At 71.6% G+C, this 114872-nt stretch carries 97 protein-coding genes and 2 pseudogenes (2 of these 99 cut by a window edge); 53 read left to right on the top strand and 46 right to left on the bottom strand.

Going from position 1 to position 114872, the window contains the following annotated elements; all coding sequences use genetic code 11:
- From IE269_RS12550 to IE269_RS12595, 10 genes are all read left to right on the top strand, one after another.
- A protein-coding gene (locus IE269_RS12550; protein WP_189822953.1) for a nitrite/sulfite reductase crosses the window boundary here: on the top strand, positions 1–72 show its final stretch. Its footprint begins 1635 nt before the window's first position; 72 of the gene's 1707 nt are visible here — the last part of the coding sequence; the start codon falls outside the window, past its left edge; the stop codon is at positions 70–72.
- A complete protein-coding gene (locus IE269_RS12555; protein ID WP_189822954.1) occupies positions 69–251 on the top strand; it encodes an IS1 family transposase in 183 nt (60 codons plus the stop codon). The genes IE269_RS12550 and IE269_RS12555 overlap by 4 nt, the downstream gene beginning before the upstream one ends.
- Positions 248–961: a phosphoadenylyl-sulfate reductase gene (locus IE269_RS12560; protein ID WP_189822955.1), complete on the top strand. Its 714-nt coding sequence runs from the start codon at positions 248–250 to the stop codon at positions 959–961. Before IE269_RS12555 ends, IE269_RS12560 begins: the two co-directional genes overlap by 4 nt.
- A 23-nt stretch (positions 962–984) precedes the next feature.
- Positions 985–1518, top strand: coding sequence for an adenylyl-sulfate kinase (cysC, locus tag IE269_RS12565; protein WP_229897658.1), 534 nt, complete (start codon positions 985–987; stop codon positions 1516–1518).
- Positions 1515–2453, top strand: a complete 939-nt coding sequence (gene cysD, locus IE269_RS12570) for a sulfate adenylyltransferase subunit CysD (RefSeq protein WP_189822957.1) — start codon at positions 1515–1517, stop codon at positions 2451–2453. The genes cysC and cysD overlap by 4 nt, the downstream gene beginning before the upstream one ends.
- Before the next feature lie 2 nt (positions 2454–2455).
- Complete coding sequence (locus IE269_RS12575; RefSeq protein WP_189822958.1) at positions 2456–3787, top strand: sulfate adenylyltransferase subunit 1; 1332 nt, start codon at positions 2456–2458, stop codon at positions 3785–3787.
- A gap of 195 nt (positions 3788–3982) precedes the next feature.
- On the top strand, positions 3983–5101 hold the full coding sequence (locus tag IE269_RS12580) for an aliphatic sulfonate ABC transporter substrate-binding protein (RefSeq protein WP_189822959.1): 1119 nt from the start codon (positions 3983–3985) through the stop codon (positions 5099–5101).
- Positions 5102–5159: 58 nt separating this feature from the next.
- Entirely contained in the window at positions 5160–5987 is an 828-nt protein-coding gene (locus tag IE269_RS12585) for an ABC transporter ATP-binding protein (protein ID WP_189822960.1), read from the top strand.
- A complete protein-coding gene (locus IE269_RS12590) occupies positions 5974–7041 on the top strand; it encodes an ABC transporter permease (protein WP_189822961.1) in 1068 nt (355 codons plus the stop codon). The genes IE269_RS12585 and IE269_RS12590 overlap by 14 nt, the downstream gene beginning before the upstream one ends.
- Before the next feature lie 6 nt (positions 7042–7047).
- On the top strand, positions 7048–7809 hold the full coding sequence (locus IE269_RS12595; RefSeq protein ID WP_189822962.1) for a sirohydrochlorin chelatase: 762 nt from the start codon (positions 7048–7050) through the stop codon (positions 7807–7809).
- Here IE269_RS12595 and IE269_RS12600 read toward each other — a convergent pair.
- Positions 7806–8825 (bottom strand): ketopantoate reductase family protein, encoded by a 1020-nt coding sequence (locus IE269_RS12600; protein ID WP_189823310.1) that lies wholly within the window; start codon positions 8823–8825, stop codon positions 7806–7808. The two genes, IE269_RS12595 and IE269_RS12600, sit on opposite strands and share 4 nt — an antisense overlap.
- A 132-nt stretch (positions 8826–8957) precedes the next feature.
- On the opposite strand from IE269_RS12600, the gene IE269_RS12605 reads away from it, so the two are divergent.
- Together IE269_RS12605 and IE269_RS12610 are read left to right on the top strand one after the other, a co-directional pair.
- The gene (locus IE269_RS12605; RefSeq protein ID WP_189822963.1) at positions 8958–9833 is read left to right on the top strand and encodes an AraC family transcriptional regulator; all 876 of its coding nucleotides are present in this window, start codon (positions 8958–8960) and stop codon (positions 9831–9833) included.
- Between the two features lie 34 nt (positions 9834–9867).
- Positions 9868–10638, top strand: coding sequence for a phytanoyl-CoA dioxygenase family protein (locus IE269_RS12610; protein WP_189822964.1), 771 nt, complete (start codon positions 9868–9870; stop codon positions 10636–10638).
- On the opposite strand, the gene IE269_RS12615 is transcribed toward IE269_RS12610, so the two are convergent.
- The 6 genes and pseudogenes from IE269_RS12615 to IE269_RS12640 all read right to left on the bottom strand — a co-directional run bounded on the left by IE269_RS12615 (position 10628) and on the right by IE269_RS12640 (position 17249).
- Positions 10628–11179, bottom strand: coding sequence for a DUF1697 domain-containing protein (locus IE269_RS12615; protein ID WP_189822965.1), 552 nt, complete (start codon positions 11177–11179; stop codon positions 10628–10630). The genes IE269_RS12610 and IE269_RS12615 overlap by 11 nt on opposite strands.
- Positions 11180–11333: 154 nt before the next feature.
- Positions 11334–12518 (bottom strand): S8 family peptidase, encoded by a 1185-nt coding sequence (locus IE269_RS12620; RefSeq protein WP_189822966.1) that lies wholly within the window; start codon positions 12516–12518, stop codon positions 11334–11336.
- Between the two features lie 330 nt (positions 12519–12848).
- Positions 12849–14145: pseudogene (gene mgt / locus IE269_RS12625) on the bottom strand (macrolide-inactivating glycosyltransferase).
- Between the two features lie 25 nt (positions 14146–14170).
- Complete coding sequence (locus IE269_RS12630) at positions 14171–15469, bottom strand: ABC transporter substrate-binding protein (RefSeq protein WP_189822968.1); 1299 nt, start codon at positions 15467–15469, stop codon at positions 14171–14173.
- Positions 15469–16323 (bottom strand): carbohydrate ABC transporter permease, encoded by an 855-nt coding sequence (locus IE269_RS12635; RefSeq protein ID WP_229897600.1) that lies wholly within the window; start codon positions 16321–16323, stop codon positions 15469–15471. The genes IE269_RS12630 and IE269_RS12635 overlap by 1 nt, the downstream gene beginning before the upstream one ends.
- Positions 16320–17249, bottom strand: coding sequence for a carbohydrate ABC transporter permease (locus IE269_RS12640; RefSeq protein WP_438817552.1), 930 nt, complete (start codon positions 17247–17249; stop codon positions 16320–16322). Before IE269_RS12640 ends, IE269_RS12635 begins: the two co-directional genes overlap by 4 nt.
- A gap of 231 nt (positions 17250–17480) precedes the next feature.
- Here IE269_RS12640 and IE269_RS12645 point away from each other — a divergent pair, with 231 nt between their 5' ends.
- On the top strand, positions 17481–18347 hold the full coding sequence (locus IE269_RS12645; RefSeq protein WP_189822970.1) for a phosphotransferase enzyme family protein: 867 nt from the start codon (positions 17481–17483) through the stop codon (positions 18345–18347).
- A 25-nt stretch (positions 18348–18372) separates the two neighbouring features.
- Here IE269_RS12645 and IE269_RS12650 read toward each other — a convergent pair whose 3' ends face one another.
- Both IE269_RS12650 and IE269_RS12655 read right to left on the bottom strand, forming a co-directional pair.
- Positions 18373–19113 carry a 3'-5' exonuclease gene (locus IE269_RS12650; protein WP_189822971.1) on the bottom strand — a complete coding sequence of 247 codons (741 nt, stop codon included), beginning with the start codon at positions 19111–19113 and terminating at the stop codon, positions 18373–18375.
- A gap of 100 nt (positions 19114–19213) precedes the next feature.
- Positions 19214–20458, bottom strand: coding sequence for an SAV2148 family HEPN domain-containing protein (locus tag IE269_RS12655; RefSeq protein ID WP_189822972.1), 1245 nt, complete (start codon positions 20456–20458; stop codon positions 19214–19216).
- A 264-nt stretch (positions 20459–20722) separates the two neighbouring features.
- Between IE269_RS12655 and glgX the strand changes: the two genes are divergently transcribed.
- Entirely contained in the window at positions 20723–22855 is a 2133-nt protein-coding gene (gene glgX, locus IE269_RS12660; RefSeq protein ID WP_189822973.1) for a glycogen debranching protein GlgX, read from the top strand.
- Here the strand turns inward: glgX and IE269_RS12665 are convergent.
- The gene (locus tag IE269_RS12665) at positions 22815–24122 is read right to left on the bottom strand and encodes an MFS transporter (protein ID WP_189822974.1); all 1308 of its coding nucleotides are present in this window, start codon (positions 24120–24122) and stop codon (positions 22815–22817) included. The genes glgX and IE269_RS12665 overlap by 41 nt on opposite strands.
- An 81-nt stretch (positions 24123–24203) precedes the next feature.
- On the opposite strand from IE269_RS12665, the gene treY reads away from it, so the two are divergent.
- Entirely contained in the window at positions 24204–26600 is a 2397-nt protein-coding gene (gene treY, locus IE269_RS12670; RefSeq protein ID WP_189822975.1) for a malto-oligosyltrehalose synthase, read from the top strand.
- Between the two features lie 93 nt (positions 26601–26693).
- On the opposite strand, the gene IE269_RS12675 is transcribed toward treY, so the two are convergent.
- Both IE269_RS12675 and IE269_RS12680 read right to left on the bottom strand, forming a co-directional pair.
- Positions 26694–27122 carry an SSI family serine proteinase inhibitor gene (locus tag IE269_RS12675; protein WP_189822976.1) on the bottom strand — a complete coding sequence of 143 codons (429 nt, stop codon included), beginning with the start codon at positions 27120–27122 and terminating at the stop codon, positions 26694–26696.
- Between the two features lie 160 nt (positions 27123–27282).
- On the bottom strand, positions 27283–27831 hold the full coding sequence (locus tag IE269_RS12680) for a DUF1707 and FHA domain-containing protein (RefSeq protein WP_189822977.1): 549 nt from the start codon (positions 27829–27831) through the stop codon (positions 27283–27285).
- A 123-nt stretch (positions 27832–27954) separates the two neighbouring features.
- On the opposite strand from IE269_RS12680, the gene IE269_RS12685 reads away from it, so the two are divergent.
- The 3 genes from IE269_RS12685 to IE269_RS12695 all read left to right on the top strand — a co-directional run bounded on the left by IE269_RS12685 (position 27955) and on the right by IE269_RS12695 (position 31010).
- The gene (locus tag IE269_RS12685; protein ID WP_189822978.1) at positions 27955–28890 is read left to right on the top strand and encodes a GNAT family N-acetyltransferase; all 936 of its coding nucleotides are present in this window, start codon (positions 27955–27957) and stop codon (positions 28888–28890) included.
- 63 nt (positions 28891–28953) lie between these two features.
- Entirely contained in the window at positions 28954–30717 is a 1764-nt protein-coding gene (gene treZ / locus IE269_RS12690) for a malto-oligosyltrehalose trehalohydrolase (protein WP_189822979.1), read from the top strand.
- 167 nt (positions 30718–30884) lie between these two features.
- Positions 30885–31010 carry a hypothetical protein gene (locus tag IE269_RS12695; RefSeq protein ID WP_438817543.1) on the top strand — a complete coding sequence of 42 codons (126 nt, stop codon included), beginning with the start codon at positions 30885–30887 and terminating at the stop codon, positions 31008–31010.
- 63 nt (positions 31011–31073) lie between these two features.
- Here IE269_RS12695 and IE269_RS12700 read toward each other — a convergent pair whose 3' ends face one another.
- Together IE269_RS12700 and IE269_RS12705 are read right to left on the bottom strand one after the other, a co-directional pair.
- Positions 31074–32168 carry a LacI family DNA-binding transcriptional regulator gene (locus tag IE269_RS12700; protein WP_189822980.1) on the bottom strand — a complete coding sequence of 365 codons (1095 nt, stop codon included), beginning with the start codon at positions 32166–32168 and terminating at the stop codon, positions 31074–31076.
- Positions 32165–36526 (bottom strand): glycoside hydrolase family 38 N-terminal domain-containing protein, encoded by a 4362-nt coding sequence (locus IE269_RS12705; protein ID WP_229897659.1) that lies wholly within the window; start codon positions 36524–36526, stop codon positions 32165–32167. Before IE269_RS12705 ends, IE269_RS12700 begins: the two co-directional genes overlap by 4 nt.
- 373 nt (positions 36527–36899) lie before the next feature.
- Between IE269_RS12705 and IE269_RS12710 the strand changes: the two genes are divergently transcribed.
- The 6 genes from IE269_RS12710 (at position 36900) to IE269_RS12735 (ending at position 46947) form a co-directional block, all read left to right on the top strand.
- Positions 36900–38243, top strand: coding sequence for an ABC transporter substrate-binding protein (locus tag IE269_RS12710; RefSeq protein ID WP_229897603.1), 1344 nt, complete (start codon positions 36900–36902; stop codon positions 38241–38243).
- Between the two features lie 14 nt (positions 38244–38257).
- A complete protein-coding gene (locus IE269_RS12715) occupies positions 38258–39259 on the top strand; it encodes a carbohydrate ABC transporter permease (RefSeq protein ID WP_189822982.1) in 1002 nt (333 codons plus the stop codon).
- Positions 39256–40137, top strand: a complete 882-nt coding sequence (locus IE269_RS12720; RefSeq protein ID WP_229897604.1) for a carbohydrate ABC transporter permease — start codon at positions 39256–39258, stop codon at positions 40135–40137. Before IE269_RS12715 ends, IE269_RS12720 begins: the two co-directional genes overlap by 4 nt.
- Positions 40138–40191: 54 nt before the next feature.
- Positions 40192–41457 (top strand): glycoside hydrolase 5 family protein, encoded by a 1266-nt coding sequence (locus IE269_RS12725; protein ID WP_189822983.1) that lies wholly within the window; start codon positions 40192–40194, stop codon positions 41455–41457.
- 406 nt (positions 41458–41863) lie between these two features.
- On the top strand, positions 41864–43885 hold the full coding sequence (locus IE269_RS12730) for an endo-beta-N-acetylglucosaminidase (RefSeq protein WP_189822984.1): 2022 nt from the start codon (positions 41864–41866) through the stop codon (positions 43883–43885).
- A gap of 32 nt (positions 43886–43917) precedes the next feature.
- Entirely contained in the window at positions 43918–46947 is a 3030-nt protein-coding gene (locus tag IE269_RS12735; protein ID WP_189822985.1) for an alpha-mannosidase, read from the top strand.
- Positions 46948–47875: 928 nt separating this feature from the next.
- Here IE269_RS12735 and cpt read toward each other — a convergent pair.
- From cpt to IE269_RS12750, 3 genes and pseudogenes are all read right to left on the bottom strand, one after another.
- A pseudogene (gene cpt, locus IE269_RS12740) lies at positions 47876–48418 on the bottom strand (chloramphenicol phosphotransferase CPT); the annotation flags it as partial.
- A 69-nt stretch (positions 48419–48487) separates the two neighbouring features.
- On the bottom strand, positions 48488–49750 hold the full coding sequence (locus IE269_RS12745) for a cytochrome P450 (RefSeq protein ID WP_189822986.1): 1263 nt from the start codon (positions 49748–49750) through the stop codon (positions 48488–48490).
- A 20-nt stretch (positions 49751–49770) separates the two neighbouring features.
- A complete protein-coding gene (locus tag IE269_RS12750) occupies positions 49771–51099 on the bottom strand; it encodes a glutamine synthetase family protein (RefSeq protein ID WP_229897661.1) in 1329 nt (442 codons plus the stop codon).
- Positions 51100–51429: 330 nt separating this feature from the next.
- On the opposite strand from IE269_RS12750, the gene IE269_RS12755 reads away from it, so the two are divergent.
- The 8 genes from IE269_RS12755 to IE269_RS12790 all read left to right on the top strand — a co-directional run bounded on the left by IE269_RS12755 (position 51430) and on the right by IE269_RS12790 (position 59450).
- Positions 51430–51690, top strand: coding sequence for a ferredoxin (locus IE269_RS12755; protein ID WP_438817544.1), 261 nt, complete (start codon positions 51430–51432; stop codon positions 51688–51690).
- A gap of 7 nt (positions 51691–51697) precedes the next feature.
- Positions 51698–52954 carry an NAD(P)/FAD-dependent oxidoreductase gene (locus IE269_RS12760; protein ID WP_189822988.1) on the top strand — a complete coding sequence of 419 codons (1257 nt, stop codon included), beginning with the start codon at positions 51698–51700 and terminating at the stop codon, positions 52952–52954.
- Complete coding sequence (locus tag IE269_RS12765; protein ID WP_189822989.1) at positions 52951–53757, top strand: acetoacetate decarboxylase family protein; 807 nt, start codon at positions 52951–52953, stop codon at positions 53755–53757. The genes IE269_RS12760 and IE269_RS12765 overlap by 4 nt, the downstream gene beginning before the upstream one ends.
- A gap of 307 nt (positions 53758–54064) precedes the next feature.
- Positions 54065–55546 carry an aldehyde dehydrogenase gene (locus tag IE269_RS12770; RefSeq protein ID WP_189822990.1) on the top strand — a complete coding sequence of 494 codons (1482 nt, stop codon included), beginning with the start codon at positions 54065–54067 and terminating at the stop codon, positions 55544–55546.
- Positions 55539–56465: a 3,4-dihydroxyphenylacetate 2,3-dioxygenase gene (locus IE269_RS12775; RefSeq protein ID WP_189822991.1), complete on the top strand. Its 927-nt coding sequence runs from the start codon at positions 55539–55541 to the stop codon at positions 56463–56465. Before IE269_RS12770 ends, IE269_RS12775 begins: the two co-directional genes overlap by 8 nt.
- Entirely contained in the window at positions 56458–57306 is an 849-nt protein-coding gene (locus IE269_RS12780; protein WP_189822992.1) for a fumarylacetoacetate hydrolase family protein, read from the top strand. Before IE269_RS12775 ends, IE269_RS12780 begins: the two co-directional genes overlap by 8 nt.
- Before the next feature lie 6 nt (positions 57307–57312).
- A complete protein-coding gene (locus tag IE269_RS12785; protein WP_189822993.1) occupies positions 57313–58764 on the top strand; it encodes an APC family permease in 1452 nt (483 codons plus the stop codon).
- Positions 58765–58874: 110 nt separating this feature from the next.
- Complete coding sequence (locus IE269_RS12790; RefSeq protein ID WP_189822994.1) at positions 58875–59450, top strand: MarR family winged helix-turn-helix transcriptional regulator; 576 nt, start codon at positions 58875–58877, stop codon at positions 59448–59450.
- Positions 59451–59472: 22 nt separating this feature from the next.
- On the opposite strand, the gene IE269_RS12795 is transcribed toward IE269_RS12790, so the two are convergent.
- Both IE269_RS12795 and IE269_RS12800 read right to left on the bottom strand, forming a co-directional pair.
- Entirely contained in the window at positions 59473–60957 is a 1485-nt protein-coding gene (locus IE269_RS12795; RefSeq protein ID WP_189822995.1) for an FAD-dependent monooxygenase, read from the bottom strand.
- Positions 60958–60991: 34 nt separating this feature from the next.
- Complete coding sequence (locus tag IE269_RS12800) at positions 60992–61924, bottom strand: NAD(P)-dependent oxidoreductase (protein WP_189822996.1); 933 nt, start codon at positions 61922–61924, stop codon at positions 60992–60994.
- A 129-nt stretch (positions 61925–62053) separates the two neighbouring features.
- On the opposite strand from IE269_RS12800, the gene IE269_RS12805 reads away from it, so the two are divergent.
- The gene (locus tag IE269_RS12805; protein WP_229897605.1) at positions 62054–62344 is read left to right on the top strand and encodes an ArsR/SmtB family transcription factor; all 291 of its coding nucleotides are present in this window, start codon (positions 62054–62056) and stop codon (positions 62342–62344) included.
- Positions 62345–62363: 19 nt separating this feature from the next.
- On the opposite strand, the gene IE269_RS12810 is transcribed toward IE269_RS12805, so the two are convergent.
- The gene (locus IE269_RS12810) at positions 62364–62954 is read right to left on the bottom strand and encodes a TetR/AcrR family transcriptional regulator (protein WP_189822998.1); all 591 of its coding nucleotides are present in this window, start codon (positions 62952–62954) and stop codon (positions 62364–62366) included.
- 254 nt (positions 62955–63208) lie between these two features.
- Here IE269_RS12810 and IE269_RS12815 point away from each other — a divergent pair, with 254 nt between their 5' ends.
- The 4 genes from IE269_RS12815 to IE269_RS12830 all read left to right on the top strand — a co-directional run bounded on the left by IE269_RS12815 (position 63209) and on the right by IE269_RS12830 (position 69608).
- On the top strand, positions 63209–67096 hold the full coding sequence (locus IE269_RS12815) for a non-ribosomal peptide synthetase family protein (RefSeq protein WP_189823315.1): 3888 nt from the start codon (positions 63209–63211) through the stop codon (positions 67094–67096).
- A gap of 28 nt (positions 67097–67124) precedes the next feature.
- Positions 67125–67358, top strand: coding sequence for a tautomerase family protein (locus IE269_RS12820; RefSeq protein ID WP_189822999.1), 234 nt, complete (start codon positions 67125–67127; stop codon positions 67356–67358).
- Between the two features lie 241 nt (positions 67359–67599).
- Entirely contained in the window at positions 67600–68346 is a 747-nt protein-coding gene (locus IE269_RS12825) for a maleate cis-trans isomerase family protein (RefSeq protein WP_189823000.1), read from the top strand.
- A gap of 41 nt (positions 68347–68387) precedes the next feature.
- On the top strand, positions 68388–69608 hold the full coding sequence (locus tag IE269_RS12830) for an MFS transporter (protein ID WP_189823001.1): 1221 nt from the start codon (positions 68388–68390) through the stop codon (positions 69606–69608).
- A gap of 115 nt (positions 69609–69723) precedes the next feature.
- On the opposite strand, the gene IE269_RS12835 is transcribed toward IE269_RS12830, so the two are convergent.
- Both IE269_RS12835 and IE269_RS12840 read right to left on the bottom strand, forming a co-directional pair.
- The gene (locus IE269_RS12835) at positions 69724–71070 is read right to left on the bottom strand and encodes a tetratricopeptide repeat protein (RefSeq protein ID WP_189823002.1); all 1347 of its coding nucleotides are present in this window, start codon (positions 71068–71070) and stop codon (positions 69724–69726) included.
- Between the two features lie 32 nt (positions 71071–71102).
- On the bottom strand, positions 71103–71558 hold the full coding sequence (locus IE269_RS12840; protein ID WP_189823003.1) for an ATP-binding protein: 456 nt from the start codon (positions 71556–71558) through the stop codon (positions 71103–71105).
- Positions 71559–71717: 159 nt separating this feature from the next.
- Here IE269_RS12840 and IE269_RS12845 point away from each other — a divergent pair, with 159 nt between their 5' ends.
- Both IE269_RS12845 and IE269_RS12850 read left to right on the top strand, forming a co-directional pair.
- Complete coding sequence (locus tag IE269_RS12845) at positions 71718–72581, top strand: helix-turn-helix domain-containing protein (RefSeq protein ID WP_189823004.1); 864 nt, start codon at positions 71718–71720, stop codon at positions 72579–72581.
- On the top strand, positions 72578–72826 hold the full coding sequence (locus IE269_RS12850) for a DUF397 domain-containing protein (protein ID WP_189823005.1): 249 nt from the start codon (positions 72578–72580) through the stop codon (positions 72824–72826). The genes IE269_RS12845 and IE269_RS12850 overlap by 4 nt, the downstream gene beginning before the upstream one ends.
- Positions 72827–72894: 68 nt before the next feature.
- Here the strand turns inward: IE269_RS12850 and IE269_RS12855 are convergent, their stop codons facing one another.
- The 3 genes from IE269_RS12855 to IE269_RS12865 all read right to left on the bottom strand — a co-directional run bounded on the left by IE269_RS12855 (position 72895) and on the right by IE269_RS12865 (position 76556).
- Positions 72895–74163 (bottom strand): MFS transporter, encoded by a 1269-nt coding sequence (locus IE269_RS12855; protein WP_189823006.1) that lies wholly within the window; start codon positions 74161–74163, stop codon positions 72895–72897.
- A 174-nt stretch (positions 74164–74337) separates the two neighbouring features.
- Entirely contained in the window at positions 74338–75072 is a 735-nt protein-coding gene (locus IE269_RS12860; protein WP_189823007.1) for a gamma-glutamyl-gamma-aminobutyrate hydrolase family protein, read from the bottom strand.
- A complete protein-coding gene (locus IE269_RS12865; RefSeq protein ID WP_229897607.1) occupies positions 75069–76556 on the bottom strand; it encodes an aldehyde dehydrogenase in 1488 nt (495 codons plus the stop codon). Before IE269_RS12865 ends, IE269_RS12860 begins: the two co-directional genes overlap by 4 nt.
- A gap of 370 nt (positions 76557–76926) precedes the next feature.
- Here IE269_RS12865 and IE269_RS12870 point away from each other — a divergent pair, with 370 nt between their 5' ends.
- Entirely contained in the window at positions 76927–79113 is a 2187-nt protein-coding gene (locus tag IE269_RS12870; RefSeq protein ID WP_189823009.1) for a GTPase-associated protein 1-related protein, read from the top strand.
- A 737-nt stretch (positions 79114–79850) separates the two neighbouring features.
- On the top strand, positions 79851–85793 hold the full coding sequence (locus tag IE269_RS12875) for a DUF5979 domain-containing protein (RefSeq protein WP_189823010.1): 5943 nt from the start codon (positions 79851–79853) through the stop codon (positions 85791–85793).
- A gap of 81 nt (positions 85794–85874) precedes the next feature.
- On the opposite strand, the gene IE269_RS12880 is transcribed toward IE269_RS12875, so the two are convergent.
- The 5 genes from IE269_RS12880 to IE269_RS12900 form a co-directional block, all read right to left on the bottom strand.
- Entirely contained in the window at positions 85875–86378 is a 504-nt protein-coding gene (locus tag IE269_RS12880) for a lamin tail domain-containing protein (protein WP_438817545.1), read from the bottom strand.
- A gap of 183 nt (positions 86379–86561) precedes the next feature.
- Positions 86562–87077, bottom strand: a complete 516-nt coding sequence (locus IE269_RS12885) for a stress protein (protein ID WP_189823011.1) — start codon at positions 87075–87077, stop codon at positions 86562–86564.
- A gap of 47 nt (positions 87078–87124) precedes the next feature.
- Positions 87125–87646, bottom strand: coding sequence for a stress protein (locus IE269_RS12890; RefSeq protein ID WP_229897609.1), 522 nt, complete (start codon positions 87644–87646; stop codon positions 87125–87127).
- Between the two features lie 219 nt (positions 87647–87865).
- Positions 87866–88039: a hypothetical protein gene (locus IE269_RS12895; protein WP_189823012.1), complete on the bottom strand. Its 174-nt coding sequence runs from the start codon at positions 88037–88039 to the stop codon at positions 87866–87868.
- 27 nt (positions 88040–88066) lie between these two features.
- A complete protein-coding gene (locus tag IE269_RS12900) occupies positions 88067–88252 on the bottom strand; it encodes a hypothetical protein (RefSeq protein ID WP_189823013.1) in 186 nt (61 codons plus the stop codon).
- 159 nt (positions 88253–88411) lie between these two features.
- Between IE269_RS12900 and IE269_RS12905 the strand changes: the two genes are divergently transcribed.
- Positions 88412–89476 carry a LuxR family transcriptional regulator gene (locus IE269_RS12905; protein WP_189823014.1) on the top strand — a complete coding sequence of 355 codons (1065 nt, stop codon included), beginning with the start codon at positions 88412–88414 and terminating at the stop codon, positions 89474–89476.
- 33 nt (positions 89477–89509) lie between these two features.
- Here the strand turns inward: IE269_RS12905 and IE269_RS12910 are convergent, their stop codons facing one another.
- The 9 genes from IE269_RS12910 to IE269_RS12950 all read right to left on the bottom strand — a co-directional run bounded on the left by IE269_RS12910 (position 89510) and on the right by IE269_RS12950 (position 98173).
- Complete coding sequence (locus IE269_RS12910) at positions 89510–90379, bottom strand: 5-oxoprolinase subunit C family protein (protein ID WP_189823015.1); 870 nt, start codon at positions 90377–90379, stop codon at positions 89510–89512.
- Positions 90376–91041: a 5-oxoprolinase subunit B family protein gene (locus tag IE269_RS12915; protein WP_189823318.1), complete on the bottom strand. Its 666-nt coding sequence runs from the start codon at positions 91039–91041 to the stop codon at positions 90376–90378. The genes IE269_RS12910 and IE269_RS12915 overlap by 4 nt, the downstream gene beginning before the upstream one ends.
- Positions 91042–91043: 2 nt before the next feature.
- Positions 91044–91847 carry a LamB/YcsF family protein gene (locus tag IE269_RS12920; protein ID WP_189823016.1) on the bottom strand — a complete coding sequence of 268 codons (804 nt, stop codon included), beginning with the start codon at positions 91845–91847 and terminating at the stop codon, positions 91044–91046.
- Positions 91848–91988: 141 nt separating this feature from the next.
- Complete coding sequence (locus tag IE269_RS12925; protein ID WP_189823017.1) at positions 91989–92384, bottom strand: hypothetical protein; 396 nt, start codon at positions 92382–92384, stop codon at positions 91989–91991.
- Positions 92372–94744: a DUF4132 domain-containing protein gene (locus IE269_RS12930; RefSeq protein WP_189823018.1), complete on the bottom strand. Its 2373-nt coding sequence runs from the start codon at positions 94742–94744 to the stop codon at positions 92372–92374. The genes IE269_RS12925 and IE269_RS12930 overlap by 13 nt, the downstream gene beginning before the upstream one ends.
- 116 nt (positions 94745–94860) lie before the next feature.
- Positions 94861–95268 (bottom strand): peptide-methionine (R)-S-oxide reductase MsrB, encoded by a 408-nt coding sequence (gene msrB / locus IE269_RS12935; protein WP_189823019.1) that lies wholly within the window; start codon positions 95266–95268, stop codon positions 94861–94863.
- Positions 95269–95282: 14 nt separating this feature from the next.
- Complete coding sequence (gene murC / locus IE269_RS12940) at positions 95283–96698, bottom strand: UDP-N-acetylmuramate--L-alanine ligase (RefSeq protein WP_189823020.1); 1416 nt, start codon at positions 96696–96698, stop codon at positions 95283–95285.
- Between the two features lie 46 nt (positions 96699–96744).
- A complete protein-coding gene (locus IE269_RS12945) occupies positions 96745–97215 on the bottom strand; it encodes an indole-3-glycerol phosphate synthase (protein ID WP_189823021.1) in 471 nt (156 codons plus the stop codon).
- A 184-nt stretch (positions 97216–97399) separates the two neighbouring features.
- Positions 97400–98173 (bottom strand): pyrimidine reductase family protein, encoded by a 774-nt coding sequence (locus tag IE269_RS12950; protein WP_189823022.1) that lies wholly within the window; start codon positions 98171–98173, stop codon positions 97400–97402.
- Positions 98174–98209: 36 nt separating this feature from the next.
- On the opposite strand from IE269_RS12950, the gene zapE reads away from it, so the two are divergent.
- From zapE to IE269_RS12965, 3 genes are all read left to right on the top strand, one after another.
- Complete coding sequence (zapE, locus tag IE269_RS12955) at positions 98210–99319, top strand: cell division protein ZapE (RefSeq protein WP_189823023.1); 1110 nt, start codon at positions 98210–98212, stop codon at positions 99317–99319.
- Between the two features lie 52 nt (positions 99320–99371).
- Positions 99372–99797, top strand: a complete 426-nt coding sequence (locus IE269_RS12960) for an OsmC family protein (RefSeq protein ID WP_189823024.1) — start codon at positions 99372–99374, stop codon at positions 99795–99797.
- 113 nt (positions 99798–99910) lie between these two features.
- Complete coding sequence (locus IE269_RS12965; RefSeq protein ID WP_189823025.1) at positions 99911–101341, top strand: alkaline phosphatase PhoX; 1431 nt, start codon at positions 99911–99913, stop codon at positions 101339–101341.
- Positions 101342–101374: 33 nt separating this feature from the next.
- Here the strand turns inward: IE269_RS12965 and IE269_RS12970 are convergent, their stop codons facing one another.
- The gene (locus IE269_RS12970) at positions 101375–102448 is read right to left on the bottom strand and encodes an isopenicillin N synthase family dioxygenase (protein ID WP_189823026.1); all 1074 of its coding nucleotides are present in this window, start codon (positions 102446–102448) and stop codon (positions 101375–101377) included.
- A 213-nt stretch (positions 102449–102661) separates the two neighbouring features.
- Here IE269_RS12970 and IE269_RS12975 point away from each other — a divergent pair, with 213 nt between their 5' ends.
- Together IE269_RS12975 and IE269_RS12980 are read left to right on the top strand one after the other, a co-directional pair.
- A complete protein-coding gene (locus tag IE269_RS12975) occupies positions 102662–104176 on the top strand; it encodes a nucleobase:cation symporter-2 family protein (protein ID WP_189823027.1) in 1515 nt (504 codons plus the stop codon).
- A complete protein-coding gene (locus IE269_RS12980; protein WP_189823028.1) occupies positions 104082–105002 on the top strand; it encodes a polyphosphate kinase 2 family protein in 921 nt (306 codons plus the stop codon). The genes IE269_RS12975 and IE269_RS12980 overlap by 95 nt, the downstream gene beginning before the upstream one ends.
- Here the strand turns inward: IE269_RS12980 and IE269_RS12985 are convergent.
- Positions 104989–105459: a GNAT family N-acetyltransferase gene (locus IE269_RS12985; RefSeq protein ID WP_189823029.1), complete on the bottom strand. Its 471-nt coding sequence runs from the start codon at positions 105457–105459 to the stop codon at positions 104989–104991. The genes IE269_RS12980 and IE269_RS12985 overlap by 14 nt on opposite strands.
- 96 nt (positions 105460–105555) lie before the next feature.
- Here IE269_RS12985 and IE269_RS12990 point away from each other — a divergent pair, with 96 nt between their 5' ends.
- Complete coding sequence (locus IE269_RS12990) at positions 105556–106431, top strand: polysaccharide deacetylase family protein (RefSeq protein WP_189823319.1); 876 nt, start codon at positions 105556–105558, stop codon at positions 106429–106431.
- Positions 106432–106435: 4 nt separating this feature from the next.
- Here IE269_RS12990 and IE269_RS12995 read toward each other — a convergent pair whose 3' ends face one another.
- The 4 genes from IE269_RS12995 to IE269_RS13010 form a co-directional block, all read right to left on the bottom strand.
- A complete protein-coding gene (locus IE269_RS12995; protein ID WP_189823030.1) occupies positions 106436–106588 on the bottom strand; it encodes a hypothetical protein in 153 nt (50 codons plus the stop codon).
- Positions 106589–106674: 86 nt separating this feature from the next.
- The gene (locus tag IE269_RS13000; RefSeq protein ID WP_189823031.1) at positions 106675–107343 is read right to left on the bottom strand and encodes an ABC transporter; all 669 of its coding nucleotides are present in this window, start codon (positions 107341–107343) and stop codon (positions 106675–106677) included.
- Positions 107340–108206 (bottom strand): ABC transporter ATP-binding protein, encoded by an 867-nt coding sequence (locus IE269_RS13005; protein WP_189823032.1) that lies wholly within the window; start codon positions 108204–108206, stop codon positions 107340–107342. The genes IE269_RS13000 and IE269_RS13005 overlap by 4 nt, the downstream gene beginning before the upstream one ends.
- A 12-nt stretch (positions 108207–108218) precedes the next feature.
- Positions 108219–108896 (bottom strand): AIM24 family protein, encoded by a 678-nt coding sequence (locus IE269_RS13010; RefSeq protein WP_189823033.1) that lies wholly within the window; start codon positions 108894–108896, stop codon positions 108219–108221.
- A gap of 72 nt (positions 108897–108968) precedes the next feature.
- Here IE269_RS13010 and IE269_RS13015 point away from each other — a divergent pair, with 72 nt between their 5' ends.
- Positions 108969–109706: a peptidyl-tRNA hydrolase gene (locus IE269_RS13015; protein WP_189823034.1), complete on the top strand. Its 738-nt coding sequence runs from the start codon at positions 108969–108971 to the stop codon at positions 109704–109706.
- A gap of 141 nt (positions 109707–109847) precedes the next feature.
- Here IE269_RS13015 and IE269_RS13020 read toward each other — a convergent pair whose 3' ends face one another.
- On the bottom strand, positions 109848–110852 hold the full coding sequence (locus IE269_RS13020) for a hypothetical protein (RefSeq protein WP_189823035.1): 1005 nt from the start codon (positions 110850–110852) through the stop codon (positions 109848–109850).
- Between the two features lie 203 nt (positions 110853–111055).
- Here IE269_RS13020 and IE269_RS13025 point away from each other — a divergent pair, with 203 nt between their 5' ends.
- The 4 genes from IE269_RS13025 to IE269_RS13040 all read left to right on the top strand — a co-directional run.
- Positions 111056–111820, top strand: coding sequence for a DUF4142 domain-containing protein (locus IE269_RS13025; protein WP_189823320.1), 765 nt, complete (start codon positions 111056–111058; stop codon positions 111818–111820).
- Positions 111821–111930: 110 nt separating this feature from the next.
- Positions 111931–113448: an MbnB/TglH/ChrH family RiPP precursor modification enzyme gene (locus IE269_RS13030; protein ID WP_189823036.1), complete on the top strand. Its 1518-nt coding sequence runs from the start codon at positions 111931–111933 to the stop codon at positions 113446–113448.
- Between the two features lie 8 nt (positions 113449–113456).
- The gene (locus IE269_RS13035) at positions 113457–114533 is read left to right on the top strand and encodes a TIGR04222 domain-containing membrane protein (protein WP_189823037.1); all 1077 of its coding nucleotides are present in this window, start codon (positions 113457–113459) and stop codon (positions 114531–114533) included.
- Between the two features lie 234 nt (positions 114534–114767).
- Positions 114768–114872 carry the 5' end (the start) of a TIGR04222 domain-containing membrane protein gene (locus tag IE269_RS13040; RefSeq protein WP_189823038.1) on the top strand. Its footprint extends 666 nt past the window's final position, so 105 of the gene's 771 nt are visible here — the first part of the coding sequence; the start codon lies at positions 114768–114770; the stop codon falls past the right edge of the window.

Raw genomic sequence — 114872 nt, forward strand, 5'->3', positions numbered from 1 at the left:
CAGGAGCAGCGCGAGGACGGCGAGCGCTTCGCGACCTGGGCGACGCGTGCGGCGGACGGGGACCTGTCGTGAGCGAGCGCGCGGCCCCCTTCCACTGCCCGTACTGCGGCGACGAGGACCTGCGGCCCAACGAGACCGGCCACGGGGCCTGGGAGTGCCACTCCTGCAACCGGGCCTTTCAGCTGAAGTACCTGGGGCTGCTGGCCCGGGGTGTCACCACGACCAACTCGACGGAAGGGGAGGGGATATGACAGTCGTTCAGGAAGACGTGAGGTCGCAGGAAGAGCTGCGCGCGCTGGCCGAGCAGGCCGGACGCGACCTCGAGGACGCCTCCCCGCTCGACATCCTGAAGTGGGCGACCGCCACCTTCGGCAGCCGCTTCTGCGTGACCTCCTCCATGGAGGACGCGGTCGTCGCCCACCTCGCGTCCCGTGCACACCCCGGCGTCGACGTCGTCTTCCTCGACACCGGCTACCACTTCGAGGAGACCATCGGCACCCGCGACGCCGTGGACGCGGTGATGGACGTCAACGTCATCACGCTCACCCCCCGGCAGACCGTCGCCGAGCAGGACGCCGAGTACGGGCCGAAACTGCACGACCGCGACCCCGACCTGTGCTGCGCGCTCCGCAAGGTCAAGCCCCTGGAGGACGGCCTGGGTGCGTACGACGCGTGGGCGACCGGCCTGCGCCGCGACGAGTCCCCGACCCGGGCGAACACCCCGGTCGTCGGCTGGGACGAGAAGCGCCGCAAGGTCAAGGTCTCCCCGATCGCCCGCTGGACGCAGGACGACGTGGACGCGTACGTGGTCGAGCACGGCGTTCTCACCAACCCGCTCCTGATGGACGGTTACGCGTCCGTCGGCTGCGCGCCGTGCACGCGCAGGGTGCTGGAGGGCGAGGACGCCCGCGCCGGCCGCTGGGCCGGGCGCGGCAAGACCGAATGCGGGCTGCACGGATGACGAACAGTCAGGAGAACCCCGAGATGACCGGAGCCACCGTCTGGCTCACCGGCCTGCCCAGCGCGGGCAAGACCACCATCGCGTACGCGCTCGCCGAGAAGCTGCGCGCCCGGGGCCGCAAGGTCCAAGTGCTGGACGGCGACGAGATCCGCGAGTTCCTCTCGGCCGGGCTGGGCTTCAGCCGCGAGGACCGGCACACCAATGTGCAGCGGATCGGTTACGTCGCCGAACTCCTGGCCCGTAACGGCGTGTTGGCGCTCGCACCGGTCATCGCCCCGTACGCCGACAGCCGCGAGGCCGTCCGCAAGCGGCACCAGTCGGAGGGCACCGCCTACCTGGAGGTGCACGTGGCGACGCCGGTCGAGGTGTGCTCCGTACGCGATGTGAAGGGCCTGTACGCCAAGCAGGCGGCCGGGGAGATATCCGGGCTGACCGGCGTGGACGACCCGTACGAGGCGCCGGCCGACCCGGATCTGCGCATCGAGTCGCACACGCAGTCCGTCGACGAGTCCGCGGCGGCGCTGCTCGCGCTGCTCACCGAGAGGGGTCTGGCATGACGACCGCCGCCACCACCAGCAGCGAGGGCGTCGACGGCTCCTTCGCGCTCAGCCACCTCGACTCCCTGGAGTCGGAGGCGGTGCACATCTTCCGCGAGGTCGCGGGCGAGTTCGAGCGGCCGGTGATCCTCTTCTCCGGCGGCAAGGACTCCATCGTCATGCTGCACCTGGCGCTGAAGGCCTTCGCCCCGGCGGCGATCCCCTTCTCGCTGCTGCACGTCGACACCGGGCACAACTTCCCCGAGGTGCTGGAGTACCGGGACCGCGCCGTCGCGCGGCACGGGCTGCGGCTGCACGTGGCCTCCGTACAGGAGTACATCGACCGCGGTGTGCTGCGTGAGCGGCCCGACGGGACGCGCAACCCGCTCCAGACGCTGCCGCTGACCGAGAAGATCCAGGCGGAACGCTTCGACGCGGTCTTCGGCGGCGGCCGCCGCGACGAGGAGAAGGCGCGCGCCAAGGAGCGGGTGTTCTCGCTGCGCGACGAATTCTCGCAGTGGGACCCGCGCCGCCAGCGCCCCGAGCTGTGGCAGCTCTACAACGGCCGGCACGCGCCCGGCGAGCACGTCCGGGTCTTCCCGCTGTCCAACTGGACCGAGCTGGACGTATGGCAGTACATCGCCCGCGAGAAGATCGAGCTCCCGGAGATCTACTACGCGCACGAGCGCGAGGTCTTCGCCCGCAACGGCATGTGGCTGACCGCCGGCGAGTGGGGCGGCCCCAAGGAGTCCGAGCCGGTACAGACGCGGCTGATCCGCTACCGCACCGTCGGCGACATGTCCTGCACCGGTGCCGTCGACTCGGACGCGACCACGCTGGACGCCGTCATCGCCGAGATCGCCGCCTCCCGGCTCACCGAGCGGGGTGCGACCCGCGCCGACGACAAGATGTCCGAGGCCGCGATGGAAGACCGCAAGCGCGAAGGGTACTTCTAGAAATGACCACTGTGGCAGAGCAGTTGAGCACCACCACCCTTCTTCGCTTCGCGACCGCCGGGTCCGTCGACGACGGCAAGTCCACCCTGGTCGGACGGCTGCTGCACGACTCGAAGTCGGTGCTGACCGATCAGCTGGAGGCCGTCGAGCACGCGTCCCGCAACCGGGGTCAGGAGACGCCGGACCTGGCGCTGCTGACCGACGGGCTGCGGGCCGAGCGCGAGCAGGGCATCACCATCGACGTGGCGTACCGCTACTTCGCGACCGCGCGCCGCCGGTTCATCCTGGCCGACACACCGGGGCACGTGCAGTACACCCGGAACATGGTGACCGGCGCGTCCACGGCCGAGCTGGCCGTGGTCCTGGTCGACGCCCGCAACGGTGTCGTCGAGCAGACCCGCCGGCACGCCGCGGTGGCCGCGCTGCTGCGGGTGCCGCACGTGGTGCTGGCCGTGAACAAGATGGACCTCGTCGACTACGCGGAGCCCGTCTTCGCCGCCATCGCGGAGGAATTCACCGCGTACGCGAGCGAGTTGGGTGTCCCGGAGATCACCGCGATCCCGATCTCGGCGCTCGCCGGGGACAACGTGGTCGAGCCGTCCGCGCACATGGACTGGTACGGCGGGCCGACCGTCCTGGAGCACCTGGAGACGGTGCCGGTCGCCCACGACCTGACCGCCTGCCACGCGCGCTTCCCGGTCCAGTACGTGATCCGCCCGCAGTCCGCCGAGCACCCCGACTACCGGGGGTATGCCGGTCAGATCGCGGCCGGGGCGTTCCGGGTCGGCGAGCAGGTGACCGTACTGCCGTCGGGTCGCACCTCCACCATCGAGGGCATCGACGCGCTCGGCGAGGCCGTGGACATCGCGTGGGCGCCGCAGTCGGTGACGCTGCGCCTCGCCGACGACATCGACGTCTCGCGCGGCGACCTGATCGCCCCGAGCACGGACGCCCCCGAGCCGACGCAGGACGTCGAGGCGACCGTGTGCCACGTCGCCGACCGGCCGCTCTCGGTCGGGCAGCGGGTCCTGCTCAAGCACACTACGCGCACCGTCAAGGCGATCGTGAAGGAGATCCCGTCCCGGCTCACGCTGGACGACCTCTCCCAGCACCCGACCCCCGGGCAGCTCGTCGCCAACGACATCGGGCGGGTCGTCGTACGGACGGCCGAGCCGCTCGCGCTCGACGCGTACGCGGACTCGCGGCGCACCGGCTCCTTCCTGCTGATCGACCCGGCGGACGGGACGACGCTCGCCGCAGGCATGGCGGGCCGCTCCTTCGCCTCCACCGCGACCGTGAACACGGTTGCCGACGAAGAGGGTTGGGACTTCTGATGACCATGGTCGACGTCTACGCTACGTTCGCGAAGGAAGGCGGCCGAGTGGGCAGCGGCACCCTCGGCAGCGGGCAGGGCGGGGTCGGGCGATGTGCGCGATGACGTACACCCCCGCCGCCTTCCGTGAGCCCTTCCGCACCTCTCTCCGCATGCCCGTGCGCATGCACAGACGAAGACCCGAGGACCCATCACCATGACTGCCTCCCGCACCACCCTGCGCCGTTCCCTGGCCGCGGCCGCCGCGCTGCCCCTGCTGATCGCCGCGCTCGGCGCCTGCGGCTACGGCTCCGAGGCCAAGAAGGACGACCCGGGCAAGGCCGCGCCCGCCGCCAAGGGCGAGAAGATCGGCGGCCTCGACGAGGTGAAGATCGGCTACTTCGCCAACGTCACGCACGCCACCGCCCTGGCGGGTCTTCAGGAGGGCCTGTTCCAGAAGGAGTTGGCCGGTACGAAGGTGAAGACCCAGGTCTTCAACGCGGGCCCCTCCGAGATCGAGGCGCTGAACGCGAAGGCCATCGACATCGGCTGGATCGGCCCCTCCCCCTCCATCAACGGCTTCACCAAGTCCAAGGGCCAGAACCTGCGCATCATCGGCGGCTCCGCCTCCGGCGGTGTCTCGCTGGTCGTGAACGACAAGAAGATCAAGTCCCTGGACGATCTCAAGGGCAAGCGCATCGCCACACCGCAGCTGGGCAACACCCAGGACGTGGCGCTCCTGAACTACCTGTCGGAGAAGGGCCACAAGGTCGACGCGAACACCGGCAAGGGTGACGTGACCGTGGTCCGCCAGGACAACAAGGAGATCCCGAACTCCTTCAAGTCCGGTGCCATCGACGGGGCCTGGGTGCCGGAGCCGACCGCCGCACGGCTGGTGGACGCGGGCGGCAAAGTGCTGCTGGACGAGAAGAAGCTGTGGAAGGACGACAAGTTCGTCATCACGAACATCATCGTCCGCCAGGACTTCCTGAAGGAGCACCCGGAGGTCGTCGAGGCGGTGCTGCGCGGCTCGGTCAACACCAACGTGTGGATCAAGGCCAACCCCGACAAGGCGAAGGCGAGCATCAACGCCCGGCTCAAGCAGGACTCCGGCAAGGAACTGCCCGCGAACATCCTCGACCAAGCGTTCAAGAACGTCGACGTGATCGACGACCCGCTGGCCTCCACCCTGCGCGACGAGGCCCAGCACGCGGTGAAGGCGGGCCTGCTCAAGGACCCGCTGCTGGACGGCATCTACGACCTGCGGCCGCTGAACAAGGTCCTCAAGGCCGCGGGCAAGCCCGAGGTCTCCGACGCCGGGCTCGGCGTCAAGTAACCCTGTCCGTACCGCAGTTCAGCCCGTAGCTACCCCCAGCCCCCAGGAGGTGAGACCCATGGCCAGCACACTCGTCAAGGACGGTGCGGCAGCCGCTCCGGTCGCCGACAAGGCCTCGGCACCGGCATCGGCCTCGTCGTACGCCGCGCGTATCGACCATGTCTCGAAGTCGTTCGGCCGGCCCGGCTCGGCCCGTCAGCTCGTCCTGGACGACATCAGCATCGATGTCGCCCCGGGTGAGTTCGTGACCCTCCTGGGGGCTTCCGGCTGCGGGAAGTCCACCCTGCTCAACCTGGTCGCCGGGCTCGACAAGCCGTCGGCCGGAACCATTGACGTACCGGGCGGGCGTCCGGCCCTGATGTTCCAGGAGCACGCCCTCTTCCCGTGGCTCACCGCGGGCAAGAACATCGAACTCGCCCTGAAACTGCGGGGCGTGGCGAAGTCGGACCGCAAGCCCGAGGCGGAGCGACTGCTGGAACTCGTACGCCTCAAGGGCGCGTACGGCAAGCGGGTGCACGAGCTGTCGGGCGGCATGCGCCAGCGGGTGGCGCTGGCCCGGGCACTGGCCCAGGACAGCCAACTCCTGCTGATGGACGAGCCGTTCGCCGCTCTGGACGCCATCACGCGGGACGTCCTGCACGAGGAGCTGACCCGCATCTGGGCCCAGACCTCGGTCTCGGTCCTGTTCGTCACGCACAACGTGCGCGAGGCGGTACGGCTGGCGCAGCGCGTCGTCCTGCTGTCGTCGCGCCCCGGACGGGTGGCCCGCGAGTGGGCGATCGACCTGCCGCAGCCGCGCCGCATCGAGGACGCGGCGGTGGCCGACCTGTCCGTAGAGATCACTGAACAGCTGCGTGGGGAGATCCGCCGACATGGCCAGCACTGAGACCACTCCGGCCGTGGGGGGCACGGGGGCCGATCCGGCTGCCGGGGACACGGAAGCGCCTGCGGCCGCAGGGGGTACGAAGACGCCTCCGGCCGCCGAAGCCACGGAGGCCGCCGGGAACACCGCGGAGGCCACCGGGGACGCCGGGGACGCCGCGGAGGGCTCCGTCCGCACTGCGAAGAAGCCCAGCACCGCCGAGAGCCTCGCCGGGCTCGAAGCGGGGCTCGACGCGCTCGACACCGCGCCCGCCCGCGAGCGCGTCGGTCTCGGCCGTATCGCCCTGTCCAAGCTCGTACCGCCACTCATCGCCGTCGCGCTCGTGCTGACCGTCTGGCAGCTCGCCGCGGCCTCCGACCTCAAGCCGGACTACGTCCTTCCCGGCCCCCTCGACGTCTGGAAGGCCGTCGAGACGATGTGGCTCGACGGCACCCTCCTCGGCTACATCTGGACCAGCATCTCGCGCGGCGCCCTCGGCTTCCTGGTCTCCGTCGCCATCGGCACACCGCTCGGCCTGCTGGTGGCGCGGGTCAAGGTGGTCCGGGCGGCGATCGGCCCGATCCTCTCCGGCCTCCAGTCGCTGCCGTCGGTGGCCTGGGTGCCGGCCGCGATCATCTGGTTCGGCCTCACCGACGCGACGATCTACGCGGTCGTACTGCTCGGCGCGGTCCCCTCGATCGCCAACGGCCTGGTCTCCGGCGTCGACCAGATCCCGCCGCTGTACCTGCGGGCGGGCCGTACCCTGGGCGCACGCGGGCTGGACAGCGTCCGGCACGTCCTGCTCCCCGCCGCGCTGCCCGGCTACCTCGCGGGCCTCAAGCAGGGCTGGGCGTTCTCCTGGCGCTCCCTGATGGCCGCCGAGCTGATCGCCAACTCGCCGGACCTGGGCACGGGCCTGGGCCAGCTGATGGAAAACTTCCGCGTCAACAGCGACATGTCCGGCGTCCTCGCCACGATCATCCTCATCCTGATCGTCGGCATCGGCATCGACCTGCTGTTCTTCTCGCCCCTGGAACGCCGTGTGCTCCGCAGCCGCGGCCTCCTCGTCAGGAGCTGATCCACCGTGTACGCCGCGCCCTCCCCCGCCCTCCTGCTCATCGCGCACGGCAGCCGCGACCCGCGCCACGCGGCGACGGTGCACGCGCTGGCGGAACGGGTGCGGGAGCGGCAGCCGGGAACGCGGGTGGAGGTGTCCTTCCTGGACTTCAACTCCCCTTCCGTTCCGGTTACGTTGACCCGCCTCGCCGGCGCGGGGGTGCGCGACGTCGTCGCCCTCCCCCTCCTGCTGACCCGCGCCTTCCACGCGAAGGCCGACATCCCGTCGGTCCTGGACGAGGCCTCCGCCCGCCTCCCTCACCTGCGCATCACGCGGGCCGAGGTGCTGGGCCCGTCACCGCTCCTGCTCAGTGCCGTGGAGCGGCGGCTGTACGAAACCGGGCTGCGGCCCGAGGACAAGAGCTCGACCGGGGTCGTCCTGGCCTCGGCGGGCTCCACCGACCCGGAGGCGATCGCAGTGATCGCTGAAATTGCGCGGGAGCTGCGGGACGCCGGCTGGCGTTCCGTGCGGCCTGCGTTCGCCTCCGCTGCACTTCCCCGTACGGAGGACGCGGTGCGCGCCCTCCGTACGGATCCGGGCGTGTCCCGGGTGGCCGTCGCCCCGTACGTCCTTGCCCCCGGCTTCCTGCCGGACCGGATCGCCCGGGGCGCCTCCCTCGGCGGCGCCGACCTCCTGGCCCCCGTCCTGGGCGACTGCCCGGAGGTGGCCCGCCTGGTCCTGACCCGCCACGAGGAGGCGGCGAGGGCGGCCCGAGTGGCGGCGGCCTAGCCGGGCGGGACCTGTCCGGCCCGCAGTTCCCCCGCCACCTCCTCCACCGGCAGCGACCCCGCCTTCCTCCGCTCCCGGGCGAACTCGTTCGCGAGGCGCCCCAGCAGGTCGTTCACCGGCGTCGGAACCCCGTGCTTCCGGCCCAGCAGGGAGATCTCACCGTTGAGGTAGTCGGCCTCGATGCTGCCGGTCCCCCGGACCAGGCTCTGCCAGGACGAACCCCCGCCGGGCTTCCCGCCGGGCAGCTCGGCCATGGCGATCCGGCCGTCCCGCGCCTCGGTCTGCTCCTCCGCGCTCGCCACCGCGATGCCCGCGGCCGCCAGCGCCGCCCGGCCCTCCGCGGCCGCCCGGTCGACCAGGTCCCGGCCCGCCGGGGTGGCCAGCGCCGCCGAACCCGACACCGCGTTCAGCGAGTTCACCAGGTTGCTCAGCAGCTTGCCGTACTTCCACCGCATCGCGTCCGGCACGACCGGCGCGAGGAAGTGCGACTTCTCCAGGTCGGCGCCGATCCGGCGGGCCGTCTCGTCCACGCCCTGCGGGTAGCGGCCGAGGTGCAGGATGCCGGTGACCGGTTCGCCCGCCGCCGACACCGCCCCGGGCTCCACGAAGGTCGCCGGGAGGTACACGCACATCGCGTACACCCGCCGGAACCGCCGCAGCGCCAGCCGCTCGTTCTCCACCCCGTTCTGCGCGCAGACCAGCGGCAGCGCCTCGCCCGCCGTGCCCCCGCCCGCGACGGGCCGGCCGCTCCACGCGTCCAGCGCGGCGATGCTGTCCTGCGTCTTCACCGCCAGTACGAGCACGTCCTCGGCCCGCAGTTCGACCTCCTGCGGGCCCTCCGCGCACGGCAGGTGCAGCGTCCTGGTGCCCTCGGGCGTGGTGAGCCGCAGCCCCGTCTCGCGCAGGGCGGCCAGGTGCGCGCCCCGCGCGACGAGCACGACCTCGTGCCCCGCCTCGGCCAGCCGCCCGCCGACCACTCCGCCGATCGCTCCGGCCCCGATGATGACGTAGCGCATGAGGTCCTCCCCGTTCGTGGTGTCGATCCCGTTGATCATGCCCCGACCGTTCCGGGCACAGGATGTCGGGTGCGCAACGGTGGGTTCCTCCTACCGTCGAAGGCGCAAGAAGGAAGCAAGAAGGAGTCCCGAGTGCTGGAACGGCTCAATCAGGCCATGGAGCGCGTCGAGGAGCAGGTGGCGCGGCGGGCCGACGTGGACGTCGCCGAGCTGGCCCGGATCGCGATGACGTCGGAGTACCACTTCCGGCGGCTGTTCTCCGCGCTGGCGGGGCTGCCGCTGTCGGAGTACGTACGACGACGTCGGCTGACCCTCGCGGGTGCCGAGGTGCTGGACGACCGGCGGACCCTGCTGGAGATCGCCGTGCGGTACGGGTACGGCTCGGGCGAGGCCTTCGCCCGCGCGTTCCGCACCATGCACGGCGTCGGCCCGGGCGAGGCCCGGCGGACCGGAGCCGTGCTTCGCTCCCAGCCCCGGATGTCCTTCCGCCTCGTCGTCGAAGGGAACAGCAGCATGGAGTACCGCGTGGTGGAGAAGGACGCCTTCCGGGTGGTGGGCAGGAAGGCACGGGTGCCGCTCGTGCACGAGGGGATGAACCCGGCGATCGGCGACTTCATCCGGAGCATCGACAAGGGAGTGATGGAGCGGATCAAGGAGTTCTCCGACCAGCAGCCGGAGGGGATCGTCGGCGTCAGCGACGACCTCGCGGACAGCCGCGCGGAGGGCACCGAACTCGACTACTACCACGCGGTGGTGAGCGGGGCGGCCTCCGTCCCCGAGGACCTGGACGTGCTGGAGGTACCGGCCGGGACGTGGGCGGTGTTCGCCAGTTCCGGGGCGTTTCCGCAGGCGCTGCAGTTCCGCTGGCGGGACGTGTTCACCGAGTGGTTCCCGTCGAATCCGTACCGCAGCAGGCCCGGCCCGGAGATCCTGCGCACCCGGCTGAACGAGGACGCCTCGCAGGCCGAGGCGGAGCTGTGGATCCCGGTGGAGCGGGAGTCCGTATGACTGTCAACACAGGGATGGGCGAGGAGAGTTGTACATGCTGACCGATGCGCAGGCGGAGGCGTTCGTCGAGGAGGGGTACGTCCGGATACCGGGTGCCGTCCCCGGACCGGTCGTGGAGCAGTGCACGGCCGAGCTCTGGGCGGCCAGCGGCTGCCGGCCCGACGATCCCGCGACCTGGACCGAACCGGTCGTACGCATTCCGGGCCTGGGCACCCCGCCGTTCCGGGAGGCCGCCAACTCGCCGGTCCTGCACGAGGCGTACGACCGGCTCGTGGGGCCGGGGAGGTGGCAGGCGCCGCAGGGCATGGGGACCTTTCCGCTGCGCTTCCCCAGCGAGAAGGACCCCGGTGACGCCGGGTGGCACTTCGACGCCGGGTTCAACGGGAGCGGCGGCGAGTACCGGGTCAACCTGCGCTCGCGCGGGCGGGCGCTGCTGATGCTGTTCCTGTTCACCGATGTCGGGCCCGAGGACGCGCCGACCCGGATCCGGGTCGGATCGCACCTGGACGTGCCGCCGCTGCTGGCGGGGACGGGTGACGAGGGGCGCGAGTGGTTCGAGCTGTGCGGGGAGGCCGTGCCGAAGAGCGAGGGGCGGCGTGAGGTGTCGGCGGTGGGGGAAGCGGGTGACGTGTATCTGTGCCATCCGTTCCTGATCCACTCCGCGCAGAGCGTCCGGGGCACGGCGCCCCGGTTCATCGCCCAGCCGCCGCTGGTGCCGACCGGGCTGCTCGACCTCACGGGCGCGGAGCCGACCCCGGTGGAGCGGGCGGTGCTTGCGGCGGCCCCCGGGGGGCTCAAGCGGTGAGTTCGACCAGTTTCACCACCGTGTTCCAGTTGCGGCTGGTGACGGTGAGGCCCTTGTTGAGCGCGGGCTTGGCGAGGGCCTCGGCGAGTTTGGAGCGGCCCAGGCCGTTGGGTGCGTAGAGGTAGAGGACCCGGTCGCCGAGGCGGAATTCCTCCGGGAGGTACGCGGCCGGGTCGAGCCCCGCGTAGCGCCCGGCGTCGAGCGGGCCCGAGGTGAAGTTGGCGTGCAGTTGCTTGCCCTCCAGTTCGGCGGCGGGGAAGGGGCAGGCGTCGGCCACGGCGCGCAGGTAGGCGTGGTCGCGGACGAGGCAGGCGACGGTGAAGCCGAAGCGCTTCTCGATCGCGGTCTCCAGGTCGCGGGCGAGTTCCTCCTCGGAGGCGGCGTCGGCGGCGGTGAAGACGGCGTTGCCACTGGCGAGGAGGGTGCTCACGTCCGTGTGCCCCAACTCGGCCAGCAGGTCCCGCAGTTCGGCCATCGGGAGCTTCTTGGCCCCGCCGACGTTGATGCCTCTCAGGAGGGCCGCGTATCTCTTCGTCGTCATGTCATGACGATAGGCGGTGCCACTGACAATCGGCCGCTGATCGCCCCCGGGCCGGAACGGCGATCGGCCGCCGCGCCCCGTGGGGGAAGAGCGCGGCGGCCGAGGGCGGGCGGGGCGAGGTGGGGCTCGCCCCGCTCACCAGGAGGAGGGGGTCCTACTCGACGACCTTGAGCAGCTTGTTCGCGGTGCCCGGGGAAGCGTTGGAGATCTTGTCCGGGGTGGCTCCGCCGGTGAGCGCCTCGGCGACCTGGGCCGGGGTGGCGTCCTGGTGTCCGGCCAGGTAGACCGCTGCCGCGCCGACGACGTGCGGGGTGGCCATCGACGTACCGGAGATGGTCTTCGTACCGTCGTCGCTGTCGTTCCACGACGAGGTGATGTCCGAGCCGGGGGCGTAGATGTCCACCAGCGAGCCGAAGTTGGAGAAGCTGGACTGGGTGTCGCCCTCGGCGGAGGAGGCGACGGTGATGGCCTCCGGGACGCGGGCCGGGGAGTAGTCCTTGGCGTCGCTGGCGTCGTTCCCGGCGGCGACGGCGAAGGTGACGCCGGAGGCGATGGCCTTGCTGACGGCCGCGTCCAGGGCCGGGTCGGCGCCCCCGCCCAGGCTCATGTTGGCGACCGAGGGGCCCTTGTGGTTGGCGGTCACCCAGTCGATGCCCGCGACGACCTGCTCGGTGGTCCCGGAGCCCGAGTCGTCGAGGACGCGGACGGCGACGATCTTCGCCTTCTTGGCGACGCCGTGCGCGGTTCCGGCGATGGTGCCGGCGACGTGGGTGCCGTGGCCGTTGCCGTCGTCGGCGTTGTCGTCGTTGTCGATGGCGTCGAAGCCGGAGGAGGCGCGGCCGCCGAAGTCCTTGTGGGTGACGCGGACCCCGGTGTCGATGACGTACGCGGTGACGCCCTCGCCCGCACTGTCGGGGTACGTGTACTTCTTGTCCGGGGCGGTGTCGGCCTGGTCGATGCGGTCGATGCCCCAGGACGGCGGGTTGTCCTGGGTGGCGTCGGCGTGGAACTTCTTGTTCTGGACGACCTTGGCGACCGCCGGGTCGGCGGCGAGCCGCTTGGCCTCGGTCGCGGTGAGGCCGGAGGCGGAGAAGCCGTTGATGGCGGAGCTGTAGTTCCGCTTGAGTTCCCCGCCGTAGGTCTTGGCGAGGGCCTTCTTGTCGGCCTTCTTGTCGAGCATCACGATGTAGCTGCCCGCCACCGCGCCCTCGGCGTTCGCGCCGTAGACGGTGCCTTCGGCGGGGGCCGCACCCGCCGTGGGGGCGGAGAGGGCGGACATGCCTGCCACGGCGGCGACGGTGGTTATCGCCGCGATCAGCTTGGTCTTGTTCATGGCCATGAAGAGGGGTCTCCTCGCCATTCTTCTGTGGGGGGAATGTGTGGGGGTAGCCCCCAAGGACCGGAAGCCCTCCGGGGGTTGGGTCGAAACACTGGCGGATTGACGGCGTCAGATCAAGACCTCCATACGGCCGTAATGCATTAAACAAAAATCCGTAATCAAAAATGGGGACAGTGCAGGCCGAGTCGGACGTACCCCCAACTGGGCTTACTTCAAAGTCAGTTAACGCCTTCACAAAAAGCCCGCCCCTTGCGAATATCGCAAGGGGCGGGCTCCTTCACTTCTTTTCTTCATCTCCGCATTTGCGGACAGAGTGAATAGGCGCTCGCGTTACGGGAGTTCTGACTCGATGAGATCGGCGGCGCGCCTGGTGCCGCCCTCCTTCGCCATGTCGGCCGCGATGCCCGCGAGTTTCCGGGCGATCTCGGGGTCGGAAACGAGCAACTCGCCGGTGCTGCGCAGGAGTTCGGCGGTGGCGTCCTCGGTGTCGATGCGGCGGGCGACGCCGAGGGCCTGGAGCATGTCGGCGTTGCCGAACTGGTCGACGGCCTGCGGGACGGCGATCATCGGCGTACCGGTGGCGAGACCCTCCTGGCTGCCGCCCGCGCCCGCGTGCGTGATGAACAGGTCGGCCTGCTTGAGGATGGCCAACTGCGGTGCCCAGCGCGTCACTTCGACGTTCGCCGGGATCTCGCCGAGTTCCGACTCCTCGACGAACTTGCCGATCTGGAGCACCAGGTGCCAGCCGGGCAGGTCACCGAAGGCTCCCAGGCACTCGCGGTAGAAGGCGGGCTGCTTGGTGAAGGAGGAGCCGAGGGAGACCAGGACGACCTTCTCGGCGTCGGCGGGGCGGTGCCACTCCCCCTGGTCGGCGCGCTTGCCCTGGCAGGCGCCGACGAAGGTGTGGATCGTCTCGTCCACCCGGTCGGCGTTCGGCTGGAGCGCCTTGGGGATGAGGACGAGGGAGCGGGTGGGGGCGATGAAGGAGAAGAAGTCGTCGGCCGGCATGCCGTACTCGCGCAGCCAGTTCTGGAAGCGGTTCATGTACGCCTGGCCGCGCTCGGAGGCGAGGAGGCCCGCGTACATGGGCTTCATGACCTCTTCCTCGTACCCCTCCCAGGCGACCATGTTGGGCGAGAGCGAGATGGCGGGGACGCCCCAGCGGTGGGCGAGGATCGGGGCCGGGTAGCCGGTGATGTCGTGGATGACGAGGTCGGGTTCGTCGCCCTCGAAGGCCTTGATGAGCTGCGGGAGGGCGTGGATGCCGTTCTCCAGGAACGGCTCCAGGTTCTCCACCAGTTCGGTGCCCCAGATCTCGGGGTCGGCGTTCTCGTCGGGGAGGGTCGAGGTGTAGATCACCGGCTCGGCGCCGGTCGCGGCGACCTTCTCCGCGTACGACTCCGGGATCGCGTAGCTCACCCGGTGGCCGCGGGCGACCAGTTCGCGGACGACTTCGAGGCTCGGGTTGACGTGGCCGGGGAAGGCGATGGAGAACATGGCGATGTGCGCGGCGGCGCGAGGCGTGGCGTTCATGATCTGCACCGTATGCGAGACGATACGTCTCGTGCAATCTTTTTCGGGGGCGGGTCCCTCCTGTGCCCGGCCCCGGGCCCGGGCCGGCGGCCAGTCCCGTTTCCGGCCCCGGGCCCGGTTCAGCGCTGGTAGCGGGCGAGCACCAAGTTGCCCTCCTTCTCCAGGCGTTGGCGCAGCTCGGCCGCGTCGATCGCACCGCTGTAGAACTCCTGGTAGGCGGGGGTGGCGACCTTGTCCTTCCACTCCGGGTAGCCGCGCACGGACTGCGCGGGGGCCGAGCGCAGGTGGGCGGCGAGCGCGGTGCCGGTGGCCCAGCCGTCCTTGGGGGTGTGCAGGGAGGGGTCCTTGAGGGCCTCCTTGCCGGTGGGCAGCATCCAGTCGCCCTTGGCGAGGCGGGCCATGTTCTCCGGCGCCAGGAAGAAGTCGATGAACTCGACGGCCTCCTTCTTGAACGGGCTGTCCTCGGCGACCGACAGGGTCTGCGGGCTGACGCCCTGGGTGAGCCCGTCCTTGCCCGCCGGGGCCGGGAGCACCGTCCAGGGGAAGCCCTCGGGGGCCTGCTGCGAGATCTGCTGGCGGTAGGAGAAGCCGAGCGGGACCATCGCGTACTTGCCGCCGAAGAAGCCGGGGAGGGTGTCGGAGCCGCCCATGCCGAGAGTGGCGGCGGAGGCGGAGCCGTCGGTGTTCACCTGGTCGTGGACGGTGCCGGGGACGACCTCGTCGGCGTCGGTGAAGCGGATGGTGGTCTTCCCGTCGTCGCCCTGGTGGAAGAGCTCGCCGCCCGCCGACAGGCCCAGGTTCAGGGTGGCGGAGACCGGCTCCTTCAGCGGCCAGGCGACGCCGTACTTCCCCTTGCCCATGTCGGTGGTCAGCTTCTTCGCCACCTGCCGGAACTCCTCCCAGGTCCACGGCTGTTCGGGGGTGGGAACGCGGACGCCGGAGGTCTTGAGGAGCTTCTCGTTGGCCATCAGGACGCGGGGTTCCTGGAGAAAGGGGACTCCGTACACCTTCTTGTCGAAGGTGGTGGTGTCCCAGCTCTGCTGCGGGATGTCGGCCTTCAACCGGGCGGGCAGCAGCTTCGTCAGGTCGGCGAGGTAGCCGCCGTAGGAGAAGTCGGCGAGGTCGTCGGAGGCGTCGTGGATGATGTCGGGCGCCTCGCCGCCCTCGAAGGAGGTGAGGAGCTGGTCGTGGACGCTGTCCCAGCTGCCCTGGACGTACTCGACCTGGACCTTGGGGTGTGCGGCGTTCCACTCCTTCACCAGTTGCCGGTTGATGTCGACGGACTCCTTCTGCCAGGCCAGCGACTGGAAGCGCAGGTGCACCACGCCGTCCTTGTCGGGGCCGCGCTCGGCCTGCGCGCAGCCGGTGAGGAGGAGGGCGGCCGCCGCGAGGGCCGTGACCGTACGGAAGGTGCGCATCAGCTCTTCACCGCCCCGGCCAGCATGCCGCCCGTGATCCGCTTCTGGATGATCGCGAAGATCACCAGCGAGGGCAGGGTGGCGAGGAACGCGGCCGCGGCCAGCGGTCCGAGGTCGGCCGCCCCCTCCGCGCCGATGAAGTGGGTGAGGACGACCGGCAAGGTCTGCTTCTCCGGGGACTTGAGCAGGACGAGCGCGAAGAAGAACTCGTTCCATGCGGTGATGAAAGCGAACAGCGCGGTGGCGACCAGTCCGGGCATGAGCAGCGGTGCGGTGACGGAGACGAGCGTACGGAGCCTGCTCGCGCCGTCGACCGCCGCGGCCTCCTCCAGCTCGCGCGGCACGGCACGCACGTACCCGACGAGCATCCACAGCGCGAAGGGCAGCGACCAGACGACGTACACCATGATCAGGCCGGGCAGCGAGTTGATCAGGTGCAGGTTCTTCAGGATGAGGAACAGCGGGATGATCACGAGGACGAACGGGAACGCCTGGCTGACCACGACCCACCCGGTGGCGGCGGTGGTGAGCCGGGAGCGGTGGCGGGCCATCACGAAGGCCATCGGGGTGGCGATGACGACGGCGATGAGGGCGGCGGCGAGCGCCGCGATCAGGCTGTTCCCGGCGGCTTCGAGGAGGGGCTGCTCGTCGAAGGCCTGCCGGAAGTTGTCCAGGCTCGGGTCCTTGGGGATCCAGGTGGGGTGCAGGTCGCCCAGCTCGCGCGGGGACTTGAAGGCGGTCGAGATCAGCCAGAGGAACGGGAAGGCGAGGAAGACCAGGTAGGCGAGGAGCGCCAGGTACTGGCCCGCGCGCGCGGGCCTGCTGGTGCGCATGGGGCCGGAGGTGAGGCTCATTTGTCGCCTCCCTTGAGCCGTCCCGCCAGGAACACGGCGAGGAGTACGGAGATGACGGCGACCATGACGCAGCCCATCGCGGCGGCGTACCCGAACTGCCCGTAGCGGAAGGCCTCTTCGTAGGCGAAGAGCATCGGCAGCCGGGTGCGGCCGCCGGGGCCGCCGCTGGTCAGGACGTAGACCAGGGCGAAGGAATTGAAATTCCAGATGAAATTGAGCGCGGTGACGGACAGCGCGATCGGCTTCAGGGCGGGCCAGGTGACGGCCCGGAAGCGGCGCCAGGCGCCGGCGCCGTCGAGGGCGGCGGCCTCGTGGAGTTCGTGCGGGGTGTTCTGGAGTCCGGCGAGGAGGGCGACGGTGGTCTGCGGCATGCCGGCCCAGATGCCGACGAGGATCACGGCGGGCAGGGCGGTGGCGAGGCCCGTGAGCCAGTCGCGGCCCTCCCCCAGGCCCAGATTGCGGAGCGTCTCGTTGAGGATGCCCGCGTCGGGGTTGTAGACGAGCCGCCACATGATGCCGACGACGACCTCGGGCATCGCCCACGGGACGATCGCGAGCGCCCGCGCCAGCCAGCGGAAGCGGAGATTCTGGTTGAGCAGCAGGGCCAGGCCCAGGGCCAGCAGGAACTGGGGGATCGTGACGCCGACCGCCCAGAGCAGGCCGATCCGGAAGGAGTCCCAGAAGAGGGTGTCGTGCAGCAGGTCGGAGAAGTTGAGGGTGCCGATCCACTGGGTGGGGGCGGTGCGGCCCGACTGGGAGTCGGTGAAGGCGAGCGCGATGCCGTAGAGCAGCGGGCCGACGCTGAGGATCAGGATGGGGAGGAGCGCGGGCAGGACCAGGAACCAGGTCCCGAAGTCGGGCCTGCGTCCTCCGCCGCCCGGCTCCCGCTGTCTCGGTTTCCCGGACTGCTCCTGTGCGGTCGCCAGTGTCACGGATGCGGCTCCTTCGGGCAGTCTGCTCACTTCGGGCGTTTTGTACCGTTCTGGCCGTCCAGCGGCACCCGTCATCGTGCTGACGGCCCGTGGGTTCGTCAAGCCAACCTGCACGGATGCGAGACTTTGTCGGATTCGCCGCTGACGGCGCACCGGCCGAGCAGTGGCCGGCCGCCGCCGCACCGGCCGGACGCACACCACCGGGCACACGGGAGAAGCACGACGATGGACGAGAAGCGCGCACGCGAGGTGCTGGAGGCCACCGGCCTCGGCGCGGGGGCGGAACTGGTGTCCCTGGGCGAGAACGCGGTGTTCGCGGTGGAGAGTCCCGACGGCTCTTTCGTGGCCAAGGTCGGCCGGGGCTCCCCGGACCTCGCGGCCCGCGCCCGGCGCGAACTGGCCGTCGGCGCGTGGCTGGCGGACGTCGGCGTCCCGGCCGTACGCCCCGCCGCCGACAAGCCGTGGCTGGTGGACGGGCACCCGGTGACGCTGTGGCACCGGCTGCCCGACGCCGTACGCCCCTCGGAGCCGCGGGACGTGGCCGAGCTGCTGAACCTCGTGCACGCGCTGCCCGCCCCGCCGTTCACGCTGCCGCCACGGGACCTGCTGGACGGGGTCGAGCGGTGGCTGCGGCTCGCGGGCGACGCCATCGACCCGGAGGACGCGGTGTATCTGCGGGGCCGCCGGGACGGCTTCGCCGCCTCCGCCGCCGCGCTCGTGCCGCATCTGCCGCAGGGCCCGATCCACGGGGACGCGCTGCCCCGCAATGTGATGGTCGGCCCCGACGGTCCGGTCCTGGTCGACCTGGAGACCTTCTCCTCGGACTTCCGCGAGCACGACCTGGTGGTGATGGCCCTCTCGCTGGACCGCTACGGGCTGCCCGAGGAGCGGTACGACGCCTTCGTCGCCACGTACGGCTGGGACGTGCGCGCGTGGGACGGCTGGACGGTGCTGCGCGGCGCCCGCGAGACGGCGAGCTGTGCCTGGGTCGCCCAGCACGCGCCGACCAACCCGAAGGCACTCGCGGAGTTCCGCCGCCGGGTGCGCTCGCTGCGGGACAACGATCCGCAGGTGCGCTGGTACCCGTTCTAAGGGGCTCGCCGGCCCCGTGGCCCGGTCAGCCCTGTGTGGTGGCCGGGCTCGGGGCGCGCAGTGGCCAGGCGGGGTCGATGACGGCATCGGCGGTGCCCTTCTTCCGGAGGAACTCCTGGAAGCCGGTGGCCCAGTCCGCGTACCACCGCACCTGTTCCTGGTGCAGTTCCGGCAGGGCGAGTCCGGCGATCGTGGGGTGCCGCTCGGCTATCGCGATCGCCACCCGCACGGCCGCCAGGGCGTCCGCCGACGCCTCGTGCGCCCCGTCCAGCTCCACTCCGTACTCCACGCAGACCGCTTCGAGGGTGCGCTTGCCGCGCCGGTAGCGGTCGACGGCCCGGTCGATGGTGAGCGGGTCGACGACCGGCCCGATGCCCTGCTCCCCCGTGATCGCGGCGAGGCGGTCGCCGAGTGCGGGCAGCCCGTGCCGGGCCAGTTCGGCGGAGAGCAGCGTCAGGTCGAAGGCCGCGTTGTACGCCACGACCGGCACGCCCTGCGCCCAGTGCTCGACCAGGACGTCGGCGACCTCGTCGGCGACCTCGCGGGCCGGGCGGCCCTCGGCGCTCGCACGCTCGGTGCTGATGCCGTGTATCGCCGTGGCCTGGGCCGGGATTCTGACGCCGGGATCGGCCAGCCACAGCCGCCGCGCGACGACCTCCCCGCCCCGCACCTCCACGACCGCCGCGGTCACGATGCGCGACTCCAGCGGCTCCGTGCCCGTGGTCTCCAGGTCGAAGCCGATCAGCGATTCCCCGTGCCATCCCATTCCTGGGCCTCCTTGAGTGTTCTCCCCCAACGGAGAACAACCCTCGCACGCAGCACTGACAATCCGGCCCGAAGATCGTCCGAAGGCGTTCGCGGAGGGCTCAGGAGACCGGGCGCGAATCCGTCCAGACCGACTCGAACTCCTCGCGGTACGTCTCGAAGAGCCCGGCCTCGGCCTCCTGCCCGTGCCGCACCACCCCGTCGCGCCCGCCCCGCCCGCCGCCGCGCAGCACGAGCACGGGGGCCTCCATGCCGCGCGCCCGCCGCAGGTACGACTGCACGACAGCGAGCCCGCCGGGCCCGTCGCCGTCCACCAGGTAGGCGGTGAAGCGCGGCGTCTCGTCGAAGACCTGGATCTGGAAGGCCCCGGGGTCGCGCAGGCTGGCCCGCACCCGCCGCATGTGCAGGATGTTCATCTCGACGGACCGGCTCAACTCGCCCTTGCGCAGGCCCAGTTCCCGCTCGCGCCGCTTGACGGAGCTGCTGGCCGGGTTGAGGAAGAGCAGCCGCACCCGGCAGCCCGCCTCGGCGAGCCGCACCAGCCTGCGCCCGGAGAAGTTCTGCACCAGCAGGTTGAGGCCTATCCCGATGGCGTCGACGCGCCGCGCCCCGCCGAAGAGGTCCTCGGCGGGCAGCTGCCGCTGGAGGCGCACCCGGTCGGAGTGGACGGAGACGACGTCGGCGTACCGGTCGCCCACCAGGTCCTCGACGGCGTCGACCGGCAGCCGGTCCGCCGACGGTGCGCCGGAGCCCGCGCCGAGGATTTCGAGCAGCCGCGCGGAGGCCCGTTCCGCCTGTGCGAGGACGGTCTGGGACAGTGCGCGGTTGCGCGAGACGACGTTGCGGGTGACCTCCAGCTCGTCCAGCGCCAGCTCGACGTCGCGGCGGTCGTCGTAGTACGGCTCGAAGCAGGGCCAGTGCTGCACCATCAGCTCGCGCAACTGCGGCAGGGTGAGGAAGCTCAGCACGTTGTCGTCGGCGGGGTCCAGCAGGTACCCCTTGCGGCGGCTCACCTCGCGCACCGCGACGGCGCGCTGCACCCACTCCTGCCCGGCCGGCCCCGCGGCGGCCACCACCCACTCGTCGCCGTGCACCGGTTCGTACACCGGGCGCAGGACGGCGGCGACGACGGCGCGCATGCGCTGCTCGACCAGATTGAGCCAGATGTAGGCGCGACCCGCCCGCTGCGCGCGCGTACGCACCTCGCTCCAGGCGTCCGTGTCCCAGTCCAGTTCCGCGCCGATCTCCATCGGTCGCGCGAGCGAGACCGCACCGGGCGGGATGTCGCCCGAGCCCCCCTCGTGACCCGTGTCACCTGGGGGTAGCTCCAGCCCTCCCGAGCTCACCCACGCACCGCCTTCTGCCTGCTTCCGTCTGCCGTCGGTCCACTGACCGTGTGCCGTCCGGCCTCCGCCGACGATCAAGGAAGGGTACTCCGGGAGGGGCGGCCGGTGCAGCCGTTCCCCCAGACGGCCACAACCACCCGGCGATTGGCCCGCATTGGGGCACGATTCGGGGGAAGATCTGACGCTACGGCACTCGTTCGTCACCCGCTCGTCCGTCCCCCGTCGCTCCGCACCACCCGGATCAGAAGTGGAAGAGTCGATCGCATGCAGGTCTGGCCGGGAGAGGCTTATCCCCTGGGCGCCACGTACGACGGCGCCGGAACGAACTTCGCGGTCTTCTCGGAGGCCGCCGAACGCATCGAGCTGTGCCTGCTGCACGACGACGGTTCGGAGACCGCCGTCGAGCTGCGGGAGAGCGATGCGTTCGTACGGCACGCCTACCTGCCCGGCATCATGCCGGGCCAGCGCTACGGCTACCGCGTCCACGGCCCGTACGACCCCTCGCAGGGGCTGCGGTCGAACTCCGCGAAGCTGCTGCTCGACCCGTACGCCAAGGCGATCAGCGGGGAGATCGAGTGGGGCGAGGCGGTGTACGGCTACCACTTCGGGAAGCCGGACGCGCGCAACGACCAGGACTCCGCGCCGCACACCATGACGTCGGTGGTGGTCAATCCGTACTTCGACTGGGGCGACGACCGCCCGCCGCGCACGGCGTACCACCACACGATCCTGTACGAGGCGCATGTCAAGGGCCTCACGATGCTGCACCCGGACCTCCCGGACGAGCTGCGCGGTTCGTACGCGGCGCTGGCGCACCCGGCGATCATCGACCACCTGGTGGAGCTGGGGGTCACCGCGCTGGAGCTGATGCCGGTGCACCAGTTCGTCAACGACCACCGCCTCGTCGACGCGGGCATGAACAACTACTGGGGCTACAACACCATCGGCTTCTTCGCCCCGCACAACAGTTACGCGTCCTGGGGCGACCGGGGCGAGCAGGTGCTGGAGTTCAAGACGGCGGTCAAGGCGCTGCACGAGGCGGGCATCGAGGTCATCCTCGACGTGGTCTACAACCACACCGCCGAGGGCAACCACCTGGGGCCCACGCTGTCGTTCCGGGGCCTGGACAACCCGTCGTACTACCGGCTGGCGGACGACCCGAAGTACTACATGGACACCACCGGCACCGGCAACTCGCTGCTGATGCGCTCGCCGCACGTGCTCCAGCTGATCATGGACTCGCTGCGGTACTGGGTGACCGAGATGCGGGTGGATGGTTTCCGCTTCGACCTCGCGGCGACGCTGGCCCGGCAGTTCCACGAGGTGGACCGGCTGTCGTCGTTCTTCGACCTGGTGCAGCAGGACCCGGTCGTGAGCCAGGTGAAGCTGATCGCCGAGCCGTGGGACGTCGGTGAGGGCGGCTACCAGGTGGGCAACTTCCCGCCGCTGTGGACGGAGTGGAACGGCAAGTACCGCGACACCGTGCGCGACATGTGGCGCGGCGAGCCGCAGACGATAGCGGAGTTCGCGGGCCGCCTGACGGGGTCCTCGGACCTGTACCAGGACGACGGGCGGCGGCCGCTGGCGTCGATCAACTTCACCACCTGCCACGACGGGTTCACGCTGCACGACCTGGTGGCGTACAACGACAAGCACAACAGTGCCAACGGCGAGGGCAACCGGGACGGCGAGAGCCACAACCGGTCCTGGAACTGCGGTGCGGAAGGGCCCACCGACGATCCGGAGATCCTGGCACTGCGACAGCGGCAGATGCGCAACTTCGTGGCGACGCTGATGCTGTCGCAAGGGGTGCCGATGCTCAGCCACGGCGACGAGTTCGCGCGCACCCAGGGCGGCAACAACAACGCCTACTGCCAGGACAACGAGATCTCCTGGGTGCCGTGGCCCGGCCCCGACGAGGACGGCCACAAGGCCGAGGACGGCACCCTGCTGCAGTTCACGCGCGCCATGGTGGCGCTGCGGCGCGACCATCCCGTCTTCCGGCGCCGGCGCTTCTTCCACGGGCGTCCGGTGCGCGGCACGCAGGACGAGCTGTCCGACATCGCGTGGTTCACGCCGGAGGGCGAGGAGATGACGCAGGAGGACTGGGAGGCCGCGCACGCCAAGGCGCTGACGGTGTTCCTCAACGGGGAGGCGATCTCGGAGCCGGGGATCCGCGGGGAGCGCATCGCGGACGACTCGTTCCTGCTGATGTTCAACGCCAGCGCCGAGACCCTGGAGTTCCGCGTTCCGGTGGACCACGGGCAGCAGTGGGAGGTCGTGGTGGACACCGCGCGGGAGGACGGGGTGCCGCCCGGCACCGGCGCGAAGCTCGATGCGGGCGAGCGCCTCACGCTCATCGGCCGGTGCTTGACGGTGCTTCAGCGTCCTGCGTGACCGCGTTCGTCGCTGCGGTACGTTCCCGGCCCGCCCGGGGACGTACCGCCCAGGAGAGGGCCGCGCACAGGACGGCCGCGCCGGTAACCACCGCGAAGGCGGCGGCGGGCCCGCTGGACTCGGCGAGGCGGCCGGAGAGCGCCAGGGCGAGCGCCTGCCCGCCGACGATGCCGCTCATGAGGTACGCCATGGACTCGGCGAGCCTGCCCGCCGGGACGACGCGTTCGGTGAGCCCGAAGATCGTGATCATGTTGGGGGCGTAGGCGACGCCCAGGACGACCACGACGACGTACAGCGGCCACAGTTGCGACACGAACAGCAGCGGCACCGAGAGCACCACCAGGGCGGCGGTGGCGATGCGCCAGCGGGTGCTCAGGGCCACGCTCGCCGGGACGGCCGCCATGGAGAATCCGGCGACGGCGCTCATGACGCCCATGGCGGCGTACACCAGACCCGCCTGCTCGGGCATCCCCAGGTCCTCCGTGAGGGCGGTGATGCCCGCCTGGGAGGCTCCGAACATGGCGCCCTGGAGGGCCATCGCGACGCGCAGCGCGTACACCGAACCGGGCAGCCTACTGCGTTCGCCGGACGTGGTGTGCGCGGCGGGACGTAGCAGGGACGCCGTCGGATGCAGGGCGAACCACGTACCGCATACGGCGAGAAGTCCGGCGGCGACGAGGAGCGCGGCGGCGGGGTGCGCGACGGCGACGGCGAGGCCCACCAGGGCCGGGCCGAGGACGAAGGTGACCTCGTCGAGGGTGCCCTCGAAGGACAGCACTGTGCCGACGAGCCGGTCGTCGGCCCCCTTGCGGCGGGCCAGTGCCAGGGTGCGGGTGCGCGACATCGGGCCGATCTGCGGCACGGACGCGCCCGCCACCACGGCGATCAGGGCGAGCGGCCAGGTGTCGAGGCGGGCCAGTGCGGCGAGCACCAGGGCGGTGACGGCGACGGCGTTGAGGAGGGTCGCCAGGAGCACCACGAGGCGCTGTCCGCGCCGGTCGGCGGCCCGGCCGAGCAGGGGGCCGCCGACGGTCTGTCCGGCCGCCAGGGCGCCGCCGACGAGTCCGGCGGTGCCGAGGCTGCCGCTGGTCTCGGCGACCAGCAGGAGCGTGCCGAGCTGGCACATGGCCAGCGGGAGCCTTCCGAGGAAGGACACCAGGGGCAGTACAGGGCCGGTGAGTGCTATCGCTTCCTGATAGCTCTTCCGGTACGTCCGCAGAGCGCCTGAACCTTCCTTCTGCTGAGGTGTCTTGGTCTCTGAAGCCATCAGGCGAAATTAGCCCGGTGCCGGTGAGCGGACGCATGGGTCGATGACACAGAAGCCCCGAATGCGGGTACGTACGTTCGCATGACGCCGACCTCCACCTACCGCCTCCAGTTGCAGCCCGACTTCCCCTTCTCGGCCGCCGAGGAAGCGGTGCCGTACCTGGCCGCCCTCGGGGTCTCGCACCTGCACCTGTCGCCGGTGCTGGAAGCAGTTCCCGGCTCCACGCACGGGTACGACGTGGTGGACCACGCGCACGTGCGCGCGGAGCTGGGCGGTGAGGAGGGCCTGCGGGCGCTCTCCCGCACGGCTCGTGCGCACGGGCTGGGCCTGGTCCTGGACATCGTCCCCAACCACATGGCGGTGCCCGCCCCCGAGGTCCTCAACGTGCCGTTGTGGGAGGTGCTCAAGGACGGTCCCGCCTCCCGGTACGCGGGCTGGTTCGACCTGGACTGGGAGGGCGGCGACGGGAAGGTGCTGCTGCCGGTGCTGGGCGGCAGGCTCGGCGAGGAGCTGGCGCACCTGTCCGTGGAGGACGGGGTGCTGCGCTACTTCGACCACGCCTTCCCGCTGCGCGAGGGCACCGAGAAGCTGCCGCTGCCGGAGCTGCTGGACGCACAGTGGTACCGGCTGGCCTGGTGGCGGCTGGCCCGGACCGAGCTGAACTACCGGCGGTTCTTCACCATTTCGGACCTCATAGGGGTGCGCGTGGAGGACCCGGAGGTGTTCGCCGCCTCGCACGCGAAGATCCTCCAGCTGGTGCGCGAGGGCGTCGTCGAGGGGCTGCGGATCGACCACCCGGACGGTCTCGCCGCTCCCGGCGACTACCTGCGTCAGTTGGCGCGCGCCACCGAGGAGGCCGTGGACGGGCCGGTGTGGACGGTGGTGGAGAAGATCCTCACCGGTGACGAACGGCTGCCCGCCGACTGGCCGGTGGCGGGCACCACGGGTTACGACGCCCTGCACCGGATCGACGGATTGTTCAACGATCCTACGGGCGCCGATGAACTCACCGAGCTGTACCGGGCGTTCGCCGACCCGCCGGGCGACCGGGGCGGCTACTGGGCGGCCACCGTGCGCCGCGCCGCCCACCGGGTCCTCACTCACGAACTGGCCGCCGAGACCGCCTTCCTGGTGCGCGCGGCGGGCCGCATCTGCGCCGCCGACCCTGCATTGCGGGACCACGCCCCGTGGGCGCTGCACAGCGCGCTGCACGAGCTGTTGGTACGGATGCCCGTGTACCGCCCCTACGTGGCGGCGGGCGGCCCCACGCCGGAGGAGGCGGAGGCCACCCTGCCGCCGGAGGCGGTGCGCGAGGCGAAGGCGGCGTTCTCCGTGCCGGAGGAGGCGACGGCGGTCGACGTCGTACGGGAACTGGCGCTGGGGCGGCTGGGGTCGGGGCCCGACCACCGGGCGTTCTGCGCACGGTTCGCACAGACGTCGTCGGCGCTGCGCGCGAAGTCCGTGGAGGACACCGCCTTCTACCGCTACGCACCGCTGCTGTCGGCGGCGGAGGTCGGCGGGGACCCGGGGCGGCCGGCGGTGTCTCCGGACGAGTTCCACGCGTTCTGTGCGCGCCTGGCCCGCGACTGGCCGGGCACCGGCACCGTGCTGTCCACGCACGACACCAAGCGCAGCGCGGACGTACGGGCCAGGCTCGCGGTGCTCACCGAGTGCCCGCAGCGCTGGGCGGGCCTGCTGCGGCGCTGGGCGCAGACGGCCGCGGCGCCGGACCCGCACGCCGCCTGGACGGGCTGGCAGACGGCCGCCGCCGTCCCGTACGCGGGCCCGGACCGCCTCGCCCCCGCCCTGCTGAAGGCGGCCCGCGAGGCGGGCCTGCACACCAGCTGGACCGAGCAGGACGCGGGCTACGAACAGGCCCTGGAGGCCTTCGTACGCTCCGGCCCCTGCGGCAGCGCCCAGTACGAACTCTCGCTCTTCTCGCGCGAACTGTCGCCCCACACCCGGGCCAACGTGCTGGGCGCCACGCTGGTGCAGCTCACGATGCCGGGCGTGCCGGAGCTGTACCAGGGAACGGAGCGCGAGTACCTGGCGCTGGTGGACCCGGACAACCGCCGCCCCGTCGCCTACGACCCGCGCGCCCTGGCCGACGCCCCCAGGGGGGTCACCCTCTCCGACGAGAAGCTGCACCTGACGACGACCGCCCTGGCCCTGCGCCGGGAGCGGCCTCAGGTGTTCGGCGACAGCGCCACGTACGCCCCGCTGACGGCCTCGGGGCCCGCCGCCCGGCACTGTGTCGCCTTCGCCCGCTCCGGGGAGACGGTGACGGCCGTGACGCGGCTGTCGCTGCGGCTGGCGGAGTCGGGCGGCTGGCGGGACACGGTGCTGACGCTGCCGGAGGGCCGGTGGGCCGACCGGCTGGGCGGCGGCCGCGAGTTCGAGGGCGCGGTGCCCCTCTCGGAACTCCTGACGGAGCGCCCGGTGGCACTGCTGGTGCGGGCTCCTGGCGCTGCCTCGTAGAGGCGGCGGGGTTGGAGGCGCACCACTTGTGCCGGGAGTGGCTCCAGGCCCCTGCGGGGCAGACCCTCGGGGACCTGGAGGCCAACTGCCGTACTAGCGGCCCATCGTGAAGACGGAGCCGGTGGAGGCCCCCATGACGCAGGCGTTGGGGAAGTTCTTGGCGAACACCATGCGGCGGCCGTCCCACATGCCGTAGGCCATGGCCGTGACCGGCTTGTAGATCATCGGACAGGCGACGTCGGCGCGCTTCATCTTCGCGATGTCGCCGTCGACGGCCGCGAGCTGCTTGCAGGCAGCGGCGGCGTTCTTGTGCCCGGCGCCCTTGGCGGGCGGACACTTCAGGAGCGTGCCCTGCACGTCGCCCATGACGCCCTCGCCCTCGACGACGGCGACGTACATCCAGTTGCCGGGGTGCCGGACGGGGGTCTCCTGGGCGGAGGCGCCGCCCGCGGAGGCGAAGAGGGCCGCGGAGGCGGCGGCCGCGACGAGGGTCCTGCGCGCTGCGTTTCGTACTACCGACATGGGTGTCACCGTTCTGTGCACGGGTGCCGCGCGGACGGTCGTCCACGCCGGTGCGTGCATCGGCACGGTGACGGCGCACGTTGACCCGCGCTGGGCCGAACGGCCCACACGGGCGCAACCCATGAGCACGTGAGCCGGTTGAGACCTGCCTCGACCCGCCTCAGCTCGCGGAGAGCCGGAAGGACATGCGGCCGAAACTGACCTGGTCGCCGTCGTTGACGACGGCCGTGCCGGTCACCCGGCGGCCGTTGACGCAGGTGCCGTTGGTCGAGCCGAGGTCGCGCAGGATCCACAGCCCGCCCTGGCGGAGCAGTTCGGCGTGCCGCCTGGAGACGGTCTCGTGGCTGAGCCGCAGGCCGTTGCCGATGTCGCGGCCGATCAGCAGCGGGGTGGGCCCAGGTTGCGGCAGCAGCAGTTTCGGCAGCCGTTCGGTCGTCCAGGCCCTGCGCAGCCGCACGGTGAAGGCGGAGGCGCGGCTCACCGCGCCGAACATCCGGCGGGACCAGCGGCCGTCGGTCTCCAGGTCGGAGGTGAGCATCGCGAGGTCGGCGGACTGCCGGGCGGCGAGGGCCAGCTCCATCCGCGCCAGAAATGTCTCGTGCGAGAGCTTGCCCTGGGCGGCGCCCTCACGGAGCACGGCCAGCGCACGGTCCCGTTCGGCGTCGGAGAGCCTCGCCGGGTAGGTGTGGGGCTCGTAGGAGGGCGTCACAGGGAAGATTGTCGGGCCGATACGGCCAAGGTGTCCAGCGCGCCGGGAATTCTGGCATCGTGCACACGTCATAACCGTACTGATCTGCGACAACACACTGCTCAGGGAGCACCTTTGTCCATAATGTTCCGCCCGCTCACAGGTGCCGACGAGCTCGATCTGTTCTGCCGGCTGTCCTACACGCTCGACCACGAGCTTGCCGACGACCTCGCCGAGGGCCGCCGGCTGCCGTCCTGGATGTGGGTCGCCGTGCGCGAGGACCGGGTCCTGGCCAGGATCTCCTGGTGGACCGGCCGGAAGGGCGGCACTCCGCAGGCCCTCGACTTCTTCGACCTGGACGACTCGCTTCCGGAGCCGGAACGTTCCGAGGTCGGGGCCGAGTTGCTGAGACGGGCGGCGGAGGCCGTCCTCCCGGCCGATGTGTCCCAGTGGCCCGAGTACGGGCGCTTCGTCCCGCCGGACTGGCGGGAGAACGACGCCCACCGGGACGTCGTCGAGTCCCGGATGCGGATCCTGGAGTCGACCGGCGCCCGCCTGATGGTGGAGCGGCTGCGCCTGGAGTGGCGTCCGGGGACACCGGTGGCGGAGCCGTCCGGGCGGCTGGTCTTCCGGCCGGTGAAGGACCGCGAGGACCTGGTGACGCTGATGACGCCGGTGATGGAGGGCACCCTCGACGCGCACAGCCAGGCCGACCTGGCGGGCGGGCTGAGCCTGCGCGAGGCCGCCGAGCTGCACTACGACGAGGAGTTCGCGCACTTCAAGACGCCGCAGAGCTGGTGGCGGATCGCCGAACGAGCGGACAGCGGCGAGCCGGTGGGCTTCGTGGTCCCGGCCCGCAACAGCTACCACCCGATCATCGCGTACGTCGGTGTGCTGCCCGCCCACCGCGGCCGGGGCTACATCGACGAACTGCTCGCCGAGGGCACCCGGGTGCTCGCCGCCGAGGACGTGCCGCGCATCCGCGCCGCGACGGACCTCGCCAACGTGCCGATGGCCAAGGCCTTCGCCCGCGCGGGTTACGTCAACTTCGAACGGGCACTGAATATGACCTGGGGCTGACCGGGCTCCCGCCCGGGCAGAGCCGTCCCCGAGAAGAGCTCGTTGACGGAGGAGGGGCCGCCAGTGCTGTTCGTCGTGTGGGCGCCGCAGGCCGAGGACCGGGTCACGCTGCATCTGCCGGGCGCGGACCCGGACACGTACCCGATGGAACGCAAGTCCGGGTCGGACGGCTGGTGGGCAGGGTGGGGGCCGGCCGAGCACGGCAGCCGCTACGGCTTCTCGCTGGACGGCGGCCCGGTGCTGCCCGACCCGCTCTCGCGGCGCCAGCCGGACGGCCCCGACGGGCTCAGCGCGGTCGTGGACCACGAGGTGTTCGAGTGGAGCACCTCGTGGGCGGGGCGCCCGCTGACGGGTGCGGTGCTGTACGAGCTGCATGTGGGCACGTACACCCGCGAGGGCACCTTCGACGCCGCCGCGAAGCGGCTCGCGCACCTGGTGGAGCTGGGGATCACCCATGTCGAGCTGATGCCGGTGTGCCCGTTCCCGGGGACGCACGGCTGGGGGTACGAGGGGGTGTCCCTGCATGCGGTGCACGAGCCGTACGGGGGGCCGGACGGGCTGAAACGGTTCGTCGACGCGGCGCACGCGGCCGGGCTCGGGGTGGTGCTCGACGTCGTGCACAACCACCTCGGCCCGTCCGGCAATTACCTGCCGCTGTTCGGCCCGTACTTCACCGACACCCACCAGACGCCCTGGGGTTCGGCGGTCAACCTGGACGCCCCGGGCTCGGACGAGGTGCGCACGTACCTGATCGACAGTGCCCTGTCCTGGCTGCGGGACTACCGGATCGACGGGCTGCGGCTGGACGCCGTGCACGCGCTCGCCGATACCAGGGCGCTGCACTTCCTGGAGGAACTGTCGGCGCACGTGGACGCCCTGGCACAGGACCTGGGCAGGCCGCTGTTCCTGATCGGCGAGTCCGACCTCGGCGACCCGCGCACCACCGCCCCGCGCGCGGCGGGCGGGCTCGGGCTGCATGCTCAGTGGAACGACGACTTCCACCACGCCCTGCACACCGCTCTCACCGGGGAGTCCCAGGGCTACTACGCGGACTTCGCGCGCGCACCTCTGGAGGCGCTCGCGAAGACCCTCACGCAGGTGTTCTTCCACGACGGTACGTTTTCGTCGTTCCGGGGGCGGGCGCACGGGCGGCCGGTGGACCGGGCGACGACGTCGGCGCACCGTTTCCTGGGGTACGCGCAGACGCACGACCAGGTGGGCAACCGGGCCGTGGGCGACCGGCTGTCCGCGTCGCTGTCCCCCGGGCTGCTGGCGTGCGCGGCGGCGCTGGTGCTGACGAGTCCGTTCACGCCGATGCTGTTCATGGGCGAGGAGTGGGGGGCGCGCACGCCCTGGCAGTTCTTCACCGACCACACCGATCCGGAACTGGCGGAGGCGGTACGCACGGGCCGCCGCCGGGAGTTCGCCGCGCACGGCTGGGCGGCGGAGGACATTCCGGATCCGCAGGACCCGCGCACCCGGGAGCGCTCCTGCCTGGACTGGTCGGAGCCGGACCGCGAGCCGCACGCCCAGCTCCTGTCCTGGTACCGGGAGCTGATCGCCCTGCGCCGCGCGCACCCGGACCTCTCGGACCCGGACCTGGCGGCGGTCAGGGTGGCCCACTCCTCGCACGGGGCGGGGCGCTGGCTCGCGTACCGCAGGGGCGACGTCAGGGTGGCGGTGAACCTCGCACCGGACCCGGCGACCATCGGGCTCGGCCGCAACGGACGCACCCGGGTGCTGGCGGCGTGGGAGCCGGTGGAAGCACCGGGACCGGACGGGGTGCTGGTGCTTCCGGCGCACTCCTGCGTGGTGCTGGGAAGCTGACCGAGCGGGATGCCCCTGCCGCCTCTTGACCTCAAGTGCGCTTGAGCCCCTACGGTCCCCATTCGGACCATGGAGGGGCATTACCCAGGTGTGGGCGCGCATGGGCGAGGGCGCCGATGACGGTGCCCTGAGCCGCAAGCACATCGTGTCCGCGGTGAGCGAGGCCGGTGACCCGTCGCGGGGCGAGCGGGTGGGCGCTGACGGCGGAGCAGGTGGCACGGCTGGACGCGGCGAGCGCAAGGCCGGTGCCGTATCCGTACGACTGGATCAACAGTGTCGAGGGGCGGATCTAGTACCCCTCGCGCCCCTTGCGCCCCTTGCCCCCGCCTCCCGCACCTTGAGCCGGCCCCGGAGGGTCACTTTCCTGGTGGCCCTGAGCTCTCCCTCGGCTCCAGGTGCGGGAGTTCACCCTGTACGCCGCGTACGGGTGCCCCGTCGAGGACGGCGAGGAGTTCCTGCGCGGCGAGGCGGCCGAAGCCGGGGGTGTCGCGCACCAGGGCCGTCAGCCGGGGGTGGGTGACCCGGCAGAGCGCCGAGTCGTCCCAGGCGACGATGGACAGCTCTGCGGGCACGGGGACACCACGGCCGGCGGCCACGGAGGCACCGGCGACGGCCATCACGTCGTTGTCGTAGACGATCGCCGTGGGGCGGGTGTGCGGGGGCTCGTCGAGGATGCGGCGGGTGGCCTCGGCGCCCTCCGCGTCGGAGTAGTCGGTGGCCACCGAGCGCACCTGGTCCTCGGTGAGATCGCGGCGGGCGGCCTCCGCGCGCAGGGAGACGATGCGCCGTTCCGTGTGTGCGAGGCCGCGCATTCCGGCGACGTGCACGATGCGGCGGTGTCCGAGCGAGTACAGGTGGTCCAGTACGGAGGCCATCGCGCCGGCGTCGTCGGCCCACACGTTGGACACGGCCAGCGGGGTCTCCGCGTGGTGCCGGTCCGCCTCCAGGCCGCCGATGACGACGGCCGGCAGCCCCAGGGAGGCCAGCAGGGCGGGGCGCGGGTCGTCGACGCGGGGGTCGACCACCAGGACGCCGTCCACGCGCCGTTCGGCCCACCAGCGGCGCAGGACGGCGAGTTCGGTGTCGAGGTCCTCCACCACTTGGAACAGCAGCGCCACCCGGCGTGCGGACAGCGCCTCCTGGATGCCGGAGACGAGCTGGAGGAAGAACGACTCGACGCCCAGGGTCTGCGCGGGCCGGGCGAGCACCAGCCCGGCGCACCCCGACCGTTCGCCGGAGAGCGCGCGGGCGGCACTGTTGGCCTGCCAGCCCAGCTCCTCGGCGACTCTGCGCACCCGCTCGCGGGTGCCCGGGGACACGCCGGGGCGGTCGTTGAGGGCGAAGGACACGGCGCTCTCGGAGACTCCGGCGCGGCGGGCGATGTCCTTCATGGTGGGCCTGCGCGCCGGACGGGGCCGGATGCCGTCACCGGACGCGGCAGCAGCGGTCATGGGGCGGGGTTCCTCTCGGGAGCGGGGTTCTGCCGAATCTGCGCAAGGGGTGCTTCCACCCGTACGTCCACGGCCGCGCTGTACGCGATGCGGCCCTGCCCGACCGCCTTGACCAGCACCCAGTACCTGCCGGGTGCGGTGGTGACGGGCGGGTGCAGGGTGAAGCAGGGGGCTTCGGCCGTGCCGTCCGCGGGGACGTCGACGACGCACGAGCGGGGACCGGCCGACTGCCAACCACCGTACGGGGAAACCAGGATGGCCTCGCACCGTAGGTCACTGCGCAGGGTGTTCGACAGGTGGACGGGCAACGGGACGCTCTCGCCCGCGACGACACGGACCGTTCCTTCGGGCACGGTGACGGCAATCCCCGGCACGGGCAGCGCGCGGTCACCGGCGACGGTGACAGTGAGGCTGTCCTCCACGGCGGTGCCGTCCTGGAACCGTGCCGTCACCCGCACCAGGTGGTCGCCCGCCGCCGCCTCGTGAGGCGGTTCGACCGAGAACGGAAGGCGCACGTGCCCGCCCGCGTCGAGGGTGACGGTCTCCGTCGTCCACGGTGTCCGCCACCCGCAGGGCGCATGCACCGTGACGGCAGCCTCCCCCGCCGGGCCCCCGGACGCGACCGTCACCAGTTCCGGCGCGACCGTCACCGCGTACGGTGCGTCGCCCAGCGGTGCGGTGCCGGTGTTGTGCAGCCAGTACCGGCTAAAGCCCGGCTGCAACGCCTCCCTGTGCTCGACGGTGGACCCCGGTCCCTCCGGCAGGGTGAGGTGCAGGGTCGTCCACTGGTTGCCGCCGAGCGTCACCCGGTACGCACCGTCGCCGGCGTCGGGCGTCAGTTCCTGCTGCGGTACGTCGAGGAGGTCGGCCCGTGCCGCCCCGGCCACCGGGGAGGGCACCCGGACCGTGCCGGTGGCCGTCCGCCCCTGTGCCTCCCTGAGACGTACGGCCACGCCTCCGTCGGCGGCGCGTTTGACGGTCTCCACCAGCAGCCCGTCCACCTCCAGGAAGCGCCCGGAGCCGGGCTCCGCACCCGTCACCCGCGCCGTCATCGGGGAGTTGAACTCCCTTCCCCTGCGCATCAGATCGAGGTCCCGCCAGTCCCCCGCCCCTGCCACCAGGGCATGCGTGAATTCGTGCGTCCAGTGCTGGAGCTGGAAGGAGCTGCCGTCGGGGGCGGTGCGGCGCGGCGGGTCCATCCACGCGCCGCTGGGCCGCCCGGTGCACGACCGCAGCAGCGAACTGTGCAACCGGCCCCGGGTGTCCACCGCGCACCCCGGTGTGCCTCGCACCAGCAGGGCGACCGTGCGGTCCTCGAAAACGGCACACTCCTGCGCGCCTTCCTCCGGCAGTGGATGCAGCGCCTCCACCTGGTGCTCGCGCACCACAGCGTCGGTGAATGACGCAAGGGTGCCCGCGAGCACCAGCACCGGAAGGTCTCTCGCTCCCGTCAGGTCGCATCCGGGCTGCCAGGTCTCCCGCAGTGGCCGCAGCGCGGGCACCCACACCACTGGTGCACCGCTTTTCACGGCGTCCGTGTACGCGGGGTCGGCGGCGGCCAGGACGGCGGCGGTGAAGGCGTTGGTCTCGGGGCCGCCCAGGGCCAGCCGGAAGTCGGGCAGGCTGCTGTCGACCGCGATGTCGCCCCAGCGCGGCCCGCCGGACCGGGTGGGCGTGGTCGTCACGCCGAGCGCGCCCAGCGCCGTCACGCACTCCCGCAGCCCCTGCGGCGGTCCCGCGTCCGGCAGCACGATCTCCCCCGCCCCCAGCGCCCGCACCCCGGCCGCCGCCCCGTCGGGGCCGCTGAGCACCGCCCGGGTCGTCGCCGAGAGCCCGAACCAGTTCAGGCACGGGGTGTCGAGCGTCCAGGGGGCCCGGGTGTGATCGGCCCCGGTGTCGGCCTCGGGGAAGGCAAAGCCGCGTCCCAGGGCCGCCGTGGCCGTCTCCGCGACGGGCTGTGCACCGGGGACGTCGACGGGCACGCGCAGCCGTACGAGCTGGTCGCTGCCGGTGAAGTCCTGGACGAGGGTGTGCAGTTCCACCCTGTCCACGCCGTCCCACAGTGTGGTCGTACGGGTCCATGCCACGGGTCCGGTGCGCCCCGAGGCCACGATCCGCACCCCGATCGGGCAGCGCTCGACCCGCACCGAGTCGGCGGGCACGTCCGCCGACGACTCCCCCGGCCCCTTGGGCAGCAGATGCCAGGGCCCCTCCTCGAAGAAGGGGTGCGCCGGGTACTCGTCCTGGACGACGAGTCCGTCCACCTCGCCCGCCGTCAACAGCTCACACCCGTCGGCGAGTTGGGTGATGCGGCACAGGCCGCCGCCTCGCGCGGGATCGGCCTCGACCTCGTACACCTCGTTCCGTACGACAGGTACCGCTCCCTCCTCGGCGGTCCACCCCTCGGACAGTCCCGTCTCGTCGTGCACCACCGACCAGGTCCGCTGCCCGAGTCCTGGCACGCCCCGCGCCAGGAAGGCGATGCTCACCGTGCCCTGCGAGGAAATCCCCTCCACCAGAACCGGGGAGAGCGCGCCCGTCGCGTCGCGCACGGCCAGCCGGTCCGCGTGTGCGGCAAGGCCGGGGAGCTCCACCCGTACGACGTCCGTGCGCGCCCAGGACAGCGCGTTGACGACGGTCACGGAGGACCCGGTCGCCTCCCCGACGAGCGCATCGATAGCCAACTCCCGCACCTCGGTGGCGAGTTCATGCGCCTCGCGCCAGGTCGGCAGCAGGTCCAGGTAGACCTGGTCGGAGAAGGTGCCGGTGACCGCGTCGTGGTGGGCGGCGTGCAGCAGGTGGCGCCAGGCCTTGTCGAGGGCGGCCTGCGGGTACGGGAGGCGGTGGTGCGCGTGGGCGAGGGCGGCGAGGGTCTCGGCCTCCTGGAGGAGGTTCTCGGCGGCGCGGTGGGCCTGTTTCACGTCGGCGTACGAGACGTCCTTGCCGGTGTAGACGGGCCCCATCTCGCGCGTCACCGGAAGCGGAAGCTCGCCCCGGGTGGCCAACTCGGCGCGGACGGCGGCGAAATGGTCGCGTGGGGTGGCGTGCACCAGCTTCGGCCAGGTGTAGCGCGCGGCCCACTCGCGCTGGACCGCGAGGCCCCAAGGGTGCGGCCAGGAGAAGTCCGTGCCCATGGGGATGAGGACGTTGCGGGTGGTGGCGGACTGCCGGAGCAGTTCGAAGAGTTCGAGGAGCTTGGCGGCGGCGGCCTCCGCGTCGGGTTCGGCGTGCGAGAACCAGCCTGCGGAGTAGTGGGCGGGGAGGTAGTGCAGGAGCAGGCCGGGGCCGCCGCCGGGGGCGATCCACTCGTACTCGGAGGGCAGTTGCATGGCGGTGGGGGGCCGCAGCGCCGCGCCCCAGGTGTCCATCATCGGGCCCCACTGGTGGTACGGGCCGCGGGCGAGGACCGCCGAGTCGAGGCCCGCGCCGGCCATCAGGGCGGGGAAGCCGGGGTCGTGGCCGAAGACGTCGAGCTGCCAGGCGGTGCGGGGGTCGCCGCCGAGGGTGTCCCGGTGGAGGCGGAGGCCGTGCAGGGCGCTGCGGACGGTGGTCTCGGCGGAGGTGAGGTTGGTGGAGGGCTCGTTGTAGGTGCCGCCGACGATCTCCAGACGGCCCTCGGCGATCAGCGCACGCAGCTCGTCCCGGTATTCGGGACGGGTGTCCCAGAACGGCTTGAGGTAGTCGACCTCCGAGAGGACGAAGCGGTACGCGGGGTCGTCGCGGGCCTGCTGGAGGTGCAGCGGTACGAGGGTGAAGGCGGGCACGCCGACGTACTCCCAGCCCTTCGCGGGCTCGCCCGCCCGGGCGGGGGCATCCCACTGGGAGGTGTAGGCGGCCTGGGTGTTCCACCACAGGGGGTCGTAGTGGAAGTGCGGGACCAGACGAACGGTCCAGCCGGGTTCGGCGGCGACCAGCGTGCAGGGACGGGAGGCGAGGAGCCGCCCGTCCGGGGTGGCGACGCGGACGGTCGCGGGGAGTCGGGTGCCGGGGGGTGCGCCGCGCAGGTCGACGGACACCTCCACGGCCTCCGACGTACGGACGAAGTCGTCCTCCGCGCAAGCCGGTTCGCGGCCCGCACCCGCCCCTTGGCGCCCGTCCTCGGTGGCGGCGCCGACGCTCACAGGACGGCAGCTCCCGGGGGACGCGCCGTGCACGTCGACAGACGCCTCCGCGGCCTCCGGCGTACGAGTGACGTCGCCCTCCGGACCCCGCAGTTCGGCGGCCGCGTCCACCCCTCCGTACGCCTCCACCGAGTCCGCGCGCAGCCATCGCGGGTGCGGCGTCTCGACCTGTGGGCCCGAGAGTGAGACGACGAGGGGGCCGGCCGGGCGGCTCCGCCGCAGTCCCACCCGTACCACCTGCAAGGGATGCTCCTCGGGGCCGGTGAAGAGACTCGGGGTCTCGACCCCTGTGACCGTGACCCCGGTGTTCCTGCCGTCCACCCGAACCCCCAACTCCGTTCGCCGGTAGGCGAGTAGCAGCTAAACCGCATTAGCGATCACACGGCAAACGACGTGCACGCGCACGTCACGCACTCCGGCTAAACCGCATTAGCGCGAAGAAGCATTACCGCGCGCACCGCAGCGTGTCAACTCCCCGCTCAACCGCTTTAGTCCAGCTCACAGCCGCACAAAAACCAACGCTGGCTTACCTGTTGACGAATGTGTGCCGTCGATCCATCGTGTGTTTCGCAATCCGGCAGCGCGGCCGGTGCGAAGAGGAGGATCGACGATGTCCCGTGGGCGCCTGTCCCGCATCTCCATCGCCACCGCCATGGCGGCAACCCTGCTGTCCACCGCCGCCTGCGGTGTGGGCGGCAGCGGCAATGACAACGATGCCAAGCAGCCCGAGAAGTCGGGCAAGGTGTCGGGCGAGATCAGCTTCCGTACGCTCCAGCTCAAGCCGACCTTCACCACGTACGTCCAGGGCGTCATCGACGCGTTCCAGAAGAAGTACCCGGACGTGAAGGTGAAGTGGGAGGACGTGCCGGGCGACGGCTACAACGAGAAGCTCGTCGCGGACGCGCAGGCCGGCGCACTGCCGGACGTCGTCAACCTCAACACCGACTCCTTCCAACTCCTCGCGGACCGGGGCATGTTGGCGGACGTCGCCAAGCTGGACCCGGCGGTGCAGAAGGACTACGTGCCGGGCGCGTGGGACCAGTACAAGCTGCCGGGCAAGGAGGGCGTGTTCGCGTACCCCTGGTACGTGACACCGGAGATCCTGACGTACAACAAGGACCTCTTCGCCAAGTCGGGGCTGGACATCAACAAGCCGCCGACGACCGTCGAGCAGTTCTTCGACTACGCGGAGAAGATCACCGAGAAGTCCGGCGGCAAGTACGCGGCTTTCATGGCCGACCCGAAGTCCCGGCTGCCCGGCGACTGGCAGAAGATGGGCGTGCCGGTCCTCAACGAGAAGAAGGACGCCTTCAGCTTCAACACGCCGAAGGCCGTCGAGTGGGTCGAGCGGATGAAGGAGCTGTACGCCAAGGGCGCGATGCCCAAGGAGTCGCTCACCAAGTCCGACGACACCAGCCAGCTGTACGGGGCCGACAAGCTGGTCTTCGGGCCCGGCTCGCCCGGCTTCATCCGGGACGTGAAGGCGAACGCGCCGAAGGTGTACGCCAAGACGCAGGTGCAGAAGGCGGTCACCGGGGTCCTCGGCCACATCGGCATCTACACGCAGTCGCTGGGGGTCCGCAAGGACACCAAGTCCCCTGACGCGGCTGCCGAGTTCGCGAAGTGGGTGACGAACGGGCCCAACCAGGTCGCCTTCTCCAAGGAGGTCGCGATCTACCCCTCGAACGCGAAGGGCCTGGCCGACCCGTACTTCTCCGACAAGGGCGACGGCAAGGACCCGGAGACGCTGGCGCGGGCGCTCGGCGCGGAGGAGCTGAAGGAGGCGCAGCTCGACGCGAACACGCCGGTCGAGTGGACCAGCCAGATCGGTGACGCGGTGGTCCGCGAGATGCAGAAGGCCGTCAAGGGCGAGGTCGACGCCAAGACCGCGCTGGCGAAGGCGCAGGAAGAAGCGAACAAGATCCTGGCCCAGCAGGCCAAGCAGAAGAAGTAGGCGGCGGACGAGCCATGGCGCAGATCGCTGGTACGGACCGGGGCGCGGCCACCGTCGCGAAGGGCGCCGACCGCGTCCCGGGTCCGCCGGGGGCGCGGGAGACGCGCCGCCTGAAGAAGGAGCTGGGCCAGGAGTCGGGGCTGGTGCACCGGCGGTGGTGGACGCCGTATCTCTTCCTGCTGCCGGGGCTGGTCCTGGTGGTGCTGTTCAGCCTGTGGCCGTTCATCAACACCGTCATCCTGTCGCTGACGGATGCTCAGATCCTGCGCGGCGGCGGGTTCGTGGGGCTCGACAACTACGTACGGGCGCTCGGGGACGACACCTTCTGGCTGGCGCTGGTCAACAGCGTGGTGTACACGGTCGTGGTGGTGCCGTGCCTGGTGTTCCTGCCGCTGGCGCTGGCCGTGCTCGTACAGAAGAAGATCCCGGGGATCGGGTTCTTCCGGTCGGCCTTCTACACGCCGGTGATCGCTTCGGCGGTGGTGGTCGGGCTGATGTGGCAGTGGATCCTGCGCAGCGACGGGCTGGTCAACACGGTCTTCGAGAAGCTGCGGCTGGTCAGTGAGCCGGTGCCGTTCCTGACCGACTCCACGATGCTGCTGGTCTCGGCCATGATCGTGACGGTGTGGAAGGGCCTCGGCTACTACATGGTCTTCTACCTGGCCGCGCTCGGGAACGTACCGACCTCGTTGTACGAGGCTGCGGCGATCGACGGGGCGGGACCCGTGCGGCGGTTCTTCTCGATCACCGTGCCGACGGTGAAGCCGATGATGCTGCTGGTGGGGACGCTGTCGGCGATCTCCGCGCTGCGGGTGTTCACCGAGATCTACATCCTGGGCGGCGAGAGCGGCGGCCCGGGCGGCGACTCCCGGACGCTGCCGTTCCTGATCCGGCAGGTGGGTCTGGGGTTCGCGGGCGAGACCGGGTACGCGGCGGCCATTTCGATTCTGCTGTTCCTGCTGACGCTGGTGTTCAGCGTGCTGGGGCATCGGCTGTCCAAGGGGGACGAGAGTTGAGTACGACAGCCCCGGTTGCGGAGAAGGCTGCCGCCGCCAAGAGGCCGAAGCGGTACAGCAGGCGGGTGGTCGTCGGGCTTTCCGGCCGGTATCTGACGCTGTGTCTGATGCTGGTGGTGCTGGTCGGGCCGATCGTCTGGCAGTTCCTGACCTCGCTCAAGGGGCGTGGCGAGAGCGTGTACGAGGGGGTGCTGCCCAGCGATCCGACGCTCGACAACTACGCGCGGGTCGCGGACGCGTTCCCGCTGTTCCAGTACGTCGGGAACACGCTGATCGTGGCCGCGCTGGCCATCACCTCCAACTGCCTCTTCGCGGCGATGGGCGGGTACGCGCTGTCGCGGGCCGGGTGGCGGGGGCGCAAGACCGTGTTCACGGTGCTGATCGCCACGCTGATGTTCCCCTTCGAGTCCGTGATGATCTCGATGTTCCTGACGGTGCGGGAGATGGGGCTGGTCGACACGCTGGTGGGTGTGTGGCTGCCCGGTGCGGTGTCCGTGCTGAATTTGATGATCATGCGGGCCGCCTTCCTCGCCGTGCCGAAGGAGGTGGAGGAGGCCGCCGTGCTGGACGGGGCCAACGAGTGGCAGCGGTTCCGGCGGGTGTTCGTGCCGAGTGCGAAGGGCGCGCTGGCAGTGGTCTGCATCACCAGCTTCATGGGGGCGTGGGACGACTTCCTGTGGCCGCTGATCGTGCTGACGAACAGTGACAACTACACGCTGCAACTGGGGTTGAAGACGCTGGCGGGCGCGACGACGGTCAACGACCAGCGGCTGATCGCCGCCGGGGCGATGGCGGCGTTGCTGCCGATGCTCCTGCTGTTCTTCGCGTTGCAGAGGTACTTCTTCCGGGGGGTCGGGGAAGGGGCGATCAAGACCTGAGCCCGGGTGTCTGACGAACTGCCTTACCGTGCTAGCGAATTGGGGATTCCGTACATGAACGCTGTGCCTCCGCTCCCGCGTTTCGGGGCCAACTACACGCCGTCGGTGGGGTGGTTCCACCACTGGCTCGACTTCGAACTCGACGACGTGCGCAGGGACTTCGACTCGCTGGCCGCGCTGGGGCTCGATCACGTGCGGGTCTTCGCTCTGTGGCCGGTGTTCCAGCCGAACCGGTCGATGATCCGGGGCCGGGCGGTCGAGCAGCTCGGGCAGCTCGTGGACGCGGCGGGCGAGCGGGGTCTCGACGTCGCGGTGGACGCGCTCCAGGGGCACCTGTCGAGCTTCGACTTCGTACCGACGTGGCTGACGACGTGGCACCGGCGGAACATGTTCACGGACGTGGACGTGGTGGAGGCCGAGGCGCGGTACGTGGAGACGCTGGCCTCTGCTCTGTCGGGGCGGTCGAACTTCATCGGCATGACGCTCGGGAACGAGGTCAACCAGTTCTCGGACCGGCCGCATCCGGATCCCGATCCGTGTACGTACGAGCAGGCGGGGTTGTGGCTGGAGCGGCTGCTCGCGGCGTGCGAGCGGGGGGCACCGGGGAAGCTGCACACGCACTCGGAGTACGACGCGGTGTGGTTCCAGCCGGGGCACCCCTTCACCCCGGCGCACGCCTCACGGCTCGGGGGCATTACGACAATCCACTCGTGGGTGTTCAACGGGACGGCGCAGCGGCACGGGCGGACGGGGGCGGCGACCGTGCACCTCGCGGAGTACCTGATCGAACTGTCGAGGGCGTGGGCGCCGGCCGGGCGGCCGGTGTGGCTCCAGGAGGTGGGCGCTCCGGCGCCGCTGATTCCGGCGGAGCATGCCGGGGAGTTCCTGACGGAGACGGTCGAGAATGTGTTGAGTTGTGAGGATCTGTACGGAGTGACCTGGTGGTGCTCGCATGACGTGTCCAGGTCGCTGGCGGACTTTCCCGAGCTGGAGTACGGGCTCGGGCTGCTCACGTCCGAGCGGGAGGTGAAGCCGCAGGGGAAGGCGCTGGCGGAGATCGCGGGGCGGGTGCGGGCGGGGACTGCGCCCGGGCCCGTACGGAGGACGACCGCGCTGGTGCTGGACGTGGGGGATGCGGAGACCGCTCCCGGGCGGGCCACGTGTGCGCCGGGCGGGGACTTCTACGAGGCGTGGGCGCGGTTGGCGGGGGACGGGGTGCGGGCGGGGGTGGTCCTGGCGGACCGGGCTTCGGACGAGGGGTATGTGGCGGGGAGGGGGATTGGGGAGGTCGTGCGGGTGGAGGAGGTGCTGGGGAGGTAGGGCCGGCATGGGGGTACCCCTCGGGCCCCGGGGGACTGCCGGGTGCCGTGGCGGGTGTGCAGGTTGCCGGGGGCGGCTTGCGGTGGGTGGGGTTGCGGCTCGGCCCGTCCGGGGGTGTCCGCTGCACCGGGTGACTGCGGCGGGCCTCGGCTGTGCCGTGCCCGGCACCCCGATTGCCTGCGGCGCTTCGCCCCAGCCCCGCCCCTTCACCTAAACCCGCGGGGCTCAGTGGGGGCCGTGCGGGGGTGCGGTCGGTCTCGGTTCCGTGCGGGTACGTCGTGGCTGGTCGCGCAGTTCCCCGCGCCCCTAGACGGGGCTGCTTCGCAGCGCCCTTCCCCCCGGCCCCTCCCGGTGCCCCGCACCCTCGACGACCCCAAGCCCACCCCGTATCCCGGAAGGAAACCCCATGACCATCCCCCGTCGCACCCTCCTCACCACCGCCCTCGCCGCCGGTGCCGTCACCGCCCTGCCCGGCCCGGCGGCAGCCGAAGAAGCGGAGCCTGAGCCCAAACCCCTCCAGCCCTACGCCAGTTACTGGTTCCCCGACTCCTTCCCCGAAGGCAGAGAGCCCGACCCCGGCGCCACCTGGCGCAGCCTCAAGGCCTGGCGGGCCGCCGACGACCCGGACCTTCCCTTCAACACCTCCACCGTCCCCCTCGACCCCCGGCGCCGCTTCACCCCCACTCCCACCAACCCCACCGCCCGCCCCGACCAGGCCCGTCTCTCCGCCCTCGTCTCCTTCGGACCCACCGCACGCAATCCCTCCCAGGGCTCCCCCACCGCCGACTACTACGCCCTCACCCACTGGGCGTACCTGGAGGAGCTGGTCTTCTGGGGCGGGTCGTCCGGCGAGGGCATCGTCCTCGCCCCCAACGCCCCCGTCGTCGACGCCGCCCACCGGCACGGCGTCCGTGTCCTCGGCAACGTCTTCCTGCCGCCCGTCGCCTACGGCGGCAGCCTCCAGTGGACCCGCGACCTCGTGCAGCGCGACGCCCTCGGCCGCTTCCCCCTCGCCGCGAAACTCATCGAGGTGGCCCGTACGTACGGCTTCGACGGGTGGTTCCTCAACGGCGAGACGGATGCCGCCGGGGACCGTCAACTGGCCGCCGACTTGGTGGAGTTCGTACGGAGTCTGCGTCGCGCCGCCCCCGACCTCTCCATCACCTGGTACGACGCCTTCAACACCGAAGGACACGTCGGCTGGCAGGGCGCGCTCAACGACCTCAACGCCCCCTACTTCCGCCACTCCCGCTCCCTCTTCGTCGACTTCCGCTGGACGCCCGCCAAGCTCGCCGAGTCCGCCGCGTACGCCAGGCGCATGGGGCGTTCCCCGTACGAGCTGATGGCCGGCGTCGACGTCGAGGCCAACGGCTGGAACACCCGCGAGGACTGGGACGCCATCGTCCCCGCCACCCGCGACCACGTGACCGGCATCGGCCTCTACCGCCCCGAGTGGACCCTCCACTCCCTGCCCGCCGCGACCCGCACCCCGACCCAGTTCCACGCCCGCGACGACCAGTTCTGGACCGGCGAGCGCACCGACCCGACCGCCCCCTCCGGGCCCGGGAACTGGCGGCCCGCCGCCCAGTACCTCGCCGACCGCTCCACCGTCACCACCCTCCCCTTCGCCACCACCTTCAACACCGGTCACGGGGAGGGGTGGTACGAGGACGGACGGAGGACCGGCGACAGCGGGTGGAATCAGCTCGGGCTCCAGGACGTGCTGCCGTCCCGCCGCTGGGAGGTCCGGACACGCGGTGCCCGCCCGCAGGTCGGGTTCGCCTTCGACGCCGCCTGGCGCGGCGGCAGCAGCGTCCTGGTCTCCGGCGACCTCGCCGCCGCCTCCCCGGCCGAGCTCGACCTCTACCGTACGAGATTCCAATCCCGTCGCGCCGAGGTGGTGTTGACGTACCGTCAGGAAGAGGGCTCGGCAGCAGTGGAGGCCACCTTCACCGACGCGTCCGGCACCGTGCACGTCCTCCCCCTCCACCCCCAGCGCACCACCAACGGCTGGACCACCTCCCGCGCCCGCCTCCCCCGCACCGACGTCCACGCCCTCGGCGTACGCCTGAGCGGGAGCGGCGGCCCGGTGGTGTGGCGGCTCGGCGCGCTGGCCGTGTACGAGCACCCGGCGGCCCCTCCGCAGCCGCCCGCGCAGGTGCGCATCACCGGACGGCGCCTCACCGGCCCCGGCGTCGCCGAACTGCGGCTGCGCTGGCGGCCCGTGCCCGGGGCGCGCCACTACGAGGTGCACCAACTGCTCGTCGACGGCACGCGCCGCTTCCTCGGCGGCACGGCCTCGGCCGCGTACTACCTTCCGGCGGTGCGCCGTGGCGCGGACGGCACGTCCCGTACCACTCTGGAGGTGCGTGCGGTGAGCGCGCTGCACGCTTCGTCCCGGCCCTCCCCCGTCACCCTGTCCTGGTAGCCACCCCCCTCTTCACGTACGGAGTAACCCTCATGCACGACGACCGCAGCATCGTGGAACACCGCCTCCGGCGCGTACTGCACGACCGCATCCGGCCCGCCGTCCACTCGCAGTCCGTCCCGCTCACCATCGAGCGCTGGGAGGCCCCGGGCGAGCCGGTGCCCGTCGCGGAGGGGCTGGCCGCCGTGTACGGTCCGGCCTCGGCCGGTGACGCGTGGGGGCCGGCCTGGGGCACGACCTGGTTCCGGGTGACCGGGCGGGTGCCCGCCGAGTGGGCCGGGCGGACCGTCGAGGCGGTCATCGACCTGGGCTTCGACCGGAACATGCCGGGCTTCCAGTGCGAGGGCCTGGTCTACCGCCCCGACGGCGAGGCCGTGAAGGCGCTGAACCCGCGCAACGACTGGGTGCGGATCGGCGGGGAGCGGGTCGAGGGCGGGGAGGAGGTGCTGCTGTACGTCGAGGCGTCGTCGAACCCGATCCTGGTCGACCACGCGCCGACGTACGAGGGCGACCGCCTGACGGCACGTCAGGACCCGCTGTACCGCATCGAGCGCATGGACCTGACGGTCTTCGAGACCGAAGTCTGGGAGCTGGTGCAGGACTTGGAGGTCCTGGGCTCGCTCATGCACAACCTCTCCAAGGACGACGCGCGCCGCTGGGAGATCCTGCGCGCGATCGAACGCAGCCTGGACGCGGTGGACCTCACGGACGTCGCGGGCACGGCCGCCCGCGCCCGCACGGAGCTGGCGGAGGTGCTGGCCTCGCCCGCCACGCGCTCGGCGCACCAGATCAGCGCGGTGGGTCACGCGCACATCGACTCGGCGTGGCTGTGGCCGCTGCGCGAGACGGTGCGAAAGGTGGCGCGGACGTCGTCCAACATGGTCGCGCTCATGGACGACCACCCGGAGTTCGTCTTCGCCATGTCGCAGGCGCAGCAGCTCGCCTGGATCAAGGAGCACCGGCCGGAGGTGTTCGCGAAGGTCAAGAAGAAGATCGCGGACGGGCAGTTCGTACCGGTGGGCGGCATGTGGGTGGAGTCGGACACCAACATGGTCGGCGGGGAGGCGATGGCCCGTCAGTTCCTGTACGGCAAGAAGTTCTTCATGGAAGAGTTCGGCATCGAGACGAACGAGGTGTGGCTGCCGGACTCCTTCGGCTACACGGCCGCGATGCCGCAGTTGGTGAAGCTGTCGGGCTCGAAGTGGTTCCTGACGCAGAAGATCTCGTGGTCGCAGGTCAACAAGTTCCCGCACCACACCTTCTGGTGGGAGGGCATCGACGGGACGCGCGTCTTCACGCACTTCCCGCCGGTGGACACCTACAACTCCGACCTGGGCGGCGAGCAGATGGCGCACGCGGCCCGCAACTACCAGGAGAAGGGGAGGGGTTCACGGTCGCTGGCCCCGTTCGGGTGGGGTGACGGAGGTGGCGGCCCCACCCGCGAGATGCTGGCGCGGGCGGAGCGGCTGCGGGACCTGGAGGGCTCGCCGAAGGTGACGGTGGAGAAGCCGTCCGCCTTCTTCGCCAAGGCGGAGGCGGAGTACCCGGACGCGCCGGTGTGGGCGGGCGAGCTGTACTTGGAGCTGCACCGGGGGACGTACACCTCGCAGGCGAAGACGAAGCAGGGAAACCGGCACAGTGAGTCGCTGCTGCGGGAGGCGGAGCTGTGGTCGGCCACGGCGGCCGTCCGCGTTCCCGGATTCGCCTACCCTCAGGCGGACTTGGAGCGGATCTGGAAGACGGTCCTGCTCCACCAGTTCCACGACATCCTGCCGGGTTCGTCGATCGCGTGGGTGCACCGGGAGGCCCGGGAGACGTACGCACGGGTACGGGCGGAGCTTGAGGCGCTGACGCTCGCCGCGCAGACGGCGCTGGCGGGCGAGGGGTCGGCGGAGCTGGTCTTCAACTCGGCTCCGCACGACCGCAATTCCGTGGCGGCGATGGGAGCGGCGGCGGCCGGTCCCCGTACGGCCGAGGCGGTCACGGCGACCGCACGCGACGGCGGCTTCGCGCTGGCGAACGGGCGGCTGCGTGTGGTGATCGACGGACGCGGGCTGGTCGTGTCGGCGTACGACACGGAGGCGGGCCGGGAGGCGGTGGCGCCGGGCCTGGCCGCGAACCTGCTCCAGATCCACCCGGACTTCCCGAACATGTGGGACGCGTGGGACATCGACGAGTTCTACCGCCACAACGTGACGGACCTGACGTCGGTCGACTCGCTCGAACTGACCGCTTCCGAGGCCGACTTGGCGACGGTGACCGTGTCCCGCTCCTTCGGCGAGTCGACGGTCGTCCAGCGGCTGAGCCTCCGGTCGGGGGCGAAGGTGCTGGACATCGAGACGGACGTGGAGTGGCACGAGTCGGAGAAGTTCCTGAAGGCGGCGTTCCCGCTGGACGTGAAGGCGGACCGGTCGGCGGCGGAGACGCAGTTCGGCCACGTCTTCCGGGCGACGCACACCAATACCTCCTGGGAGGCCGCCAAGTTCGAGATCTGCGCGCACCGGTGGATCCAGGTGGAGGAGCCGGGGTGGGGTGCGGCCGTGGTCAACGACTCGACGTACGGGCACGACGTGACGCGTGATGTACGGGAGGACGGCGGCCAGACCACGACGGTGCGGCTGTCGCTGCTGCGGGCTCCGCGCTACCCGGATCCGGAGACGGACCAGGGCTCCCACCGGCTGCGGTTCGCGCTGGCGCCCGGGGCCTCGGTGACGGACGCGGTCCGGGAGGGCCACTGGATCAATCTCCCGGAGCGGACGGTGTCCGGGGCCGGCGCTTCCGTGGCTCCCCTCTTCCACGTCTCCGACGAGCGGATCGTCGTGGAGGCGGTGAAGCTGGCGGAGGACGGGAGCGGGGATGTGGTCGTACGGCTCTACGAGTCGGCCGGCGGTCGGGCGTCGGGGAGGCTGAGGGTGGGCTTCCCTGCGGGGTCGGTCGTCGAGACGGACCTGCTGGAGCGGGCCCTGCCGGGAGCGTCGGCGTATGAGCTGGGTGCCGGGGGTGAGGTGGGGGTGGCCCTGCGACCGTTCCAGATCCTGACCCTGCGGGTGGCGCGGGGCTGAGGCCCTCCGGGGGGGGCGGGTCGGTCGGGTCGGCACCCGGTGCGTGCTGCTGAGGCACGGGACGATCGGTCGAGTTCGGCACCCGGTGCCGGGGTATTTTCACCCCAGCCCCGCCCCTTCACCTAAACCCGCGGGGCAATGGGACGGGTCCGTGCGGGTGCGTCGTGGCTGGTCGCGCAGTTCCCCGCGCCCCTGAGGTGCCTGCCCTTCGGGCGGCACGTCAGGCACGTCAGGTCATCCGGCGTTTCAGGAGCGTCCCCAGCTCAGGGTCCCCCTCCGCCTCCCCGCCCAAGCACCCCGCCAGTTGAACCAACTGTTCCCGACGCCCCGCGTCGCCCGCCGACCCGGCGGCGAGGCCGTTGGCCCAGGATCGGCGCTCCGCCGCGTCCACCCCCACCGTCTCGTTGAACAGCGCGTACAGGGCGTACCAGCGCACGGCCTCGCTGTCGTCCGACCCGAGCTCCAGCAACGCGTCCAGCACCCGCCGCTCGGTCCGCCCCTCATCCGCCAGGAGAGGCAGCGCGGCAGCCACCGCGAACCGCAGCGGCTGCTCGGGGTGGTCCCGGTAGCCGAGCACCAGGTCGAGCGCCCCGCACGCCCGGTGATACCCCAGCACACTGATCAGCTGGCTCAGCACCCACGGATCCGGCTCGTCCCCCATCTCCGCCAGGACGGCCTCCACCGTCTCCTCCGTGAACGGCCTCCACCCCTCCTCGTCTTCGTCGCCCAGCTCCCGGAGGACATTCACCCCCAGTGCCCGCTCGTCCGGGTCGTCACGGCCCAGCAGTTCCACGGCGCGGTCGAACACCTCACGGGTCGGGCGTTGGTGCAGGGCGAGCAGGAAGGGCTGGGGCACGTTCTCGTCCGTGACGACTTCCGCCAGCGCACCGGCGAACAGTTCGTCCGTCGTCATGTTCTCGTCCTCGCGTCTCACCTGCACCGCGATACGCCGCGCGCAGTCCAGGGACTCGGTACGGGTCGTATCGACCTCCAGGTCGTAGACCATGTCCCGGTGCACCGATTCCGCCTGGCCGGCGGCCATGCCCGGTGTGCGGTCGCCGCGTGCGATCTCCCGCCCGGCAGCCACCTCCGCCGAGCAGCGGACCCCGACCCACAGCACCTCGACGTCACCGCCGAGCGCGGTCTTCCAGCGCTCCTGACCGGCCCCTCCCCCAAGGAACACCTCGTCCACGATGACCCGCGCCCCGGCCCGCACCATCGCCACGACCCCCGCGACCCAAGCGTCCTGGAGCCGGAGGAAGTCCTCCCCCACGGTCACCGTCCCGTCGGCGGCGATCACCAGGCCCTTGCCCGAGCCCGCTCCCTCCGCCTCGGGTTCTCGCATCGACACAGGGAGCATCTCGACGAACACGTCCGTGCCCAGCACCAGCCAGGGGTCGGGCAGCACCGCCTGCAAGCAGCGGGCGATGCCCGACTTCCCCGAGCTGGAGCCACCGTTGAGCACGATCATCCGGGTCTTCATCCGGCCAACGTAAAGCGCCCGGGGAGACCGACGCCAGGCATTTCCGCCCGGATCACCCTACGGAGCCAGTGTGACCTCCACCGGCAGCTTCTTGATGCCGTTGACGAAGTTGCTGCGTACGCGCGGGACTTCACCCGTCAGGCGGATGGAGGAGATGCGCGGCAGCAGCTCCTCGAAGAGGATCTGGATCTCCAGGCGGGCCAGCGAGTTGCCCAGGCAGAAGTGCGGGCTGCCCTTGCCGAAGGTGACGTGGTCGATGTTCTTGCGGGTCACGTCGAAGGTGTCGGGGTCCGTGAAGACGTCTTCGTCGCGGTTGCCCGAGGCGAACCACAGGACGACCTTGTCGCCCTCCTTGATCTCCTTGCCGCCCAGCGTGGTGTCCCTCGTCGCCGTGCGGCGGAAGTGGTAGACGGGGGACGCCCAGCGGAGGAACTCCTCCACGGCGGCGGGGATCAGGGTCGGGTCGGCCTGGAGTTTGGCGAGCTCCTCCGGGTGCTGGATGAGGGCCAGCATCGAGTGGGAGATGGCGTGACGGGTGGTCTCGTTGCCCGCCACGACCAGGAGGAGGAAGTAGTTGTCGAAGTCGGTCGGCGTGAGGGGAACGCCGTCCTTCGGGGTCTGGTTGACCAGGAGGCTGACCAGGTCCGTGCCGTCGCCGCCGCGCCGTTCCTCCGCCAACTTCCGTCCGTACGCGAAGACTTCGAGCGAAGCGGGACTGCGGAAGGGCAGGTTGCGGTACGCCTCGCTCTCGGAGGAGTGCAGGAGTACGTCCGCGTAGTCGGGGTCCGTGTTGCCGATGATCCGGTTGCCCCAGTCGATGAGCTGCTGGGTGTCGTCCTCGGGGATGTCCAGCATCCGGGCCAGGACGTTGATGGGGAAGTCCGCCGAGACCTCTTCGACGAAGTCGAAGGAGCCCTTGGCGAGGGCGGCGTCCAGGGTGCGGCGGGTCAGGACCCGCAGGAAGTCGCCGTAGGCAGCAACTGCCCTGGGGGTGAAGGGCTTTTGGAGGAGGCGGCGCATCGCCTGGTGGCGCAGGCCGTCCGTTTCGAGGAGGGAGCGGCGGATGGCGATCTGGTCGTCGTCCACCTCCTCCAGGTTGGTGAAGCGGGTGGAGGTGTACGTCTCCGGGTCCCGGTCGACCGCGACGATGTCGGCGTGCCGGGTGACCGCCCAGAAGCCGCTGTTCGGGGCGGGTTCGGGCTGCCAGTGGACGGGGTCCTCGCGGCGCAGGGTCTCCAGCATCCGCCAGGGGGTCTCGCCGTCGAGGAACTTGTCCGGGTCGGCGAGGTCCACGTCGGCGAGGGGCAGGGGTTCGGGCATGGCTGCAAACTCCAGGTGGCTCAGAGGTGATACGCGTACTCGCCGAACTCCCAGTCGGTGACGTGCTGTTGGAAGCGGTCGACCTCGTTGCGCTTGTAGGCGAGGAAGGACGAGGTGAAGTCCTTGCCGAGGAGTTCCGTGAGCGGGCCGTCGGCGACCAGGGCGTCCAGGGCGGCGGGCAGGGAGGCGGGCAGCTGGGGCGCCTTGCTGACGTCGTAGCCGTAGCCCTCGAGGGGGGCGGGAGGCTCTTCGCCCGCGCGGATGCCGAGGAGGGCAGCGGCCAGGGTCGAGGCGATGACGAGGTAGGGGTTGGCGCTGGCGTCGCCGAGGCGGACTTCCAGGCGGGAGGCCGCGCCGCGCTCCGGCGGGATGCGCAGCATGGCGCTGCGGTTGTCGAGGCCCCAGTCGATCAGCCAGGGGGCGAGGGTGTCGGGGCCGAAGCGCTTGTAGGAGTTGATGGTCGGGTTCTGGAGGGCCGCGAGCGCCGGGGCGTGGGCCAGGATTCCGGCGATGGCGTGGCGGGCCAGGTCGGAGAGGCCGTGGGTGGCCGAGGCGTCGTCGAAGGCGTTCTCGCCGGAGGTGTCGGAGACCGCCGAGAGGTGGATGTGGAAGCCCGAACCGCCTTCGTCGTTGAAGGGCTTGGCCATGAAGGTGGCCAACTTCCCTTCCTTGCGGGCGAGTTCCTTGACAGCCGCCTTGAAGCGGAAGCCCCGGTCGGCGGCGTCGAGGGCCTCGGAGTGGTCGAGGTTGATCTCGAACTGCCCGCTGCTGTACTCGTGGTTGCCCGCCGTGACGCGCAGTCCGAGGTCGCGCAGGTGGCGGATCGTACGGAGCAGATGGCGCTCGGGGTCGCCGCGCAGGCCGGCGGTGTAGATGTTGCCGGGGGCCTCCGCGTACCGGCGCCAGCCGGTCGGGGTGCCGGGGGCCTCTTCGCAGAGGAAGTATTCGAGTTCGGGTCCGACGACGGGTATCAGCCCGTACTCGGCCCACGCGTCCAGCACCCGCTGGAGCACGCCGCGCGGGGACTCCGGGGCGCGTTCGCCGGTCGCCGGGTCGGTGGCCTCGCCCAGGCACCAGGCGACGCCCGGCTCCCAGGGCAGTGCGACGAGGGTGGAGAGGTCGGGCTTGACCAGGATGTCGGGCAGTCCGGCGTCCAGGCCGCCCGCCACGTCGACCGTGTCGCCGCGCGGGGAGGTGTGGTAGACGGCGCGGCAGAAGGCCAGACCGTGCCCCAGCGCCGAGGGCAGGTGCTCGACGAGGATGTCGCGGGCCCGGTCGGTGCCGAGGAGGTCCGGGAAGGTCACGCGTACGACGTCGATCTCGTGACCCTGGGCGGCCAGCCGTTCCAGGGGCTCGCGGGCCTGCGGGGGCAGCGCGGCGTACCGGGTGACGGCGGCGGGGGCGGCGCCTTCGGCCGGGGAGGCCGGGGCGGACGCAACAGGTGTGGCGGACGCGGCCGCCGAGTGCGAGGGCGACGGGTACTGCTGAGCGCTCACCGGTGGATCCTCCATGTCGTTTGACTCCAAAAGATATGCAGGCCCCCGGTAGGGCACAAGGGGTGAGCGACAACTTTCCTCACCTTCACACGACCGCCGAACACGACTGTTGACCGGCCGGGCTCTGGGGCTTAACTTGTTTGAACTCAAACGAATTCGCGAGCGGGCCCCGCACCGCACCCCGTGCGTCCCGCAGGTGCCGTCGGCTCGCGTTCCCACCCGCAGCACCACTTCTTCTCCCGGGAGGCCCGCCCCATGAAGGTCGTCGTGGACATGGATGTCTGTCAGGACCACGGACAGTGCGTCTTCGCCTCCCCGGAGGTCTTCCGACTCAGCGACGAGGGACGGCTGTTGTACGTCGCCGAGCCCGACGAGTCGCTGCGCGAGGACGTCGAGGACGCGGCGGACGTGTGCCCGCTCCAGGCCATCACCATCGAGGACTGATCCGCGGATGAGCACGATGGACCGCATCGTCGTCGCCGGGGCCTCCCTCGGCGGGCTGCGCACCGCGGAACAGCTGCGCCGGGCGAAGTTCGCGGGCGAGATCGTCGTCGTCGGCGACGAACCTCACATGCCCTACAACCGCCCGCCCCTCTCCAAGGAGGTCCTCGCCGGGAAGGCCGGCTTCGACTCGGTGGCCTTCCGGCCGAAGGCGGCCGCCGGGGACGTGGTGTGGCGGCTGGGCTCGGCCGTGGCCTCGGCGGACCTCGCCGGGCGGACGCTCACCCTGGCGGACGGCGAGTCCCTCTCGTACGACGGACTGGTCGTCGCCACCGGACTGCGGCCGCGGCGGCTCGACGTGCCCGGCCCGGTCGGGGGCCGGCACACGGTCCGCACCCTCGACGACGCCCGCGCCCTGCAAGGGGCCCTGCGGCCCGGCGCGCGGGTGGTCGTCGTCGGCGCGGGCTTCATCGGGTGCGAGGTCGCCGCGACCGCGCGGGGGCTCGGCGCCGAGGTGACCGTGGTCGAACCGACGCCGCTTCCGCTGGTGCGCGCGCTGGGCGAGGTGCTCGCGCGGGCACTGCTGGAGCGGCACCGCGCGCAGGGCGTGCGCTTCGCGCTCGGGCGTACGGTCAGCCGCTTCACCGGGACCGACGAGCGCGTGACCGGACTCGTACTGGACGACGAGTCGCGGGTGAGGGCCGATGTGGTCGTGGAGGCCGTCGGGTCGCTGCCCAACGTGGAGTGGCTGGAGGGCAACGGGCTCGACCTCAGCGACGGCCTGCTGTGCGACGAGCAGTTGCGGGCGGTCGGGGCGCCGGGGGGCGTGGTGGGTGTGGGGGACGTCGCGCGGTTCCCCAATGCCCGGTACGACGCGGTGGCGCGCCGCGTCGAGCACTGGTCGGTGCCGGGCGACAGCGCGAAGCACGCGGCGCGGACGCTGGTCGGGGCCGAGCAGGAGGCGTTCGCGCCGCTGCCCTCGTTCTGGTCGGACCAGTACGAGTACCGCGTGCAGTCCTTCGGGGCACCCGGGCTCGGCGCGGGTGACGTGCGGGTGCTGGAGGGGGATCCGGCCGGGGACGTGCTGGTCGGGTACCACGACGGGGGCGGGCGGCTGGTGGGGGTCGTGGCGCTGGGCGGGGCTGCGGTGGTGGCCAGGGCGGCGGCGTACCGGGGTGAATTGAGTTCGATTTCTGCGGGTTCTGCGGGTTCTGCGGGTTCTGCGGGTTCTTCTGATTTTTCCGTCATGCAAGGAGCATTGTCGTGAGCACCGTTCGCGGTTACTTCCACCCCAAGACGGCGACCGGTTCGTCGTCGCTGATTCCGGCGCCGCCGTGGCAGTACTCCGGCGACCTGTTGACCGTCGAGTACCGGACGGACCCGGAGCGGGTGCGTGAACTCCTGCCGGAGCCACTGGAGTTGGCGGAGGAGGACCCGGGTGCGGTGGCGCTGATCTGGGCGGACTGGCAGTCCTGCTCGGCGTCGCAGGAGGAGCTGCTCGACCCCGTGCGGGCGCAGTACAAGGAAGCGTTCGTGGTGGTGCGGTGCTCGTACAAGGGGCGGACGTACTCGCGGTGCGTCTACATCTGGGTCGACAAGGACTTCGCGATCGCGCGGGGGCTGCACCAGGGGTATCCGAAGAAGCTCGGGTCGATCCACCAGACGCGGCCGCATCCGTACGGGCCCGCTCCGCGGGTGGCGGCCGGGGCCCGTTTCGGCGCGACGCTCGCGGCGGCGGACCGGCGGCTGGCCGAGGCGACGTTCACCCTGCGGGAGGAGAGCGACACGAACGGGTTCGTGAACGGGCACCCGATGATTCACCACCGGTGGCTTCCCTCGATCGAGAAGGGGAAGGGGCTGGCGCTCGACGAGCTGATCGAGACGGGCGGGGCGTCCTTCGAGGCGGGGCCCGCGTGGGCGGCGGATGCGGAGCTGACGCTCTTCGATTCGCCGACGGAGGAGCTTTCGCGGCTGGAGATCCGGGAGCCGATCGGGGCGTACTTCCGGCAGGTCGGGGTGGTGTGGGACGGGGGGCGGTTGTTGGAGTCGGGGACGTCCGGAGCCGAGTAGGGCGGAGCCCACTGGATACGGGTCCTCGTGCCGCACCGGGTGGCTGCGGCTGGCCCTCTTCGTGCCGCACCCGGCACCCCGGTTGCCTGGGGCGCTCGCCCCGGCCCCGCCCCTTCACCTAAACCCGCGGGGCAGTTGCACGGTTCCGTGCGGGTGCGTCGTGGTTGCTCGCGCAGTTCCCCGCGCCCCTGAAGGGGCGCTCCAGCACCCGGCACGGGATCGTTCAGCCCGCTCGCGCCCACGCGGCGGAGCCGCAAATCGAAACGGCCCCGCGCCCCTAAGTACCCCCCTCCCAAGGAGTTCCGCCATGTCCCACACCACCACCGTCGCCGGTACCCCCGTCGACACCCGGCACTGGATCAACGGTGTCCGTGTCGCCTCTGCCGACGGCGCCACCTTTGCCGACCACTCCCCCATCGACGGCACCGAGCTCGGGCAGATCTCGCGGGGCGGGAAGCCCGAGGCCGAGGCCGCCGTGGCTGCGGCCAAGGCCGCCTTCCCCGCCTGGGCGGCGACCTCGCCGCAGGAGCGTGCCCGCCTCCTGCACGCCATCGCCGACGGCGTCGAGAAGCGCCTCGAAGAGCTGGCCCAGGTCGAGACCCACGACAACGGCGCCCTCATCCGTTCCCACCGCCGCGGCGTCATGCCCCGCGTCGCCCACAACTTCCGCTTCTTCGCGGACTGGCTGACCAACGACCTCGGGCACGAGGACTTCGACACCAACACCCGCCGCAATCACGTGAGTTGGGACCCGGCCGGCCCCTGCGTGCTCATCACGCCGTGGAACGCGCCGCTGATGATGGAGAGCTGGAAGGTCGCTCCCGCGCTCGCCGCCGGCAACACCGTCGTCCTCAAGCCCGCCGAGTGGTCGCCCCTCACCGCCTCCCTCCTCGCCGACATCGCCGCCGAGGCCGGGCTGCCCGCCGGTGTGCTCAACATCGTTCAGGGGTACGGGGCCGAGGTCGGCCAGGCGCTGACCGAGCACCCCGACGTACGCCGCATCAGCTTCACCGGCTCCGTGCCGACCGCCAGGCACATCTCGGCGGCCGCCGCGGCCAACCTCACCCCGGTCTCGCTGGAGCTGGGAGGCAAGTCCCCCCTCCTCGTGCTGGAGGACGCGGATCTGGATCTCGCCGTCGAGCTGGCCGTGGAGCAGTACGACAACGCCGGGCAGGTCTGCCTCGCAGGCACCCGGCTGCTCGTGCACGAGTCCCTCCAGGAGGCATTCGTAGAGAAGTTCGTCCAGAAGGCGAACTCCCTCGTCCAGGGCGACCCCCGCGACGCCGCCACCGACCTCGGGCCCAACATCCACCCCCGCCAGCTGGAGAAGATCGACGGCTTCGTGCAGCGGGCCCTCGCGGCGGGCGCCCAGGCCGTGATCGGCGGCGGGCCCAACACCGAACTCGGCGGCCTGTACTACCGGCCGACCCTCCTCACCGGTCTCGCGCAGGACGCCGAAGCCGTCCAGGAGGAGATCTTCGGCCCGGTCCTGACCCTCCAGACCTTCGCGGACGACGACGAGGCGGTCGCGCTGGCCAACGGCACCCGCTTCGGGCTCGCCGCCACCGTCGTCAGCGGCGACCGCGCGCACGCCGACCGCATCGCCCGGCAGCTCGTCGCGGGCACCGTCTGGGTCAACTGCTTCTACGTGCGCGACCTCCGCGCCCCCTTCGGCGGCTCCCGCCAGTCCGGGGTCGGCCGGGAGGGCGGCACCTGGAGCTTCGACTTCTACTGCGACCTCAAGAACACCGTCACCGCACAGGAATCAGGGTGGGTTCAGCATGGGTGAAATCGTCGGCGCGGGGCTGCTGTCCCACGTCCCCACCATCGTTCTGCCCGAGGAGACCCGCAAGGAGCTCAACGAGGGCCGCGAGATCAGCCTCGTGCCGGGGCTGCGCAAGCTCCGCGAGGAGGTCTTCGAGACGCTGGACTACGACACCGTCGTCGTCCTGGACTCCCACTGGGCGACCACCGTCGAGTACGTCGTCTCCGCACAGGACCGGCGGGCCGGGCTCTTCACCTCCGAAGAGCTGCCGCGCGGCATGTGCCGGATGCCGTACGACTATCCGGGCGACCCCGAGCTGGCGCGCAGCATCGCGGAGTTCGCGGAGCAGCACGGCACGTGGATCACGCCGATCGACGACCCGTATCTCCCGGTGTACTACGCCACGATCAACCTGTGGAAGTACCTCGGCGAGGGGCTCCCGGACAAGAAGTGGGTGTCGATCGGCGTCTGCCAGACCGCCGACACCGAGGACAACCTCCGGCTCGGCCGCGCGCTCGCCGACGGCATCGCCGCCACCGACCGCAAGGTGCTGCTCATCGCGTCCGGCGCCCTGTCGCACACCTTCTGGTCGCTGCGCGAGCTGCGCGACCACGAGTCCAGCGACCCGAGCCACATCTTCAGCGCCGGCGCCCGCGAGGCCGACTACGAGCGGATCGCCTGGTTCGAGCAGGGGCGGCACGACGAAGTCCTGCGCACCATGCCGGAGTTCTACAAGTTCAAGCCCGAGGCCCGCTTCGGGCACTACCTGATGATGCTCGGCGCGCTGGGCGAGGAGCGCTGCACCGCTCCCGGACGCCTGTACAGCGAGTACGAGAACGCGGTCGGCACCGGCCAGATCCACATCTGGTTCGACCGCCCCGACGGCGGCTGGAACGCCACCCCCGACAACACCATCACCTCCCAGGAGACCACCCATGCCTGAGTACCGCCGCATCCTTCTCGACGGTGCCGTCGTCCAAGTGGAGCGCCAGGACGACGAGTTGGTCTCCGCCGACGGCCGCCGCGTCAAGATCGACGACGCCCAGCACCTGCCGCCGGTCGTGCCGTCCAAGGTGATCGCCGTGCACCTCAACCACCGCAGCCGGGTGGAGGAGTTCCAGATCGACCTCACCCCCACCCCGACGTACTTCCACAAGCCGACCTCGGCGCTGAACTCCCACAAGGGTGCGATCGTGCGTCCCGAGGGCTGCAAGTACCTCAACTACGAGGGCGAGGTGGCGATCGTCATCGGCAGGACCGCCCGCAACATCTCGCCCGAGGAGGCCGGCGACTACATCGCCGGTTACACCATCGGCAACGACTACGGCCTGCACGACTTCCGTGACACCGACGCAGGTTCGATGCTGCGCGTGAAGGGCTCGGACACCCTGTGCCCGCTCGGCCCGGGTCTGGTCACCGACTGGGACTTCCGGGACAAGTACCTGCGTACGTACGTCAACGGCGAGGTCGTGCAGGACGGTTCCACCTCCGAGATGGAGTGGGACATGCACTACCTGGTCGCCGACATCGCCCGCACCATCACCCTGTACCCGGGCGACGTCCTGCTGTCGGGCACGCCCGCCAACTCCCGTCCCGTGCAGCCCGGTGACGTCGTCGAGGTCGAGGTCGAGGGGCTCGGGCGGCTCACGAACCGCATCGTCTCCGGCCCGCTCCCCGTCCGCGACGACTGCGGTGCGCAGCCCACCGAGTCGGAGGAGGTCGTCTCCACGGCCTTCGGCGGCGACTGGGAGTTCCGCGGCGTCCGCGCACCACGGCGCGGCTGACCGCAGATGGTCACCCAGCGGTCGGACCAGGCAGTCGGTGACGCGCCCCGCACACTCAAGCGGGGCGCCCTGGGTGCCTTCGGCATCCTCTTCTTCGTTCTCTCCGCACAGGCCCCGCTGACCGGCATGGCCGGGGCCGCCCCGATCGCGATAGCCATCGGGAACGGCCCCGGCGTCCCGGCGGCGTACGCCGTCGCGGGCGGCATCGTGCTCCTGTTCTCCGTCGGGTTCGTCGCGATGGGGCGGTACGTCGTGGACGCGGGCGCGTTCTACACGTACATCGGCAAGGGGCTCGGCCGGACCTTCGGCATCGGCAGCGCGGGCGTGGCGCTGCTCGCGTACACCACCATCCAGAGCTCGATGTACGGGCTCTACGGTGCGACGACGAGCAAGCTCTTCGCGGACTACGCGGGGCTCGAAGTCCCCTGGTGGGTCTGCGCGTTCGTGACGATGGCGATCGTGCAGCTGCTGGGCGTGCTGGGCATCGAGGTGGGCGCGAAGGTGCTCACCGTCTTCGTGCTCGCCGAGTTCAGCATCCTGCTGGCGTTCGGCATTGTGACGCTGTTCCAGGGCGGCGGGCCGGAGGGCCTGAACGCGGGCGCCTCCTTCTCGCCGTCCGCGATGCTGGAGGGCGCGCCCGGTGTGGCGCTGGTCTTCGCGCTCGCCTCGATGCTCGGCTTCGAGGCGACGGCGATCTACGGGGAGGAGGCGCGCGACCCGAAGAAGACGGTGCCGCGTGCCACCTATCTGGCGGTCGCGGTGGTGACCTGCTTCTTCGCCTTCACCACGTGGATGCTGATCTCCTCGTACGGGGCGTCCAAGAGCGCGGCGGCGGCCGGGGCGGCGCTGGAGGGCGGTGACGGGGCGGCCTTCGTGTTCGCGCCCGTGGCCGCGCAGTTCGGGGCCTGGACCAACGACGTCCTGCCCTTCCTCCTGGCCACCTCGCTCTTCGCGGGAATCCTCGCCTTCCACAACTCGGCCAACCGCTACCTCTTCTCGCTGAGCCGCGACGGCCTGCTCCCGCGCAAGCTGTCGGTGCTCAACGAGCGGCAGTCGCCGTGGGCGGCCGGGGTGGTCCAGACGCTGATGGCGGCGGCGCTCGCGCTGCCGTTCGTGGTGCTGGGCAAGGACCCGGTGCTGACGATGTTCTCCTGGTTCAGCGGGGTCGCGGCCCTGGCGATCACGTTCCTGTACTTCCTGACCTCGGTCGCGGTGATCGTCTTCTTCCGCCGCACCCGGCAGGACACCCGCCTCTGGAACACGCTGATCGCCCCGCTGCTCGGGTCGCTCGGCATCGCGGGCACGCTCTTCCTGGTGGTCGACAACTTCCCCACCCTGATCGGCGGGGACGCGTCGACCGCGACCTGGCTGGCGGTGTCCGTGCCGGCGGCGCTGGTGCTGTGCGCGGGCCTGTCCCGGCTGCCCTACGCGAGGAGGGCGGCCCGGGCGAAGAGCTGAACACCCCCTGGTACGTCACGTCGGCCGGGCCCCTGACCTGGGGTTCCGGCCGGACGTACAATTTGATGTCGAACGACCGATCCGCTAGGTGTGTGTCCGAAGGAGAGCCCGTGCCCGGCCAGCGTTCCATCATCGAGACCGAGAAGCTGGTCGAGTCCAAGCTCGGCGGCATCCCCATCCAGCACGAGCAGATGGCGGTCATCGCCAACATCCACCGTGCCGCCGCCGCCGTGCGCGGGCACTTCGAGAACTCGGTGCTGCGCGGCTCCGACCTCACCTGGACCGCGTTCGTGGTGCTGTGGGTGGTGTGGATCTGGGGCGAGCAGGAGACGCGTTACGTCGCCGAGGAGGCCGGAATCTCGAAGGGCACCCTGACCGGCGTGGCCAGAACCCTGGAGGGGCGCGGCCTGGTGCGGCGCACCGACCACCCCTCCGACGGACGGCGCGTGCTGCTCAGCCTGACCGACGAGGGCGAGAAGCTGATGCGCCGCGTCTTCCCCGAGCTGAACGCCGAAGAGGCTTTTGTGGCACAGCAGTTGGACGCCGACGAGTGCAAGAAGACGGCGGACGCGCTGCGCCGGATCGTGGTCCAGGTGGAGGAGCACGGCGAGGAGCGCCGCCGGGAGCTGCTGAACGGCCAGGAGCCCGCACCGCGCCGCAGCGGCCGCCGGGCCGCGAAGCCGTAACTGCTCTGCGGGGCAAGGGCGTTCACGCAGCCTGCCGCACCGGGCCGAACCAGCCGTCGAGCACGTCGGCCAGCCCGCCCTCCCCGGCCCACGCCACGTAGCCGTCGGGGCGCACGAGCACTGCCTCCCAGCCGAGGGGTTCACTGCTGGAGACTCGTACGGTACGAAGTCCTGCCCGGGTCCCCGCAGGGTGCGCGACGCCCCCGGCGAGGAGAAGCAACGGCTGTGCCTCGTGGAGGAGTTGGGCGACCGTGACCGGGCCTTCGGCGGTGGTGAAGGCGTGGTTCGGGAGGAAGGTGCCCGTCAGGCCCTGGGACGGGTCCCCGTAGCGGATGCCCTGGCCGCTGACGGTGTCGGCCATGTCCCTGACCCGGGCGGGGTCGGCGAGCTGTGCGGTGATCCGTGCGCGCAGGTGGTCGTGCTCGGGGTGCGGGTTCATGACGGCGGCCTGGGCGCGGGTGTTGTCGACGACCTCCTGGCCGACCGGCCGGCGCTCGCTCGTGTACGTGTCGAGGAGTGCGGCGGGGGCGTCGCCCCGGGCCACCGCGCCGAGCTTCCAGCCCAGGTTGAAGGCGTCCTGGAGGCCGGTGTTGAGGCCCTGCCCGCCGAGCGGGGCGTGGACGTGCGCGGCGTCGCCCGCGAGCAGCACCCGGCCGGGTCCGGCCGACCGGTAGGTGTCGGCGAGGCGGGTGAAGTCGCTGAACCGGGACAGGTACGTCGCCCCGCGCATCGGCACGTCGCGGCCCAGCACCCGGTTCGTCGCCTCGGTCAACTCGGCGAAGGACACGGGCTGTTGGCGATCCGGAAACGGCCTGGTGAAATCATGGACGACGACACGGCTGAGTCCGTACGGATTGACGTTGATCAGCGTCGCGCCCTCGGGCCCGTGCGCCCAGCCGCCGGGGGCGGACGCCGGGTCGAGGAGTTCCACCAGGGCGACGATGCCGCTGAAGGACGGCGGGGTGGTGGTCGCCTGTATACCGGCGGCCTCGCGGACGGTGGAACGGGCCCCGTCGCTGCCGATCAGCCAGTCGGCGTCGATGCGGGAGCGGGTGCCGTCCTCGGCAAGCGTCTCGACCGTGACGCCGTCGGCATGCTCGGCCAGGCCGGTCACCCGCACCCCGCGCCGGATCTCGGCGCCCAGTGCACGCGCCCTGGACTCGAAGGCCTCCTCCAGCGCGGACTGCGACTGGTTGAAGATCGGCGGGCCCTCGGCGGTGGGGGTGGTGATCTCCAGGAGGGGCAGTCCGGCGAAGTGGAAGCCGGTGCGGTGGTGCAGGTCGAGCCGGCCCGGCTCGGGGAGCCGCAGGAAGCCCCGCCGGAGCAGGGACTGCACGCTGCGGGCGTGCAGGGTGCCGGCTCGTGGGGTGTCCCTGACCTTGAGGTCCTGCTCCAGGACGATCGCTTCGACGTTCTGGAGGGCAAGCTCACAGGCAAGCATCATGCCGACCGGGCCGCCGCCCGCGACGATCACTCGGGTGCGTTCGGGAAAACGGTCGGTCGGCATGCGGGGCCTCCTGGGAGTGGGGGACGGAAGGGGGTCAGTCCTGCGGCTTCACGGAGGCGGAGGCGGAGGCGTCGGAGGCTTCAGCGCCCTCGGTGCCGTCGAAGCTGGCGAAGTACACCGCCGCCATGTCCTCCCCGCCGTGTCCCAGCGCGGAGGCGCGGGCGAAGCGGTCGCGGGCGGCTTCGACGCCGTCCAGGCGCAGGCCCGTGCGGCGGGCGGCCTCGGCGGCGAGGCGGGCGTCCTTCTCCGCGTTGTCGACGCTGAAGCTGGGGGTGAAGTCCCCGGACAGGACGACCCCCGACTTGCCCTGGAAGTAGCCGCTGTCCAGGGGGCCGCCGGTGACGGCGTCCAGGAAGAGCTTCGGGTCGACGTCGAGGCCCTTGGCGAGGGCGAGGGCCTCGCCGACGCCGTTGGTGAGGGCGACGACCCAGGCGTTGAGGACCAGCTTGAGGCGGCTGGACTCGCCCTTCGCGCCGTCCTCGCCGACCCACACGGTGCGCGAGCCGATCACGTCGAAGAGCGGCTGGACCGTGGGCCGCACGGACTCCGGGCCCGCCGCGAGGATGATCAGCTTGCCGAGTTCGGCGGGCTGGCGGGTGCCCAGCACCGGGGCGTCGACCAGGACGAGCCCGGTCTCGGCGGCGTACGCGCCGATCGCGTCGATGTCCTCGCCGACAGTGCTGACCTGCACCCAGACCGTGCCCTTCGCCAGCTTGGGGGCGGCGGCGCGGACGGCTTCCAGGACGCGGGGGCCGTCGTTGAGGACGGTGAGGACGACGTCGGCGCCGTCGACCGCGTCGGCCGGGGTGTCGGCGACGTGCACGCCGTCGGCGGCCAGGGCGTCGGCCTTGGCCCGGGTGCGGTTCCAGACGCGGACGGTGAAGCCGTCCTTGGCGAGGTTGCGGGCGACGGGGGCGCCGATGATTCCGGTGCCGAGGACGGCGACGACCGGCCGGGGGGTGGTCATGTCAGACTCCTGCGGTTCGAAAATTTTCGTACCCCGTCACCATAGAGACCCCCCGGATATGCTGGCAACGCCCCCACGTGAACTCCGGATGAAAGGTCACCGATGCCGGTACAGCTCTCCCATCCGCCGTTGACCGATGTCCAACTCGACGCCGTGTACGGGGCGTTGGCCGACCGGCACCGGCGGCTCGTGGTGGTCAGGCTGGCCTCGTCGCCGGACGAGGAAGTGCCCTGTACGACCCTGGACGTACCGGGGTCGAAGTCCACCCGCTCGTACCACTGGAAGGTCCTGCGCGAGGCGGGCCTGATCGTCCAGCGCAGCACGGGCACCGGGATGCTGCTGCGACTGCGCCCCGACTTCGAGGAGCGCTTCCCGGGACTGCTGGACAGCCTGCTGCGCCTGGAGGGGCCCGGACGGTAGGGCCAAGGCCAGAGCCCGGTCAGGACTCCGGCGGCAGGATGCGGTCCACGAGTGCGGCCAGGTCGCCCCGGCCGGAGACCTTGCCGAGCACGCGCAGCCCGTACATCGAGTTGAGCAGGTAGAGCGCGCGGTCGCGGGGCGGCTCGGCGGACGCGGGCAGCGATCCGTCGCGCACCCCCTGCTCCACGCAGGCCGCCAGCGCCTGCGTCATGCGGTCGAAGGTGTCCCGGACGTGCTGGGTGACCCGGGCGTCACGGCCGGCCAACTCCATGGCGGAGTTGACCACGAGACACCCCCGGTGGGCGGGATGCTCCGCCGTCTCCTCCTCGACGACGCTCATCAGGACCGTACGGATCCGGTCGCGCGCCGGACCCTCGCCCTCTTCGAGGAGGGTCACCAGGCGGGTCGTCCACTCGTCGTCGTATCTCTTGAGCGCAGCCTGGAACAGGCCGTACTTGCTGTCGAAAGTGTTGTAGAGACTGCCGCGGCCGAGGCCCGTGCTGTCCACCAGGTCCTGGGCCGAAGTGGCTTCGTAGCCCTTGGCCCAGAAGGTGTCCATGGCCGCGTCCAGTGCTTTGTCGAGGTCGAAGCCCCGGGGGCGAGGTGACATAGCAGCAAGGTTAGCCGTTCTGGAACGATTGTTAAACTTCCATTGCGCAGAGTGCAATCGATGCGGGAAGTGTGCTTGTCTCAGTCGCGCAGCTCGCCGCCCACCCGTCCAGCACGGAACAGGGCGCGGGGGGAGGCCCGGAAGCCGGGCACCGAGAGCGCAACACCACTGGGGAGAACACCTTGCCTGGAGCCCATCCCGCCGTACCGGACCGCGACCTCCGCACCGCCCGCGAGGACCGCGCCGCCCACGCCATCCGCCCCGAGCACGCCTCCTGCCTGCCCGGTCAGCTGGAGCACCAGATCGCACTGCGCCCCGACGAGGTGGCCGTCGTCAGCGGCGACCAGCACCTCACCTTCCGGGAGCTGGGCCTCGCGAGCGGCCGACTCGCCGCGAAACTCCACCTCTTGGGTGTGGGGACCGACGACTGCGTCGGCGTCTTCACCGAGCCCTCGCTCGACCTGATGGTCGGGGCCTGGGGCGTCCTCTTCGCCGGGGCCGCCTATCTGCCGCTGTCCCCGGAGTACCCGGAGGACCGGCTGCGCTACATGATCGAGAACAGCCGCACCACCGTCGTCGTCACCCAGGAGCACCTGCGCGAGCGGCTCGCCGCCGTCGCCCCGGCGGGCACCCGCATCGTCACGCCCGACGAGGCCCGGGACGTCTCGACCGCCGACGTGCACCACTGCACGGTGTCCCCCTGGGCTCGGACCCCGCACCCGCAGCCGGCGGCGCCCGGCCCCCGGCCCGACTCGCTCGCGTACGTCATCTACACCTCGGGCAGCACCGGCCGCCCCAAGGGCGTGATGATCGAGCACCGAAGCGTCGTCTCGCAGCTGCGCTGGATGCACACGTTCGGTCATCTCGGCAGCCATGTCACGGTGTTGCAGAAGACGCCGATGAGCTTCGACGCCGCGCAGTGGGAGATCCTCGCACCCGCCACCGGCGCACGGGTCGTCGTCGCCCCGCCGGGCAGCTACCGGGACCCCGAGGCGCTGATCGCCGCGATCAACCGGCACCGGGTGACGACCCTTCAGGGCGTGCCGACCCTGCTCCAAGCCCTCCTGGACACCGAGCAGTTCAGCTCCTGCACCTCGCTGCACCGCGTCTTCTCCGGCGGCGAGGCACTCTCGCGCCGCCTCGCCCGCGCCCTGCTGACGGCGCTGCCGAACGCCTCGCTGGTCAATCTGTACGGGCCCACCGAGACCACCATCAACGCCACCGCCAACCTGGTCGACCCCGACTCGCTGGACGACCCGACGGAGGGCAACGGAACCGTCCCCATCGGGGTCCCCGTCGACAACACCCAGTGCTTCATCCTGGACGAGGAGCGCCGCCCGGTCGGCATCGGCACGACCGGCGAACTCTACATAGGCGGCGTTCAGTTGGCACGCGGCTACCTGCACCGCCCGGACCTCACCGAGGAACGCTTCGTCCCCTCGCCCTTCGTCCCCACCGAGCGCCTCTACCGCACCGGCGACCTCGCCCACTGGAACCCGGACGGCACCATCACCTGCCTCGGCCGGGCCGACAACCAGGTCAAACTGCGCGGCTACCGCGTGGAGTTGGACGAGATCACGGTCGCGATCGAGGAGCACACCTGGGTGCGCAGGGCGGCGGCCGTGGTCACGGACGACGCCCGCACCGGTTTCCAGAACCTGGTGGCCGTGGTCGAGCTGAACCCGCGCGAGGCGGCCCTGATGGACCAGGGCAACCACGGCGGCCACCACCAGTCCAAGGCCAGCAAACTCCAGGTCAAGGCGCAGCTCTCGCACGCCGGAGTGCGCGACGCGGTCGACCTGCTCGGCCGCCCGGCACTGGAGCTGCCGGGTCGTGACGGCACCGAGCGCCAGCGCCGGGAGACCTTCGCCCGCAAGACGTACCGCTTCTACGACGGCGGCGAGGTCACCCGCGAGGACCTGCTGAAGCTGCTCGCGCCGCGCACTCCGGCCGCCGCCCCCGGACGCGACCTGTCGGAGCTGTCGGTCGACCAACTCGGCGACGTACTGCGCTGGTTCGGCCCCTTCCGGAGCACGGAGCGGCTGCTGCCGAAGTACGCGTACGCCTCCCCCGGTGCGCTGTACGCGACCCAGCTCTACCTGGAGACCACCGGCTTCGCGGGCATCGAGGACGGCATCCACTACCACCACCCCGTCGACCACACCCTGGTCCGGATCGCGGGCCCCTCGGGGCTCCTCCCCGACACCGGGGGCACCGCGCTCCGCCTGCACTTCCTCGGCAAGGACAAGGCGATCCAGCCGGTCTACGCCAACAACATCCGCGAGGTCCTGGAGTTCGAGACGGGCCACATGCTGGGCGTCTTCGAGGAGGTGCTCCCGGAGTACGGGCTGACCGTGCGGCCGACCGGGTTGCTGCCCGGGGTGAAGGACCTGCTCGGGGTGCCCGAGGAGGACCACTACCTGGGCACCTTCGAGATCGTCCGCGCGGACGGCACTCCGGCCGACGATCCGACGGAGATCTATGTGCAGGCCCATCCGGGGCGGGTGGCCGGTCTGACTGAGGGTCACTACCGTTATGGGGAAGGCGAGTTGATCCCTCTCTCCCCCGACCTCGTGCAGCGCAAGCACGTCATCGCCATCAACCAGAGCGTGTACGACCGGGCCTCGTTCGGCATCGCCGCCGTCAGCCGCGCCGCCGAACCCTGGCTCTCGTACATCGCGATGGGCACCAAGCTCCACCACCTCCAGCGCAACGGACTGGCCCTCGGCTTCATGTCGGCGGGCTACAGCTCCGAGTCCGGCAACCCGCTGCCCGCCTCCCGCCGCATCGACGAGATCCTCGCGGCACAGGGCGTCGAGCGCGGCCCGTCGTACTTCTTCCTCGGCGGGCGGGTCAGCGAGGAGCAGATCCGCAGCGAGGGCATGTACGAGGACTCGGTGCACTCCAAGGGCCCCGCCGAGATCATCAAGGACGAGCTGGCGACCCTGCTGCCCGACTACATGATCCCCAACCGGGTCCTGGTCCTGGACAGCCTGCCGCTCACCGCCAACGGCAAGGTCGACGCGAAGGCCCTGGCCGCCGACGAGACGGTGCGCGCGGCGGGCAGCGACGCGCCGTACGTCGCCCCGGAGACCGAGCACGAGAAGTGGCTCGCCGAGGCGTGGGGCAAGGCCCTCAAGTACGAGGACCCCTCGACGGCGGACGACTTCTTCACCGCGGGCGGCAACTCGCTTGTCGCGGTCGCGCTCGTCAACCGGATCAACCGGGAGTTCGGCACGGCGCTGCCGCTGCAAGTCATCTTCGAAGCACCGAAGTTGGGGGAGCTGGCCGCGCGGATCGAGGTTGAGGGCGGGACTGGTTCCGCCGTCTCCTCCTCGCGGCTGATCCGGTTGTACGAGGACGAGTCGGCCGGGCTGCCGCCGGTGTTCTGCTGGCCGGGACTCGGCGGGTACCCCATGAACCTCCGCCTCCTGGGGCGGGAGTCCGGGCTCGGCCGGTCCTTCTACGGCATCCAGGCGCACGGCATCAACGCGGGCGAGACCCCGTACCCGACGGTGCAGGACATGGCCGCGGCCGACGTCGCCGAGATCCGGCGGATCCAGCCGGAGGGCCCGTACCTGCTGTGGGGGTACTCCTTCGGGGCGCGGGTCGCCTTCGAGACGGCCTGGCAGCTGGAGCAGGCCGGGCAGGAGGTCTCCGACCTGGTGCTGATCTGCCCCGGGAACCCGAAGGTGCGGGCCGCCGAGACCGCCGCGCACGGCAGGGAGTCCTCCTACGCCAACCCGGCGTACGTGACGATCCTGCACTCGGTGTTCGCCGGGTCGATCACGGGCCCGCAGGTCGCGGAGTGCCTGGCGGCGGCGCACGACGAGGACTCCTTCGTCGCCTTCGTCCACGACCGGATACCCGCCCTCGGCGAGGAGCTGATCCGCCGGATCACCAGGATCGTCGCCGAGACGTACGAATTCGACTACAACTTCCGCGAGTTGACGGAGCGTCAGGTGACGGCGCCGGTGACGGTGCTCAAGGCCGTCGGCGACGACTACTCCTTCATCGAGGACGCGACGGGGTACACGGTGTCGCCGGCGAGGGTGGTGGATCTCGCGGCCGATCACTACGCGGTGCTCAAGCCGCAGGGGCTGCCGGAACTTCTCGCGGCCATTCGCGCTCGTCTCGCCTGACCACTGCCGACCACCTTTGGAGTGTCCCGTGCCCCACATCGACCTGAGTCACTTTCCCGTCGAGCTGAACGAGGCGGAGCGGGAGCGGCTCGCGTCCGACCTGACGTCCGTGATCGTCGAGCACTTCGGTACGTACGAGGGAGCCGTGTCGATCGCCCTGCATCCGGTGCCGCCGGAGGCGTGGGACGAACGGGTCGTCGGCCCGCTGATCGCGGCGCAGGAGCCGCGGCTGATCAAGGCTCCGGCCTACAGACCGGTGTAAGGGCACCTCCGTCCTCTTCCCCCTAGCCCCCTTAGGCGGCGGGGCCGCCCCCCTTCCCTCGTCCCCTTGGGCGGCGGGGCCGCCCCCCGGGGGCGGGACGGGCGGGCAAGGGGGCGGCCCGCCCGATCCGGGCCCACCCGGACACCGCCCCCTGCCCGCACCCACCAGCACCGGCCAAGCCCCGGCCAGCCCACCACCCCGCACCCCGCACCCCACACCCCCGTACAAGAAAGGCCACCCCATGCCCGACTCCCTCGGCCCCCGCCTCAAGGTCGGCGTCGTCCTGCCCTCCACCAACACCTCCGCCCAGCCCGAGATGGAGTCCCTCCGCCCCCACCACGTCACCAACCACACCGGCCGCATGCTCATCGGTGACGACTCGATGGTCGACGAGCCCGGCTTTGACCACGTCATGCACAGCATCCGCCGCTCCACCGTCCCCGCCATCGAAAGCGTCGTCAGCTGCAACCCCGACGGCGTCGTCATCGGCGTCTCCCCGGAGAGCTACTGGGACGGCCCCGACTCCCACGCCCACGTCCTCGCCTCCCTCACCGAAGCCGCCGGCGGCCGGCCGGTGATCATGAGCCCCGACGCCATCAAGGCCGCCCTGGACGTCTACCAGGCCCGTCGCGTCGCCGTCATCACCCCGTACCTGCCCGTCGGCGACGACTCCGTGAGCCGCTTCTTCAAGGACAGCGGCTACGACGTCGTCCGCATCCAGGGCCTCGGCGTGTCGAGCCCGGCCCGGATCTCGCACGTGTCCGAGGCCCAACTCCGCGACACCGTAAGGGACATCGACGGCCCCGACATCGAGGCCATCGTCCAGGTCGGCACGAACGTCGCCATGACCCGCCTCGCCGCCGTCGCCGAGACCTGGCTCGACAAGCCCGTCATCTCCAACAACACGGTCCTGTACTGGCACGCCCTGCGGACCCTCGGCATCACCGACCACGTCCACGGCCACGGCTCCCTGCTCTCCGAGCACTGAGACACGCGCCCCGAGCCCCGACCCGTCCCCCTGGAGACCCCGTGACCACCGAAGCCCGGCCCGCAAGCACCACCACAACCACCCCGCCGCCCGTCAAGGAGCGGCTGCCGATCCTCAAGCTGCTCGCCTTCACCGCCGCGGGCTTCCTCGCGATCATGACCGAGACGATGCCGGCGGGTCTGCTCCCCCAGATCAGCAAGGGCCTGAACATCTCCGAGGGCCTCGCGGGCCAGCTCGTCACGCTGTACGCGATCGGCTCGGTCGTCGCCGCGATCCCGGTGATCGCCGCGACCCGCGCGATGAACCGCCGCCCCCTCCTCCTCTACGCGGTCGGCTCCCTCTTCGTCTTCAACACCGTGACCGCGCTCTCCTCCAACTACGCCGTCACCCTGGGCGCTCGCTTCATCGCGGGCATGGCGTCCGGCGTCATCTGGGGCCTGCTGGCGGGCTACTCGCGCCGCCTGGTCCCCGAGCACCTCCAGGGCCGGGCCCTCGCGATCGTCGGCGTCGGCCAGCCGATCGCGCTCACCTTCGGCGTCCCGCTCGGCACGCTGCTGGGCTCCCTGTTCGGCTGGCAGGGCGTCTTCTGGATCATGTCGGCGGTCGCGCTCCTCCTCGTCGTCTGGGTGCGCGCCCTGGTCCCGGACTTCCCCGGCCAGGCCGCCGAACAGCGCCTGCCCATCCGGAAGATCTTCCTCACCCCGGGCATCCGCCCGATCCTGGCCGTGATCTTCCTGTGGATCCTGGCCCACAACATCCTCTACACGTACATCGCCCCGTTCCTCGCCAAGGCGGGCATCGGCGAGCGCGTGGACGCGATCCTGCTCCTCTTCGGCGCCACGGCCATCGCGGGCATCTGGTTCACGGGCCTGTTCGTCGACCGCAAGCTGCGCGTCCTGACCCTCGCGAGCCTGGCGGGCTTCGCCGCGGCCGCCCTCATCCTCGGCATCGGCCAGAACTCCCCGATCGCCGTCATCATCGGCGTCGTCGCCTGGGGCCTCACCTTCGGCGGCGCCCCCACCCTCCTCCAGACCGCCATCGCGGACGCGGCGGGCGACGGCGCGGACGTCGCCCAGTCCATGCTGGTCACCATCTTCAACCTCGCCGTCGCGGGCGGCGGCGTGGTCGGCGGCCTCCTCCTGGAGTCCTCGGGCGCGGGCACCTTCCCGTGGGTCCTGCTGGGCCTGGGCGTGGTCGCCCTGCTTGTCGTCGGTACGTCCAAGTCGCACGCCTTCAAGGCGGGCGCGCGCGGCGAAGCCTGACCGAGGGCCCACCAGAAGACGTACGGCTCACAAGGCCGTCTCCCCCACACAGGCCGTGCCCCGCTCCGCTTCGACCAGCGGACCGGGGCACGGCCCTCTGCGTCCGGGCAGCGGTTCAGAACGGGGGTTCCTCGCACCAGGGGCCCGTCCCGGCCACGAGCGGCCGTGGGTCCTGCCGCTGGAGGAGCGCCAGGGCCTCCTCGACCCGGCCGAGGTCGACGAGGTGGCGGGCCAGGTCGTGCCGGAGGTCCGGGGCGTGCTCTTCCAGGACGGCTACCGCCTCCTCGACGCGTCCGGCACCGGCCAGCAGCTCCGCGACGTGCTCCGCCGCGTACCAGGTGCCGCCCTCGGCGTGGGAACGGGCCTGCGCGATGGCCGCGTCGACACCGTCGCAGGCGGCGATCAGGGGCAGTCGTATCCAGTACAGATCCCACGCCTCCTCTCCCGCGCGGGCTGCGGCGAGCGCGTCGAGGCATTCCAGGCCGTCGCGCGGGCGGTCCGCGTCGAGGTACAGAACGGACAGCGTGTGCAGGATGCAGTCGTCCCCCGGGTAGGCCTCGGCGGGGACGCGCATCACCGCGATCGCTTCGTCCCACCGCCCGTGCCGGGCCAGGAGCTGCGCGAGCTCGTAAGCCGAGCGGGACGTGCTGTCCGTGGCGACAGCCCGGCGGCAGGCCGTGACCGCCCCCTCCACGTCACCGTCCTCCTCGAGCAACCGCACGAGTTCGCTCAGGGCGGCATCCGCGCCGTCACCCAGCGCGAACTCCCTCAGCTCATCGAGACGTCCGTTCCGGCCCAGCATCGCGGCCAGCCGCTCGCCGCCATTGACCAGCGTGGACCCACCAGTACGGAGCAGGGCGATCGCCTCCTCGGTCCGGCCCTGCCGCTCGCGGACAGTGGAGAGCCACTCGATCACCGCGTACCGGTCGAGGCCCCGGCAGCAGAACGGGAAGTCGGAACACTCGTGCTCGGTCAGGGCTATGAGCAGTTCGGCGGCTTCCTCGTCACACCCGGCGGCACCCGCGACGTCGACCAGGGCCTCGGCCGGGGACCACTCGCCGACGTGCGGTCGCAACAGCACGAATGCCTCCTCCGCCCGGCCGTGTCGGGCGAGCAATCGCGCGTAGAACGCCAACGCGTCCGGATGCCCGGCCTCCATGCGGACCCGGGTGATCTCGATCGCCTCGTCGACGCGCCCCCAGCCCTCCAGCAGCTCGGCCGTGGCGCTCACCGCCGTCCACCACCCGGTCGCCAGGTACGGGGCGAGCACCTCCCGCGCGTCCGCCTGCCGCCCCTGCTCCCCCAGCAACCGCGCCCAGGCCAGCGCACAGAACCACTCCCCGCGCCCGGCCTGCTCCTCCACAACCTCGGCCCTGCCACGTTCCAGCAGCCGGGAGACCACATCCGGCGGAATGCAGCCGGACATCGTCCGCGCCCGGTATTCAAGATCGTCAGCTTCCACGAGCGCACCCTAGCGACCGCCCGCAAGGCCCTTCAGTCCGGCAGGTCGAGTTCCGCGCGGACGGTCTTGCCGAGCGGAATACGGTCGAGTACGGACCAACGGTCGGCCAGTGCCTCGACCAGGAGGAGCCCGCGTCCCGCCTCCTCCTCCGAGGCCGGGACCGCGAGTTCACCCGGGGCCGGAGGGCGCTTCTCGGTGCGGGTGTCGGAGACCTCGATCCGCAGCAGGGATCCCGGCGCCGGCAGGAGTACGAGCGTCAGTTCGAAGTCTCGGCCCGGTACGCGTCCGTGCGTCACCGCGTTCGCGGCGAGTTCGGCGACGATCTGCGCGGCCGCGTCGGAGGTGTCGCCGCCGTGCGGGATGCCCCAGGCGTGCAGCTGGTGGGCCGTGAGGCGACGGGCGAGCCTGGCTCCGCGCCGGGTGGAGCTGAACCGCTGGGTGAACATACGTACGGCGACCGGTGCTTGCCGGGTCGTGGGTGGTGTCATGCGGTCAATGTGGCGCTCTGCAAAGGCGGTTCACCAGGTCGGCGACTCGTACGCTGGGTCAGCGTACGAGTACGCGGTGTGGACAGTGGGAGTAACTGCCCGTAACCATGGGCCGGTTGGGAGTGGGACGCGGGGCACGGGTGCGGGAGGTGGCCGGGGATGACGGACGGTACGGAGGAGTTCGGCGGCGGAGCGGGCGGCGGTGGCGAGCCCGAACCGTCGGACAGCCTCAAGGCGTTCGGGGAAGTCGTCAAGGCCTTCCGGAAGCGGGCCGGGCTCACGCAGGAGCAGTTCGCCCCGAGGGTGCGGTACTCGGTTCCGACCTGCGCCTCGATCGAGCAGGGCAGGCGCTTCCCGCCGCCGCCGTATGTGGTGAGGGCGGAGGAGGTACTGGACGCGTTCGGGGCGATCAAGGGTGCGGCGAAGCATTTGTCGCGGCAGCCGGGGTTGGCGAGGTGGTTCCGGCAGTGGGCGCTGCTGGAGGCGGATGCGATCAGCCTCGATACGTACGAATGCCGAGTCGTGCCCGGTCTGTTGCAGACGGAGGCGTACGCCCGCGCCATGTCGCTCTGCGTTCCGCCACTGCCGGACGCCGCCGAGCTGGAAGATCGGATCTCGGCCCGGCTGGAGCGCCAGGAGCTGCTGTCCACGGGCCGGAAGCCGCCGACCGCGTTCAGCTTCATCGTGGAACAGGCGGTGCTGGAACGGCATACGGGCGGGGAGGAGGTCACCCGTGGGCAGTTCGACCATCTGCTGGGGGTGATCGACCAGCACTGGAACGTCGAGTTCCAGATCATGCCGCTGTACCAGCCGAAGCACGCGGGGCTGGACGGGCCCATGCAACTGCTGGAGACGCCGGACAATCAGTGGTTCGGGTACTCGGAGGGGCAAGAGAACGGGCGCCTCATCTCAGCTCCGAAAGAGATCAGCAACCTCCAGCAGCGGTATGCAAAACTTCGCACGCAGGCTCTCACCCCGGAGGACTCCCGGAGCCTGTTGGAGCGAATGCGAGGAGCACTATGAGCACCCCTCCCGAGCTGGCCTGGTTCAAGAGCAGCTACAGCGGCTCACAGGGCGACGACTGCGTGGAAGTCGCCCTCTCCTGGCACAAGTCCAGCTACAGCAGCGGCAGCCAGGGTGACTGCGTCGAGGTGGCCGCCTGCCCCCATACCGTCCACGTCCGCGACTCCAAGGTCCACGAGGGCCCGCAGCTCGCCCTCTCCCCCGCTGCGTGGACCGGCTTCCTCTCGTACGCCGCCCGGTCCTGACCCACACACCCCTTTGCCCCGTACCGAAGCAACTCCGGTACGGGGCACAGCCGTTCAACACCGAAGCGTCAGCGCGCCCGCTTCACCGGAATCACCGCGACCGCGCCCACCAGCGCGATCACCGCGGCCACCACGAACAGGCCCCGGTAGTCCAGCAGCGAGACCACCAGCGCGCCCAGTGCGGCGGCGACGATCTGCGGGAGGGCGGTGGCGATGTTCATCACGCCGAGGTCCTTGGCCGCGTCGTCCGGGTTGGGCAGCACCTTGTTGATGAGGGCCGTGTCGACGGCCGTGTAGATGCCGAAGGCGAGGCCGTTGACGACGGAGAAGACCATCATGCCGCCGTACGTCGGCGAGAAGACCGGGATGGCGAGGGAGATCGCCAGGCCCCCACCCGCCACCAGCACGAACACCTTCAGCCTGCCGACCCGGTCGACCAGCGGGGCCGCCAGCAGCGAGCCGACGACCGAGGCCGCGCCGGAGACGGTGAAGAGGATGCCCGCCGCGCCGACCGCGTCCTCCGGGGACAGGCCCACGTAGTCCTGGAGGGCGAAGAAGAACAGGGCCGTGACCAACCAGTAGCCCAGCATCATGAACATACGGGCGAGGAAGACCCAGCCGAAGTCGGGGTGCTTGACCGGGTTGATCCAGAGCTTCGCGAAGAACCTGCCGAGGTGGAACGGCTCGCGCGGCTCCTCGCGGGAGTCCACGTCCGGGCTGAGGACCGCGAAGACGACGGCGGTGATCACGATCGCGGCAGCGATCAGGTAGTAGACGAACGGGCCCGCCAGCTCCGGGAAGATCGCGAAGAGGGAGGAGCCGACCAGCACGCCGAGATTGAGGCCGACGCCCATCAGGGAGGAGACCAGGCCCATCTTCTCGCCCGGTACGCGGTCCGGGACGACGGCGGTGAGGGCCGCCTGGAAGCCGTTGAGGACCAGGCTGGTGCCCGCGTACGCGATGCCCAGCATCGATATCGAGGGCGCGTTGGCCTGGAGCAGGAGCAGTGCGCCGCCGCCGATCGCGCAGGCGACGAGCCACGGGGTGCGGCGGCCGAAGCGGGAGCGGGTCCGGTCGGAGAGCTGGCCGAAGAGCGGGTTGCCGATGGTCGCGGCGATGGTGCCCAGCAGGCTCGCGGTGGCGAGGGCCGCCGTGTCGGTGGTGCCGGTGATGCGCTGCACCTGGATCGGCAGCATGAACTGCGGGATCGCCGTCCAGATCATGTACAGCACCAGGTTGGCGAGCGGGATCGTGACGTAGAGCGGGCCCAACTTGAAGCGTCCCAGCGGCGCTTGGGACGTTCTCGGGCGTACAGCGGTCTCGTCGTCGAGAGCCATGGCGGTGCCTTTCGGGGACGGAGAAAGGGAGAGGTGAGGGTGGGGCGGGAAGCGCCGCCGCGCACAGGGTCGCGCGGTACGCGAGCGCCGTGGGCGAGCGCCGTGGGCGATGGCCGTGGGCGATGGCCGTGGGCGATGGCCGTACGCGGGTAAGGAGAGAGCGCCAGTACGGGATCAGGCCGTACGTGAGGCGGCGCGCACCAGCGCGTCGAAAAGGCCCTGTTGGGCGGGGTCCTGCGGCGCGGTGTCCTCCGGGTGCCACTGGACTGCGGTGAACCAGCCCCGGGCGTCCGGGAGTTCGAGGGCCTCGACGGTTCCGTCCGAGGCGAGCGCGGTGGCGACGAGGCCGGAGCCGAGTGCGTCGACGCGCTGGTGGTGGTAGCAGGAGGCCTCCACCTTGTCGGTCCCGGCGGCCCGCGCGACGACCGAGCCCGGCGTCAGCTTCACCGGGTGGACGAGGTGGCGGTGCTCGTGCTCGGGGCCGCCCATGTCCTGGTGGAGGGTGCCGCCGAGCGCCACGTTGACGACCTGGAGGCCGCGGCAGATCGCGAGGAGGGAGGTGCCCGCGTCGAGCGCGGCGTGTGCCACGGCCAGGTCGAAGGCGTCCTGCTCGGCGTCCACGTCGTACACGCTGTCGTGCGTGTCGAGCGCGCCGTACGCCTGCGGGGCGAGGTCGCCGCCGCCCGGCAGCAGCACACCGTCGCAGCGGGCGATGCGGGCCGCCACCTCGGCGGGGTCGGCGACGCCGTCCGGGGCGTACGGGTGCAGCATGAACGGCTCGCCGCCGGCCCGCCACACCGCGTCGACCAGGGCGCGCGCGGTGACCTCGGCGGCGTACCGCAGCGCGGAGGTGGTGGCGGCGAAGCGGTTGGGCAGGCCGATCAGGGGTCGCGTCGCAGCAGGGTTCACAGTTGCATCCAGGTCGTCTTCAGCTCCGTGTACTTCTCCAGCGCGTGCGCGGACTTGTCGCGCCCGTTGCCGGACTGCTTCATTCCGCCGAACGGGACGGTGAGGTCGCCCTCCTCGTAGCAGTTGACCCAGACCGTTCCGGCGCGCAGGCGGCGGGAGACCTGGTGGGCGGTGGAGAGGTTCGCGGTCCACAGGCCGGCGGCGAGGCCGTACTCCGTGTCGTTGGCGAGCCGTACCGCCTCGTCGACCGTGTCGAAGGCGAAGACGGACAGGACGGGTCCGAAGATCTCCTCGCGGGCCAGGCGCGAGTCGTGGGCGACCGCGTCGAAGACGGTCGGTGCGAGGTAGCTGCCGCCGGTCTCCTGGTGGATGCGTACGCCTCCGGTACGCAGCCGGGCGCCGCCCTCGCGGCCTGCGGCGATGTGGTCCAGGACCTTCTCCAGGTGGCTCTCCCGCACCAGTGCGCCCATCTCGGTCGCCGGGTCGAGCGGGTCGCCGACCTTCAGGGTCTCGGCGCGGGCGACGACCGCGTCGACGACCCGGTCCGCGACCGAGGAGTGCACGAGGAGGCGGGACGGCGCGGTGCACATCTCGCCCTGGTTGAAGAAGATGCCCCACGCTGCGGTGGCGGCGGCCTGGTCCAGGTCGGGTGCGTCGGGCAGGACGATGTTCGGGGACTTGCCGCCCAGTTCCAGCCAGACCCGCTTGAGGTTGGAGTCGGCGGCGTAGTGCAGGAAGTGGCGGCCGACGGCGGTGGATCCGGTGAAGGCGAGCACGTCGACGCCGGGGTGCAGGCCGAGGGCCCGTCCGGCGGTCGGGCCGTCGCCCGCGACGACGTTGAGCACGCCGTCGGGCAGGCCCGCCTCCGTGCCGAGCCGCCCGAGGAGGAGGGCGGACAGCGGGGAGAGTTCGGAGGGCTTCAGTACGACGGTGCAGCCCGCGGCCAGTGCCGGGGCGACCTTCCATCCCGCGAGGGTGAGCGGGAAGTTCCACGGGACGACCGCGCCGACGACCCCCGCGGGCTCGCGCGTCACGAGGGCGAGCGCGTCGGGTGCGGTGTGCGGGGCCTCGTCGGTGAGTTTGTCGGCGAGTCCGGCGTAGTAGCGGAAGGTGTTGACGAGGGCGCGCAGTTCGATGCCGTACGCGTCCGAGATCGGCTTGCCCATCTCCAGGCTGAGCGTGAGCGCGAGGTCCGCGCGCCGCTCCTCGATCAGGTCGGCCAGCCGGAACAGCGCCTTTCCGCGCTCGCCGGGGGCCAGTCGCGGCCAGGGGCCGTGGTCGAAGGCGCGGCGGGCGGCGGCGACGGCGAGGTCGACCTCGGCCTGTCCCGCGTCGGCGACACGTGTCAGCTCGCGGCCGTCGCGCGGCGAGACGACGGCGAAGTCGGCCCCGCCGCCCGGCTCCTCGCGGCCGTCGATGTGATGGCCGGCCGGGTGCCGGAGGGCCTTCGCCCGCAGCAGCCAGCTCTCGTACGAAATGTCCACTGTGGGGTACCTCCGGAGTTCGCGACGGGGTCGCCTGGGACGTCGGACCGGCGGGCAGCACCACCGCGTTTCCATTTGATCCCAAACGATAAGCGGACGGCGGCGGCGACCACAAGAGTCGTGACGAGTCCGTTTCCACCCCACTTACGAGCATGAAAATCCCGCAAAGCACAGCAAGCAACGCCGGGATCTGCTGGTATAGGTCCGTCACAGGGACGAGTGATCTTGGAGGTGCCGACATACGCCCCGTACGCGCGAGAAGCGCACGCACGAGGCCCGTACGCCCGGCACCACGTCCCTGTCGGGGTACGCCCCCGGCACGACACCCCCTGTCGTCCCACCCACCGCACCAAGGGAGCGAGCGACCCGCATGAGCCTGGCCCAGCTTCACTACACCTCGGCCGCCGGGTTCACGGCGGTCAGCCCCGACGTCCCCCGCGACCTGCTCGACGAGGCGGAGGAGGTCCTCGCGGCGTTCCCCGCGCAGGCCTTCTCGCTCACCCAACTCTCCGACGGCAGCCGCCTGTTGAGCCGCACGACGACCGACCCCGAGACCGGGGCCGCGCACACCCACGCCGTCCACCTGCCCGCCGGGGAGCGCCTGCCGGGCGGCGCGCTGCCCGTCACCGCGTGGGACTCGCCGCGCTGGACGCCCGTCGCGCCCGCACCGGGGAGCACGCCGGAGCCGCTGGACCTGCTCACCCCGGCCGCCGGGTTCTTCGACCGGGAGGGGCTCGCGGCGTTCGCGGCCGCGTGCGGGGGACGGCTGGCGGGCGTACTGGCCGATGTGCGGGCCCTGTGCGAGGACCCGGGGGCGCAGCCGGTCGTGCTGGTGGAGGAGGACCCGGCGGACATCGCGCGGTGGGTGGCGGTGGTGGGGGCGGCCCTGCCGCGCGAGCACGCGCACGGGCTGACGTTCACGACGTACGCGGAACGGCCGGAGCACGCGCTCCAGCAGATCATCGGCACGTCGCCGGACGTGGTGTTCCCGGCGGCGGGATTCCGGGTGCACCGGCCTGCGTCGGGCTCCTCCGGTACGGGTTCCTCTGATACGGGTACGGGGGCGGCCCGTGAGGTCGGCGACGCGTGGGCCGCGGTGGCCGCGCAGGTGTGGCTGGCGGGGCGGCCCGAGCTGTTCAAGCGGGCCGCGGCCCAACCCTCCCTGGTGGACGGGGAGTTCGAGGAGGGTCCGCTCGCCGCGACCGCGCTGAGCGCCGGGGTGCCGCTGGACTCGCTGGGGCGGACGGCCGCCGCCCTGTGGGCCGAGCAGCACGCGGACGGGCTCAGCGCGTCCGACTGGCCGACCCTGATCGGGGCCCTGTGCGCCCCGGTCCCCGGCTCCCGCCCGGACGGCGAACTCGACGCCCTGGCCCGGCTCGCCGAGCGCGTCGACGGCAAGGTGCCCACCGAGATCCTGGCCCCGCTGGCGGCGCTCTTCGCGGCCGAGGACGACAACCCCACCGCCGTACCGGAGTTGGCGCGCCAGCTCGCCCACGAGCTGCTGGCAGACCCGGAGCGGGCGCGAAGTGCGGCGGTCCGCGAGGCACTGGAACGGCACTCGGCGCTGCACGCCCAACTCCTGGTCCATTTGGATGACTTGGCTCCTGACAATCCCTTCTCGGTCGTGCGACTGCTGCACACGGCGGACCTGGTGCGGGGCGTCCCGGACGGGCTCCCGCACCTGCGGATGTGCGCGGCGTACCCGCTGCCGGGGGCGTCCCGCGAGACGGGTGCGGACCGGGACTCCACGCTGCACACGGTGCTGCGGGCGGCCGGGGTGTCGCCGATGATCGAACCCCTGGTGCTGCGGACCGGGTTCCGGCTGGTCTGGCCGGAGAACCTGCTGCCCACGCCGCAGGAGGCCCGATGGATCCTGGGCGAGACGGGCTCGGACGCGCACCGTACGGCGGGGACGTATCCGGAGCTGATCCGGGCTGCGCTGGAGGGCCCTGCCGACGACCCCGACGTGACGCCGCTCGCCGCCGACCTGATCCGGTGCTTCCCGCACGAGATCGACGCGCGGCAGCTGGGCGCGCTGCGGATGCTGGAGTTCGCGGAGTCGCTGGCGGAGGGGCGGGCGGGGGCGGGGCCGGTGGCCACCGCCCTGACGCTGCGCTCGGCGGCCCATCCGGTGGAGCCGACCGTCCTCCAGCGGACGTTCGGGCTCGTCGCGCGGGATCTGCTGTCGGAGCAGCGGCCGGTGGGCGAGCTGTCGGCGTTGGCGCGGTCGGGGGATGCGGAGCTGATCGGGGCGTACGGGGCGGTGGCGCGGACGGCTCCGCTGCTGGACCGGCTGCGGACGGCTCCCTCCTACGCGGCGGACTGCTTCATGGCGTGGACGTCGCAGGTGGGGGCGAGTGGGGTGTGGGACGAGGCGCGGGGGGCGCTTCTGGAGGAGGTCCTCCGTCCTGCCCTGCAGCACATGACGACCCGTGAGATCGCCTCCCTCCTGGACCACTTGGACCGCTCCGGTGGGTCCCATGCGGCCGACTTCCGCGCCTGGCACAAGCCGGGGGGCACGCTGGGGAGGCTGGCCCGCCGCTTCGGCCGGCGCTGACCGGGGCATCTCCGGCGCCCGGGCCCTCCGGGCGCCGCCCCCCTGACCTCCACCAGGCGCTGCCTCACCCCCCTCGAGCGCCCCTTCCCTCGCCCCCGGGCGCCGGGCCGCGCCCCCCTCCTCTTTCCCCAGCCCCCTTGGGCGGCGGGGCCGCCCCCCGGGGGCGGAACGGGCGGGCAAGGGGGCGGCCCGCCCGATCCGGGCCCACCCGGACACCGGCCCCTGCCCGCACCTGGCACACCGGATGCGCGCAGCCCCGGGGGCCTCGGAGCGCCTCCCGGCACCGGGCACGTGAAGCACCGGCCCGCTGGGCCAAGAGGGTCCCCAGCCCCGCCCCTTCACCTAAACCCGCGGGGCAATTGCACGGTTCCGTGCAGGAGCGTCGTGGCTGGTCGCGCAGTTCCCCGCGCCCCTAAAGGGGCACGGAAACAGAGCGGCCCGCACGGGCAGAGCGCGCCCACGCGGCGGAGCCGCAGAAGCGGCACAGCCCCGCGCCCCTAAAGGGGCACGGAAACAGAGCGGCCCGCGCGGACAGAGCGCGCCCACGCGGCGGAGCCGCACAGCGGCACAGCCCCGGGGCCGCCACACCCGCCCCCAGCACGGCCCCGTACCGCCAATCGGGCAAGACACACGGGAGCCCAAGCCCGGATAAGTACGACAATCCGGTCAGCCATGTGAGCCTGGCCCGGATTGTCGAGAGCTGTCGGTACCCCCCACCCGACCCCCAAGGAGCCCACGTGCGGGAGCCCATCATCCGGAGCAGCGTGGCCACCGCCCTGCTCCTGTCCTCCCTGGCGGGCACCCTCGCCGCCGCCCCCGGCGCCTCCGCGCGCGTCGCGGACGCCGATGTCGGGATCACCAAGAGGGTCACCGGGGCGACCATGCCCCTCGACCCGGGCGGCGTCTTCTCGTACACCCTCACCGCCTCCTGCTCGTCCCTGACGACGGCCTGCATCAACCCCGTCGTCGAGGACGTCCTCCCGGCCGACTTCGACATCACCTCGCTGCCCAAGTCGACCGACACCCGCACGGTCACCTACGACCGCGCCACCCGGAAGCTGACCATCCTCTTCACCGAGCCGCTGGCCAGTCCGCCCGCCCCCGCCGGGGCCACCGGGCTGCCCGCCGGGGTGAGCCGCGAGGTGTCGATCGGGATGCGGGTGCCGGTGGAGACCACCCTCACCGACGGCGCGAAGATCCCGAACACCGCCAGCATTGATGCGGACAACGCCGAGCCGGCGTCCTCCTCCGCCGAGGTCACCGTCCGTGTCCCGCGCGTCGTGCGGCCCGCCACCACCAAGCAGTGGTCGTACACGTCGACCGTCGCCCAGTCCGGGGACGGGTCGACGATCACCCTGGGGGTGCGCAATGGTTCTTCGGCCTCCGCCGACGTCACCGCGCTGACCGTCGGGGACACCACTCCCGCGACGTACGAGAACTTCGACGTGACCGGTGTCGGGCCCGTCAAGCGCTGGCCCGCCGGGGCGGACCGGGTGCGGGTGATGGTGTGCACGAAGCCGGTCAACTCACCTTGCGCAGCAAATGAATTCACCGCCGGGCCGATCGGGGCGGGGCCCGGCGTCCCGCTCCCTCCCGGTGTCTCCCCCGACCGCATCACCGGCGTGAAGTTCGAGTTCACCGCCGCCTCCGGTGCCAAGCTGCCCTTCGACACCACCGGCGGTCAGGTCGCCTTCGACGTCAAGCTGCGGGACACCGAGCGTTCGAGCGGCAAGGCGATCAATCCGACGACCCGTCAGCAGGTGCGCAACTGCTCGTCGGTGAGCGGCAAGGACAGTGTGGTGGGGGAGGTGAAGGGGACGGAGGCCTGTGCCACCCACGACATCCTGCCCAACATCGCCACCGTGCAGGGGACCAAGAGCTACTACTCCGACACCGACGGGAACTACCGCGAGGACGGCACCGCCCTCATCGGCACCAAGGCCCCCGTCACCATGGTCGTCGGAGCGCGCAACACCGCGTCCTTCCCGGTCGCGACGCTGACCATCACCGAGCCCTCGGCGACCGCGGTCAGCGAGTTCGACAAGTTCGACGCGTCGAAGATGGCGGTGGAGTTCCCGAAGGAGGCGACCTCCGCCACCCTGACCGTCGTCTGCCGCGACGGCTCGTCGCCGGCCGCGCTCCAGCTCTCCCCCGCGCCCGCCCGCCAGTCCTTCCCCAACACCGGCTGCCCGGGCGGCAGTCCGCCGAAGCAGTTCTCGATCACCTTCCGCGGCACGGACGCCAAGGGCAGCGGCACCATCGCGCCGAATGCCATCGCGCATCTCGCCATTCACGGCAATCTCAATGAGAAGGCCGTCGCCCAGGACGCGAAGGACGGCATCGCGAACTGCGCGGACGTCTCGGCGACCAACCCGGTGGACGGTTCCGGTTCCGGTTCCGGCACCGCCTGCCAGAGCCTGCGGCCGGAGAACCCGCACGACGACATCCGTACCTCCAAGTCCTCCGACAAGACCGAGATCCCGCCCGGCACCCCGGTCACCTTCACCCTCGACCTCGCCAACGCGGGCACCACCGCACTGGACCGTCCCGCCATCACCGACCCGGCCGACCCGACGGCTGCCGGGAACCCCTTCGACGTCGTACGGCTCACCGAGCTGAAGCTGCGCTACCGCCAGCCGTCCGGGCTGCCGGTGCTGCTTGAGGTGTACGACCCGACGGCCGCCAAGTGGGTCACGTACAACGCGGGCGACTCCGCACTCCTGACGCGCGCGAAGGGCGTGCGTGCCCGGCTCGCGGACGGCAGTCTGCCGCCGGACGGGCGGATCATGGTCGACGTGGTCGTGCAGCGCCGGGACGGCGTCGGCGACGACGTCTCCTTCAAGAACTGCGCGCAGATCACCTCGGGCGGCCGGGTCGTGCAGGACAACGTCTGCACGGGCGAGCCGAACGTCACCAAGCCCGCCCGCAGCGGCGGTTCGATCCAGAAGACGATCTCGCCCTCGGTGGTCGCCAAGACCCTGCCGGGCGTCACCCGCCAGGAGCCCGACGTCCGGATCGAGGCCCGCAACACCGGAAACGTCAACCTGAAGGAGCTGGTCGTCACCGACGCGGACGCCGACTTCTTCGACGCCGCCGACTTCGTCCGCATCACCGGTGTCACCTTCCCGCCGGGCGCCGACCAGGTGCGGGTCGACGCCTGCACCGCTGCGTGCGGCGGGCCTTCCGCGGTGTACGTCAACGGAACGGCGACCGGATCCAGCACGCCCGGTCTGCCGACCGGCGTCGAGGCCGCCGACGTACAGGGGCTGCGGTTCACGTTCTCGCACTCCGGCGGCGGGTACGTGCTCGTGCCGGGCGAGCCCCAGCGGCGCGGCGCCTGCCCGAACATCGTGTGCTTCAAGGTCGCGGCGCGGGAGAACCTGCGCTCGGCACCGGGCACCCCGATCCCCGAGACCCTGGAGGACACGGCCAGCGCCAAGGGGTCGAGCCGGCTCCAGCCGCCGGACGGCTCGTTCCCGTTCGGGGACAGCACGGCGACGCTGAAGGTCCAGGAGGGGCGCGGCAAGCTGAGCGTCGCCAAGGGCCCCGACTCGCGCATCGGACCGGGCGAGACCGCACCGTTCACCCTCACCGTCCGCAACACCGGCACCGGTGCGGTCAATTCGCTGGTCATCGCCGACCCGATGCCGGAACTGCTGCGCTTCGACGCCTCGTACGCGGGTGACGACGGTCTGCCGTTCCGCGTCACCTTCAAGGTGCCGGCCGGCACTCCCGATCCGCCGCAGCCGGTGTACGAGCCGACGCGCGGCCCGGACGGACGCGTCACCCACGTGCGCTGGCGGTTCCCCGACTGGGCGCTGTTGCCCGGTGCGGAGATCAAGGTGACGTACCAGGTGAAGCTGGCTCCGGGCGTGCCCGGCGACTCGGTGATCCAGAACGTGTTCGGCGCGGGCTCCGAGGTCAACAAGGACCTGGAGTGCCAGAAGAACTCCGGCCGTGACGGCGAGCGCGTCGACGACACCGTGAACTACGGCGAGGGCCGCTTCTGCACCTCGCGCGCCGAGATCACCACCCTGCCCGGCACCGCCTTCGAGGCCAGCAAGTGGGTCGCGGGCGACGAGAAGCTGGGCTTCTACAACACGGTGACGAAGAAGTACGTGAAGCTGGACTCGCCGTCCTGCCCGGTCCTCACCCACGAGGGCGACACGTACACCCAGTACCCGTGCATCGCCCTCATCCAGCCCGGCGATCGCTTCGAGTACCTGCTGCGGGCCGTCAACTCCGGTACGGACGCGACGACCGAGGTGCGGCTCCTGGACGTGTTCCCCTATCAGGGTGACACCGGCGTCCTCCTCGGCAACCAGGACCGGGGCACCAAGTGGACCCCGCGCCCCCGTCTGAACGGCGCCCCCGTGCTGACCGGTCCGGGCACCCTGGACACCAAGTACGCGACGGTGGCCAACCCCTGCTCGGACCTGATCGCCACCCCGCGCCGCGACTGCGCCAAGGCCGACTGGAAGGCGGGGCACACCACGGAGGCCACCGGCGTCGAGATGCGGGTCACCTTCGACACGCCGCTGCCGCCGGGCGGCGAGGTCTTCGTACGGATGCCGATGTCGTCGCCCGTGGACCTGGACCAGCCGGGCGACCCTGCGGTCGCCTGGAACTCCTTCGCGCACTCCGAGACCGTCATCCAGAACGGCCGCAAGACGGACCTGCCTGCGACGGAGCCGCCGAAGGTCGGCATCGGGATGCGCTTCGGCAACCTGCGTGTCGACAAGATCGAGGTCAACCCGCCGGAGGGTGTCCCGCTCGGCCCGTACAAGGCCGGGTACCGCTGCACGGTGACCCCCGAGGGCGGCGAGCCGCAGGTGGTGCGCGAGGGCGTCTTCGAGTTCACCCCGTACAACCCGATGTCGCTGGTGGGCGTTCCGGCCGGGGCGCGCTGCGCGGTCTGGGAGATCGCCTCGAACGGCTTCAAGAGCAACCGGATGGGCATGCCGAACGCACAGATCGTCGTCATCACCCCGGCGACGCCGGACGAGCGCGGCGAGCACATCGAGATCACCAACACGTACGTCGACGCGGCCCTGAAGGTCCGCAAGCGGACGACGGGCGCGGCGGCGGAGGAGTTCGGCGACGGGCCGTTCACGGTCCGGGTGGACTGCCGCTTCCGCGACACCCAGCTCCCGGGCTATCCGAAGGACCTCACCTTCCACGGGGACGGCGAGACCCCGCTCGACGATCTGCCGGAGGGCACGCGCTGCACGGCGACCGAGCCGGGGCGGGGCGGGGCCGACTCGGTGGAGGTGAAGGCGACCGACTCCTCGTCGACGGACGTCGCGGTCATCGGTTCCGTGCCGGGCAAGACGGCGGGGCTCACCGTCACCAACGACTTCCCGACGGGCTCGCTGCGGGTCCTGAAGCAGGTCGAGGGGCCGGGCACCGCGTTCGCCGACCGGACGTTCCGCTTCCGGGTGCTGTGCTCGTTCAACGGCAAGAAGGACGCTGTCGTCCGTACGGTCACGGCGCGGGCCCCCTCCCTCACCGGCCAGGTCGACGACATTCCGGTCGGCGCGGAGTGCACGGTGGAGGAGATCGACCCGGCGGGCGCCGACGAGACGCCGAAGCCGGTCGGCCCGGTGACCGTCACCAAGGGCGGCACGACGCCGACCGTCGCCGTCGACTTCACCAACACCTTCTCGGTCGGCCGCCTCACCCTCCGCAAGGAGATCGAGGGCGCCCCGGAGACGGCCCCGTACGCGAAGGCGTACGAGTTCCGTGTGACCTGCATCCGTGAGGCGGAGAGCCCGGACGGCGACCCGATCGTCGCCTTCGTGATCCGCAAGCGGTACACGGTCAGGGCGGGCGAGACGCTGAACGTGCCGGGCGACCTGCCGATCGGCGCGCGCTGCTGGGCGGAGGAGATGAGCGACGGCGGCGCGACGCACACGGACGTCGACCACGGCAGCCACGGCAGCGCGGTCGTCGTCACCAAGGACGCCCCGCAGGTGACGGTCACGGCGAAGAACACGTACGAGACGGGCACGCTCCGCCTCGCCAAGAAGGTCGTCGGCACCCCGGCCGGCCGTCCCTTCGTCCTCGCCCTGTCCTGCACGCTGCGCACCAAGGACGGCAAGGACCTGCTGCTGGTGGACCGCCGCCGCTACACCTTCACGGCAGCCGGTTCCCGTACGGTCGACGACCTCGGCTTCCCGCTCCCGGCGGGCACCCGCTGCTGGGCGACCGAGCCGGACAACGGCGGGGCGACCCGCTCGGTGGTCGACCACGACACCCCGGCGAAGGCGGTCGTCATCGGCGGCAAGGACTCCGAGGCCCTGACCGTCACGGCGACCAACACCTTCACGCCGAAGCCGCCGCCCGCGAAGGCCCGGTTCACGGTCTCCAAGCAGGTGGTGGGGAGCGGCCCCGGCCCCTTCTCCTTCCGGGCGACCTGCACGGCGCCGGGGGCCCGAGTCCCGTTCCTGAACGTGGACTTCGACCTCCAGCCCGGCCGCAGCCGGACCTTCACCGTCCCCGAGGGCTCGATCTGCTCCGCGAGGGAGACGCGGGTGCCGCCCCGGGCGAAGGTGACGGTCCGCGACTCCGACCCGGGTACGCCGGGCGGGGCGACGGACGGTGTCGTACGGGCGAAGGGCGACGCGTGGGTGCGCGTCACCAACACCTTCCCGTCGAAGCCGGTGAAGCCGAAGGGGTAGCCGCTCGCCCGAACCCTCCTGCTACGGCAACTGCCCCGCACCGGTCGGACCGGTGCGGGGCAGTGGCGTGCGGCCGTCACCTCAGTGACAGTTCACGCTCTCGGCCTTGGAGGCGTGGCCCTTGCCCTTCCAAGAGCAGGAGTCGACGCTCTTGCCCTTGGCGTTGTACAGGGTCGCGGTCTCCTTGCCGCTGTTGTTCCAGACGTAGGCGGCACGCCCCCGGTACCGGTGGTCCCAGTACACATTCGTGGCCGTGTTGCGGCCGCTGCCGGTGCGGAGCGTCACCGTCTTGCCCGCGCCGATCTTCAGCGAGCGGAAGGTGTACGTCCAGCCGTTCTTGTCGCGGACCTTGTAGCCCTGGAGCTGGACGGCCGAGCGGCCCGCGTTGTGGATCTGGACGAACTCGGAGTTCCGGCTCGCGTTCGACCCCTTGTCCGCGCCGGGCCCGTTGTACTGGATGAACCCGAAGTGGACACCCCCCTGATGCTTCGGCGCAGCCTCGGCCGGTGCGACCGCACCGAGCAGAAGTCCGACCACCCCGGCAGCCACCGGGACGGCCATCCGTACGCCGTTCTTGCGAAGCATGCACAACCCCCATTCACAAGATCCACACTTTGTGGACCTCTGGAGAATATGCCACCACGAGTCCCCGCCCCCAGAGGCGTGTTCACCGAATCGCGACCTCCGCCCGAGCCCGCGCCGAAGGCCCCGCAACTCCGATGCACGGAGCGCGGGGCCTTTCGACTGCCCTTGTTCAGGCGGGAGTTGTCACCAGGAACGGTTGAACTTCACGTGGCCGCCGTTGCGTTCGAACCAGCCGTACATGCCCCAGTTGATCCAGCCGCCGTCACCGGTGTTCGTGAACTCGCCGTTCTCGAAGATCCACAGGCCGTAGTAGACGTTGCCCCACTTGACGTTCGCGTAGATCTTGACGTTCGAGAAGCGGTCGTCGTAGCCCTGGCTCAGGTTGAACAGCATGACGTTGTGCCGGCCGCCCGATGCGTTGAACGCCTTCTCCACGGCCTGCTGGACGAAGCTCCCGCGGTCGTCGGTGTTGATGCCTCTGAGCGCCTCGGCGACGGCGTTGCCCGAGCCGAGCTTGTCCGCGGAGACGGTGACCGTGACCCCCTTGCCCTGGATCGCGGCCTTTCCGGACGCGTCCGCCTGCGGGGCGACGCTACTGACGGCGGCGGGACGCTCGGCCGCATGGGCGGGGAGCACTGCGGTTCCGGTGAAGGCGAGGGCGGTCAGGGCGAGGGTGGCGAGAGCGGTGGGACGGCGCATGTCGGAACTCCTTGAAGAGGAAGGGAAGGCGGGGAGAAGGGAAGGTGCTACCAGGAACGGTGGAAGGTCACGTTGCCGCCGTTGCGGTCGAACCAGCCGCGGAAGGCCCAGTTGATCCAGCCGCCGTCGCCGTGGTTGACGAAGTCGCCGGACTCGAAGACCAGGACGCGGTAGGTGCCGTGGATGCCGCTGACCTTCGCGTCGTACACCACGCCCCGGAGGTTGGTGGAGTGGCTGACGCTGTTGTTGATGACCATCACGTTGTAGCGCTCGCCGGACTGGTAGAAGGAGCCCTCCATGAGGCTCTTCACGTAGCCCTCGCGGTTCTGCTTGCGCTCGATGGCGTCAGTGACGATGTTGATGATCTTCTGGGTGATGTCGAGGACCGCGGAGGCCACGTCGACCTTGGCCCCCTGGATGGTCATGTCCCCGGGGGCCGTGTGCTGGGCGACGGCGGGACGGGGCGCCGGTGCCTCGGCGGCGTGGGCGGCGGCGGAGGGCAGCAGGATGCCCGCGGCGACGACGGAGCTGACGACCAGGGTGGCGATGCGCTTGCTCTTCATGCTCATGACATTTCTCCTTCGATTCTTCTTCGGAGTCGAATGAATTCGACGGGGAGTACACACGGGGTTCAGGGACTTCAGGGAGGCCGGAAAGGAAGAGCGGGACGAATTCAGGACCGGCGCAGGCCGAATTCAGGCATTGTCCCGCCGACTTCTCCCCTTACCTGGAGTACGACTGCTTCAATGGCACCGCTCTCGGGGTGCGGCCGCTCCGCGCGCTTTCCGTCACCACGAGGTGCGGAAGTGCTCCGCCGCGTCCGTCCGCAGGCCGGGGGCACCGCGTTCGTACGGGGTGGCGGCGAGCCGGCGGGCCAGCAGGACCGCGCAGCATCCGGCGCACAGCAGGAGCAGCAGTACCGGCCGCCGACCTGGGCGGGGGCCTCGATGTTGGCGAGACATCACGATTTCCAGGGAGTCGTACGGTGACTAGAGGGGCTCGGGGCAGTGCGTCGCCGGGGTGTTCCACTCGGTGTCCCCCGGCTTGGCGGGCGGGCAGGCGGGGTCCGCGACGGAGGCCGCACTCGCCACCTGGGCCGAGGCGGTCACCGTAGCTCCACCGGCGATACCGACGGCCAGTGCGGCGGCGCAGAGGAATCGAGCGAGGTTCTTCATGGTGCCCTCCAGAGGGGGATTCGAATTCTCCGGGGAGAATCCGGCGGGTTTTCCTTTCCGGTGACTCAAGAATCCCCCGCACGGAACTCACGGTCCAGAAGCGTCGCCCCTCAACAAGATGCGTGGCAGGAAATGGAGGGGGAAATTTTGGACATAACCATGGGAACCGCCCCTGCGCCGGGGGTGTCGGACGGGGAATCCGACCTCGCCGACGACGAACTGCGGGTCTACCAGCACCTGTTGGAGCAGGGGCCGCAGTCGTCGGCCGCCCTCGCGGGGGCCCTCGGCACGACCGAGGACCGGGCGGAGGTGCTGGCCGGCGGGCTGCTGCGCCGCTGCCTGGCCGCGCTCGACCCGGACGCCGCGGGGCCGCGCTGGCGGGCGGTCAGTCCGTACACCGCAGCGGCCGAACTGCTCGGCCCCGAGGAACACGTCCTGCACCGCCGCCTGGAGGACCTCGCCCGGGTCCGCCAACGGCTCAGCGCGCTGATCCCCCTGTACGAGGAGAGCTCCCGGCGCAGCACGGACTCCGGCGCGATCGAGGTCGTCACGTCGCGCGACCGGGTCATGCTGCTGATCGGGGACGCGGCGGCCCGCTGCACCGAGGAGGTGCTGACGGTGCAGCCGGGCGGCGGACGTCCGGCGGGACACCTGGAACGGGCCCTGCCGCGCGATCTGGACCTGCTGCGCCGGGGCGTGCGGCTGCACACGCTGTACCAGCACACCGCCCGTTACAGCCCGAGCACCCAGGAGTACGTGCAGGCGGTGGTCGCGGCAGGCGGAGAGGTGCGCACGCTCGGGGAGCTCTTCCACAAGATGCTGGTCTTCGACGGCTCCACCGCGTTCCTGCCGGTGTGGGACAACCCCGATGCGGCCGTGGTGCTGCGCGAGCCGTCGGCGGTCGCCTATCTGCGTTCGGTCTTCGCCCACGCCTGGGACCTCGCGGAGCCCTTCGCCGCCTCGTACTCCGCCGCAACCGCGCTCCAGCTGCACACCTCGCTGGCGGGCAGCCTGGCGAGCGGCATGAAGGACGAGGTGATCGCCCGCCGCCTCGGCATGTCGCTGCGCACGTGCCGACGCCACGTCGCGGAACTCATGGCCGAACTCGGTGCCGAAAGCCGTTTCCAGGCGGGCTACCTGCTCGCCCTGCGCACCCACGCCCAGGATGCTGCGGTCCCGGCACCGCCCGACGCCCCGCCGTCCCGCTCGGGACCGGGCGGCTGAGAGCGGGCGCCTGCGCCGGGGCCCGTGCCTCGCTCACCTGTCCCGGACGACGAAGCGGATCGGGGTGCCCGGGACCGCCTGGGCGGCCGCGGGCAGGTGGTCCTCCGGGACGACGCCGATCACCGGGTAGCCGCCCGTCACCGGGTGGTCGGCGAGGAAGACCACCGGGAGGCCGTCCGGGGGGACCTGGACGGCTCCCAACACCATTCCCTCACTGGGGAGTTCGTCCTCCTTGGCGCGGGTGAGGGCGGGGCCCTGCGTGCGCAGGCCGATGCGGTTGGCGGCCGGGGAGACCCGGTAGCCGGGTCCGGCGAGCATGCGCAGCGACTCGGGGGTGAACCAGTCGTGGCGGGGGCCGAGGAGGAGGGGGAGGACCAGCTCGCGGGGCGGGGCCTGCCAGGGGGCCGCGTCCGGGGCTGGCGGGGTGAAGTACGGGATGCCCAGGGGGAGTTCGGCGCCGGGGGTGAGGGGTGCGGGTCCGAGGCCGGAGAGGAGGTCAGTGGATCGGCTGCCGAGGACGGGTTCCACGTCGATGCCGCCGGAGAAGGCGACGTACGTACGGAGTCCGGCGGTCGCGCGGCCGATGTCCAGGAGGGCTCCGGCCGGGACGTGCACGGGTGCGCCCCAGGCGGCCGGTCGGCCGTCGATCCGTACGGGTGCGGGAGCGCCTGTGGCGGCGATGGTCACAGGGGTACGAGGACGGAGGGCGATGCCGTCGAGAGTCGTCTCCAGCGTGGCGGCGTCGGCGGGGTTGCCGACGAGGCGGTTGGCCAGGCGGTGGGCGGGGGCGTCGAGGGCGCCGGAGCGGGGGACGCCGAGGTGGGCGTGGCCGGGGCGGCCCTCGTCCTGGACGGTGGTGAGGGCCCCGGGCCGTACGACGTCGAGGGCTGCGGCGGGGGTCACGTGCGGGGCTGCTCGACGGAGGCGGCGGAAGCGGCAGCGGCGTCCGTGAAGCGCACCCGCGCGCCCGGGGCCAGCAGTGCCGCCGGTTCGCGGCGGGGGTCCCAGAGGACGGCGTCCGTGGACCCGACCAGCTGCCAGCCGCCCGGTGACGAGCGCGGGTAGACGCCCGCGTACTCGCCCGCGAGGGCGACCGATCCGGCGGGCACGGCGGTGCGCGGGGTGGCCCGGCGGGGCAGGTGCAGCTCTTCGGGCAGACCGGTGAGGTATCCGAAGCCGGGGGCGAACCCGCAGAAGGCGACCCGGAGTTCGAGTGCGGCGAGGGTGGCCGGGATGCGTTCGGCAGGCATGCCCCAGAGCTCGGCCACCTCCGCCAGGTCGGGTCCGTCGTAGCGGACCGGAATCTCGATCAGCCGTCCCGCGTCGGCGGTGAGCGGCGGGATGCGCCAGGTCCGGATCTCGGCGGCGAGACCGTGCGGGTCCGCGACTCCGTCGAGCAGCACGGTCCGTGCGGCCGGAACCACGTCCCGCACGGCGGGCAGCGTGCCGGCGGCCCGCCGCCGGAGGACCTCGGCGTGCAGGGCCTGGGCGTGCGCGAGGTCGTCCAGTTCGACGAGGAGGGCGTGCGGGCCCATGGGGAGGGTGTGGAGGGGGGAGGCGTCCATGGTCACGCGAAGGCCTCCAACTGCACTCCTGCGTCCAGCAGTTCGGCACGGACCCGGGCGGCCAGCTCCGCCGCCCCCGGCGTGTCCCCGTGCAGGCACAGGGAGCGGGCGCGGACCGGGACCTTCTCGCCGGTCAGGGCGGTGACCTCGCGCACGGTGGCCATTGCCACGGCGCGCGCGACCACCGCGTCCGGGTCGTGGATCACGGCCCCCGGCTCGCGACGGGAGACCAGCGTGCCCTGCGCGGTGTAGGCACGGTCGGCGAACGCCTCGGGGACGGGCGGCAGTTCGGCCTCCGCGACCGCTGCCAGGAGCTGCGAGCCGGGGAGGCCGAGCACCGGGAAGCCGCCCGCGAGGCGGACTCCGGCGACGACCGCCGCCGCCTGTTCGGCGTCGTGGACGGTGCGGTTGTAGAGCGCGCCGTGCGGCTTGACGTACGAGACGCGGGAGCCGGCGGCTCGGGCGAAGACCTCCAACGCGCCGATCTGGTAGGCCACTTCGGCGGCCAGCTCGTCCGGCGGGACGTCCATCGCGCGTCGCCCGAAGCCCGCCAGGTCGCGGTACGACACCTGCGCGCCGATCCGTACCCCGCGCTCGGCGGCCAGTTCGCACACCCGGCGCATGGTCGCGGGGTCGCCCGCGTGGAAGCCGCAGGCGACGTTGGCGCTGGTGACGACGGAGAGGAGGGCCTCGTCGTCGGTGAGGACCCAGCGCCCGAAGCCCTCGCCGAGGTCGGCGTTCAAGTCGATCGGGCCGATCGGGTCGATGGGATCGACAGGGTCGACGGGTGCCGGTGCTGCGCTCATGGACGTACCTCCACGGTCCCTTCGCGACTGCTCACCGTCCGCCGCTCATCCGTACGACGGGATGGTGGGATTGTTGAGCAATACCTTACTGCCCGAGGGATGCGCGGATGATGCAGGAGCGCTCGGGCCCAGAGGGCCACCTCACCCACCCGCCAACGCCACCAGCCTCACGAACACCACCTCCGTCCCCTCCCCCAGCTCCACCACTTCCTCCAGCTCCTCCACCTGCCGGTCCCCCACCAGCACGAAGAACCCGTTGGACAGGAAGGCCCGTTCGGCGACGGCGGCCTGGCGGTGCCAGTCGAGGCGGCGCGGTTCGGGCATCCGGTAGCCGTTCAGGTCCGCCTCCGCCGCCTCCGGGCGGACGAGGCCCCGGAAGTGGGAGCCGGGATCCGCGTGGTAGCGCGCGACCTCCTCCCGCACCCGGAGCCTGATCAGCTCCCGTACGGTCATCCGCTCGGGCAGTCCGTCCGCCCCGAAGGCCGCCGCGACGGGCCGGCCCGTCGCCGTCTCGTCCCGGAACGTCACCCCTGCCATCGGGCCCCCCTCTTGATCTGCGCCAGGATCGACTCGTCCGTGATCCGCGCGTCGTCCGCGAGCAGGAACGCCTTGCTCAGCACCACCGACAGCCGCTCGTCCTCGAACGGCAGGAAGACCTTCCCCGAGGGCCCGCCCTTCTTGGCCGGGACGATGCACAGGTAGGTGTCGTCCGGTGCCATCAGCACGTTCGCCGAACCCAGGTGGATGCGGTACGTCCCCAACTCCCCCCGCACCTCCAGGTACCGCCCCTCCAGCGCACACCTGTCGGCGATCTTCAGCCGGGGCAGCAGCCGCTCCAGCGCCTCCCGCCGCACCTCGGCGGTCGCCGTCAGCTCCCCGAACCCGGCCCTCTCCCAGTACGCGCGCCGGGGCCCCTCGTCGGCCCACTCCGGGTCGGCGGCCAGCGAGGTGACCCCGACGAAGAGGTCCACGTCCCGCATCACCTCGCTGAAGACCAGCGGGGGCACCTCGGCCAGCGGCGCGGTCCGCCACTCGCCGTCGTGCCGCCGCTCGAACCGCACCCGGTCGGTGGCGGCCACCAGGTGCTCGTCCGTCCAGTCCGCGAGGCCGTGGTCGAAGGAGGCCCGCCACTCCCCGCCCGCCGGCGTCCGTACGGCCGTGGACTCGCCGCCCATGTCCCACGCCCCGAGCCGGTCGCCGCTCCACGACCGGGCCCGGAAGAGGGCGGCCATCCGCTGGTAGTGCACCAGGTGGGCGGCGAACCGGTTCGAGTAGTCGCAGGTCTCCCGCTCGGCCGGGGTGAGCAGGTAGATCTCCCGGTACGCCTGCTTGAACGGCTGCCGCAACTGCCGCTCGGCGAGCAGGTCCCGCCAGGCCCGCACCTCGGCGGGCTCGGAACGTATCGGATGCCAGAGCCGTACGGCCGCGTCGTCCGCGACCTCGGGCAGCTCCCCGACCTCCGGCAGCACGGCCCGCCACGTGCCGGGAGCCGTCTCCACCTCCCAGATCAGGCGGCGCACCACACTCCCGGCAAGCGGATGCCCGAGCAACGCCTCCCGCCACCACCCGTACGCATGAACGACCTCCGCCGTGAGGCCCCCCTCCAGCGCCCGGGCGAGGGTGCCGAGCTGGACGTTCGCCCGCTGCACCAGCTCCCTCAACTCCTTCACCAACCCGGCGTGTTCACGACGCACCGGCGCCGGCAGCGACCGCAGCGGACGCCCCTCCCGCTCCCACCCCAGGACGACGCCCGCATCCTCCACCGTGACGACGGCCTCGTACTCGCCCGCCGCGCGCCGCAGCACACCCTCCGCGCCGAACCCCAGCCCCGGCATGCGCAGCGCCACCTCGGTCCGCTCGGCCAGAGCCGCTTCCGTCCGCTTCAGCATCTTGTCCAGCTGCTTGGGCACGCCCGCATGCCGCACCTTCGCCCGGGCCGTACGCACCGCGGTCACCAGCTCCGGCGTCGGGAAATCCGTCCCGGCCCGCACCAGCTCGTAGAGCAACGCCTGCGATGGCAGCGTCTTGACCCTCTCCCCCGGGGCGACCGCAATAGCGGGCAGCAACCGGTCCAACAGCCCCGGCAGCCACGACTCGTCCCGTACGAGCGCCACCCGGGCGGCCCTCCCGAGCACCCCGACCTCCCGCTCGGTGAACGCCTTGTCCGCGCGGTACGGCACACTCCCCGCCTGTATCGCCTCCGCGTGCCCGACCGCCTCCTCCAGCGCCCGCCGAACGAACGCCACGTACGCAGGTGTCCCCGCGAGCCGGTCCCACACCTCCTCGTCGGCCGCCGGCGACGTGTGCGAGTACGCCGTGTCCGTCTCCGCCACCCACGCCCGCTGGACCGGCTCCAGCTCGCCCAGCATCGCGACCTCCGCCGCCGCGATCGGCCCCTGGTCCCGGCAGTGCGCCTCGGCGACCGCCTCCCACTCATCCCGCCCGGCGAGCCCGGCCACGGTCAGCAACGCATACGGCTGGTCCCTCCGGCTCTCCTCCAGCAGGTACCCGACCAGCACCCGCGCCTCCCCGGAGACCTTCGGCCACTCCCCCGTGCAGCGCACCAACGCCCGCACGCCCAGCGTGAGATCCGCCCACTTCCGCGTCTCCAGCCCCCGGACCAGTCCCTCGAACAGCCGCCGGCAAGCATCCGGCGAAAACCTGGGCTGCCGCGTCCGGCACGCCTCCTCCACCGCGAACCGGGCCCGCATCCGCCGGTGCGGGGCATCCTTCACCAGCGTGTAGGCGGCAGCCGCCAACTCCCCCAACTCCGCGTCCGACACGTACGGCAGGTCCTCGTACCCGGCCGTCCCCTCGAACTCCGGATCCGTCAGCACCCGCATCAGCCGCACGGCCTCCTCCGAGACCAGCGCCGCCCCCAACCCCTCATCAGTCATGCCGCGATGATGACAGCCACCACTGACAACGCCGCCGCAAAGCGATCCCGCACAGACGGCACTGCGCCCCACCGGACTGATCCGGTGGGGCGCAGTGCCGTACAGATTTCCCGTGCTCAGCCCTCGTCCGGCGTCAGCCGCAGCGAGATGGAGTTGATGCAGTAGCGCTGGTCCGTCGGGGTCGGGTAGCCCTCGCCCTCGAAGACGTGGCCCAGGTGGGAGCCGCAGCGGGCGCAGCGGACCTCGGTGCGGGTCATGCCGTGGGAGGTGTCGGAGAGCAGTTCGACCGCGTCGGTGTCCTTCGGGTCGTAGAAGGACGGCCAGCCGCAGTGGGAGTCGAACTTGGTGTCGGAGCGGAAGAGCTCGGCGTTGCAGGCGCGGCAGGAGTAGACGCCGGTGGTCTTGGTGTCGGTGTACTCGCCGACGAAGGCCGGTTCGGTGCCTGCCTGACGGAGCACGGCGTATTCCGCGGGGGTCAGTTCCTCGCGCCACTGCTCGTCGGGCTTTTCGATGTCGTACGGCATGACCTGAAGTCCCCTTACTTGTCGGCGTCGGCCAGGCGGGCCAGGATCTTCGGGCCGAGGTCCGTCACGTCGCCCGCGCCCATGGTGAGAACCAGGTCGCCGGGGCGGGACATTCCCGCGATCACGTCGGGGACGGTGGAGGCGTCGGAGACGGCCGTCACGTCCGCGCCCGCGGCCTTCGCGGCGTCGATGATCAGGGCGCTGGTGATGCCCTCGATCGGGTCCTCGCGGGCCGGGTAGATGTCCAGGACGACCGAGGCGTCGGCGAGGGCGAGGGCCTCGCCCATCTCCTTGCCGAGTTCCTGGGTGCGGGAGAAGAGGTGGGGCTGGAAGACGACCAGGAGGCGGGAGTCGGAGGGGTCGGAAGCCGTGGCTCCGCGCATGGCTTCCAGGTCGGCGGTCATCTCGGTCGGGTGGTGCGCGTACGAGTCGATGACCTGCACGCCCTGCTCCTCGCCCTTGAGCTGGAGGCGGCGCTTGACACCCGTGTACTTGCCGAGGGCGGAGGCCAGGTTGTGCGCCGGGAGGCCGAGCGCCACGCCCGCGGCGAGGGCGGCGACCGCGTTGTGCGCGTAGTGGGCGCCGGGGACGGAGACCGTGAAGGTGAGGAACTTTCCGTTGAGGAGGACCGTGACCTCGCTGGTCAGGCCGCGCGGGGTGATCTTGTGGACGCGGACGTCGGCCTGGGCGGAGTCGCCGTACGTGACGATGTTCAGGAGGTCGTCGTTGCGCAGGCGCGTGGTCAGCTCGATCGCGCCGTCCTGGTCGGCGTTGATGACGAGGGTGCCGCCGGGGACGATCTTGCGGGCGAAGGTCTCGAAGGACTCGTAGATCTCGTCCATCGAGGCGTAGTTCGCGTGGTGGTCGAGTTCGACGTTGAGGACGATGGCGACCTGCGGGTCGTACTTCTGGAAGCTGCGGTCGCTCTCGTCCGCCTCGGCGACGAAGATGTCGCCCTCGCCGTGCAGGGCGTTCGTGCCGGGTCCGGCGAGGTCGCCGCCGATGGCGTACGAGGGGTCGAGGCCCATCTCGGTGAGGGCGACCGCGAGCATGGAGGTCGTGGTCGTCTTGCCGTGGGTGCCGGCGACGGCGATGGCCCGCAGGCCGTTCATCAGCGAGGCCAGGGCGTCGGAGCGGTGGACGACCGGGATGTCCAGTTCGGCGGCGCGCACCAGCTCCGGGTTGTCGGCGCGGATGGCGGACGACACCACCACGCTGGTGGCGTCGTCCGCCAGGTTGCCCGCCGCGTGCCCGATGTGCACGGTCGCGCCCAGCTCGCGCAGGGCCTCGGCGGTGCCGGACTCCTTGGCGTCGCTGCCCGCGACCTTCGCGCCGCGCTGGGCGAGGATCTTCGCGATGCCCGACATTCCGGCGCCGCCGATGCCGATGAAGTGCGGTCGGTCCAGGGCGGTGGGGATGCCGGGTGCCATGCGGTGCTCCGTACGTATCAGACTTGGGCGGAAGGAAGGCCCCAGCCTATTCGCTGTGCGAGAAGAGCTTGAGCACCGGGACGCCGACCTTGTGGCGTGCCCGCGAGGCCCAGTCGCGGTGGAAGAACTCCTCGACGTAGTGCGGGGCCGTCAGGACGATCACCTCGTCGGCGCCCGTCTCGTCGACGACGGACTTCAGCAGGTCCAGGGGGTGGTCCTCGACCACCCGGCCCACCGCCTCGCAGCCCGCCGCGCGCAGCGCCTTCAGGGAGACGTCGAGGCCCTTCTCGGCGACCGGCAGGGCGTCGGCGCCCTCGGGCTCGGCGCCCTCGTGGACCGCCTCGTCCAGTTCGCCCAGGGCCACGTCGTCAATGGCTCTCAGCAGTACGTCGGCCTGGTCTCCCCGCGGCTGCATCAGCACCACGAACGAGACCTGCTCGTCCCCGTGCAGGGTCGTGACGAACTCCACGTCGGCCGCAGTGAGGGGCTTCTCGATCATCAATACGCTCGTGAACATGTCGGGCGCCCTTTCTCCTTCTCTGGCCCTTGCGGACTCGGGCCCATGCGGACTCTGCCCTTGCGGAAACCATCCTTCCCCGTGCGGGCACGGGGACCGCTGGGGTTAAGTGTGCCCACGGAGATCTAAGCGGAACGACAAATTCCGCCGTTTGTCAGCCTGCGGCAAATGATCACATGCAGCACTATTTCCGACGGTACTGGGTGAACAGGAACCCGGCCTCCTCCAGAATCGACGCCAACTCGAAACGATCCGGAACATCCAGCCCCGGCCCGTCCGCGATCCGCTGGGCCCGGCCCGCCGTGAGCATCGGGGACAGCGTCAGGCACAGCTCGTCCAGCACGCCGTCGCTGACGAACTGGGCCAGCAGCCTCGGCCCGCCCTCGGTGAGCTGGCGCTTCAGGCCCCGGTCGGCCAGGGCCCGTACCGCCTTGTCCGTCTCCACCCGGGCACCGTCCCCGGCGATCAGCACCTCCGCCCCCGCCTCGCGGGCCGCGTGGATCCGGTCCACCGGGGCCGTCGCACCGGTCAGGACCAGGGTGGGGACGAGGGGTTCGGTGAAGAGGGGGAGGGAGAAGTCCAGGTCCAGGCTCGCGCTGACCACCGCGATGGCCGGAACAGGGCTCTGACCTGCGGATTTACGGTGTTCGGCGAAGGCTTCGCGGGCGCGGGCGGGGCGGTAGCCCTCCAGCCGTACCGTTTCCGCACCGACCACGATCACGTCGGCCAGCGCCCGCAGGGTGCCGAAGATCCGCATGTCGGTGTCGGAGGAGATCGGCTGGGAGCGGCCGTCGTGCTGGGCCGCGCCGTCCAGCGTGGAGACCATGTTGGCGCGCAGCCACACGTCCGCGTCCGAGGGGTACGCGTAAGCCTCGGCCAGTACGTCCAGGCTCCAGTCCCCGGCCCCTTCCGAGGCGGCGGCGGGTGTTTCGTCGGTCACAGGGAACAGGCGTCGCATGGGGGCAGTCTGGCACGGCACATAGAGTGGACGGTTGTGTCGTCCTCACAGCCGTCTCCGTCGAAATCCGCCGCTCAGGGCCCCAGCAGCCCCATAGCCGACGCGGCCCCCTTCTCCCTGTCCGCCCGCGAGCCGCACGTCCCGGCCGACCGGCTGGTGGCGGAGATGGTGCCGCCGCCGCGCTTCGACTCCGTACGGTTCGACACGTACATCCCCGACCCCCAGCAGCCGAGCCAGCCCGAGGCGGTCCGGGTGCTGAGCGCGTTCGCGGCGGGGCTCGGGCCCGCGCCGGAGGCCGGGAAGCGGCGCTGGTTCGCGAAGAAGGCTCCCGTGAAGGCTTCCGGGCCGCGCGGGGTGTACTTGGACGGCGGGTACGGCGTCGGCAAGACGCACCTGCTGGCCTCCCTGTGGCACGCGACGCCCGCAGAACCGCAGCTCAAGGCCTTCGGTACGTTCGTGGAGCTGACGAACCTGGTCGGCGCGCTCGGCTTCCGGCAGACGGTGGACACCCTCAGCGGGCACCGGCTGCTGTGCATCGACGAGTTCGAGCTGGACGACCCGGGCGACACCGTGCTGGTGTCCTCGCTGCTCAGCCGCCTGGTCGAGAACGGGGTCGCGCTCGCGGCCACCTCCAACACGCTGCCGGGCAAGCTGGGCGAGGGCCGGTTCGCCGCCGCGGACTTCCTGCGGGAGATCCAGGGCCTGTCCGCGCACTTCCGGCCGCTGCGCATCGACGGCGAGGACTACCGGCACCGGGGCCTGCCGGAGGCCCCGCCGCCGTACACCGACGAGCAGGTCACGAAGGCCGCGTACGCGACCGAGGGCGCGAGCCTGGACGCCTTCCCGGCGCTGCTGGATCACCTGGCGAAGGTGCATCCGAGCCGGTACGGGGCGCTGACCGACGATCTGAAGGCGGTCTGCCTGACCGGGGTGACCCCGGTGCCCGACCAGTCGACGGCGCTGCGGCTGGTGGTGCTCGCGGACCGGCTGTACGACCGCGAGGTGCCGGTGCTCGCGTCCGGGCTGCCCTTCGACAAGCTGTTCAGTGAAGAAATGCTGAACGGCGGCTACCGGAAGAAGTATTTCCGGGCGATCTCCCGGCTGACCGCCCTGGCGCGGGACGCGAAGGGTCTGGTGGCGCAGTAGGTTCGAGGGCGTCACTTTCCTTGACCTACGAAGACCTGTGAAGGGGTTCCTCATGGCCACCACCCGTAACGCGCACACCGTCTGGACCGGCAGCCTCATGGAGGGCGAGGGCACCGTCTCGCTCGACTCCTCCAAGGTCGGCAGCTACGCCGTGTCCTGGCCCTCGCGCGCCGAGGAGGCGAACGGCAAGACCAGCCCCGAGGAGCTGATCGCCGCCGCCCACTCCTCCTGCTTCTCGATGGCCCTCTCGCACGGCCTCTCCGGCGCCGGCCACGTCCCGACCCGCATCAACACCTCCGCCGCGGTGACCTTCCAGCCGGGCGAGGGCATCACCGGCATCCACCTCACGGTGGAGGGCGAGGTGCCGGGTCTGGACGAGGCCGGTTTCGTGAAGGCCGCCGAGGACGCGAAGGCCAACTGCCCGGTCAGCCAGGCGCTTTCGGGTACGACGATCACGCTGAGCGCCTCGCTCGTCTGACGTATCGGCGTACGTACGACTGAGGCTGTAGTGACCCGCATGGTTCACGTGTCACCGGTTGCGTGGTACACACGTGCGGGTCACATTCCTGTCCGCCAGCAGGGAGTTGCCTCATGTCATCGACCGAGAAGTCCCCGACGACACCTCCGCCGTCCGACGCCTCACGGCGTCAAGTCCTCGCCCGCACCGGCGCGTTGGGAGCCGGAATCGCCTTCACCGGCGCGCTCTCCGAAGTCTTCGCCGGTACGGCCCTGGCCGGACCGCGCGGCGGCGGGGGCCACCACCGCACGGGCTACGGGCCGCTGGTGCCCGACCCCAAGGGCCTGCTCGACCTCCCCAGGGGCTTCCGCTACAAGGTCCTCTCCCGCGAGGGCGACCCCCTGCGCTCCGGCGAGGGACTCGTACCGAGCAACCACGACGGCATGACCGCCCTCAGAGGCCGGCGCGGCCGCGTCCACCTGGTCCGCAACCACGAGAACCGGCAGTCCGCCAAGCACGGCGTGCCCACCGTGCAGGGCCTCACCTACGACCCGGCGGCCAAGGGCGGCTGCACCGCGCTCACCCTGGACGGACGCAACAACGTCCTGGAGGAGCGCGTCGGCATCGCCGGCACGGCCGTCAACTGTGCGGGCGGGCCGACCCCTTGGGGCACTTGGCTCACCTGCGAGGAGAACGAGGAGAAGGCCGGGTCGAACGGCTACACCAAGGACCACGGCTTCATCTTCGAGGTCGACCCCGCCGACCCGCACCGCACCGGCGCGGACCCGCTGACCGCGATGGGCCGCTTCCAGCACGAGGCGATCGCCGTCGACCCGAAGAGCGGGATCGTGTACGAGACGGAGGACGCCTTCGCGTTCCCGTTCGGCCTCTTCTACCGCTTCCTGCCCGACAAGCCCTGCGGCGGCGTGAATTCACTGCGGGCGGGCGGCACGCTGGAGGCCATGCGGGTACCCGGCGTGCCGGACCTGTCGGCCGTGCACGAGACCGGGCGGAGCTTCAGCGGCGTGGAATGGGTGCCGGTGCCGGACCCGCTCGCGAAGCAAACCCCCATCAGGCTCCAGGACTTCGGCAAGAAGGGCATCACGCACGCCCAGAAGCTGGAGGGCTGCTACTGGGGCGGCAGCGGTGAAGGCGCTGTCTACTTCGTCTCCAGCTTCGCCAAGTCGAAGGAGGGCTCGCTCCGGGACCACTTCGGCCAGGTCTGGAAGTACGAGCCGAACAGGCGCCGTCTCACCCTGGTGGTGGTCTTCGGCCCGGACACCGACCACCAGCTCCCGGGCGAGTACCCCGACAACATCTGCCTCGCGCCCAGCGGCGGCCTGATGGTGTGCGAGGACGGCGACGGCGCGCAGCACGTCTTCGGCCTGAGCCGCAAGGGGCAGGTGTATCCGATGGCCCGGGGCCGCCAGAACATCGGCACGCCCGAGGAGCCGGAGTGGGGCGAGTTCGCCGGGGTCACCTTCTCGCCGGACGAGACGACGATGTACGTCAACTGCTACACGCCCGGGACGACTTTCGCGGTGACGGGGCCCTGGGACGACTGACCCGAAGGGGCGGGCGGGAACCCCCGCTCGCCCCTACTCCTCCCCGATCCGGGCCACCTCCCGCCCCGCGTTCGGGTTCAGCGCGAGTCCACGCGATCCGGCCAGCTTCTGCCGCAGGTGCTCGCCGATGGTGACCGGGGCGTACTTCGGCTCCGGCGGGTCGGACGCGGCGACGCAGGCGGGGAGGGGTTCGACGAGGGTGTCGGCGTTGCCGTCGTGGAAGAAGGCGGCGGACCGGCGTCGTACCAGAGCGCCCGTGGCGTCGGTCGGCGGGAGCACGCGGTGCATCGTGGACAGCCAGCGCTCGTTGGTCCAACGGGCCAGCGCGTCACCGAGGTTGACGAGCAGTGCGCCCGGCAGGGGCTGCACGTCGTGCCAGCCGCCGTCGCTGCCGAGGATCTGGAGTCCGGGCACGGAGTCTGCCCACAGGACGGTGACGATGCCGTAGTCGGTGTGGGCACCCATGCCCATCTGCCGTGGATCCGCGACGACTTCACCCGCGGGCAGCCGGTAGTTGTTCATGCGCAGGACGTCGATGGAGCGGTCGGTGCGCTCCTCGAAGTACCCCTCGGGAAGGTCCAGCGCGAGCGCGAAGACGTCGGTCAGGACGTGCGACAGCTTGCGCGCCTCGGTGAACCAACTCTGCACGCGGGCACGGAAGTTGGGCACTTCGCTCTCGACAGGCCAGAGGTTGTCGGGGTGGTCGTCCGCCGAGAGCAGCGTCCGAACGGTCTCCGGGTGGTCGCCGACCTGCGAGCCGATGTTGAACGCCTCGAAGAGGTCCTCGGGCGAGGCGATGCCGAGGCTGTGGCTCAGGCGTTCGGCGCGCGGCGGCGAGTAGCCCCGGTTGACGGCGGGGTCGGCCGGGCGGACGGCCTTCTTGTCCGCCATGTCCTGGGCGAAGAAGTCGTCGATGGCCGAGGCGAGACCCAGGGCCGCGGCCTCGGGCACCCGGTGGCCGGTGACCTGCATGAAGCCCGTCTCCCGGCAGGCCCGGTCCACCGCGCGGGCGACCTCCGCGCGCTGGGCGGGGGTGCCGTCGTACCAGGCGGTGAGGTCGACGACGGGGACCTCCAGGGTTCCGTCGACGGCGTGTGCGGCGACCATGGGCACGCTCCGTATCTCCGAGGTTCGGGACGAGTGGATCTGAGCATGCCCCTCTGACCAGTGTCAACGTCGTACCGGAGGCACGCGGGTTGACGGTGTGTCAGCTTCCGGCCCGGCAACACGACCGTAACCGGGCCGTACCGCGCCGACAAAGACCGGCTGCGTCAATGCTCTCCATTCGCCCCGCCCGCGCACCCCTGGAGGGCCGCCGCCATGGCCGCACCGGAAGCACCCGACGTACAACCCGAAGCACCCGAAGCACCTGTCGCGCCGAAGCACCCCGTCGACCGCCGCCCGCCCCTCGCCCGCCTCGCCGCCTTCGGCTTCCAGCACGTCCTGATCATGTACACCGGCTGCATCACCGTCCCCCTGGTCTTCGGCGCCGCCGCCGGGCTCGACAGGTCCACCATCGGCCTGCTGATCAACGCGGACCTGCTGGTCGCGGGCCTGATCACGCTCGTCCAGAGCCTGGGCGTCGGCAAGGTGCTGGGCATCCGGCTGCCGATCGTCACCGGTGCGACCTTCGCGTCCGTCACCCCGATGATCCTCATCGCGGGCGAGTACGGGATGCCCGCCGTATACGGGTCGATGCTCGCGGCCGGGCTCTTCGGGCTGGTGGTCGCGGTGCCGTTCGCGCGGCTGGTGCGGTTCTTCCCGCCGCTGGTCAGCGGGGTGGTCATCACGGTCGTCGGGCTGTCGCTGATCGGGGTCGCCGGAGGGCTGATCACCGGCAACGACCCCAAGGCCCCGGACTACGCCTCACCGGCCCGGCTGGCGCTGGCCGCCGGGGTCCTGGTCGCGATCGTGCTCTTCGCGCGCTTCGCCCGGGGCTTCCTCGGGCAGGTCGGCATCCTGGCGGCGATCGTGCTGGGCACGCTGGCGGCGGTACCGCTGGGGCTGACCGACTTCTCGGGGGCCGCCGGGGCGGACTGGTTCGGCACGGCCGCGCCCTTCCACTTCGGGGCGCCGGAGTTCCCGGCCTCCGCCGTGATCTCGATGTGCGTGGTGATGCTGGTGATCTTCACGGAGTCCACGGCGACGATGATGGCGGTCGGCGAGGCCACCGGCCGCGAGGTCACCGACAAGGACCTGGCGCGGGGTCTGGCCGCCGACGGGCTCTCCGGCGTGCTGGGCGGCGCGATGAACTCCTTCATGGACACCGTCTTCACCCAGAACGTCGGCCTGCTCCGCCTCACCGGGGTCTCCAGCCGGTACGTCACCGCCGCGGCCGGCGGCATGCTGCTGGTCCTCGGACTGGTCCCGCGCCTGGGCGAGCTGGTGGCCGCGCTGCCGGGCCCGGTGGTGGGTGCGGCGGGCCTGATGCTGTTCGCGACGGTGACCATGGTCGGCATCAACACCCTGCGCCGCGTCGACCTCGACCGGGGCCACAACCTCACCATCGCGGCCGTCGCCCTCGGCGCGGGCCTCCTTCCGGAGCTGGCGGAGGGCGTCTACGACCGCTTCCCGTCCTGGGTGCAGATCATCCTGGGCAGCGGCATCACGAGCGCCGCTCTGGTCGCCTTCCTCCTCAACCTGCTCTTCCACCACACCGGCCGGATCCAGCACTCGCGTCCTGAGCCGATCCGGCGCACGATCGAGGCATCCGACCCGACGGAGCCCGATGGGGAGCCCGATGCCGAAGCACAAGAACCAGGAAAAGCAGGAAAAGCAGGACAGGAAACACCAGCAGGCGAAGAAGTCCGGGAACCCGCCCGCCTCCGCGACTGACGCCTTCCGCCTCCCCGTCGGCGCCCCCGTCTCCCTCGCCTCGTACGCAGCCGACGCCACCCCCGTCGGCCCCCGCGACAAGGCGCAGGGCGTCGCCGTCACCGCCCTCCTGGGCGATCCCCTCGCCGACCTGCAGGAACGCCTGTACGCGGCCAGCACCGCGGGCGACGGCCGCCGTCTCCTCCTGGTCCTGCAAGGCATGGACACCAGCGGCAAGGGCGGCACGGTCAAGCACGTGATCGGCCTGTTCAACCCGTCCGGCTGCCGCATCCGCGCCTTCAAGGCCCCCACCGAGGAGGAGCGGTCGCACTCCTTCCTCTGGCGGATCACCAAGGCACTCCCGGAGGCGGGCGAGATCGGCATCTTCGACCGCTCGCACTACGAGGACGTCCTGATCGGGCGGGTCCGCGAGCTGGCCCCGCCCGACGAGATCGAGCAGCGCTACGGCCAGATCGACAACTTCGAGCGCTCCTTGTCGGACAGCGGCGTCACGATCGTCAAGGTCTTCCTGCACATCAGTCACGAGCAGCAGAAGCGCCGCCTCCTGGAGCGGCTCGACAACCCCGAGAAGCACTGGAAGTTCAACCCCGGCGACATCGACGAGCGCGCCCTGTGGCCCGCCTACCAGGAGGCGTACGAGATCGCCCTCCAGCGGTGCGCGACGGATGCCGCCCCCTGGCACCTGGTCCCGGCCGACCGCAAGTGGTACCGGAACTGGGCCGTCAGCAGCCTCCTCCTGGAGCATCTGACGGCCCTGGACCCGCAGTACCCGCCCGCCGACTTCGACGTCGAGGAGTGCCGCAAGCGGCTGCTCAGCGAAGGGTGAGCAGCAGCTCGGGCCGGTCCCACCGCACGGCCGGCGGGTTCGCCCGCACCGTACCGACCGGCACCGCGCCCACACTCCGGTAGAAGCCCTCCGCCGGAGGGTGCGAGACGATCCGCACCTCGGTCAGCCCCGCCTCCCGGGCCCGCCCGGTGAGGTGGGTGATCAGCAGCCGCCCGATCCCCAGGCCCTGCGCGGCGTCCGCGACGAACATCAGGTCCAGCTCGGGCGGGTCCAGGACGAGCGCGTAGAAGCCGAGGACCCGCCCGTCCGCCGACTCGGCGACGTACACCTCGTGGTGCTCGATGTAGTCGGGGCCGACCCGGTACCCCTCGACCATCGACGCGTACGGGCCCTCGTAGGCGCGCGAGGTGCGGACGAGACGGGTGAGCTGCTTGGCGTCGTGGGCGGTGGCGCGCCGGACCCGGGCGGATCCATCCCGCGTAAGAAGCGAAGTCATTCCGAGAGTATTACCTGCCCGGGGCGCGCCGTGCCGCAGCCGTACGCGCGCGGCCTGATCGGCTACTTTCCGTGAGTGACCACTTTTGTACGAAGAATGCTCGCGGCGGCCGTCCTGGGCGCGGTCCTGACCGGCTGCGGCACCGGAAGCCCCGGACCGGGCTCCGGTGCCGGCTCCGGCGAAGGCAGCGGCACCGAGGCCCGCCGGTCGCCCTCCGCACCCGTACCGTCGACGTCGGCGACCGCGCCGCCCTCCCCGACCCCCGTCCCCACGGTCGCCGCCGGGCCCGGCGGGCTCACGCCCGTGTTCGAGCGGGCGAGGAAGAGCGCGGGCGGCGAGAAGGTCGTGGCGCTCACCTTCGACGCGGACATGACCGCCGACCAGGGCCCCCGGGCGGCACGCGGCGAGCACTTCGACAACCCGGAGCTCATCGCGTCGCTGCGGAAGTGGAAGGTGCCGTCGACCGTCTTCATGACGGGACGCTGGGCCGAGGAGTACCCGGACCAGGCGCGTTCCATCGGCACCGATCCGCTCTTCGAGATCGCCAACCACTCCTACAGCCACCACGCCTTCTCCTCCCCCTGCTACGGGCTGCCGACGGTCGAGCCGAAGGCGATGAAGGCGGACGTGGACCGGGCGTTCGCCGCCTTCGCGAAGGCGGGGGCGACCAATGTGGTGCCGTACTTCCGCTTCCCCGGCGGCTGCTACGACGACCGCGCACTGCGCAGCCTCGGCCCCGCGAAGGTGACGGCGGTGCAGTGGGACGTGGTCAGCGGCGACGCCTTCGCGACGAACGCGGACGCGGTGGCCGAGCAGGTGCTGGCCGGGGTGAAGCCGGGCTCGCTGGTGGTCATGCACTGCACGCGCAGCGCCGCCCCGACGACCGAGAAGGCCCTGCGCAGGGTGGTCCCGGAGCTACGGAAGCGGGGCTACCGCTTCGTGAAGGTCTCGGACCTGATCGCCCGCCGCTGACGGCTCACCCGGAGCAGGCCGTGCGCTGGGCCTCCTGCCACTCGCAGACCGGGCAGTGCACGATCCCCCGGACCGTCTCCGGGTACTCGGTCGGCTTCCCGCACAGCACGCAGTCGGCCATGGGGGTCGGGTCGGCGGGCTGCTCGGGTGCGTCCATGCCGAGGAGCCTACGCGGGTACGGGTACGGGTACGGGCACGGGCTCAGCGGGTAGGGGCACGGGCTCAGTGAGTACGGGCACGGGCTCAGCCCCTCCTGGAGCTGAGCCCGCACACCGCCGCCCCGACCGCCCCCGCCAGCAGCACCGCCACCGCGAACGGCACCAGCGGCAGCGGCACCGCGCCCGCGTGCGAGCCGCCGACCAGGGCGTTCACCGTGAGGCGGGCGGGGGACCCGGCCGTGACCAGGGCAAGCAGTGCGCCGGTGGCGGTCAGAGCGATGCTCCAGCCGGTGCCGTGCAGCACCGGGCGGCTGCCGAGCGCGCCCACGGCGGTGCCGAGCAGGGCGCAGGTGAGGACGGCCAGAAGGCCGGCCCCGGCGGCGCCGAGCGGGTTGATCCGTACCTGCCCCTCGGTGTCCGCCCACTTGCTGACCAGCACCACGAACGCGGTGGCCGCGACGCCCAGCGCCGCCGCGCAGCCGAACGCGGTGAGCAGCGCGGCGAGGTGCGCCCGGGCGGGCGAGGTGGCGGCGGCCGTGACGTGCCTGGCGGCGGGCGGCTCCCCGGTCACGCAGAGTCGGGTGAGCCAGGCGGCGACGGGGAGGAGGGCGGCCGCGCCGTACCCGAGGGAGTCGAGGACCGGCTGTCCGCCCTGCACGCCGACGGCGACGAAGGCCGCGTAGAGGACCACGGGGGCGAGCCAGCGCTGCGACCGTGCCAAGAGGGCGATCTGGTAGCGCACGAGGGCGGTCATGCCTGGTTCCGTTCTGCTGCCCGGGCGGGTTCCGCAGGGGCCGTGACCGGTGCCACTTCCCTTACGTGCCAAGGAGGTTGGGCCCCGAGCAGTGCGCGAAGCGCCGCGTCGGAGCGCGCGGCGGGGACCGTCAGCACGACGGCCCCGTCGGCGTCCGGTGCGCCCGGCAGCCCGGCGGGCAGGGCCGCACCCTGCGGGCCGACGGCGAGAATCCGTACCCGAGGACCCGATTCACCCTCCTGTGCAGGGGAGTTGACGGCTCGCAGCCCGAGCCCCGCCACCTCGTACGCCACGTCCACCGCCCCCGCCAGGCGGCGCGGGTCGTGGTCGACGTAGGCCACGGTCGCCCCGGCGGCGACCCGCTCGGCGACGGCCCGGTCCAGTTCGTCCCGGGCGGCCTCGTCAAGGCCGGTCCAGGCCTCGTCCAGGACCAGCAACTCCGGTTCCGCCATGAGGGCTTGGGCGACGGCGACCTTCTGGGCGGCGCCCTTGGAGAGTTCGGCGACGGGGGTACGGGCGTGGCCTGCCGCGCCGAAGCGCTCCAGCCGGGCGAGCGCCTCCTCGCGGGCCCGCGCCCGGCCCAGGCCGTGGATGCGGCCGAGGTGGACGAGGTAGCCGAGCGCGGTCAGCGGCAGCCCTCCGGGGAAGCGTTCGGGCACGTACGCGACCCGGCCCGGACGCCCCTCGACGCGGCCCTCGGTGGGGGCGTCGGTACCGGCCAGAACCTTCAACAGGGTTGATTTCCCTGTCCCGTTGGCCCCTTGGAAGCGGATCAGGGAGCCGGGCCCAAGCTCCAGATCGACGTCCCGCAGGACCCAGTCGCCGCGCAGCCCGTACCGTCGCCCCACCCGTTCCAGTCTCACCCGGGGATCTTCTCAGTTCGCGGTCGGCTTCGTCTGGGTCAGCTCGCTGGGCCGTACGATCACGAAGCCCTCGCCCTGGAGGACGAGCTGCACGGCCTCGCCGGAGCCGCCGCGGATCATCGAGCCGACGGACTGCGAGCGGTGCAGCGAGGTGTTGAGCTGGGCGCTCCAGCCGACCACCGCGTCGGTGTCGACGTACACCGGCATGTTCCCGGTGACGGGGATGACGATGGGGTTGCCGTCGCAGATCACGGCGAGCTTGCCGTATCCGGTGAAGAGGCTGTTGAAGAGGCCGCCGCCGGTCATTCCGGCACCCTTCACCATCTTGATCTCATAACTGAGGGTCGCGTCGAAACAGAGCACGTTGCGGCCGTTGACGGTGAGGGCGTCGCCCTGGTCGAGGTCGACGATGAAACAGTTCTGCGCCTCGTGCGCGAACCACGCCTCGCCCTGGCCGCGCACCGCCATCAGCGGCAGGCCCTCGCCGGTCACGGCGCGCTTGAGCATGCCGCCGATGCCCTGGCCCTTCCGCTCGAACTGGAGGTTTCCGCGGTAGGCGATCATCGAGCCCTGGCGGGCGTGCATCTCGCCGTTGACGGCGTACTTCACCGACTTCGCGTTCTGGAGGGTCATGCCGGGGACGGTCGCCGGCTGGGCCATGTTCTCGGAGGCAAAAATGTCGCTCTTCATGCGGGTCATCCTCGCCCGCCGGGTTTTGGTCCGACAAGGAGCCCGACATCACGCCCTGGCAAACTTGGCCCCATGAGCAGCAACGACACCCCGGACGCAGCGCCCGCGTCCGCCTCCTCCGCCGACGTGCAGTCCGTGTCCGCCGAGCGCGACGCGGCGCCGCAGTTCGTCCTCCCCCTCGTGGTCCACATCGAGAAGACGGACCCCCCGGCCCGCACGGACGCCCTGGAGACGGCGGCGCGGGCGGTTCTGACGATCCTGTCCGACGAGCGTGCCCTGGGCGAGGGCGAGTGGGCCGAGGTCGTGCGGGACTGGCAGGACGCGCGGATCCGCAAGGTGGTGCGGCGGGCGCGCGGCGCGGAGTGGCGCAAGGCGTCGGCGCTGCCGGGGATCACGGTCACGGGCAAGGCCGCGGAGGTCCGGGTCTTCCCGCCGGTCCCGCTCGACGGCTGGCCCAAGGAGCTGGCCAAGCTCCAGGTGTCGGGCACGGACCTGGACGACCCCGAGGAGCCGCACGCCCCGGACCCGGACGTTCCGGTCCTCTGGATGAGCCCGGACCTGGACATGTCGGCGGGCAAGGCGATGGCCCAGGCCGGTCACGGCGCGCAGCTCGCCTGGTGGGACCTCTCCGACGCGGACCGCACGGCGTGGCGGGACGCGGGCTTCCCGCTGTCCGTCCGTACGGCCACGCCCGAGCAGTGGCGGACCCTGACCGCGACCGGCCTGCCGGTGGTCCGGGACGCGGGCTTCACGGAGATCGCGCCGGGCTCGGAGACGGTGATCGCGGACCATCCGGCGCTGCGGGGCTGACCGCGGCCCCGCTACGGGGCGGGCCTGCGCCGTCGCCGACCCGGTCGCCGTCGGCACGCGCATCGACATCCGCGTCGCCGCCGTCCTGCGCGGCGGGGGCGGTCCGGGGCCGTGATGGCGCCGCCGGTGCCATGTCGCCCGTCAGCGCCGGGCCCACTGGGCGGCCAGGACCGTGCCCTCCTCGATCGCACGGCGGGGCAGGCTCAGGCCGAGTGAGGTCTCCAGGGCGTGGAAGTAGGTCTGGTACTCGTCGAGTTCGGGGTGGTCCAGCTCGGCGCGGCGGACGGCCCGGTTGAGGAAGTCGAGTTCGCCGTCCGGGCGGTAGGGGGTGCGGCCCCTGTTGTAGTGCAGCAGCTCGATGAGGCCCATGTCGTCGCCGACCACGCGGTCGTCGCGCGCGTAGGTGAAGCTGTAGACGGCCTTCGCCGACGTCGCGCACAGGTCCACCGTCTCCGTGACGGCCAGGGGCTCGCCTTCCGGTACGTCGTACGGCCTCTCGTGGTGCAGCACGAACACCCACTCGCCGACCCGCCCGTAGCAGCAGGAGCCCCACTCCTGGTCGAAGCCCCAGGAGTCGTCCTTCGCGCGCAGCTCCGCCAGGGTGGTCCCGGCGGCGACCTGGCCGGGGTCGGCGCCGAGGCTCACGACCAGTTGCTCCGCGCTGAAGTCGTCGCCCCGGAAGAAGGACAGGTGCGTGTAGGGGTCCTGCTCGCGCCAGCTTCCGACTATCCAGGCGAAGCCCTCCAGGGGGTCCTTCCCGCACGGCCCGGGCGGCTGTGCGTCGTCCGTGCCGCCGCCCCGGAACCTGCGGCCCCAGGCGGGGTCGATACGGTCGAGCAGCTCGGCCTGCGCGGAGACCGGGGCGGCCGCGTCCGGGTCGACGAGCCCGCGGACGGCCTCCTCCGCCGCGAAGTAGAGCACCTCGTCGAGGTCGTCGGTGGCGAAGGCCTCGCTGTACGGGCCGTCCTGGCCGCACACGGTGCCGTCGTCGCCCACTACCAGGAGCAGGCCCTCCATCGCGCCCTCGTGGGCCCGGTAGTACCCGGGGTCCGTCGTGGTCCTCGGCAGCATCGACGTGTCGAGCAGCTCGCAGCGGTCGGCCAGCTCCCGCCACGCCCGGCGGAGTACGTCCTCGGTGATCAACATGGCCGTGATTATGTGCGGCGGCACTGACAACGCCCCCGGTACCGCCTTCCCCTGAACGTGTCGCGTGCCTCACACGTACCCATGAATGACCGCAAGTGGCTGAAGGATCAAGGTACTTGGCGGTTGATTCGTTCGCGTACCGCAGCACCACGAACCACGCGCATCCGGGAGACCTGCCCATGCCCCCCGCCCTGTTCAGCCTGTTGCGCCGGATCAACGGCACCGCGCTCATCGTCACCGCCCTGGTCGCCACGCTCGCCGCCCTGGCCTTCCCGGTCTGGTCGTACGCGGACCGCTCCGGCACCGGGCAGGCCAACCTCGCGGCGTCGTCCGTGCCCACCAAGTGGGGGCCGCTGTCGGCCGCCGACCGGGACCTGCTGGTCAAGGTGCGCCTCGCCGGGCTGTGGGAGCTGCCCGCCGGGCAGCAGGCCATCGAGCGTGCGCCGAGCCAGTCCATCAAGGCCGCCGGGGACCACCTCGTCGTCGGGCACACCGATCTGGACGCCCGCGCCCGGTCCGTCGCCGCCCAGCTCGGCGTCGAGCTGCCGAACCAGCCCACGCCCGAACAGCAGGGCTGGCTGCGGGAGTTGACGGCGGCCTCCGGGACGACGTACGAACGCCTCTTCGCGAACCTGCTGCGACGCGCCCACGGGAAGGTCTTCGCGGTGATCGCCCAGGTCCGCAACTCCACCCGCAACGCCCTCATTCGGCAGCTCGCGGACGCCGCCAACCAGACCGTCCTCGACCACATCACCATGCTGGAGGCCACCGGCCTGGTCGACTTCGACGCCATCGCCAACGAGGCCGCGGGCAACGCCACCGCCTCCCCCACCGGCCCTCCCCCGCCGGTGCCCGGCGCCCCCGTCCCGGCGCCCGAGCCGGTCCGCCCGTCGGGCACCCAGACCTTCACCTCGCTGCCCTCCGCGCCGACGGTCGGCGACATCGGGAGCCCGGCCGCCCAGCCGTGACGCCCGGCGCGCCGGAACCTCAAATCAACCTCTGAACGTCCCCCTTACGGGATTCAGCGCCCCGTGACGGGGCCATGACCCCTGCACAGCACGCACCGAGGGGGACGGACATGGCACACGAGGACCAGGGAGCACGGCTCGGCGTCGGCATCGGCTGGCGGCCCGAGATCGCCGACACCGTCGAGGCGCTGCCCGGCATCGACTGGGTGGAGGTGGTGGCGGAGAACATCTGCCCCGGCCACCTCCCCGCCTCCCTCCTGCGCCTGCGCGAACGCGGCACGAAGGTGATCCCGCACGGCGTCTCGCTGGGCATCGGGGGCGCGGACCGCCCCGACCCGGACCGGCTGGCGTCGCTGGCGGCCCGCGCCGAGGCGCTGGGTGCGCCGCTGGTCACCGAGCACATCGCGTTCGTACGGGCAGGCGGATCGCTGACCGCGTCCCGCACCCTGGAGGCCGGTCACCTGCTGCCCGTGCCGCGCACGTGGGACGCGCTGCGGGTGCTGTGCGAGAACGTCCGCATCGCCCAGGACCAGCTCCCGGTGCCGCTGGCGCTGGAGAACATCGCGGCGCTGATCGCCTGGCCGGGCGAGGAGCTGACGGAGGGCCAGTTCCTGGCGGAGCTGGTGGAGCGTACGGGCGTACGCCTCCTGATCGACGTCGCCAACCTGCACACCAACCGCGTCAACCGGGGCGAGGACCCGGCGCGGGCGCTGGACGAGCTGCCGGTCGAGTCGATCGCGTACGTCCATGTCGCGGGCGGCGTCGAGAAGGACGGCGTGTGGCACGACACGCACGCCCACCCGGTGACGGAACCCGTCCTGGAAGTCCTCGCCGAGCTGCGCTCCCGCGTGTCGCCCCCCGGTGTCCTGCTGGAACGCGACGAGGACTTCCCCGGCGCGGAGGAACTCGCGGCCGAACTGGACCTGATCCGGGGCGTCCTGGACACGCCGCAGCTCCGGGATGTCCTGGACACGCCGCAGCTGGTGGGCGCGGGAGCAGCGCCCGCAGCTCGCGCCGCCGGTTCCGGCGCGGGAACCCCGGCCGCAAGTCCCTGCGGAGGAGCCCTGCCGTCGGCCACCGGGGCAACCCCGCTCGAACCGACCAGTGGCCGTCCCGGCCTCACGGGCGCGGCGGGCACCACGGGCACAGCCGGCGTCACGGGCACGGCCGACGACACGGGCACAGCCGGCGTCACAGGCACGGCCGACGTCACGGACCCGGTCCACTCCTCCCGCAGCAGCCTCGCCCTCGCGCAGGCCTCGCTGCTCGAAGCGCTCGTCGCCGGGGGGCCCGTTCCCGAGGGGTTCGACGGGCCGCGCATCCGGGTGCAGGCGCGGGCGCTCCTCGCCAAGCGGGCCAGGATCGTCGCCAAGGTGGCGCCCGAGCTGCCGCGCATCCTGGGCAGCGGCTTCCGGCCCGCGTTCGTCGCGTACGCCCGGCCCCGCCCGCTGCGCGACGGCTACCGGCGCGACGCCCTGGACTTCGCCGAGCACGCCCTCGTCCACGCACCCCTCACGCCCGCCCAGCTCCGCGAGCTCACGCACTGGTGGCAGGACCGCACCGACGCCCGGCCGCCGTCCCTCACCTCCCGGCTCGTCCGCGCGGCCGCCGCCCTGGTCGGGAGGTGAGGGACGTCATGGGCGAATCGTTCGTCCTCACCTCCGCCGTCCTCATCCACTGCGCCGTCCTCGCCTCCGGCCTCCCCCTGTGGGCCACCGTGCGTCAGGCGCACCGCCAGCACGGCTTCGGACCGGCCCGCACCCTCGACCTCATGGAGGGCGCGTTCCTGATCGGCGGTCCCGCCCGCGCCGTGGACACCGCCCTGGTCTCCCTCCAGCAGGACGGGCGGATCAGCATCGGCGGACCCGGTGTCGTCGTGGTGCACAACAGCGCGACCAGGGACGCCGTCGAACGCGCCGTGCTCCACGAGTACGAGACGGCTCCCGACGGCTCCCTGGCCGCCCTGCGCCACGCGGCGATCCGCAACCCGGCGGTGCAGGAGATCGGCGACAGCCTGGCCGCGCGCGGGCTGCTCCTGCCGCCGGCCCAGAGCCGCCGCTGGAGCGGCTGGGGCGGTTTCCAGGCCGCCATGTGCATGCCCGCCCTCCTGTTCGCCTTGGCAGTCACGGCAATGCAGTTGGGGCGTTCGCGCAGCGGATCCCCCTTCGTCGACTACGTCCCCTTCATCCTGCTCGTGCTGCCCGCACTCGGCTTCGGCCTGGTGAGCGGCATCCTGTGGTCCCTGCGCGCCAAGCGCAGGGTCACCGACCCCGGCCAGGAGTCGCTGCGCGCCTACCGCGCCGACCCGGCGAACGCGCTGACGCTCGCCCAGCAGGTGGCCCTCGGCGGCTTCCGCGTCCTCACCGACCCCGTGCTGCGCGCCCACTTCCTCACGGCGGCCCGCCACCGCCCGTCCCACAACCCGACGATGCCGTACGTACCGGTCCCGGTGATGGTCTGGTGCGCCTCCAACGCTCCGGGCGGCGGCAACCCCGGCGCAGGATGCAGCGGGTCCTCCGGCGGGGGCGGCGGCTGCTCGGGAGGCGGAGGCGGCTGCTCGGGAGGCGGCGGAGGCGGCTGCTCGGGAGGCGGAGGCGGAAGCTCCTGCTCCGGCGGAGGCGGCGGGGGCGGCGGAGGCAGCAGTTGCGGAGGAGGTGGCGGCGGCGGAGGCAGCAGTTGCGGAGGTGGCGGCGGCGGCGGAAGCAGCTTCTGACCCCGCACAAAACCCCGCCCGGACCCGCCCCACCCCGTCCCTCCCCGCCCGGCCCCGTAGCCCCGAATCCCGTCCCCCGCCCCGTATCACCTCCCACCCCTCCCCTGCCACCCCCGGCCCAAATACCCCACCGCACCGCACATCCCCCCACGCACGGTCACGAATCCACAACAGACCGTCCGCATCATGAACACGCCATAGCGACACGGTGTTCTCCTCGCGTAGAACTCCGCCATGTTCTGGCTCCCGCTCCTCGCCCTCGCCTGGGTCGCCGCCGTCGGCTCCTGCGCCCGGCTCGTCCGTGCCGCCACCGCCGTGGCGGCCGTCGACGACCACGCG

It is taken from the genome of Streptomyces spiroverticillatus (assembly GCA_014650415.1).
Lineage (GTDB): Bacteria > Actinomycetota > Actinomycetes > Streptomycetales > Streptomycetaceae > Streptomyces > Streptomyces spiroverticillatus.

What these genes read in the sequence shown, in the direction of transcription:
- IE269_RS12995 (WP_189823030.1), bottom strand. Translation starts at nt 106,588, where the DNA reads ATGGACGCACCCGAGCAGCCCGCCGACCCGACCCCCATGGCCGACTGC.
- IE269_RS12735 (WP_189822985.1), top strand. Translation starts at nt 43,918, where the DNA reads ATGCACGACGACCGCAGCATCGTGGAACACCGCCTCCGGCGCGTACTG.
- IE269_RS12970 (WP_189823026.1), bottom strand. Translation starts at nt 102,448, where the DNA reads ATGGTCGCCGCACACGCCGTCGACGGAACCCTGGAGGTCCCCGTCGTC.
- IE269_RS12685 (WP_189822978.1), top strand. Translation starts at nt 27,955, where the DNA reads ATGTTCCGCCCGCTCACAGGTGCCGACGAGCTCGATCTGTTCTGCCGG.
- murC (WP_189823020.1), bottom strand. Translation starts at nt 96,698, where the DNA reads ATGGCACCCGGCATCCCCACCGCCCTGGACCGACCGCACTTCATCGGC.
- IE269_RS12965 (WP_189823025.1), top strand. Translation starts at nt 99,911, where the DNA reads ATGTCATCGACCGAGAAGTCCCCGACGACACCTCCGCCGTCCGACGCC.
- cysD (WP_189822957.1), top strand. Translation starts at nt 1,515, where the DNA reads ATGACGACCGCCGCCACCACCAGCAGCGAGGGCGTCGACGGCTCCTTC.
- IE269_RS12675 (WP_189822976.1), bottom strand. Translation starts at nt 27,122, where the DNA reads ATGTCGGTAGTACGAAACGCAGCGCGCAGGACCCTCGTCGCGGCCGCC.
- IE269_RS12930 (WP_189823018.1), bottom strand. Translation starts at nt 94,744, where the DNA reads ATGACTGATGAGGGGTTGGGGGCGGCGCTGGTCTCGGAGGAGGCCGTG.
- IE269_RS12810 (WP_189822998.1), bottom strand. Translation starts at nt 62,954, where the DNA reads ATGTCACCTCGCCCCCGGGGCTTCGACCTCGACAAAGCACTGGACGCG.
- IE269_RS13010 (WP_189823033.1), bottom strand. Translation starts at nt 108,896, where the DNA reads ATGAAGAGCGACATTTTTGCCTCCGAGAACATGGCCCAGCCGGCGACC.
- IE269_RS12920 (WP_189823016.1), bottom strand. Translation starts at nt 91,847, where the DNA reads ATGAGCGCAGCACCGGCACCCGTCGACCCTGTCGATCCCATCGACCCG.
- IE269_RS12770 (WP_189822990.1), top strand. Translation starts at nt 54,065, where the DNA reads ATGTCCCACACCACCACCGTCGCCGGTACCCCCGTCGACACCCGGCAC.
- IE269_RS12665 (WP_189822974.1), bottom strand. Translation starts at nt 24,122, where the DNA reads ATGGCTTCAGAGACCAAGACACCTCAGCAGAAGGAAGGTTCAGGCGCT.
- cysC (WP_229897658.1), top strand. Translation starts at nt 985, where the DNA reads ATGACCGGAGCCACCGTCTGGCTCACCGGCCTGCCCAGCGCGGGCAAG.
- IE269_RS12635 (WP_229897600.1), bottom strand. Translation starts at nt 16,323, where the DNA reads ATGAGCCTCACCTCCGGCCCCATGCGCACCAGCAGGCCCGCGCGCGCG.
- IE269_RS12845 (WP_189823004.1), top strand. Translation starts at nt 71,718, where the DNA reads ATGACGGACGGTACGGAGGAGTTCGGCGGCGGAGCGGGCGGCGGTGGC.
- IE269_RS12870 (WP_189823009.1), top strand. Translation starts at nt 76,927, where the DNA reads ATGAGCCTGGCCCAGCTTCACTACACCTCGGCCGCCGGGTTCACGGCG.
- IE269_RS12590 (WP_189822961.1), top strand. Translation starts at nt 5,974, where the DNA reads ATGGCCAGCACTGAGACCACTCCGGCCGTGGGGGGCACGGGGGCCGAT.
- IE269_RS12895 (WP_189823012.1), bottom strand. Translation starts at nt 88,039, where the DNA reads ATGTCTCGCCAACATCGAGGCCCCCGCCCAGGTCGGCGGCCGGTACTG.
- IE269_RS13015 (WP_189823034.1), top strand. Translation starts at nt 108,969, where the DNA reads ATGAGCAGCAACGACACCCCGGACGCAGCGCCCGCGTCCGCCTCCTCC.
- IE269_RS12580 (WP_189822959.1), top strand. Translation starts at nt 3,983, where the DNA reads ATGACTGCCTCCCGCACCACCCTGCGCCGTTCCCTGGCCGCGGCCGCC.
- IE269_RS12645 (WP_189822970.1), top strand. Translation starts at nt 17,481, where the DNA reads ATGGACGAGAAGCGCGCACGCGAGGTGCTGGAGGCCACCGGCCTCGGC.
- IE269_RS12990 (WP_189823319.1), top strand. Translation starts at nt 105,556, where the DNA reads ATGCTCGCGGCGGCCGTCCTGGGCGCGGTCCTGACCGGCTGCGGCACC.
- glgX (WP_189822973.1), top strand. Translation starts at nt 20,723, where the DNA reads ATGCAGGTCTGGCCGGGAGAGGCTTATCCCCTGGGCGCCACGTACGAC.
- IE269_RS12780 (WP_189822992.1), top strand. Translation starts at nt 56,458, where the DNA reads ATGCCTGAGTACCGCCGCATCCTTCTCGACGGTGCCGTCGTCCAAGTG.
- IE269_RS12855 (WP_189823006.1), bottom strand. Translation starts at nt 74,163, where the DNA reads ATGGCTCTCGACGACGAGACCGCTGTACGCCCGAGAACGTCCCAAGCG.
- IE269_RS13020 (WP_189823035.1), bottom strand. Translation starts at nt 110,852, where the DNA reads ATGTTGATCACCGAGGACGTACTCCGCCGGGCGTGGCGGGAGCTGGCC.
- IE269_RS12710 (WP_229897603.1), top strand. Translation starts at nt 36,900, where the DNA reads ATGTCCCGTGGGCGCCTGTCCCGCATCTCCATCGCCACCGCCATGGCG.
- IE269_RS13030 (WP_189823036.1), top strand. Translation starts at nt 111,931, where the DNA reads ATGGCACACGAGGACCAGGGAGCACGGCTCGGCGTCGGCATCGGCTGG.
- IE269_RS12700 (WP_189822980.1), bottom strand. Translation starts at nt 32,168, where the DNA reads ATGACCGCTGCTGCCGCGTCCGGTGACGGCATCCGGCCCCGTCCGGCG.
- IE269_RS12800 (WP_189822996.1), bottom strand. Translation starts at nt 61,924, where the DNA reads ATGACCACCCCCCGGCCGGTCGTCGCCGTCCTCGGCACCGGAATCATC.
- IE269_RS12785 (WP_189822993.1), top strand. Translation starts at nt 57,313, where the DNA reads ATGGTCACCCAGCGGTCGGACCAGGCAGTCGGTGACGCGCCCCGCACA.
- msrB (WP_189823019.1), bottom strand. Translation starts at nt 95,268, where the DNA reads ATGCCGTACGACATCGAAAAGCCCGACGAGCAGTGGCGCGAGGAACTG.
- IE269_RS12880 (WP_438817545.1), bottom strand. Translation starts at nt 86,378, where the DNA reads ATGCTTCGCAAGAACGGCGTACGGATGGCCGTCCCGGTGGCTGCCGGG.
- IE269_RS12915 (WP_189823318.1), bottom strand. Translation starts at nt 91,041, where the DNA reads ATGGACGCCTCCCCCCTCCACACCCTCCCCATGGGCCCGCACGCCCTC.
- IE269_RS12900 (WP_189823013.1), bottom strand. Translation starts at nt 88,252, where the DNA reads ATGAAGAACCTCGCTCGATTCCTCTGCGCCGCCGCACTGGCCGTCGGT.
- treY (WP_189822975.1), top strand. Translation starts at nt 24,204, where the DNA reads ATGACGCCGACCTCCACCTACCGCCTCCAGTTGCAGCCCGACTTCCCC.
- IE269_RS12730 (WP_189822984.1), top strand. Translation starts at nt 41,864, where the DNA reads ATGACCATCCCCCGTCGCACCCTCCTCACCACCGCCCTCGCCGCCGGT.
- IE269_RS12760 (WP_189822988.1), top strand. Translation starts at nt 51,698, where the DNA reads ATGAGCACGATGGACCGCATCGTCGTCGCCGGGGCCTCCCTCGGCGGG.
- IE269_RS12600 (WP_189823310.1), bottom strand. Translation starts at nt 8,825, where the DNA reads ATGCGCTACGTCATCATCGGGGCCGGAGCGATCGGCGGAGTGGTCGGC.
- IE269_RS12560 (WP_189822955.1), top strand. Translation starts at nt 248, where the DNA reads ATGACAGTCGTTCAGGAAGACGTGAGGTCGCAGGAAGAGCTGCGCGCG.
- IE269_RS12715 (WP_189822982.1), top strand. Translation starts at nt 38,258, where the DNA reads ATGGCGCAGATCGCTGGTACGGACCGGGGCGCGGCCACCGTCGCGAAG.
- IE269_RS12890 (WP_229897609.1), bottom strand. Translation starts at nt 87,646, where the DNA reads ATGAGCATGAAGAGCAAGCGCATCGCCACCCTGGTCGTCAGCTCCGTC.
- IE269_RS12975 (WP_189823027.1), top strand. Translation starts at nt 102,662, where the DNA reads ATGGCCGCACCGGAAGCACCCGACGTACAACCCGAAGCACCCGAAGCA.
- IE269_RS12960 (WP_189823024.1), top strand. Translation starts at nt 99,372, where the DNA reads ATGGCCACCACCCGTAACGCGCACACCGTCTGGACCGGCAGCCTCATG.
- IE269_RS12985 (WP_189823029.1), bottom strand. Translation starts at nt 105,459, where the DNA reads ATGACTTCGCTTCTTACGCGGGATGGATCCGCCCGGGTCCGGCGCGCC.
- IE269_RS12575 (WP_189822958.1), top strand. Translation starts at nt 2,456, where the DNA reads ATGACCACTGTGGCAGAGCAGTTGAGCACCACCACCCTTCTTCGCTTC.
- IE269_RS12885 (WP_189823011.1), bottom strand. Translation starts at nt 87,077, where the DNA reads ATGCGCCGTCCCACCGCTCTCGCCACCCTCGCCCTGACCGCCCTCGCC.
- IE269_RS12905 (WP_189823014.1), top strand. Translation starts at nt 88,412, where the DNA reads ATGGGAACCGCCCCTGCGCCGGGGGTGTCGGACGGGGAATCCGACCTC.
- IE269_RS12620 (WP_189822966.1), bottom strand. Translation starts at nt 12,518, where the DNA reads ATGGCCATGAACAAGACCAAGCTGATCGCGGCGATAACCACCGTCGCC.
- IE269_RS12585 (WP_189822960.1), top strand. Translation starts at nt 5,160, where the DNA reads ATGGCCAGCACACTCGTCAAGGACGGTGCGGCAGCCGCTCCGGTCGCC.
- IE269_RS12925 (WP_189823017.1), bottom strand. Translation starts at nt 92,384, where the DNA reads ATGGCAGGGGTGACGTTCCGGGACGAGACGGCGACGGGCCGGCCCGTC.
- IE269_RS12615 (WP_189822965.1), bottom strand. Translation starts at nt 11,179, where the DNA reads ATGACGACGAAGAGATACGCGGCCCTCCTGAGAGGCATCAACGTCGGC.
- IE269_RS12745 (WP_189822986.1), bottom strand. Translation starts at nt 49,750, where the DNA reads ATGCCCGAACCCCTGCCCCTCGCCGACGTGGACCTCGCCGACCCGGAC.
- IE269_RS12945 (WP_189823021.1), bottom strand. Translation starts at nt 97,215, where the DNA reads ATGTTCACGAGCGTATTGATGATCGAGAAGCCCCTCACTGCGGCCGAC.
- IE269_RS12840 (WP_189823003.1), bottom strand. Translation starts at nt 71,558, where the DNA reads ATGACACCACCCACGACCCGGCAAGCACCGGTCGCCGTACGTATGTTC.
- IE269_RS12825 (WP_189823000.1), top strand. Translation starts at nt 67,600, where the DNA reads ATGCCCGACTCCCTCGGCCCCCGCCTCAAGGTCGGCGTCGTCCTGCCC.
- IE269_RS12725 (WP_189822983.1), top strand. Translation starts at nt 40,192, where the DNA reads ATGAACGCTGTGCCTCCGCTCCCGCGTTTCGGGGCCAACTACACGCCG.
- IE269_RS13000 (WP_189823031.1), bottom strand. Translation starts at nt 107,343, where the DNA reads ATGACCGCCCTCGTGCGCTACCAGATCGCCCTCTTGGCACGGTCGCAG.
- IE269_RS13035 (WP_189823037.1), top strand. Translation starts at nt 113,457, where the DNA reads ATGGGCGAATCGTTCGTCCTCACCTCCGCCGTCCTCATCCACTGCGCC.
- IE269_RS12795 (WP_189822995.1), bottom strand. Translation starts at nt 60,957, where the DNA reads ATGCCGACCGACCGTTTTCCCGAACGCACCCGAGTGATCGTCGCGGGC.
- IE269_RS12775 (WP_189822991.1), top strand. Translation starts at nt 55,539, where the DNA reads ATGGGTGAAATCGTCGGCGCGGGGCTGCTGTCCCACGTCCCCACCATC.
- IE269_RS12950 (WP_189823022.1), bottom strand. Translation starts at nt 98,173, where the DNA reads ATGCGACGCCTGTTCCCTGTGACCGACGAAACACCCGCCGCCGCCTCG.
- IE269_RS12850 (WP_189823005.1), top strand. Translation starts at nt 72,578, where the DNA reads ATGAGCACCCCTCCCGAGCTGGCCTGGTTCAAGAGCAGCTACAGCGGC.
- IE269_RS12650 (WP_189822971.1), bottom strand. Translation starts at nt 19,113, where the DNA reads ATGGGATGGCACGGGGAATCGCTGATCGGCTTCGACCTGGAGACCACG.
- IE269_RS12980 (WP_189823028.1), top strand. Translation starts at nt 104,082, where the DNA reads ATGCCGAAGCACAAGAACCAGGAAAAGCAGGAAAAGCAGGACAGGAAA.
- IE269_RS12630 (WP_189822968.1), bottom strand. Translation starts at nt 15,469, where the DNA reads ATGCGCACCTTCCGTACGGTCACGGCCCTCGCGGCGGCCGCCCTCCTC.
- IE269_RS12610 (WP_189822964.1), top strand. Translation starts at nt 9,868, where the DNA reads ATGCTGACCGATGCGCAGGCGGAGGCGTTCGTCGAGGAGGGGTACGTC.